The organism is Flavobacterium sp. WC2409, assembly GCF_041200085.1.
Classification (GTDB): domain Bacteria; phylum Bacteroidota; class Bacteroidia; order Flavobacteriales; family Flavobacteriaceae; genus Flavobacterium.
This window is the reverse complement of sequence record NZ_CP165625.1, coordinates 2,646,169-2,761,511: the sequence shown is the minus strand read 5'-3', so window position 1 is coordinate 2,761,511 and position 115,343 is coordinate 2,646,169. Positions and strand designations below refer to the sequence as shown.

At 32.9% G+C, this 115,343-nt stretch carries 96 protein-coding genes and 5 tRNA genes (1 of these 101 running past the window's edge); 54 read left to right on the top strand and 47 right to left on the bottom strand.

Features of this window, described 5'->3' with window-relative positions; genetic code table 11:
* Positions 1 to 4: 4 nt before the first annotated feature.
* A complete protein-coding gene (locus tag AB3G34_RS11905; protein WP_369752559.1) occupies positions 5 to 1,531 on the bottom strand; it encodes a GH3 auxin-responsive promoter family protein in 1,527 nt (508 codons plus the stop codon).
* 96 nt (positions 1,532 to 1,627) lie between these two features.
* Between AB3G34_RS11905 and AB3G34_RS11900 the strand changes: the two genes are divergently transcribed.
* Positions 1,628 to 2,422, top strand: coding sequence for a DUF2797 domain-containing protein (locus AB3G34_RS11900; protein WP_367772054.1), 795 nt, complete (start codon positions 1,628 to 1,630; stop codon positions 2,420 to 2,422).
* Between the two features lie 84 nt (positions 2,423 to 2,506).
* Here the strand turns inward: AB3G34_RS11900 and AB3G34_RS11895 are convergent, their stop codons facing one another.
* Complete coding sequence (locus tag AB3G34_RS11895) at positions 2,507 to 5,128, bottom strand: AsmA-like C-terminal region-containing protein (RefSeq protein WP_369752558.1); 2,622 nt, start codon at positions 5,126 to 5,128, stop codon at positions 2,507 to 2,509.
* Between the two features lie 206 nt (positions 5,129 to 5,334).
* Positions 5,335 to 7,095, bottom strand: coding sequence for a signal peptide peptidase SppA (gene sppA, locus AB3G34_RS11890; protein ID WP_369752557.1), 1,761 nt, complete (start codon positions 7,093 to 7,095; stop codon positions 5,335 to 5,337).
* A 137-nt stretch (positions 7,096 to 7,232) separates the two neighbouring features.
* Here sppA and folK point away from each other — a divergent pair, with 137 nt between their 5' ends.
* A complete protein-coding gene (folK, locus tag AB3G34_RS11885; protein ID WP_369752556.1) occupies positions 7,233 to 8,369 on the top strand; it encodes a 2-amino-4-hydroxy-6-hydroxymethyldihydropteridine diphosphokinase in 1,137 nt (378 codons plus the stop codon).
* Between the two features lies 1 nt (position 8,370).
* Here the strand turns inward: folK and AB3G34_RS11880 are convergent, their stop codons facing one another.
* From AB3G34_RS11880 to AB3G34_RS11860, 5 genes are all read right to left on the bottom strand, one after another.
* Entirely contained in the window at positions 8,371 to 10,194 is a 1,824-nt protein-coding gene (locus tag AB3G34_RS11880; protein WP_369752555.1) for a T9SS type B sorting domain-containing protein, read from the bottom strand.
* Positions 10,195 to 10,484: 290 nt separating this feature from the next.
* The gene (locus AB3G34_RS11875; protein WP_369752554.1) at positions 10,485 to 10,670 is read right to left on the bottom strand and encodes a hypothetical protein; all 186 of its coding nucleotides are present in this window, start codon (positions 10,668 to 10,670) and stop codon (positions 10,485 to 10,487) included.
* A gap of 82 nt (positions 10,671 to 10,752) precedes the next feature.
* Positions 10,753 to 13,614, bottom strand: coding sequence for a T9SS type B sorting domain-containing protein (locus AB3G34_RS11870; RefSeq protein WP_367772044.1), 2,862 nt, complete (start codon positions 13,612 to 13,614; stop codon positions 10,753 to 10,755).
* A gap of 65 nt (positions 13,615 to 13,679) precedes the next feature.
* Complete coding sequence (locus AB3G34_RS11865; RefSeq protein WP_367772042.1) at positions 13,680 to 14,219, bottom strand: RNA methyltransferase; 540 nt, start codon at positions 14,217 to 14,219, stop codon at positions 13,680 to 13,682.
* A 70-nt stretch (positions 14,220 to 14,289) separates the two neighbouring features.
* Entirely contained in the window at positions 14,290 to 14,733 is a 444-nt protein-coding gene (locus tag AB3G34_RS11860) for a DUF1573 domain-containing protein (protein WP_369752553.1), read from the bottom strand.
* 161 nt (positions 14,734 to 14,894) lie between these two features.
* Between AB3G34_RS11860 and mutS the strand changes: the two genes are divergently transcribed.
* From mutS to AB3G34_RS11840, 4 genes are all read left to right on the top strand, one after another.
* Positions 14,895 to 17,501, top strand: a complete 2,607-nt coding sequence (mutS, locus tag AB3G34_RS11855) for a DNA mismatch repair protein MutS (protein ID WP_367772038.1) — start codon at positions 14,895 to 14,897, stop codon at positions 17,499 to 17,501.
* 152 nt (positions 17,502 to 17,653) lie between these two features.
* Positions 17,654 to 17,726, top strand: a tRNA-Gly gene (locus tag AB3G34_RS11850).
* A gap of 14 nt (positions 17,727 to 17,740) precedes the next feature.
* Positions 17,741 to 17,826, top strand: a tRNA-Leu gene (locus tag AB3G34_RS11845).
* Positions 17,827 to 17,902: 76 nt separating this feature from the next.
* Entirely contained in the window at positions 17,903 to 18,250 is a 348-nt protein-coding gene (locus tag AB3G34_RS11840; RefSeq protein ID WP_367772036.1) for a DUF1508 domain-containing protein, read from the top strand.
* A gap of 141 nt (positions 18,251 to 18,391) precedes the next feature.
* Here AB3G34_RS11840 and AB3G34_RS11835 read toward each other — a convergent pair whose 3' ends face one another.
* Together AB3G34_RS11835 and AB3G34_RS11830 are read right to left on the bottom strand one after the other, a co-directional pair.
* Entirely contained in the window at positions 18,392 to 18,616 is a 225-nt protein-coding gene (locus AB3G34_RS11835; RefSeq protein WP_367755193.1) for a hypothetical protein, read from the bottom strand.
* Positions 18,617 to 19,051: 435 nt separating this feature from the next.
* Complete coding sequence (locus AB3G34_RS11830; protein ID WP_367772034.1) at positions 19,052 to 20,281, bottom strand: 3-deoxy-D-manno-octulosonic acid transferase; 1,230 nt, start codon at positions 20,279 to 20,281, stop codon at positions 19,052 to 19,054.
* A 214-nt stretch (positions 20,282 to 20,495) separates the two neighbouring features.
* Here AB3G34_RS11830 and AB3G34_RS11825 point away from each other — a divergent pair, with 214 nt between their 5' ends.
* The 3 genes from AB3G34_RS11825 to AB3G34_RS11815 all read left to right on the top strand — a co-directional run bounded on the left by AB3G34_RS11825 (position 20,496) and on the right by AB3G34_RS11815 (position 23,923).
* Positions 20,496 to 21,626 carry a DegT/DnrJ/EryC1/StrS family aminotransferase gene (locus AB3G34_RS11825; RefSeq protein WP_369752552.1) on the top strand — a complete coding sequence of 377 codons (1,131 nt, stop codon included), beginning with the start codon at positions 20,496 to 20,498 and terminating at the stop codon, positions 21,624 to 21,626.
* Between the two features lie 76 nt (positions 21,627 to 21,702).
* Positions 21,703 to 22,716 carry a UDP-glucose 4-epimerase GalE gene (galE, locus tag AB3G34_RS11820; protein WP_369752551.1) on the top strand — a complete coding sequence of 338 codons (1,014 nt, stop codon included), beginning with the start codon at positions 21,703 to 21,705 and terminating at the stop codon, positions 22,714 to 22,716.
* 82 nt (positions 22,717 to 22,798) lie between these two features.
* The gene (locus AB3G34_RS11815; protein ID WP_369752550.1) at positions 22,799 to 23,923 is read left to right on the top strand and encodes a glycerophosphodiester phosphodiesterase; all 1,125 of its coding nucleotides are present in this window, start codon (positions 22,799 to 22,801) and stop codon (positions 23,921 to 23,923) included.
* A gap of 54 nt (positions 23,924 to 23,977) precedes the next feature.
* Here AB3G34_RS11815 and AB3G34_RS11810 read toward each other — a convergent pair whose 3' ends face one another.
* The 9 genes from AB3G34_RS11810 to AB3G34_RS11770 form a co-directional block, all read right to left on the bottom strand.
* The gene (locus AB3G34_RS11810) at positions 23,978 to 24,229 is read right to left on the bottom strand and encodes a hypothetical protein (protein ID WP_367755183.1); all 252 of its coding nucleotides are present in this window, start codon (positions 24,227 to 24,229) and stop codon (positions 23,978 to 23,980) included.
* A 172-nt stretch (positions 24,230 to 24,401) separates the two neighbouring features.
* Positions 24,402 to 25,277 (bottom strand): ACP S-malonyltransferase, encoded by an 876-nt coding sequence (gene fabD, locus AB3G34_RS11805; RefSeq protein ID WP_367755181.1) that lies wholly within the window; start codon positions 25,275 to 25,277, stop codon positions 24,402 to 24,404.
* 265 nt (positions 25,278 to 25,542) lie between these two features.
* On the bottom strand, positions 25,543 to 26,070 hold the full coding sequence (locus AB3G34_RS11800) for an NADPH-dependent FMN reductase (RefSeq protein ID WP_369752549.1): 528 nt from the start codon (positions 26,068 to 26,070) through the stop codon (positions 25,543 to 25,545).
* Position 26,071: 1 nt separating this feature from the next.
* Positions 26,072 to 26,296, bottom strand: a complete 225-nt coding sequence (locus AB3G34_RS11795) for a (4Fe-4S)-binding protein (RefSeq protein WP_367755178.1) — start codon at positions 26,294 to 26,296, stop codon at positions 26,072 to 26,074.
* Between the two features lie 2 nt (positions 26,297 to 26,298).
* Positions 26,299 to 26,706: an OsmC family protein gene (locus AB3G34_RS11790; RefSeq protein ID WP_367755176.1), complete on the bottom strand. Its 408-nt coding sequence runs from the start codon at positions 26,704 to 26,706 to the stop codon at positions 26,299 to 26,301.
* Between the two features lies 1 nt (position 26,707).
* Entirely contained in the window at positions 26,708 to 26,992 is a 285-nt protein-coding gene (locus AB3G34_RS11785) for a GNAT family N-acetyltransferase (protein ID WP_367755174.1), read from the bottom strand.
* 23 nt (positions 26,993 to 27,015) lie between these two features.
* Complete coding sequence (locus AB3G34_RS11780) at positions 27,016 to 27,732, bottom strand: pirin family protein (protein WP_367772024.1); 717 nt, start codon at positions 27,730 to 27,732, stop codon at positions 27,016 to 27,018.
* Positions 27,733 to 27,843: 111 nt separating this feature from the next.
* Positions 27,844 to 28,419, bottom strand: a complete 576-nt coding sequence (locus tag AB3G34_RS11775; protein ID WP_369752548.1) for a Crp/Fnr family transcriptional regulator — start codon at positions 28,417 to 28,419, stop codon at positions 27,844 to 27,846.
* 56 nt (positions 28,420 to 28,475) lie between these two features.
* The gene (locus tag AB3G34_RS11770) at positions 28,476 to 28,838 is read right to left on the bottom strand and encodes a DUF983 domain-containing protein (protein WP_367755168.1); all 363 of its coding nucleotides are present in this window, start codon (positions 28,836 to 28,838) and stop codon (positions 28,476 to 28,478) included.
* A gap of 90 nt (positions 28,839 to 28,928) precedes the next feature.
* On the opposite strand from AB3G34_RS11770, the gene AB3G34_RS11765 reads away from it, so the two are divergent.
* Positions 28,929 to 29,792 (top strand): AraC family transcriptional regulator, encoded by an 864-nt coding sequence (locus AB3G34_RS11765; protein WP_369752547.1) that lies wholly within the window; start codon positions 28,929 to 28,931, stop codon positions 29,790 to 29,792.
* A gap of 1 nt (position 29,793) precedes the next feature.
* Here AB3G34_RS11765 and purT read toward each other — a convergent pair whose 3' ends face one another.
* The 3 genes from purT to AB3G34_RS11750 form a co-directional block, all read right to left on the bottom strand.
* A complete protein-coding gene (purT, locus tag AB3G34_RS11760) occupies positions 29,794 to 30,954 on the bottom strand; it encodes a formate-dependent phosphoribosylglycinamide formyltransferase (protein WP_369752546.1) in 1,161 nt (386 codons plus the stop codon).
* Positions 30,955 to 31,243: 289 nt separating this feature from the next.
* Positions 31,244 to 32,431, bottom strand: coding sequence for a pyridoxal phosphate-dependent aminotransferase (locus tag AB3G34_RS11755; protein WP_367772017.1), 1,188 nt, complete (start codon positions 32,429 to 32,431; stop codon positions 31,244 to 31,246).
* 102 nt (positions 32,432 to 32,533) lie between these two features.
* Positions 32,534 to 33,628 (bottom strand): fatty acid desaturase, encoded by a 1,095-nt coding sequence (locus AB3G34_RS11750; RefSeq protein ID WP_369752545.1) that lies wholly within the window; start codon positions 33,626 to 33,628, stop codon positions 32,534 to 32,536.
* Between the two features lie 108 nt (positions 33,629 to 33,736).
* Between AB3G34_RS11750 and rsmG the strand changes: the two genes are divergently transcribed.
* Both rsmG and AB3G34_RS11740 read left to right on the top strand, forming a co-directional pair.
* Positions 33,737 to 34,366, top strand: a complete 630-nt coding sequence (gene rsmG, locus AB3G34_RS11745) for a 16S rRNA (guanine(527)-N(7))-methyltransferase RsmG (RefSeq protein ID WP_369752544.1) — start codon at positions 33,737 to 33,739, stop codon at positions 34,364 to 34,366.
* Positions 34,367 to 34,524: 158 nt separating this feature from the next.
* The gene (locus tag AB3G34_RS11740) at positions 34,525 to 35,646 is read left to right on the top strand and encodes a Gfo/Idh/MocA family protein (RefSeq protein WP_369752543.1); all 1,122 of its coding nucleotides are present in this window, start codon (positions 34,525 to 34,527) and stop codon (positions 35,644 to 35,646) included.
* Between the two features lie 76 nt (positions 35,647 to 35,722).
* On the opposite strand, the gene pruA is transcribed toward AB3G34_RS11740, so the two are convergent.
* From pruA to AB3G34_RS11680, 12 genes are all read right to left on the bottom strand, one after another.
* Entirely contained in the window at positions 35,723 to 37,351 is a 1,629-nt protein-coding gene (gene pruA, locus AB3G34_RS11735) for an L-glutamate gamma-semialdehyde dehydrogenase (RefSeq protein ID WP_367772012.1), read from the bottom strand.
* Positions 37,352 to 37,526: 175 nt separating this feature from the next.
* Positions 37,527 to 37,913 carry a Co2+/Mg2+ efflux protein ApaG gene (gene apaG / locus AB3G34_RS11730; RefSeq protein WP_367755152.1) on the bottom strand — a complete coding sequence of 129 codons (387 nt, stop codon included), beginning with the start codon at positions 37,911 to 37,913 and terminating at the stop codon, positions 37,527 to 37,529.
* A gap of 79 nt (positions 37,914 to 37,992) precedes the next feature.
* Complete coding sequence (locus AB3G34_RS11725; RefSeq protein WP_367772009.1) at positions 37,993 to 39,249, bottom strand: DUF5103 domain-containing protein; 1,257 nt, start codon at positions 39,247 to 39,249, stop codon at positions 37,993 to 37,995.
* Between the two features lie 97 nt (positions 39,250 to 39,346).
* Positions 39,347 to 40,180 carry a class I SAM-dependent methyltransferase gene (locus AB3G34_RS11720; protein WP_367772008.1) on the bottom strand — a complete coding sequence of 278 codons (834 nt, stop codon included), beginning with the start codon at positions 40,178 to 40,180 and terminating at the stop codon, positions 39,347 to 39,349.
* Positions 40,181 to 40,317: 137 nt separating this feature from the next.
* Positions 40,318 to 41,136 carry a type I methionyl aminopeptidase gene (gene map, locus AB3G34_RS11715; protein WP_367755146.1) on the bottom strand — a complete coding sequence of 273 codons (819 nt, stop codon included), beginning with the start codon at positions 41,134 to 41,136 and terminating at the stop codon, positions 40,318 to 40,320.
* Positions 41,137 to 41,179: 43 nt separating this feature from the next.
* Complete coding sequence (locus AB3G34_RS11710) at positions 41,180 to 42,577, bottom strand: TolC family protein (RefSeq protein ID WP_369752542.1); 1,398 nt, start codon at positions 42,575 to 42,577, stop codon at positions 41,180 to 41,182.
* Complete coding sequence (locus tag AB3G34_RS11705; protein WP_367755142.1) at positions 42,577 to 43,926, bottom strand: HlyD family secretion protein; 1,350 nt, start codon at positions 43,924 to 43,926, stop codon at positions 42,577 to 42,579. The genes AB3G34_RS11710 and AB3G34_RS11705 overlap by 1 nt, the downstream gene beginning before the upstream one ends.
* A 3-nt stretch (positions 43,927 to 43,929) precedes the next feature.
* The gene (locus AB3G34_RS11700; RefSeq protein ID WP_367772005.1) at positions 43,930 to 45,594 is read right to left on the bottom strand and encodes a peptidase domain-containing ABC transporter; all 1,665 of its coding nucleotides are present in this window, start codon (positions 45,592 to 45,594) and stop codon (positions 43,930 to 43,932) included.
* Between the two features lie 7 nt (positions 45,595 to 45,601).
* Complete coding sequence (locus AB3G34_RS11695) at positions 45,602 to 46,276, bottom strand: TetR/AcrR family transcriptional regulator (RefSeq protein WP_367772003.1); 675 nt, start codon at positions 46,274 to 46,276, stop codon at positions 45,602 to 45,604.
* Positions 46,277 to 46,391: 115 nt separating this feature from the next.
* Positions 46,392 to 47,909 carry a 2,3-bisphosphoglycerate-independent phosphoglycerate mutase gene (gpmI, locus tag AB3G34_RS11690; RefSeq protein ID WP_367755136.1) on the bottom strand — a complete coding sequence of 506 codons (1,518 nt, stop codon included), beginning with the start codon at positions 47,907 to 47,909 and terminating at the stop codon, positions 46,392 to 46,394.
* A 143-nt stretch (positions 47,910 to 48,052) separates the two neighbouring features.
* The gene (locus AB3G34_RS11685) at positions 48,053 to 50,473 is read right to left on the bottom strand and encodes a DUF5916 domain-containing protein (protein WP_369752541.1); all 2,421 of its coding nucleotides are present in this window, start codon (positions 50,471 to 50,473) and stop codon (positions 48,053 to 48,055) included.
* Positions 50,474 to 50,599: 126 nt separating this feature from the next.
* Positions 50,600 to 52,996: a DUF5916 domain-containing protein gene (locus tag AB3G34_RS11680; RefSeq protein WP_369752540.1), complete on the bottom strand. Its 2,397-nt coding sequence runs from the start codon at positions 52,994 to 52,996 to the stop codon at positions 50,600 to 50,602.
* Between the two features lie 179 nt (positions 52,997 to 53,175).
* Here AB3G34_RS11680 and AB3G34_RS11675 point away from each other — a divergent pair, with 179 nt between their 5' ends.
* The 3 genes from AB3G34_RS11675 to AB3G34_RS11665 all read left to right on the top strand — a co-directional run bounded on the left by AB3G34_RS11675 (position 53,176) and on the right by AB3G34_RS11665 (position 54,556).
* Complete coding sequence (locus AB3G34_RS11675; RefSeq protein ID WP_369752539.1) at positions 53,176 to 53,898, top strand: murein L,D-transpeptidase catalytic domain family protein; 723 nt, start codon at positions 53,176 to 53,178, stop codon at positions 53,896 to 53,898.
* A 362-nt stretch (positions 53,899 to 54,260) separates the two neighbouring features.
* A tRNA-Gly gene (locus tag AB3G34_RS11670) sits at positions 54,261 to 54,333 on the top strand.
* 150 nt (positions 54,334 to 54,483) lie between these two features.
* Positions 54,484 to 54,556 (top strand) — tRNA-Gly (locus AB3G34_RS11665).
* A 34-nt stretch (positions 54,557 to 54,590) separates the two neighbouring features.
* Here the strand turns inward: AB3G34_RS11665 and pepE are convergent.
* Positions 54,591 to 55,298: a dipeptidase PepE gene (gene pepE / locus AB3G34_RS11660; protein WP_367771996.1), complete on the bottom strand. Its 708-nt coding sequence runs from the start codon at positions 55,296 to 55,298 to the stop codon at positions 54,591 to 54,593.
* Between the two features lie 155 nt (positions 55,299 to 55,453).
* Between pepE and AB3G34_RS11655 the strand changes: the two genes are divergently transcribed.
* The 7 genes from AB3G34_RS11655 (at position 55,454) to AB3G34_RS11625 (ending at position 61,503) form a co-directional block, all read left to right on the top strand.
* Positions 55,454 to 56,191 carry a hypothetical protein gene (locus AB3G34_RS11655; RefSeq protein ID WP_369752538.1) on the top strand — a complete coding sequence of 246 codons (738 nt, stop codon included), beginning with the start codon at positions 55,454 to 55,456 and terminating at the stop codon, positions 56,189 to 56,191.
* Entirely contained in the window at positions 56,178 to 56,903 is a 726-nt protein-coding gene (locus AB3G34_RS11650; protein ID WP_369752537.1) for a hypothetical protein, read from the top strand. Before AB3G34_RS11655 ends, AB3G34_RS11650 begins: the two co-directional genes overlap by 14 nt.
* Positions 56,893 to 57,648, top strand: a complete 756-nt coding sequence (locus tag AB3G34_RS11645; RefSeq protein ID WP_369752536.1) for a hypothetical protein — start codon at positions 56,893 to 56,895, stop codon at positions 57,646 to 57,648. The genes AB3G34_RS11650 and AB3G34_RS11645 overlap by 11 nt, the downstream gene beginning before the upstream one ends.
* Positions 57,645 to 58,151, top strand: a complete 507-nt coding sequence (locus AB3G34_RS11640) for a DUF6702 family protein (protein WP_369752535.1) — start codon at positions 57,645 to 57,647, stop codon at positions 58,149 to 58,151. Before AB3G34_RS11645 ends, AB3G34_RS11640 begins: the two co-directional genes overlap by 4 nt.
* Positions 58,152 to 58,215: 64 nt before the next feature.
* On the top strand, positions 58,216 to 60,456 hold the full coding sequence (locus AB3G34_RS11635) for a M1 family metallopeptidase (RefSeq protein WP_367771986.1): 2,241 nt from the start codon (positions 58,216 to 58,218) through the stop codon (positions 60,454 to 60,456).
* Between the two features lie 112 nt (positions 60,457 to 60,568).
* A complete protein-coding gene (locus AB3G34_RS11630) occupies positions 60,569 to 60,940 on the top strand; it encodes a twin-arginine translocase TatA/TatE family subunit (RefSeq protein ID WP_367771984.1) in 372 nt (123 codons plus the stop codon).
* Entirely contained in the window at positions 60,940 to 61,503 is a 564-nt protein-coding gene (locus AB3G34_RS11625) for a phosphatase PAP2 family protein (RefSeq protein WP_369752534.1), read from the top strand. Before AB3G34_RS11630 ends, AB3G34_RS11625 begins: the two co-directional genes overlap by 1 nt.
* Positions 61,504 to 61,677: 174 nt before the next feature.
* On the opposite strand, the gene AB3G34_RS11620 is transcribed toward AB3G34_RS11625, so the two are convergent.
* The 4 genes from AB3G34_RS11620 to AB3G34_RS11605 all read right to left on the bottom strand — a co-directional run bounded on the left by AB3G34_RS11620 (position 61,678) and on the right by AB3G34_RS11605 (position 64,903).
* A complete protein-coding gene (locus AB3G34_RS11620) occupies positions 61,678 to 62,319 on the bottom strand; it encodes an O-methyltransferase (RefSeq protein WP_369752533.1) in 642 nt (213 codons plus the stop codon).
* Between the two features lie 95 nt (positions 62,320 to 62,414).
* Positions 62,415 to 62,966 carry a YceI family protein gene (locus AB3G34_RS11615; RefSeq protein ID WP_369752532.1) on the bottom strand — a complete coding sequence of 184 codons (552 nt, stop codon included), beginning with the start codon at positions 62,964 to 62,966 and terminating at the stop codon, positions 62,415 to 62,417.
* A 4-nt stretch (positions 62,967 to 62,970) separates the two neighbouring features.
* Complete coding sequence (locus AB3G34_RS11610) at positions 62,971 to 64,329, bottom strand: hypothetical protein (protein WP_369752531.1); 1,359 nt, start codon at positions 64,327 to 64,329, stop codon at positions 62,971 to 62,973.
* Positions 64,330 to 64,336: 7 nt separating this feature from the next.
* Complete coding sequence (locus AB3G34_RS11605) at positions 64,337 to 64,903, bottom strand: YceI family protein (protein WP_369752530.1); 567 nt, start codon at positions 64,901 to 64,903, stop codon at positions 64,337 to 64,339.
* 266 nt (positions 64,904 to 65,169) lie between these two features.
* Between AB3G34_RS11605 and rlmN the strand changes: the two genes are divergently transcribed.
* Complete coding sequence (rlmN, locus tag AB3G34_RS11600) at positions 65,170 to 66,213, top strand: 23S rRNA (adenine(2503)-C(2))-methyltransferase RlmN (RefSeq protein WP_369752529.1); 1,044 nt, start codon at positions 65,170 to 65,172, stop codon at positions 66,211 to 66,213.
* An 87-nt stretch (positions 66,214 to 66,300) separates the two neighbouring features.
* On the opposite strand, the gene AB3G34_RS11595 is transcribed toward rlmN, so the two are convergent.
* Genes AB3G34_RS11595 through AB3G34_RS11585 form a run of 3 tightly spaced genes read right to left on the bottom strand, consistent with a single transcriptional unit; the run spans position 66,301 to position 71,908 of the window.
* Positions 66,301 to 67,383, bottom strand: coding sequence for an alkaline phosphatase family protein (locus AB3G34_RS11595; protein ID WP_369752528.1), 1,083 nt, complete (start codon positions 67,381 to 67,383; stop codon positions 66,301 to 66,303).
* 18 nt (positions 67,384 to 67,401) lie between these two features.
* The gene (locus tag AB3G34_RS11590; RefSeq protein WP_369752527.1) at positions 67,402 to 68,808 is read right to left on the bottom strand and encodes a SusD/RagB family nutrient-binding outer membrane lipoprotein; all 1,407 of its coding nucleotides are present in this window, start codon (positions 68,806 to 68,808) and stop codon (positions 67,402 to 67,404) included.
* Positions 68,809 to 68,818: 10 nt separating this feature from the next.
* Entirely contained in the window at positions 68,819 to 71,908 is a 3,090-nt protein-coding gene (locus AB3G34_RS11585) for a SusC/RagA family TonB-linked outer membrane protein (protein WP_369752526.1), read from the bottom strand.
* 196 nt (positions 71,909 to 72,104) lie between these two features.
* On the opposite strand from AB3G34_RS11585, the gene AB3G34_RS11580 reads away from it, so the two are divergent.
* From AB3G34_RS11580 to dnaG, 5 genes are all read left to right on the top strand, one after another.
* The gene (locus AB3G34_RS11580) at positions 72,105 to 73,082 is read left to right on the top strand and encodes a polyprenyl synthetase family protein (RefSeq protein ID WP_369752525.1); all 978 of its coding nucleotides are present in this window, start codon (positions 72,105 to 72,107) and stop codon (positions 73,080 to 73,082) included.
* 125 nt (positions 73,083 to 73,207) lie between these two features.
* Entirely contained in the window at positions 73,208 to 73,768 is a 561-nt protein-coding gene (locus AB3G34_RS11575; RefSeq protein ID WP_369752524.1) for an RNA polymerase sigma factor, read from the top strand.
* Complete coding sequence (locus tag AB3G34_RS11570; protein ID WP_369752523.1) at positions 73,755 to 74,447, top strand: hypothetical protein; 693 nt, start codon at positions 73,755 to 73,757, stop codon at positions 74,445 to 74,447. Before AB3G34_RS11575 ends, AB3G34_RS11570 begins: the two co-directional genes overlap by 14 nt.
* A 34-nt stretch (positions 74,448 to 74,481) precedes the next feature.
* Positions 74,482 to 75,546: a hypothetical protein gene (locus AB3G34_RS11565; RefSeq protein ID WP_369752522.1), complete on the top strand. Its 1,065-nt coding sequence runs from the start codon at positions 74,482 to 74,484 to the stop codon at positions 75,544 to 75,546.
* 110 nt (positions 75,547 to 75,656) lie between these two features.
* On the top strand, positions 75,657 to 77,633 hold the full coding sequence (dnaG, locus tag AB3G34_RS11560) for a DNA primase (protein WP_369752521.1): 1,977 nt from the start codon (positions 75,657 to 75,659) through the stop codon (positions 77,631 to 77,633).
* Here the strand turns inward: dnaG and AB3G34_RS11555 are convergent.
* Positions 77,630 to 78,259, bottom strand: coding sequence for a LuxR C-terminal-related transcriptional regulator (locus AB3G34_RS11555; RefSeq protein ID WP_367755084.1), 630 nt, complete (start codon positions 78,257 to 78,259; stop codon positions 77,630 to 77,632). The two genes, dnaG and AB3G34_RS11555, sit on opposite strands and share 4 nt — an antisense overlap.
* Before the next feature lie 92 nt (positions 78,260 to 78,351).
* On the bottom strand, positions 78,352 to 79,152 hold the full coding sequence (gene nadE / locus AB3G34_RS11550; RefSeq protein WP_367771956.1) for an NAD(+) synthase: 801 nt from the start codon (positions 79,150 to 79,152) through the stop codon (positions 78,352 to 78,354).
* Between the two features lie 98 nt (positions 79,153 to 79,250).
* Between nadE and gldB the strand changes: the two genes are divergently transcribed.
* From gldB to AB3G34_RS11535, 3 genes are all read left to right on the top strand, one after another.
* Positions 79,251 to 80,207 (top strand): gliding motility lipoprotein GldB, encoded by a 957-nt coding sequence (gene gldB / locus AB3G34_RS11545; protein ID WP_369752520.1) that lies wholly within the window; start codon positions 79,251 to 79,253, stop codon positions 80,205 to 80,207.
* Positions 80,207 to 80,542, top strand: a complete 336-nt coding sequence (gene gldC / locus AB3G34_RS11540; protein ID WP_367755078.1) for a gliding motility protein GldC — start codon at positions 80,207 to 80,209, stop codon at positions 80,540 to 80,542. Before gldB ends, gldC begins: the two co-directional genes overlap by 1 nt.
* A 199-nt stretch (positions 80,543 to 80,741) precedes the next feature.
* Positions 80,742 to 81,431: a hypothetical protein gene (locus AB3G34_RS11535; protein WP_369752519.1), complete on the top strand. Its 690-nt coding sequence runs from the start codon at positions 80,742 to 80,744 to the stop codon at positions 81,429 to 81,431.
* 97 nt (positions 81,432 to 81,528) lie between these two features.
* Here AB3G34_RS11535 and yihA read toward each other — a convergent pair whose 3' ends face one another.
* Positions 81,529 to 82,149, bottom strand: coding sequence for a ribosome biogenesis GTP-binding protein YihA/YsxC (gene yihA / locus AB3G34_RS11530; RefSeq protein WP_367755074.1), 621 nt, complete (start codon positions 82,147 to 82,149; stop codon positions 81,529 to 81,531).
* Between the two features lie 31 nt (positions 82,150 to 82,180).
* Positions 82,181 to 82,954 carry an alpha/beta fold hydrolase gene (locus AB3G34_RS11525; protein WP_367755072.1) on the bottom strand — a complete coding sequence of 258 codons (774 nt, stop codon included), beginning with the start codon at positions 82,952 to 82,954 and terminating at the stop codon, positions 82,181 to 82,183.
* Positions 82,955 to 83,341: 387 nt separating this feature from the next.
* On the opposite strand from AB3G34_RS11525, the gene AB3G34_RS11520 reads away from it, so the two are divergent.
* From AB3G34_RS11520 to AB3G34_RS11450, 15 genes are all read left to right on the top strand, one after another.
* Positions 83,342 to 83,815, top strand: coding sequence for a division/cell wall cluster transcriptional repressor MraZ (locus AB3G34_RS11520; RefSeq protein WP_369752518.1), 474 nt, complete (start codon positions 83,342 to 83,344; stop codon positions 83,813 to 83,815).
* Positions 83,790 to 84,698 (top strand): 16S rRNA (cytosine(1402)-N(4))-methyltransferase RsmH, encoded by a 909-nt coding sequence (gene rsmH / locus AB3G34_RS11515; protein WP_369752517.1) that lies wholly within the window; start codon positions 83,790 to 83,792, stop codon positions 84,696 to 84,698. The genes AB3G34_RS11520 and rsmH overlap by 26 nt, the downstream gene beginning before the upstream one ends.
* A 9-nt stretch (positions 84,699 to 84,707) precedes the next feature.
* On the top strand, positions 84,708 to 85,055 hold the full coding sequence (locus tag AB3G34_RS11510; RefSeq protein ID WP_367771948.1) for an FtsL-like putative cell division protein: 348 nt from the start codon (positions 84,708 to 84,710) through the stop codon (positions 85,053 to 85,055).
* Positions 85,046 to 87,049, top strand: coding sequence for a penicillin-binding protein (locus tag AB3G34_RS11505; protein ID WP_369752516.1), 2,004 nt, complete (start codon positions 85,046 to 85,048; stop codon positions 87,047 to 87,049). Before AB3G34_RS11510 ends, AB3G34_RS11505 begins: the two co-directional genes overlap by 10 nt.
* Positions 87,046 to 88,509, top strand: coding sequence for a UDP-N-acetylmuramoyl-L-alanyl-D-glutamate--2,6-diaminopimelate ligase (locus AB3G34_RS11500; RefSeq protein WP_369752515.1), 1,464 nt, complete (start codon positions 87,046 to 87,048; stop codon positions 88,507 to 88,509). The genes AB3G34_RS11505 and AB3G34_RS11500 overlap by 4 nt, the downstream gene beginning before the upstream one ends.
* 6 nt (positions 88,510 to 88,515) lie before the next feature.
* Positions 88,516 to 89,745 (top strand): phospho-N-acetylmuramoyl-pentapeptide-transferase, encoded by a 1,230-nt coding sequence (mraY, locus tag AB3G34_RS11495; protein WP_367755060.1) that lies wholly within the window; start codon positions 88,516 to 88,518, stop codon positions 89,743 to 89,745.
* Between the two features lies 1 nt (position 89,746).
* Positions 89,747 to 91,078, top strand: a complete 1,332-nt coding sequence (gene murD, locus AB3G34_RS11490) for a UDP-N-acetylmuramoyl-L-alanine--D-glutamate ligase (protein WP_367771942.1) — start codon at positions 89,747 to 89,749, stop codon at positions 91,076 to 91,078.
* Positions 91,079 to 91,154: 76 nt separating this feature from the next.
* Complete coding sequence (locus AB3G34_RS11485; protein ID WP_367771940.1) at positions 91,155 to 92,444, top strand: FtsW/RodA/SpoVE family cell cycle protein; 1,290 nt, start codon at positions 91,155 to 91,157, stop codon at positions 92,442 to 92,444.
* 40 nt (positions 92,445 to 92,484) lie between these two features.
* Positions 92,485 to 93,576, top strand: coding sequence for an undecaprenyldiphospho-muramoylpentapeptide beta-N-acetylglucosaminyltransferase (murG, locus tag AB3G34_RS11480; protein WP_369752514.1), 1,092 nt, complete (start codon positions 92,485 to 92,487; stop codon positions 93,574 to 93,576).
* 39 nt (positions 93,577 to 93,615) lie between these two features.
* The gene (murC, locus tag AB3G34_RS11475; protein WP_369752513.1) at positions 93,616 to 94,965 is read left to right on the top strand and encodes a UDP-N-acetylmuramate--L-alanine ligase; all 1,350 of its coding nucleotides are present in this window, start codon (positions 93,616 to 93,618) and stop codon (positions 94,963 to 94,965) included.
* Positions 94,952 to 95,674, top strand: a complete 723-nt coding sequence (locus AB3G34_RS11470) for a cell division protein FtsQ/DivIB (RefSeq protein ID WP_369752512.1) — start codon at positions 94,952 to 94,954, stop codon at positions 95,672 to 95,674. The genes murC and AB3G34_RS11470 overlap by 14 nt, the downstream gene beginning before the upstream one ends.
* 7 nt (positions 95,675 to 95,681) lie before the next feature.
* Complete coding sequence (gene ftsA / locus AB3G34_RS11465; protein WP_367755049.1) at positions 95,682 to 97,061, top strand: cell division protein FtsA; 1,380 nt, start codon at positions 95,682 to 95,684, stop codon at positions 97,059 to 97,061.
* A gap of 57 nt (positions 97,062 to 97,118) precedes the next feature.
* Positions 97,119 to 99,050 (top strand): cell division protein FtsZ, encoded by a 1,932-nt coding sequence (gene ftsZ / locus AB3G34_RS11460; RefSeq protein ID WP_369752511.1) that lies wholly within the window; start codon positions 97,119 to 97,121, stop codon positions 99,048 to 99,050.
* A 308-nt stretch (positions 99,051 to 99,358) separates the two neighbouring features.
* Positions 99,359 to 99,808, top strand: a complete 450-nt coding sequence (locus AB3G34_RS11455) for a GatB/YqeY domain-containing protein (RefSeq protein ID WP_369752510.1) — start codon at positions 99,359 to 99,361, stop codon at positions 99,806 to 99,808.
* Between the two features lie 64 nt (positions 99,809 to 99,872).
* Positions 99,873 to 99,946 (top strand) — tRNA-Arg (locus AB3G34_RS11450).
* 62 nt (positions 99,947 to 100,008) lie between these two features.
* Here the strand turns inward: AB3G34_RS11450 and AB3G34_RS11445 are convergent.
* Positions 100,009 to 100,509, bottom strand: a complete 501-nt coding sequence (locus AB3G34_RS11445; RefSeq protein WP_367771928.1) for a tetratricopeptide repeat protein — start codon at positions 100,507 to 100,509, stop codon at positions 100,009 to 100,011.
* A 346-nt stretch (positions 100,510 to 100,855) separates the two neighbouring features.
* On the opposite strand from AB3G34_RS11445, the gene AB3G34_RS11440 reads away from it, so the two are divergent.
* From AB3G34_RS11440 to AB3G34_RS11405, 8 genes are all read left to right on the top strand, one after another.
* The gene (locus AB3G34_RS11440) at positions 100,856 to 101,278 is read left to right on the top strand and encodes a CBS domain-containing protein (protein ID WP_367771926.1); all 423 of its coding nucleotides are present in this window, start codon (positions 100,856 to 100,858) and stop codon (positions 101,276 to 101,278) included.
* Between the two features lie 273 nt (positions 101,279 to 101,551).
* Positions 101,552 to 104,275, top strand: a complete 2,724-nt coding sequence (locus AB3G34_RS11435; protein ID WP_369752509.1) for a substrate-binding domain-containing protein — start codon at positions 101,552 to 101,554, stop codon at positions 104,273 to 104,275.
* A gap of 398 nt (positions 104,276 to 104,673) precedes the next feature.
* A complete protein-coding gene (locus AB3G34_RS11430; protein ID WP_369752508.1) occupies positions 104,674 to 106,215 on the top strand; it encodes a glycoside hydrolase domain-containing protein in 1,542 nt (513 codons plus the stop codon).
* A gap of 749 nt (positions 106,216 to 106,964) precedes the next feature.
* Positions 106,965 to 108,281 (top strand): sugar porter family MFS transporter, encoded by a 1,317-nt coding sequence (locus AB3G34_RS11425; protein ID WP_369752507.1) that lies wholly within the window; start codon positions 106,965 to 106,967, stop codon positions 108,279 to 108,281.
* Between the two features lie 5 nt (positions 108,282 to 108,286).
* A complete protein-coding gene (locus tag AB3G34_RS11420; protein ID WP_369752506.1) occupies positions 108,287 to 109,885 on the top strand; it encodes a glycoside hydrolase family 32 protein in 1,599 nt (532 codons plus the stop codon).
* Between the two features lie 12 nt (positions 109,886 to 109,897).
* Positions 109,898 to 113,047: a SusC/RagA family TonB-linked outer membrane protein gene (locus AB3G34_RS11415; RefSeq protein WP_367771916.1), complete on the top strand. Its 3,150-nt coding sequence runs from the start codon at positions 109,898 to 109,900 to the stop codon at positions 113,045 to 113,047.
* A 9-nt stretch (positions 113,048 to 113,056) separates the two neighbouring features.
* Positions 113,057 to 114,796 carry a RagB/SusD family nutrient uptake outer membrane protein gene (locus tag AB3G34_RS11410; protein WP_367771914.1) on the top strand — a complete coding sequence of 580 codons (1,740 nt, stop codon included), beginning with the start codon at positions 113,057 to 113,059 and terminating at the stop codon, positions 114,794 to 114,796.
* A gap of 127 nt (positions 114,797 to 114,923) precedes the next feature.
* Positions 114,924 to 115,343, top strand: partial view of a carbohydrate kinase family protein gene (locus AB3G34_RS11405; RefSeq protein ID WP_369752505.1) — the start only. It continues 477 nt past the right edge of the window; only the first 420 of its 897 coding nucleotides appear in the window; it begins with the start codon at positions 114,924 to 114,926; its stop codon lies off the right edge, out of view.

The following is a 115,343-nucleotide window of genomic DNA, read 5'->3' as shown; positions in this document are numbered from 1 at the left end:
ATTTTTAGTAGATCACTTTAATCTGCATTTGTTTTAAATCTTCTAAATAATCACGCTGATTGGACAAGCGAGGAATTTTATGTTGCCCTCCCAATTTATGCCTGTCTTTCAACCAATCGTAAAATAAATTTTCACGAGCTATATTAATTACTAACGGATTTAACGTCATGTTATTGTGTCTTTTAGCTTCGTAATCTGAATTTAAAGACTGTAAAGTTTCATCTAATACTTTTTGAAAAAGAACCATATCAGTAGGTTTTCTCTTAAATTCTATCATCCATTCGTGAGCTCCTTTTTCTTTATCAACCATGAATATGGGAGCAACAGTATAATCAACTATTTCAGAATGGGTAATGCAACAGGCTTTAGCAATGGCCTGATCCGTATTCTCGACCATCAATTCTTCACCAAAAACATTAATATGATGTTTGGTTCGGCCAGTCACTCGAATTCGGTACGGATTTAAAGATGTGAAACGTACCGTATCACCTATTAAGTAACGCCACAAGCCAGAATTAGTAGTAATAACAATGGCGTAATTTTTAAACAATTCAACATCTGCCAATCGAATGGTTTTTTGATTGGGAGTCCCAAAGGTGTCCATTGGAATAAATTCATAAAAAATTCCATAATCCAACATCAGTAACAAATCACTAGAATTGTTCAAATCTTGAATGGCAAAAAAGCCTTCGGAAGCATTGTATATTTCGTAATATTTAAAATCTTTTTTAGGTAGAATTTTTTGGTATTGTTCGCGGTATGGATCAAAATTAACACCTCCATGAAAATACACTTCAAGATTAGGCCAGATTTCAAATAGATTTCCTTTGCCTGTTTCCTCTAGCATTTTATTCATTAAGACCAACATCCAGGATGGAACACCAGCAAAACTGGTTACATTTTCTTTCTTAGTTTCATTTATAATTGCTGCGATTTTAGTTTCCCATTCACTCATAAGCGAAATTTTGCTGCTAGGCGTACTACTAAATTCTGCCCAAATAGGCATATTTTCAATCAAAATAGCAGATAAATCTCCAAAAAAACTACTGTTGTTTTCATAGATCTGAGAGCTCCCGCCAAGGCGAAGGCTTTTGCCTAAAAATAATTCTGAATTCTCATTGTTGTTTAAATACAGGCATAATAAATCCTTACTTCCTTTGTAATGACAATCTTCTAATGCCTCATTACTTACTGGAATGAACTTGCTTTTTGCATTGGTTGTTCCGCTTGATTTTGCAAACCATTTAATGGGCGTTTCCCAAAATAAATTTTGTTCTCCATTTCGGGTTCGTTCAATTAAGGGGTTGATGTCTTCGTAACAAGTGACCGGAACTCTTTCGCTAAAAGTAGCGTACGAGTTTATTGATGCAAAATCATAATCTTTACCTAGAACGGTGTTCTTTGAAGAATGGATTAAATTCATAAGCAATTCCTCCTGAACCTCATTTGGGTATTTCAGGAAAAGTTCTATCTGATGGATTCGTTGTTTTAAAACCCAAGATGCAAACGAATTGATTATAGTTAATGGCATTTTTTAAAATTGGCGTTATGAAATTAGCATTATGAATGATAACTTTACCAAAAATAACAAAATTTGCCAAACATCAAACTTTAAACTTTAAACTTAATGCAATACGAAGGTGTACTTACTAAAATGCAAACTGAATTTGGAAATCCAATTCAATATTATTTAGTTTTCGAGGACGGTTTTTTAAATGTCAATCAATTATTAGATAAAAAAATTGAAATTGACTTTGTAGGGTATCAATGTTTGAATTGTGGAAAGAAGAAAAAAATATTTAGACAAGGATGTTGTTATGATTGTTTTTATTCCAGTGCTTCGGTTGGGGATTGGATTATGAAACCCGAATTAAGTACAGCACATTTAGGAATTGAAGATAGGGATTTGGCCTATGAAGAGAAAGTACAGTTGCAACCCCACATAGTCTATTTGGCTTTGTCTAGTGAAGTAAAAGTAGGAGTGACAAGAAAAACTCAAGTACCTACAAGATGGATCGACCAAGGAGCAAATGAAGCTATTTCAATTGTTGAGGTACCTAATCGCTATTTAGCTGGAATTACGGAGGTAGCGCTGAAAAATTATTATGCTGATAAAACCAACTGGCGTAAAATGCTTACCAATAATGTGGAACATGTAGACTTAATTGCCGAACGTTTAAAACTAGAAAATTTGATTCCAAAAGAGGTTCATGAGTATTTCTTTTTGAATAAAAATGACTTGTATGAAATGCATTATCCAGTGTTGGAATATCCCACAAAAGTGAAAAGTTTAAGTCTGGACAAAACGCCTAGTTTTCAGGGGAAATTAACAGGGATTAAAGGGCAGTATCTTTTATTTGAAGATGGAACTGTTTTTAATATCCGTAGTTCTGAAGGATATGTGGTAAAGATTTTAGTTTAAAATTAAATCGTATAATGAAATGAAAAAGGGGAATCTCAATGCTGAGATTCCCCTTTTTCATTACTGTTCAAATAAGGTTTTTAATTAATTTACTTTGGTTGTATCGACCACTTTTTTCTTTTTATTAAAAAAACCATTCAGTAAATCGGTAGCTTTCGTTTTTACTTGTTCAGTAGCTTTTGTTTTAATTTCTTCTTTGGTAACTGGGATAACTGTTTTTGTAGTATCACCAGGTTTTTTATTTTTATTGATTAAATCAGTCAAAGCAGAAGTTCCTTGTTTTACTAGTCGCTCTTTTTGTTGTTGAACTAATTGATTTGTCAAATTAGTAACCGCTGTTTTAATGTCAGTTGTAATTTTTGGAGAAGTGAAATTCCCAGTTAAAACAGCATTAATAGGGATGCTTTCCATTTTTGCAGCATCTGCAGGAGATAATCTAGCTATAAGTGCATTGGCTTCAGTTCCTAAGTATTTAGCAGGAACATCAAATTTTAAATTATAATTCATGCTTTGATCAAATCCATGCGTTCCGCCTATAGTTGCTTTAATGTCTTTGTATTTGATGTCAAATGGTTTTACATTCACTTTTCCATTTTCAAAAGTAATGGCTGCTTTTAAATCATTCAAATTAATTTTACTAACATCAATGAATTTCAAATTAGATCCCAATGCTGTTAGCAAAGTAGAGTTGGTTGAATTTAACGTAGTTGATAACAATTGTCCTAATAAATCTCCAGTCAATGTTTTTAAATCTGGGCTCATAGAATCTGTAAGATTTCCATTTAATTTAATGGTGGAGTTTAATTTTCCATTAATGATACCAGCTATTGGAGCAATCTTTTTTAACATGTCCAGTTGGGTAAAAGATTGTGCAATATCCACTTGATTTAAACCTAAGTTCATTTCAAAAGTTGGTGTTTTTCCTTTTGTGGAAACGGCACCATTCAACCCAATTGTTCCACCAAAAATTGACGTTTTAACATTTTCCATGGTCATTTTTTCGTCTTTTACGATCAATTTTCCAGACACCTCTTTCAATGTTAAATTATCATATAAAACGGTATTTGCTTTTGCAGTAAGCGAACAGTTCAAGAAAGCAGGGATTTTCATGGCTTCTGCTTTTTTACTTTCAGTTCCTGATTTAGTTTCAGGTGTCATAAAATCACTTACGGCCAATTGATTTGAATTCAAATTAAAATTCCCTTTCAATTCTTGGTTTTTAAATATAAAACCATAGAAATTTTCTAAAACTCCCGTTATAGCTAAATCACTTTTTCCAGTTGTTGCATTAAATTGTTTTAAATTTACTTGACTAGGATTGAATTGCACTAATGCATTACTGATATTCATTGATTTGCCGTTTTCATCTACATATTTAAAACCAGACAAACTCATTGTACCAGCATTATTGATGTTTTGATATTCGCTTTTTTCAACAGATTGCATGTCAAATTTTGTCGTCACATCCGCTTTTAGAATTCCTGATAAGGGTTTATCTAATTTAATTGGATAGGCTTGCGATAAATTGGACAAATTGATTGTCCCTTTTAGTACGGCATCCACAATTGCATTTTGTGTTACGTTTTTAATATTAGCTTTAGCATTAAAAACATCTTGATCTATTTTGAAAGATAGCTTGTCTAAATTGATGTAAGTATCGTTTAAAACCCCTGTTTCATTGATAATTTTAGTGTCAATTACAATATTTTGTACTGATTTTGGTAAGTCTGGATATTTAAAGGAAGCATTATTTGATGCGATTTCAACATTGAATTTAGGCACTGTTGTGTCTGAATATAATCCTTTGGCAAAACCAGTCACGGTAAAATCACCAGTTGTTTTTACATTGTCTAAACTGGCAGCATAAGCAGCAGGTATTATTCCTAAGAAATTTTTGAATGATGAAGTTGGGGTTTTGAATTTTAAATCATATTCCTGTCCAGCATCTACAAGTTGAATAAATCCATCAAACTCTAATGGTAATTGATTGATTAAAGCTTTATTTTCCTTAAAAGTATATTTGCTTTTATCTAGATCAATTCCTAGAACAGCGTCCAATGTCAAAGGAACTTTATTCATGTAATTGACTTTATCCATATCAAGAGATACCTTGGCTGTAGACTTTGTTACTAAGTCTAATTTTTGAGCTGCAAAATCACCTGTTCCTTCATGGTTTAAACTATCGATAACCATTTTAATTTTGGACGATTCATCAAAGTATTTGAACTTGAAATTTTCAATTTTATAATTTTGAATATTTAAAGCTAAGGGACTACTTTTCGAATCAGTTTTAGAATTGTCTTTTATAGCAATATCGTAGTTGCCTATTCCATCTTTATTAAATAGAATGTTTATCAAACCATTTTTGGAAGTTATTCCTTGGATTTCCATCGCTTCATTCTTGCCTTTAAAAAGTTCTTTGATTGACATTTTTAAATTCAATTCTCCCAATGAGATTAAAGTATCTCCTTCAAACGGAGCTTTGTTGATAATAACCAGCTTATTTAATGTAACATTTGCATTCGGGAAGTTTTTAAACAAACTCAAATCAGCATCCGCAAAGGAAACTTTGGCATCTACTTTTTCATTTATAGCATCAGTAATTTTAGCCTTTATTTGATCCTTAAAGAAATAAGGAATAGCAAAAAGAGATGCCACTATTAAAAGCATTATGATTCCAACGATTTTTAATATTTTCTTTAACATAAGGTTTGCTGTTTATTTTTATTTGTAGTACAAAAATGTTGCCGTAATTTATTTACAAAAATAGCGTATTAGGGCTAAGATAATTTATAATATTTTCATAATAAGTTATATCTTTTTTGTTAGCAGTAGTTTGGTTTTAAGTCCTATAAATATAAAAAAAATCCGTCTGGTAGTTAAACGAGACGGATTAAGATAAATGTATATTATTATTTTATATTAATTTCAAATGGCATCATGGCTTGCACTCCTTTTTGTTCTTGAAATCTTTTTACTTGTTCCATTAGCATATAATTTTCTTCGCCTATTTCCTCTTTTATGAAGTTTACTTTTGATTGTGCAAACGGTAGACTAGATAATAGATCATTAAAATCTTTCTTGTACTCAGGATAGTTTTGAGTACCATATTTTTGTGTTTTACTTAACTTCGCTGCTTCTTTGATAGCATCATTCAAACTACCAATTTTATCTACAAGTCCAATTTTTAAGGCTTCTGATCCAGCCCAAACTCTTCCTTGCGCAATAGCGTCTACTTGTTCGAAAGTCATTTTACGTCCTTCGGCTACATGAGTAACAAATGTATTGTAGATATGTTCTACACCTTCAAGAGTAACCGCTTTAAATTTTTCGTCTAATGGGACAAATGGACTATAACGGGACGCATTTTCATGAGTTCGTACTTGTTCCACATTAATACCTATTTTTTTCGTCAGTTGACTGAAATTAGGTAATATTCCAAAAACACCTATAGATCCTGTAATAGTGTTGTTTTCGGCAAAAATAGTGTTCGCATTACATGCAATATAATACCCACCTGAAGCAGCATAATTTCCCATAGAAACAACCACTGGTTTTACTTTTTTAGTCAATTCGACTTCTCTCCAAATCAAATCTGAAGTCAAAGCATTTCCACCTGGACTATCAATACGAAGTACTATTGCTTTTACATCTTTATTTTTTCGGGCTTCTTGTAGAGAACGACGCATAGATCCTTCACCAATAGTATTCACATCACCTTCTCCACTTTGAATTTCGCCTTGAGCATATATGATGGCAATTTTATTTTGTGTATCAGTAACAATGGAAGTTGTTTTTATTTTTTTAGCGTAGTCAAAAACGTTCACTTTGTTGTAATCTTCGTCTTTGTCCACTTTTAATGCTTTTCTAATCGCATCATGATACACATCTTCGTAAGCAATCACATCTATTAATTTTTGCGCTTTAGCCATTTCTGGAGTTCTAGCAAGAAGACCATTAGCAATTTCATTTAATTTTTCTACGGAGACTTTTCGGCTGGAAGCAATTTCAGAAACTACAGAACCCCAAATTGAATTTAATAAAGCAGTGGTTTGCTCTCTATTGGCATCACTCATTTTGTTTTCAAGGAAAGGTTCTACTGCACTTTTGTATTTTCCATGGCGTATTACTTCCATTTTTACCCCTGTTTTTTCTTGAAAATCTTTGAAAAACATCAGTTCTGCCGATAATCCTTTGAAATCCATGTCGCCTACTGGATTTAAGTAAATCGTATTAGCAACGGAGTTTAAGTAATATTCTTTTTGCGTATAGGAATTGGCATAAGCCATAACAAATTTCCCTGATTTTTTAAAGCTTTCTAACTCATCTCTTAATTCTTTACTCTGAGCCATTCCCAGTGAAGATTCGTTATTTAAAATAGAAATCCCTTTTATGTCGCTATCATTTTTAGCGACTTCAATCGCATTAATAACATCAGATAAACCAACGCTTTTTTTGTCTGAAAAAATGTTGATCCAAGGATCTTCATATTTTCCGGCATAATCATATTTTATATCTTCTAAGTTTAATTCAATTACCGAGTTGCTTTTTATTGCTACCGCTTCCGATTCTCCTCCAAAAACAGCTGCAACAAGCACTATCCCGAAGAAAAACAACATAAAAAAGACAAACAAACCAACAATAGTTGCTAATACATTTCCTAAAAACTTCATAATCTTATTTTTTTAATATGTCGCAAAAAGCATCTAAATGTTACAGATAAGATATGTATAACCTCTAAATTTAGTTACTAACACTTTGTGCAAATATAGTTCTATTCTAAAATTGTTTTAGTTAATTTGTGCTTAATATGAAATCACAACATCAGGTCGTTTTATCTCTAGGTAGTAATCAAGGCAATCGCCATGAAAACATTAAACAGTGTCTGGAATTAATTCACCAAGAAATAGGTACCATTATTAAAGTTTCCAAAGTATATGAAACACCATCATGGGGTTTTGAAAGTGATGCTTTTTATAATTGTGCATTGGTATTACATACTTTTAATTCGGCCAATAAAGTGCTTAATCAAGCATTAAAAATTGAGAAAAAGTTAGGTCGGATTCGTACAGATGAAAAAGGATATCAATCTCGAATTATTGATGTTGATTTGATAGCTTTTGATGATATTATTATTGATTCTGAAAAGCTTCAAATTCCGCATCCTTTAATGCAAAATAGAAAATTTGTATTGTTGCCCATTCAGGATTTAGATTTGAATTGGGAACATCCTATTTTGAAAAAATCGATTTCAGTATTATTACAAGATTGTCCGGATGACAGTAATTGCGTTGTGGTTCATAATTTAGAAAGTCCATTGCAAAATATTTCTTTCGAACAATTTAATTATGTAGCTTTCGAAGGTAATATTGGAGCGGGTAAAACGACTTTGGCAACAAAAATAGCCGAAGATTTTAATGCCAAAACTGTTCTAGAACGTTTTGCTGATAATCCATTTTTACCCAAATTTTATAAAGACCAAAACAGATATGCCTTTCCTCTCGAAATGTCATTTCTTGCGGATAGATACCAGCAATTATCTGATGATTTAGCGCAGTTTGATCTTTTTAAAGACTTTCTGGTGGCTGATTATCATATTTTTAAATCTTTAATTTTTGCGAAAATTACCCTTGCGGAAGATGAGTATCGCTTGTATCGAAATTTGTTTGATATTATTTATAGAGAAATGCCCAAGCCTGACCTTTATATTTATTTGTATCAAAATTCAGAACGTCTTTTGCAAAACATAAAGAAAAGAGGAAGAAGTTACGAGCAGAAAATCCCCGCTGATTATTTGGACAAAATTAATAGCGGTTATCTGGATTACATTAAATCACAAACGGATTTGAATGTTTTGATTATTGATGTTTCGGACAAGGATTTTGTAAAAAATCAAGAAGATTACCTTTATATTTTAGACGAAATTAGAAAGAAAATTGCTTCGTAATTTATCTTTTTAACGAAAAATGACCTCTGATTTCGGGGCTTTCAGAATCTAGTTTTAATACATACCAATAATCGGATGCAGGCAAATCAGCTCCATTAAAAGTGCCGTCCCATGTTGTGTTTGACGGATTTAAAATGGTAATTAGTTTTCCGTAGCGATCAAATAAGGTTACGGTGGCTTCGGGGTAATTTTCTAAACCTTTAACTTCCCAAAAATCATTAAAAGTGTCATTATTAGGTGTGAAAAATTTAGGCATAATAATAGTAATGAATGTTTGACTATCAATACTGCAATTTTTTGTATCTCTAACTGTTGCTGTTTGCAATCCGCTAGTGTATTTAGGAAAAACATTGGATCTCTGAAAATTAATTCCGTCAATCGAAAATTCAAAATAGTCAGCAGGAGTTTCAAGTTGAATCGAAATAGTGTTTTCCTCAATAAGCACCTCTTTTATTTTTGGTGCAGGATGTTCTATAACGGTAATTGTTTCGGTCAGAATACAGCTTTCTGGTGCTGGTCTTGTAACAGCTACAGTATAAGTGCCAGGTGTATTTATCTCAATAGTAGGTGTAGTTTCATTTGTCGACCATAAATATTTAACTCCGTATAGAGAGCCAGCAATTGTTATTTTTTCATCTTTGCATTTTACTATGTTTTGATCTTGAAATTTTGGCAAGTCATAAACAACTACTTCTACTGGCAGCCTTGCTCCAGTGGTACAGTTTTTATTTACGGCTTCAATATAAAATGTGGTATTTGTACTTAAAAACCGAGTCAAACTATTTCCAATCCCAATCAACGAACTTCCTGTTGGTTCACTGTACCAATAAATAGTACCTTCACTTACTGATGCAGTGAGGGTGATGTCACCTTCACCACATAAAGAGAATTTGGAATTCGGAGTAGTTATAACTGGAATGTTTAATATAGTAGCGATAATAGGGGTTCTAGTTGCTGATTTTGTACATAAGGGATATTTTGTTTCCACATAATAGGTTGTGGTTTTTGTAATTTCGGGTGTGGTGAAACTAGTTCCTGTAGCAATTGCTGTTCCGCCATTTTCGGTTTCATACCAATTAATAGTCCCTAAATTGGAGGTTGCCCCCAATGTTAACGTACCAGTGCCACATCTTGAATCAGTTGAGGTTTCAGTGATTTGGGGTATAATAAGAGAAGTACTTGTAGCGATGTAAATCTCTGGGTCACCTGGCATCCCTCCGTATTCAACAATATATCCATTGGCTTGTTGGGATCCTTTGTATGATTCTCCATAGTAATTTATATCATTCCATGATCCCTTGGTGCCAAGACCATCATTTTCAACAATAATTGCATAATCTTCGTCTTCGTTATCGATATTGTATAGATTGTCTGGTTCGTAATAAGGAATCCCAGCATACCAATTGCGACTACTTCTATTCCAATTCACATAATTGAGTGTTGATCCGATGCCGCGAGGGTTTGATCTGTAAACTCCAGGTGTCATTGTGCTTTCAAGATTGTAAAAAAATTGTATGCCTTTTTCGGGACCACTCATCCATCTCCAAATGCCTTCTTCAACTATGTCAGACCCTCCTATCCATCCTGTTCCTGATTGTTGTGTTGCTGCTAATTGATTTTCTTCGGCAGATAAAATAGTTACTAAATAGCCTTGTAATCCATAGTATTTTTTGGCATTTGCTAAGTCATTTGCAACTCCCCAATCCAATCCAAATTTAGGTGCAGGACCAGAACCTGAAACAAATTCATAAAAATGGTTGTTTGAGGGTAAAAAACTAACTTTATCGACACTTATCGAAAAGGATCGGTTTCCAGTTGGCTTCAAGGAGGAATTTGTATATACAACATCTTTTACCGCATTAATGAATTCAGTATAGGAGACAAGTGAACCTGGATTTGAACTTGTAAGGGTAAGTCTTCCAGTATTTATATCCCAGTTTGCTATAATAGAAGGATGTGATCCCGTAAGTGATAATAAATCTTGTGTATCGTTGTAGCCAATTGAAATTTGGATATAAATAGCTTCTGTGCTTGTCTTTTCGGAATCATTTATAGTAAAGTCCGTTACAATATTTAAGCTGGTCTGCGGACAGTATATTTGATTTCCAGTTGCTTTTAAAATGGGTAATCCACATTTATAATTTGAGGTAATTTTTTTTTTGAAATGGTATAATTTAATTTTCCTTCTTTAGATGAAAGTGTGTCTTTTTTTAAATCATAAAATGCATGATTAGCATACGTCATTTTTGAAGTCAAAAACAACAATAGAATACTACACTTAAAAAAAAGACTGCTTTTCATTTTATAAAAGTATTCTATTTTTTTGTAAAAGTAAATGAGTAGCTCTATTGTGTTTGTTTAAAGGTGTTTAAAAAATAATAATTTATCTTTTTAACGAAAAATGACCTCTAATTTCGGGTTGTGTGTCGTCTAGTTTTAATACATACCAATAGTCATCTGCAGGTAAAAGATTGGTGTTGTAACTGCCATCCCAGCTATATTTAACTGAGGTTAAATCTATTATTAATTTTCCATATCGATCAAAAATCTGAGCACTTGAATTGGGATAATCGCTCATTTCTTTTATTTTCCATACATCATTAAAACCGTCATTATTTGGTGTGAAATATTTTTGAATTGTAAAAATGGTAAAATCTTGTGCCACTAAGTTGCAATCATTGTTTTCTCTAACAAAAGCGGTATGTTGACCACTGGAAATAAAATAAAATTGATTTGAAACTTGAAAATCTAAGCCATTAATTGAATATTCGAAATAGCTTTCTGGATTTGCAAGCTCTATGGTAACTGAATTTTCATTAACCTCAATCGAACTAATAATAGGTTCTGGATGCTCTATTACGCTAATGTTCTTTTTCGATTCACAAGAAATAACAGTTGGGGAACTTATGGATACGCTGTAGTCACCAATAGTTGAAATTTCAATTGTCTGTGTGGTTTCTCCTCCTGGCGACCATAAATAAGTCATATTTGGAATGGATGCGTCTAGTATTTTCGTTTCACCTCGACACAAGACAACATCTTGGTTCATAGTAGAAATAGGATATACAATTGCTGTAACTGGGATTCGGGAGCTTGGACATCCATCAGAAAACGCTTCAGCGTAATAGGTAGTTGTAGTATCTATATTAGGAGTCAAAAATGAATTTCCTGTAAATAATATAGAACCACCAATCGACTCTTTGTACCAATTAATATTGCCTACCGATGCAAATGCTTCTAGTATTACAGTTCCGGAGTCACATCGTGATGCTGCGGTTGTAACAATTACTGTAGGAGCAGCGTTGACTGTTGCAGTAACAGCAGTTCTTGTAGGACTTATGCATCCGTCTGAAATCGCATCGACATAATAAGTTGTTGTTGCGTTAATATTTGGAGTTGTAAATGAGCTCCCAGTGCGCAAGGAAGTTCCGCCAGTGGATGTGGCATACCAATTGATTGTTCCTGCCGAAGCTACTGCTCCTAAAGTTGCAGGTCCAGATTCACAAACTATTGATGGAGTCGTTGATGTAATTGTTGGTATTGTTTTGATAGTTGCAATAACAGGAGTTCTAGTTGAAATGCATCCTGCATCCACATAATAGGTGGTAGTTGCATTTAATAAAGGGGTGTCAAAATTATTACCTGTTTGTAATGTAGTGGTTGAAGTTGGAGAATCGTACCAATCGATAGTTCCAACTGAAGCTGTTGCATGAAGCGTCAAAGTACCAGGGCCACAATTCGTTGCAGGGATTGTTCCTGTTATTTTAGAAATTGTTATACTAGCACTTGCAGAAATTTGAAGAATTGGGTCTCCTGGCATGCCTCCATATTCCACAATATAGCCCTTAGGTTGGTAGTTCCCACTTGGGTCTCCGGATTCTCTTAGGTCATTCCAGGAGCCTTTAATTCCTACTCCGGGAGCTGTAATGTGTGCGTAATGTTCATTGTTGTTGGTGTTATTGGGTTCGTTTGTGTTCCAAAATGCAAAGTTAGGAGTGGAGCCGTTAGATGCGCCATTCCAAAATACAACACGATCTACGGCAGGGCCTGTTACCCATTTCCAAACACCTTCTGTTTCTGCATCGCTTCCACCAATCCAACCAGCACCTGCTGCTTGTTCTCCAGATATTTTTGCTTCATCTGCTGACGTGATAGTTGCTAGATAGCCTTGTAAACCATAGTAATTACTTCCTTCAGCAGCTAGTTTTGCATTAGTCCAACTTATTCCTAAAAAAGGAACAAATTCGTAATAATGACCATTTCTAGGGAGATAATTGGCTTGACCAATACTAATTGAGAAATCTCTAGTTCCAGAAGGGGAGGTTGTGGAATTTGAGAATTCAACATCTTTAATGGCTGCAATAAAATCTGCATATGTTACGGGTGTTCCGCTAATAGGGCTTGATAATTTTAGTTTGCCTTCATTTAAATTCCAAATGGCACTAATTGTTGGATGTGACAAAGGATTTGCTAATGACAATTGGTCTTGTCCGTTGACATATCCAGATGATATTTGGATATAAATAGCATCTGTGCTGAAATCGTCAGGATCTGTGATTGTAACATCGGTGACAATTTTTAATGAGGTTTGCGGGCAATAAATTTGATTTCCGCTCGCTGTAATTATAGGAGCAATATTTGTTTGACAAGTTGCTGAAAAACGAGAAGTTAAATCTTTAAAAACAGTGTAACTGGCATTGTAATATGCTACATTATCAACTAAGATACAAGATAAATCGGGGTTTAGAGTTGAGTCTAGGGCTAAATCATTTCCATTCTTTAAGTTCAGTGTAATGAGTTTGTTGTTCTTGCAATATAACCGCGCAAGTTTTGTATTTTTAGAAACGTCCAAATTTGTTAATTGATTCTGTTCGCAACTTAAAAATGTTAAATTAATATTCTTTGAAACATCAAGAGTTTTTAAATTGTTTTGATCGCAAATCAAAACTTGTAAATTAATATTTTTTGAAATATCTAAATTGTTAAATTGATTTCCTATACTGGTTGCTAAATATGTCAAACTAGTAAAATCCTCTATTCCAGTCAGATCAAATATGTTTGCAAATTGAAGATTTATGCTAGTAACTCCACTAATATTTGTTGTAAGAACTCTTCCGTCAATTGTTCCATTATCAATGCCTAAATTTATTAAAGCTTGCTCAAAATTCGCATCAGGAATTGATGTGTATTGGGCTTGTGCAGTAATATTTGCAAGCAAAACAAGAAGGAAGAATAGTTTTTTCATAAATAAGTGACAAAATAATAATAAATCAATTAAACTATAGGATAATGCACCAATTATTTATTTTCTTAATTAGCAGGCCAATTCATTTTTTGAAATAAATCCCAAACAACAATTCCAGCACTAACAGAAATATTTAAGGAATGCTTTGTTCCTAATTGAGGAATTTCAATGCAACCATCACAAATTGCAACAGCTTCTTGTGAGACACCATGTACCTCGTTCCCGAAAACTAAAGCATATTTTTCGCCTTTTTCCACTTTGAAATCTTGAAGAAAAATGGCGCTTTCTACTTGCTCAATGGCAAGAGTTGTCACTTTTTGATTCTTTAAATTTTGAATTACATCTAATACATTATCATTATGTTCCCAAGTCACTGTATCAGTTGCGCCTAACGCTGTTTTGTGGATTTCTTTATTTGGAGGTGTAGCAGTTATGCCACACAAATATATTTTTTCTATTAAAAAAGCGTCAGCTGTTCTAAATACAGAACCTATATTGTGTAAACTGCGAACGTCATCCAAAACTAAAATCAATGGAGTTTTGTCGGATTTTTTAAAAGCTTCAATTGATTTTCGTTCCAACTCACTATTTTCTAGCTTTCTCATTTTTTAAGATTTGATCTAATAAAAAAAGCTTCCACTGTTAAGGGAAGCTTTTTTTTAATGTTTTTAAAATTTAGCTTTTTGAAGCATCATCTGCTAATACTACACCTTTTATAGTAAGGATTTTTGTAGCTTGTCCTGCAGCATTTGAAGTTACTGTTACCGTTTTTGTAAAAGCACCAACTCTGTCTGTAGCATATTTTACACCAATAACCCCTTTTGCTCCTGGAGCAATTGGTTCTTTTGGAGTAGAAGGTACTGTACATCCACATGAACCTTGAGTATTTGTAATAATTAATGGTTTGTTACCATTATTAGTAAATACAAACTCACGTTTTCCATCTGCATTATGAGCAATTGTTCCGTAATCAATAGTTTCAGAAACAAACACCATTCCTGCGCCATCTACCTTTGCAACTTTAGCTGCAGTAGCTTTTATTTTTTTTGTAGTTTCTTGTGCTTGAGAAGAAGTTACTCCTAAAACAGTCAGCATAGCTAGTAAAATTATTTTTTTCATTTTTTTAAGTTTAAAATTGATTTAACAAATCTAAAGAAAAAATCATGCCAATGACTTAAAATTTCCTTAAAAGTATTTAATTTTTTTTCAAGTGTTTAGTTATTCGTATTTAAATATTTAAATTCGCTGATATTTTTCTCATATATCAAAACACATATAATTTGGCAGCTAAAGATAAAGTAGTTAAGGAAACGCCCTTAATGAAACAATATAACGACATAAAAAGGAAATATCCAGATGCTTGTTTGTTGTTTCGTGTAGGTGATTTTTATGAAACATTTGGAGATGATGCTGTTAGAGCTTCAAAAATCCTTGGTATTACATTAACGAAACGTGGTGCAGGATCGGCAACTGAAACAGCACTAGCTGGTTTTCCACATCATTCTATTAACACCTATTTGCCAAAATTAGTTAAGGCTGGTCTTCGTGTAGCAATTTGTGATCAATTAGAAGATCCTAAAATGACTAAGTCTATTGTGAAACGTGGGGTGACAGAATTAGTTACGCCAGGAGTTTCCATGAATGATGAAGTATTACATTCTAAAACGAATAATTTTTTAGCGTCAATTTATTTTGCAAATAAATCGATTGGTATTTCTTTTTTGGATGTTTCTACAGGTGAATTCTTAACTGCACAAGGAAATGCGGAGTATATTGATAAGTTATTACAAAATTTCAATCCTTCGGAGGTTTTAATTCCCAAAAATTATAAGAATGAATTTCGAGATACTTTTGGGGAAGATTTTCATAATTTTTATCTGGAAGATTGGATTTATAAAGAAGATTATGCTTTAGAAACTTTAACGAAACATTTTCAAACTATTTCCCTTAAAGGATTTGGAATTGAAGATTTAAAAGAAGGGATTATAGCTTCAGGTGCTATTTTATATTATTTATCTGAAACACAACACAATAGAGTGCAGCATATTACTTCGATTCAACGAATAGCGGAAGATGCTTATGTTTGGATGGATCGTTTTACCATTCGTAACTTAGAATTATATCATAGTTATAACCCCAATGCGGTTACGCTTTTGGATGTTATAGATAAGACGCTTTCGCCAATGGGCGGTCGTTTGTTAAAAAGATGGTTGGCATTGCCATTAAAAGATGGAAATAAAATAAAAAACCGACATCAAGTAGTTTCTTATTTGAAAGAGAATCAAGAGGTTTTGCAGAAAATGCAATATCAAATTAAGCAAATTTCCGATTTGGAGCGTTTAATTTCCAAAATTGCAGCAGGAAAAGTATCGCCTCGGGAAGTAGTATACCTTAAAGAGTCGCTGGATGCCATTATTCCAATAAAAAAATTGGCTTTAGAAAGCCCGCAGGAAGCAGTTAAGATTATTGGTGACAGTTTGCATAGTTGCGAATTGTTACGTGAAAAAATCAAAACTACTTTAAATCAGGATGCGCCAGTGGCTATAGCCAAAGGAAATGCTATTGCTAAAGGTGTTAATGAAGAATTAGATGATTTACGTGCGATATCCATTTCGGGTAAAGAATTTCTAGAAGGAATTGAAGCTAGAGAGTCAGAACGAACAGGGATTTCGTCTTTAAAAATTTCATTTAATAATGTTTTTGGGTATTATATCGAAGTTAGAAATACCCATAAAGATAAAGTCCCGCCGGAATGGATTCGGAAACAAACCTTAGTTAATGCGGAACGTTATATTACGGAGGAGTTAAAAATATACGAAACTAAAATACTTGGAGCCGAAGAAAAGATTCATAAAATAGAATCGGAATTATTCGAGCAACTGGTAGCTTGGATTACCACTTATATCAAGCCTGTTCAGTTGAATGCTAATTTAGTAGCTCAGTTGGATTGTTTGTGTTCTTTTACGCAATTAGCAATTGAAAACAAGTATGTTTGTCCAATTCTTGATGAAACTTTTGAATTAGAGATTAAAAACGGAAGGCATCCTGTTATTGAGAAGCAATTGCCAGTAGGGACACCTTATATTGCTAATGATGTTTATCTAGATAGAGAAACACAACAATTGATAATGATTACTGGACCTAATATGTCTGGTAAATCGGCTATTTTACGTCAAACTGCTTTGATTGTATTGTTAGGGCAAATGGGAAGTTTTGTTCCAGCTGATAGTGTTAGGATGGGAATAGTTGATAAGATATTTACAAGAGTAGGGGCTTCGGATAATATTTCGATGGGGGAATCTACTTTTATGGTGGAGATGAATGAAACGGCATCCATCTTGAATAATATTTCGGATCGAAGTTTGGTGCTCTTGGATGAAATTGGTAGAGGAACGAGTACTTATGACGGGATTTCAATTGCTTGGGCCATCGCAGAATATTTACATGAACATCCGTCTAAACCCAAGACTTTATTTGCGACACATTATCATGAGCTGAATGAAATGAGTGAATCATTGCCTAGGATTCAGAATTATAATGTTTCAGTTAAGGAATTAAAAGACACTGTTCTTTTTATTAGAAAATTAGTCAAAGGAGGAAGTGCTCATAGTTTTGGAATTCATGTAGCAAAAATGGCAGGGATGCCTCAGATTGTAATTTTGAAAGCACAAAAACTCTTGAAGAAATTAGAAAGGAATCATTCCAGTGAAGCATTAAATGGAATTAAGTCAGACAAGGATGAAATGCAAATGAGTTTCTTTAATTTAGATGATCCGTTGTTAGAAGAAATTAAGGAAGAGATATTAAATTTAGATATAAATACAGTAACGCCGGTGGAGGCTTTAATGAAATTAAACGAAATAAAAAGAATGCTGACAAGAAAGTAATTTTTTTTTTTATTTTTAAAGTTTAGGTTATCAGAAGTTTAACTTTTATCTTGATTTTTTTTGTGAAAAAGGCTTGCGTAATTCAATAAATGTCTTAAATTTGCATCCGCAATACAGAACAAGTATCGCGGTTCTTTTTAACGATTGAAAATGCGAAAATAGCTCAGTTGGTAGAGCGCGACCTTGCCAAGGTCGAGGTCGCGGGTTCGAGCCCCGTTTTTCGCTCGACACCACATAATGCTCGGATGGTGAAATTGGTAGACACGCTGGACTTAAAATCCAGTGAACAGCAATGTTCGTGCGGGTTCAAGTCCCGCTCTGAGTACTAAAGCCTCTTCTTTTGAAGAGGCTTTTTTTTTTTTGTCTATATGGAAAATTCATAAATATCACTTAAATAAAATATGGGTTCTTTTGTTATTAGTAAAAGGTTTAGCGGAGATTATAAATTTGAGTTTACTTCTAGAAAAGGAAAAACAATTTTCACTAGCAATGCATATGAATTAAGAATGGATTGTGAGGCTGATGCGGAGCATATCCGGTCGGTTTTTGAAACTTGTTCTTACGTGAAGTTTAAAACTACTAAAGGGAAGTTCTTTTTCAGGGTTGTAGTTGATGGTGTTGTCAAGGCAACTAGCAGAAAATATACCACAGAGTTGATGGTTCAAAAAGGAATTGATGAAATAGTCAAATATGGTTCAAAAGCAGAAATATTAGATTTCTCCAATAATGATTTTATATTTGAAGATTAGGGAAATTTTATGGTAAAGTAAAAAGGAGCTCTTGATTAATTAATCAAGAGCTCCTTTTTTATGACTGTAAATAAGTGATATAAAATAAAAAAGCCATCTCGCTAAGCGGATGGCTTTAAAATTTTTAGAATTAAATTCTAATTATTTTTTTGCAGCTTCAGTAGCAGTAGCAGCAGCTTCAGTAGCAACAGCAGCAGCAGAATCAACAACAACAGCAGCAGAATCAACTACAGCAGCAGCAGAATCAACAACAACAGCAGCAGAATCAACTACAGCAGAAGCGTCTTCAGCAGAAGCGTCAGCTTTTTTACATGATACAACAGTCAAAACAGCAACAGCAGCTAAACTTAAAAATACTTTTTTCATCTTAATTTAATATAAAGGTTAATTATTAATTCGACGCAAAGATATAAAATTTTTGATATGTAAATTATTTTTTCAATTTTTTTTTAAAATAATATGCAATTTAATTTTTTACTAAATATTGTAAAATTAGAAGTAGCAAAAAATGGAGTTGTTTCGGACTGGATTTAAACGATTTTATTGTATCTTGTAAATAGAAATTAAGTCATAGTATTCTATATATGAGGTGTTTATGATTTTGTAGATCAACTTGATTAAGACCTGTGATTATTTCTTTAGCGGTACTGTTTTAAGATTTACGGATACTGAATTAGAAGTAAATGGCTAAGGCAATTATCTAAAAAATTTAATGGATGTTTATTTTTTGTAAAAATTAAAAAAATAGCCTTATTTATTGCGATATAATCAAAGCGTTTTTTATCACTTTTACATGCTTTTTTAGGAGATGTTATTCATGATGCTATTTGTTGCTCCTTTATTCATTAATACAAAAGTGCTACAAATATGTCCTTGTTCGCTTCTGAAAGCTTCATCAAGAACAAGGTTTTTGAAGATACTATTAAGTTCACTTGTTTTAGAAACAGATACGCAACCACCAATGTTTACTAAAGCAATTGCTTCAGCAAAACGGGAGTAATTAGGGCCAATCACTATTGGAACTCCAAAAGTGGCTGGTTCTAATAGATTGTGAACTCCAGATTTTCCAAATCCTCCACCTACATAAGCGATGTCAGCATAGCTATAGATTTTTGTTAGAATGCCGATTGTGTCTATTATAAAGACATCATAATCTGAAAGATTTTTGCCTTCCATTTCAGTGAATAGAACCACTTTTTTTGAAATCTTATTTTTTAATTCTTCTATTTGTTCTTTTTTGATGTTATGAGGTGCAATAATGAACTTTACATTTAAGGTGTTGTTATTTATAAAGTCAAGTAAAAGAGTTTCGTCTTTTGGCCATGAACTGCCTACAACGATAGTCAAGGTATCGTTTTTAAAATCGGATATAAATTGTAGCGTATTGTCTTTTTCTAGAATAGCAGCCACTCTGTCAAAACGGGTGTCTCCTGAAATAACAACATTAGTTTTTCCTAATTGCTGTAATAATAGTTTGGACTTCTCATTTTGAACAAAAAAATAGGTAAAACTGTCTAACGCTTTTCTGTAAAAACCGCCATACCATTTAAAAAACATTTGGTTTTCTCTGAAAATACCTGAAATTAAATACGTGGGTGTGTTTTGTTTTTTTAATTCACTCAAATAGTTCAGCCAATATTCATATTTAATAAAAAAAGCTTTTTCTGGATTAACAATTTCTAGGAATCTTTTCGCGTTTTTCTTGGTGTCCAAAGGGAGATAGACGGTTACATCGGCAATGGTATTGTTTTTGCGAACTTCGTATCCCGAAGGTGAAAAAAAGGTAACTACAATTTTATGTAAAGGATACTCGTTTTTTATTCTTTCAATTATGGGAATTCCTTGCTCGTATTCTCCTAATGAAGCCGCATGAAACCAAAATGATTTGTCTTGGGGTTTGATTTGTTCTTCTAGAATTTGAAAAACGTTTTCTCGTCCATTGACAAAAAGTTTGATTTTTGGGTTAAAAAGAGAGATAAATTTTAACAGTGGACCCGTAATTTGTATCACGATGTTATAAAGAAAAAGCATACCAGAAATTTTATTTTGCTAAAATACAGTTTCTTTTGTTTATCATTTAAATCTTAGTGCTTAAATTCATATTTTTGCAATTAAGAGTTTTGATAAAGTTCAAATTAATCAGTTTAATTTAATGTTATAAGGCTAAGAATTAACCCCAAAACAGTAATTTTTGTGTTTTGTGCTTTTTTTAATTTTTAGATGAATTGGTTTTAATAAAATATAAATGAAAAAAATTCAAATGGTTGACCTAAAAAGTCAATATGATAAAATTTCGGCTGTTGTAAATGAGTCTATCCAAGAAGTTTTAAACACAAATACCTATATCAACGGTCCTCAAGTGCACCAATTTCAAAAAACATTAGAGGATTATCTAGATGTTAAGCATGTAATTCCATGTGCAAACGGGACGGATGCTTTGCAAATCGCCATGATGGGATTGGGTTTGAAGCCAGGAGATGAAGTTATTACTGCTGATTTTACGTTTGCTGCAACGGTAGAGGTAATTGCTTTGTTGCAATTGACACCAGTTTTAGTAGATGTGGATCTACATAATATGAATATTTCTATTGAAGAAATAAAACGTGCCATTACTCCAAAAACAAAAGCAATTGTACCAGTTCATTTATTTGGACGAGCGGCCAATATGGAAGCGATTATGGCAGTTGCCAAGGAAAATAATTTATATGTTATAGAGGATAATGCACAAGCGATTGGTGCCAACTGTAAATTCTCGGATGGTACTAAAAAGAAAGCAGGTACTATTGGTCATGTTGGAGCTACTTCATTTTTTCCATCTAAAAATTTAGGATGCTATGGTGATGGTGGTGCTATTTTTACTAATGATGATGCTTTAGCACATACATTGCGTGGAATTGTAAATCACGGAATGTACGAGCGCTATCACCATGATGTAGTAGGAGTGAATTCCCGTTTAGATAGTATTCAAGCTGCTGTTTTAAATGCTAAATTACCTTTGTTAGATGAATATAATAAAGCAAGACAAGATGCAGCTAGAAAGTATTCACTAGCATTTGAAGGACATAAAAACATTATTGCGCCAAACATTTGTGATATTTGTGATTGTCATGTTTTTCATCAATATACCTTGCGCATTATAGATGCGGATAGAGATGGATTAATGCAGCATTTATTAGATAAAGGAATTCCTTGTGCTATTTATTATCCAATTCCGTTACACTCTCAAAAAGCGTATATGGATGTTCGTTACAAAGAAGAAGATTTTCCTGTGACAAATCAACTGGTAAAAGAAGTTATTTCGTTACCGATGCATACAGAGCTTGATGATGAACAAATAAAATTCATTACGGACAGTGTTTTAGAGTTTTTAAAATAAGCAAAATGGAGACGCGATTTATCGCGTCTTTTTTATAAAATGAAATGAGAACTCTCATTTTAATTAAAAATAAATTATGAAAATACTTGTAACAGGAGGTTTGGGTTTTATAGGTTCACATACTGTTGTAGAATTACAAAATCAAGGTTTTGATGTACTAATTGTAGATGATTTGTCAAATACATCACTAAGTGTATTGGATGGAATTTCAAATATAACTGGAAAAATCCCAGCATTCGAAAAGTTAGATTTAAGAGATAAAACTAAGGTACAAGCGTTTTTTAATAGACACCACGATATAACAGGAGTAATTCACTTTGCAGCTTCAAAAGCAGTTGGAGAAAGTGTTGGAAATCCATTGTTGTATTATGAAAATAACCTAAGTACGCTAATCTATATTTTGCAGGAATTAGAGAAAAAAGAGGAGGCAAGTTTTATTTTTAGTTCTTCTTGTACTGTTTATGGTCAAGCCGAAAAAATGCCAATTACGGAGGATGCTCCTGTTCAAACAGCAATGTCACCATACGGAAATACTAAGCAAATAGGAGAGGAAATTATTCTTGATACAGCTAAGGTTACTAATATAAATGCTATTTTATTGCGTTATTTTAACCCGATAGGTGCACATCCTTCTGGGGAAATTGGTGAGTTGCCTCTTGGAGTTCCTCAAAATTTGGTCCCTTTTATCACCCAAACAGGAATGGGTATCAGAACTGAATTATCTGTTTTTGGTCATGATTATCCTACTCCTGATGGAACCTGTATTCGCGATTATATACATGTTGTAGATTTGGCGAAAGCCCATGTTATTGCATTACAACGCTTGTTAAATAAAAAGAATTTAGAAAAAGTGGAAGTTTTTAACTTAGGAACAGGTACAGGAAGCTCCGTTCTTGAAGTTATTTATTCATTTGAAAAAGGGAGTGGTAAAAAATTGCCTTATAAACTTGTTCCGCGTCGTGAGGGTGATGTGATCGAAGCATTTGCCAATACGGATAAAGCAAATAATGTATTAGGTTGGAAAGCAGAGTCAACACTTGACGAAGCAATGGCTAGTGCATGGGCTTGGGAACAGAAAGTTAGAAAATAGAAGTATGATAAAGAAAAATATGCTGTTTTTGAGTTTAATTTTTATAGTATCATGTAAAAGTTATGATGTAAAAAAAAATAATATGCCAATTCAAAAACAGTTTACTTTGTCTGGTGAAAAAACAATTGTTATTGGGCACCGTGGCACGCCTGGGTATTTGCCAGAGCATACTATAGAAGGGTATACCAATGCAATAAAAATGGGGGCTGATTTTATTGAACCCGATTTGGTTGTAACCAAAGACGGCTTCCTTGTTGTTCGCCATGAACCCATGTTGTCAGGAACAACAAATGTTTCAGAAATGCCCGAGTTTGCTTCTAAAAAAACAACCAAAAACATTGATGGAAAACAAATAACGGATTGGTTTGTGTCTGACTTTACCTTGGCAGAGATAAAAAAATTGCGTGCGAAACAGGCTTTTGCCGAAAGGCCACAAGAATTCAATAACTTGTATTTAATTCCTACATTTGAAGAAGTTATTGCTTTGGCAAAACAAAAATCAAAAGAGTTAGGAAGGACCATTGGGATTTATCCAGAAACAAAACACCCTTCATTTCATGAAGCGCTAAACTTACCTATTACCGATAAATTATTAACGGCATTAGAAGTAGCTGGCTGGAATAATAGTGAGGCTCCAGTATTTGTTCAATCTTTTGAAGTTTCTAACTTACAATACATTAGATCCAAATCAACTGTAAAAACCATTCAGTTGTTAAGTTGCACAGATGTTGCTTTAAACGGGGACTTAATTTTTTCAGTACCTAAAGGAGAATTGATTTCTGATGGAATGCCTTATGATTGGTATTTAAAAGGGGATACTAGAGATTTTGGATTTTTCATCACGCCCAAAGGATTGGATTTTGTAAAAACCTACGCCACTGGAATTGGTCCTTGGAAACCTTTTATTATTCCTTATACAGCAACTGACGTAAATAAGGATGGTATTGCAGATGATAAAAATGCCGATGGTAAAATTAATGAAGCCGATAAAATGGCATTACCGCCTACAAGCTTAATTAATGAAGCACATAAAAGAGGATTGCAAGTGCATGCCTATACTTTTAGAAATGAAAGCCATCGTTTGTTAAGTGATTACAATAACAACCCCCTTTTAGAATATCAAGCTTTTTATAGGCTAGGTTTGGATGGGGTGTTTTCTGACTTTACAGATACGGCTATTCAAGCGAGGTCATTGGATTTAAAATAGGTTGATACCCATATTAAAATAAAAAAGGCTGTCAATTGACAGCCTTTAATTCCATTATTTTGAAACTGCTTCTTTCATTTTTTCACCAGCTTCATCCATTTTTGCAGCTCCTTTTTCAAGAGTTTCTCCAACTTTTACTTTAGTGGAGTCAACCGCAGCATCAATTTTGACCGCAGCTGTATCCATTGCTTCATCCATTTCGTCGCCAACAGCTTCTGTGGCTTCTCCCATTTTATCTTGTGTTTTTTCTTTACAAGAGGTCATTAATGCCAAGACAAGGGCTAAACTTAAAAGTACTTTTTTCATTTTTTTAATGTTTTGATAATTAATTGTTTTAGAAGAACAAGAGTGTTAAATATACAACTTTTTACTCAAAAAAGTTTTTTTAGAAATTATCACAAAAAAAATCCTCACAAAAATTAATTTATGAGGATGATATTGAAGCCTGTTTTAAATTAAAATAGGAGTTGAATATTAATTAAGCATTTGCTGTAACCGCTTCTTTGTCGATTTTCCCAATCAAACCTGCTAATACTTTTCCGGGACCCACTTCAGTAAATAAAGTAGCCCCATCTTTTATCATTTGTTGTACTGATTGCGTCCATTTCACAGGAGCAGTCAATTGTATGATTAAGTTTTTCTTGATTTCATTGGCGTCAGAAACTGCAGTTGCAGTAACATTTTGATACACTGGACAAATAGGAGTAGAGAACGTAGTTGCTTCAATAGCCGCTGCTAGTTCTTCTCTTGCTGGTTCCATCATTGGGGAGTGAAAAGCACCACCTACAGGTAATAATAATGCGCGTTTTGCACCTGCTGCTTTCATTGCTTCACAAGCTTTTTCAACTGCAGTTGTTTCTCCAGAAATTACTAGTTGTCCAGGGCAGTTGTAGTTTGCAGCCACAACAACTCCGTCAATTGAGGCACAAACTTCTTCAACAATATTGTCTGCAAGTCCTAAAACTGCTGCCATTGTTGAAGGTTTGATTTCGCATGCTTTTTGCATTGCCAAGGCTCTTTGAGAAACTAATTTTAATCCGTCTTCAAATGATAAAGCACCGTTAGCTACTAATGCTGAAAATTCACCTAATGAATGTCCCGCTACCATTTCAGGTTTGAAATCAGCTCCTAATGTTTTAGCTAAAATAACCGAATGCAAGAAAACAGCTGGTTGTGTCACTTTAGTTTCTTTCAATTCTTCAGCAGTTCCTTCAAACATGATGTCTGTAATGCGGAAACCTAAAATTTCATTTGCTTTCTCAAATAATTCTTTGGCTAATGGAGAGTTTTCATATAAGTCTTTTCCCATTCCTGTGAATTGCGCTCCTTGACCTGGAAATACGTATGCTTTCATATTTTTTATTTAAAGTTTAAGGTTTAAGTTCTTTAAATTACAACAACAAAACCGACTGCAAAAATAGTATTTTTTTTAGGAGCACCAACAATAGTTGTTCTTTGGTACACTTCTCCTGCTGTTCGCTACAATCTCTGCGAGGATTTTCGCTGCCATCAGGGCTAAATATAGCGAACTTTAATTTCAACACATAAAAAAAGCGCTGCTCGACACAACGCTTTTGCAATAGAATTGCATTTTTTTGAAATAGGAATTTTAAATAAAACTACAGCGTAATTGATTGTACAATTTGTAACAATTCATTGTTTAAATCGGTGTTTGTAATTCCTTCTTTTTCGTCAAAATTTTCATGGAAACTAGGTAAAGAAAAACTTCCTTTTACCACTGCGCCTTGAAAAGGGAAACGACTTTTTGCTATTTCTAAAACAGAAGCTCCACCTCGTGGCCCTGGTGAAGTTGCCATGATAAGCGTTTGTTTTTCTTGGAATGTTTTAGAATGGATTCTCGAAGTCCAATCAAAAATATTTTTAAAAGCAGTAGAGTATGCACCATTGTGTTCTGCAAATGAAATGACTAGTAAATCAGCGCTCCCTAGTTTAGCAAAAAAATCCTTGGCTAATTCTGGAATCCCATTTGCTGTTTCTTTGTCCATAGAAAAAATGGGCATTTCATAATCATTCAAATCCAAAACTTCAACAGTTGCATTTTTAAATTGCTCGGCAGCATAAACTGCCAATTGTTTGTTTATAGAGGTAGTACTTGATGAAGCACCAAAAGCGATAATTTTTTTCATTTTATTTGTTTTTGTAATAAGTCAAAGCACCCGAAGGGCATTTATTTACGGTTTCAATTATTTTTTCAGTCGAAGAGCCTTCAATTTTTATCCAAGGTTTCTCTTTGGGTTGAAATACATCTGGATTGTTTCTAACACAGTTTCCAGAATGAATGCATTTCCCAGATTGCCATACAACGGTAACTTCACCATTGGTATATTCTTTTTTAATGTCTTTTGGATCCATAATTATAGTGTTGTATTGATTATAATATTGTTTTTTAATATTTTAGAAACGGGACATTTTTCAGCAATTATTAAAAGCCTTTTCTTAATGTCTTCTTCAATATCCTTTGAAAAACTAATGGAGCGTGAAATTGTTGTAGTCAGCTCGGGATCGTTTTCTTGGTAAAAGTTTAAAGAAACATTTATTTCTGGAATATCCCAACCTTTGCGGTCAATATACATTCGTAAAGTAGATAACGTACAGCCTGCTAGTGATGCTAGGAGTGTAGAGTAAGGATCTGGACCAAGATCTTTTCCTTCAATACTATCGGGCTCATCCATTATAAGTTTGCCGTTTCGCCATGTGATAGTACAGAAATACTTTTGAGTTCCAATATGTCCAGTAATGTTATTCTCTAATACATTTTCCATGTTATAATACGTCGTTTAAAGTCGTATTTTTATCAAAAACATTTTTGGCAAATGGGCATAAAGGGAGAATTTTAATTCCTCTTTCGCGTGCATAAGCAACAGCACTTTCGACCATTTGTTTTCCGAATCCCTTTCCGTTTTGGTTCGAGTTGACTTCAGTATGATCAATAATAATTTGGTGCTCACCTGCAAAAATAAATGTCATTTTAGCTTGAAGCTTCCCTTCATTTTCTATGTAGAAAAAACCTTTTTTATCGTTTACTTCTAGTTTTATATCCTGTGTCATCGTTTCTTTTTTACTTTATAAAGTTAATATTTCATTGGAACTTCCATTAATAAAATTTCAGCCTCAGTTGTCATTTTTATTTCTAATGAATTGACATCCCAAATTCCAAAACCATCACGAGTTTCTAATTCTTGTCCGTTAATGGTCAACTTACCAGAAAGGATAAAGGCATAAACGCCATTTCCATCTTTTTTTAGATCATAAGTAACAACACTGTCTTTGTCAAATTTACCCAAATGAAACCAAGCATCTTGATGAATCCATACGCCATCGTCTTCTGGATTTGGTGATAGGATTTGTTGTAATTTATTATTACGATCTTCTTTATTTAAAGAGATTTGTTGGTAACGAGGAGTGACATTGCGTTTGTTTGGAAAAACCCAAATTTGTAATGACTTTGTTTTTAAATCGGCATTAGGATTGAATTCACTGTGTTGGATTCCGGTTCCAGCACTCATTACTTGCACATCTCCATTTTTGATTGTAGCGGCATTTCCCATGCTGTCTTTGTGTGCTAAATCACCTTCTAGCGGAATAGTGATGATTTCCATATTATCGTGTGGATGCGTTCCAAAACCCATTCCTTCTCCTATAATATCATCGTTTAAAACGCGAAGTGCGCCAAATTGTACTCTTTCAGGATTGTACCAACTTCCAAAACTAAAACTAAAATTAGCTTTCAACCATCCGTGATCAGCATGTCCTCTTGTATTCGCTTTATGTAAAACTGTATTTTTCATCTTGTATAAATTTAGTGATTTTTATACTACAAATTTACAAATAGTGAAGGGGGAAAGCACTTAACCTAGATTAAGAAAAGGAGTGCAGGATAAAAAGGGTTCCGTAAATAACTACTTTCTAAGTAGTCGAGATTTCATTTTGCTAAAAAATTCAGGAGTAACACCTATATAGGATGCAATTTGTTTTTGAGGAACTTTTTGGATAAGTGTTGGGTATCTTTTGCAAAATTTCTCAAAGCGCTCTTCAGCAGATAGGCTTAAGTTGTCCATTAAACGCTCTTGATTGGCTACCAATGAATTTTCGGTTAGGATTCTAAAAAAGCGCTCTAGTTTTGGTATTTCGCTGTATAATAGCTCTTGATTTTCTTTAGAAAGAAAAACAATTTCAGCATCTTCTAGTACTTCAATAAAAAGATTTCCTGGCTTTTGTGATATTAAACTATACATATCTCCAATCCAATAGCCTTCACAGGCAAAATTAAGTACATGCTCTACTATATTATCATTAATATTAAAGCTTCTCAGCAGTCCAGAATTTACAAAATAGGAATGGGTACAAATTTCTCCTGAGTTCAGTAAAATAGTCTTTGCCTTAAAATGGTGTACTTCAATTTTGGATAAAAATAGTTGTTGCTCCTCAGGTGTGAGTAGGATGTGTTTTGCAATATTTTGAAGTATTAAAGGCATCTTATAAGGTTTCAGATGCTAAGATAATAGTTTTTAATAAAATTCGTTTGCTTGTTTTATAACGAATAATTTTTAAACATATAAATCCATAATAATCTAGAAAAACGGATATTAAAAGAAGCCATTGCTATGATTACAAAGGCGATGATAGCAATAATACGTAAGTCGAATGTTTCTACAAAGAAAAATTGGGCTATAACGTAGGTCGCAATTGATTGTGCAACAGTTAGTCCATAATTGACATACATGGCGCCAAAAAAGTAACCGGGTTCTTTCTCGAATTTATAGTGGCAGTGAGAGCAACTTTGATTCATCTTTGGAAACCCAATGTTAAAAAAGATGCTTTTTTCATTGAAAACCTTACCTTTATTACAGTGAGGACATTCATTATTTAGGATGTGAACAAGTGAATTTGCCATTTTATTTTTTTTTCAAAGGTATTCCATCATTCTCTTCTAGCTATTTTATATATTCGCTAGTTATAGCACAATAAAGACATTTTGTACAGTATGAAAAAATACCCTATTTACAACATACAACAGTTCAATTGCAATTCAGTCAACAGTGATTTTTATATCAATACGTTTAAGAATCATTTAGTGACTCATAGTTTTGTAGAAAAACCGCATCGGCATGATTTTTATTTATTAGTCTTTTTTACAGCTGGTTCAGGCAGTCACGAGGTGGATTTTGATAAGTTTAAAGTGCAACCTGGAAGTATTTTTGTTTTGCAACCAGGGCAAATGCATCACTGGAATTTATCAGAAGACGTAGATGGTTTTGTTGTTTTTTATTCAAAAGAAATGTACAATCTCTATTTTGGACAAAAAGACGTAGACAGTTTTCCTTTTTACTTTTCGGTGAACACCAAATCAGAAATTTTATTAACAGATCAAGAATCAATAGCACTAGAGCCGTTGTTTAAAATGATGCTTGCGGAAAGTTTAGAAAATAAAATTTTTAAACAAGACAAAATCTTGAATTTATTGGATTGTATTCATATTGAATTGGCTCGAAAATACAATGAGACCGTAGTACCTGAAGTACATGCCTACAATAGTAAAATCAAGCAATTTGGGCAATTAGTAGAAAAAAAATTTATTGATGAAAAAGCAGCCTCTTTTTATGCAGATGCACTGAATATTAGCTTAAAGCATCTCAATAGAATTTGTAATGAAATCCTAAAAAAGACAACGACTCAGGTTATAACAGACAGAATAATTCTGGAAGCAAAACGCATGTTGATGAATAAAAACTTAACCATAAACGAAATCGCTACCAAATTAGGTTACGATGATTACTCTTATTTTGTGCGTTTGTTTAAGAAAAATACTTCGATGACTCCAAAGGGATTTCGACTATCAAAGCAATAATTTAATAATGAACTTCTATTAATGCGGCTGCTTCTTTGGCACGTTCTACAATTTCTTCAATAGGGGTTTCTAAGGTGTCATTTGTTAATGCCACTCCCATTCTTCTGTACGGACGTGATGTGGGTTTGCCAAAGATTCTAAAATCAGTTTTTGGTAAAGCGGCTATTTTTTCTAGTCCAATAAATGTTGGATTTGTACTGTTTTCCGAAGCTAAAATTACCGCACTGGCTCCTGCTTTTTCAAGTGTAATTCCAGAAATCGGTAAACTTAAGATGGCTCGTAAATGCAATTCGAATTCATTGAAATTTTGTGTTCCTGCGAGTGTTACCATTCCAGTATCATGTGGGCGAGGGGAGAGTTCAGAGAAATAGACCCCATCATCGGCCAAGAAAAACTCTACACCAAAAAGTCCAGCACCACCAAGTGCTTCGGTTACTTTTTCCGCCATGTCTTGTGCTTCATACAAGGCTGCATCCGATATTCTAGCAGGTTGCCAGCTTTCCTGGTAATCGCCTCGTTCTTGACGGTGACCTATAGGCGCACAAAACAATGTAGGATTGTTATTTTGGGTAACGGTTAATAAAGTAATCTCCGAATTGAATTTTACAAACGCCTCGACAATTACTTCAACCACGTCACCACGTGATCCTTCAACGGCGTAATTCCACGCTTGCTCAATGTCGGCTTCGGTTTTTATAGTGGATTGCCCTTTTCCAGAGGAAGACATTAAGGGTTTTACCACACAAGGCATTCCGACAGCTTCGACTCCTTTTTGCAGTTCTTCGGCAGTTGTGGCATAACGGTAATTGGCTGTTTTTAATCCCAATTCTTTAGCAGCGAGATCGCGAATGGCTTTGCGATTCATGGTAAAGTTAGCCGCTTTTGCCGATGGAACTACTGTAATTCCTTGCTTCTCATAATCATAAAAACGTTCGGTACGAATGGCTTCAATTTCGGGAACAATAAAATCAGGTTGGTGTTTGGCTACAATACGATCGAGTTCGACTCCATCAAGCATATTGATAACTTCAAATCCATGAGCTACTTGCATGGCGGGTGCGTTTTCATAACTGTCAACGGCAATTACGGTTTGCCCGATGCGTTGCGCTGCGATTACAAATTCTTTTCCTAATTCACCTGAACCTAGCAATAGTATTTTCATGTTTTTGTTGTCTTATTGAGATAGTAAAAGTAAATAAATCAATTTTTATTACCTCCAATTCATAAATTATTTTCTTAATAATACTTATTATAGTCACAATCCGCGTGAGGGATAGTAGCGGCATCTCCCGATTTAGAAAAACAAGGCTTTTTAGCCGTAGTTTTTGTTAATCGGGAATACAGCGAATAGCACGACCCTTTTTGGGTCACGCCCAAAAAAAATACCTCAAGAAAATTTCCTGAGGTATTTAGATGTATAAAAGTCGGTTTGTAGACTTTTAGATGTTTTATTATAGTGCTAATGCATCTTTGATTCTTTTTAATGCTTCTTTCAATATCTCGTCGCTAGTTGCGTAAGAGAAACGGATACAGTCAGGGTTTCCAAAAGCATCACCTGTTACCGTAGCTACATTAGCTTCGGCTAATAGGTACATAGATAAATCCATTGCATTTTTGATTTCAGTACCTTTTAATGTTTTTCCGAAGAAAGAAGAAACGTCAGGAAATACGTAAAATGCTCCTTCTGGAACGTTGATTTTTACTCCTGGAATTTCTTTCAATAAACCAACTACTAAATCTCTACGAGAATGAAAAGCGTCAACCATGTGTTTCAAAACCGATGGATCAGCATCGACTGCCGTAATTGTAGCACGTTGTGCAATACTGTTAGCTCCTGAAGTTACTTGACCTTGAATTTTGGTACACGCTTTAGCGATAAATTCAGGTGCTCCAATGTAACCAATACGGTATCCTGTCATAGCAAAAGCTTTGGCAACTCCGTTTACAGTTATCGTTTTGTCAAACATTCCTGGGATAGAACCAATACTACAAAAAGTTCCTGAGAAATTGATGTGCTCATAAATTTCATCAGCAACAACATATACGTTAGGGTGTTTTTCTAATACTGCAGCAAGAGCTGTTAACTCCTCACGGTTGTAAACAGATCCTGATGGATTACAAGGAGTTGAGAACCACATCATTTTTGTTTTTGGTGTGATTGCTGCTTCTAGTTGTGCTGGAGTGATTTTGAAATCAGTTTCGATAGAAGTAGGAACTTCTACAGGAACTCCTCCAGATAATTTTACGATTTCGAAATAAGAAACCCAGTACGGTGCAGGTAAAATAACTTCGTCACCATCGTTCAACATTACTTGTGCAATGTTGTACAAAGATTGTTTTGCTCCTGTTGAAACTACAATTTGAGATGGTTTGTACTCTAAATTGTTGTCTCTTTTGAATTTTCGGCAAATTGCTTCTTTCAAATCACCGTATCCTTCAACTGGAGAATAAGTGCTATAATTATCGTCAATAGCTTGTTTTGCTGCTTCTTTGATGAAGTCAGGTGTATTAAAGTCAGGTTCCCCTAAACTTAAACTGATGATGTCTTTTCCTTGTGCTTTTAATTCTCTAGCTAAAGCAGCCATTGCTAATGTTTGTGAAGTCGCTAGATTGTTAATTCTGTCTGAAAGTGGATTCATTAAAAATAGTGTTGAATTCCCTGAATACTGTCTTAATTTAGGGAGGTTAATGATTAGTTTTTAGTTTTATTTTGTTGTAGAGACGCAAATTGTGTCTTTACATTATATCATTTCTGGTTTCATTCCTAAATCTTTCAAATGCTTAAAGTGCGCAATTACAGCTGAACGCATTGTTTTGTATTCGTAATAAGGAAGGTTGCACTCTTGTGCTGTTTCTTTTACGATTTTCGCAATTTTTCCGTAATGGACATGACTAATATTTGGGAAGATATGGTGTTCAATTTGGTGGTTTAATCCTCCAGTGTACCAGTTTACAATAGCATTTTTTGGAGCAAAATTAGTGGTAGTGAACAATTGGTGAATTGCCCAGGTGTTATCCATTTCGCCTAACTCATTTGGTGATGGATTAGTCGTTTCTTCTACAACATGTGCTAATTGGAATACTACACTAAGTATTAATCCAGCAGTATAATGCATTACAAAAAATCCTATTAATACTTTCCACCAAGTGATACCAATAACGATTGGTAGTACAATCCAGATAGAAACGTAGATGATTTTTGTGATAATTAATGTGGTCCAAAGTATTTTTGGACTCTTGGCTTCTCCATAAGATAGTTTTCTTTTTAGGTAACTTCTCATTTGCTTGAAATCAGTTGTTAAAGCCCAATTAAAAGTAAGTAAGCCGTATAAAAAAACCGAATAATATTGTTGGAAACGGTGGAAATTATGCCATTTTGCGTCTTTTGTAAAACGAATGATTCTTCCTGCATCTAGATCTTCATCATGACCTGGGATATTGGTATAGGTATGGTGTAACACATTATGCTGTACTTGCCAGTTGTGAACATTTCCGGCCAAAACATAAATGGTTCCTCCCATAAATTTATTAACCCAACTTTTATTAGAGTATGAACCATGATTTCCATCATGCATTACATTCATTCCTACTCCAGCCATTCCTATTCCCATAACTATGGTCAATAGAAGATGTGCCCAGAAAGGCATGTCCAATGTTAAAATCAAGAAGTAAGGAGCAAGAAAAACGGTAATAAGAATTATCGTTTTTAAATAAAGCCTCCAGTTTCCTGTTTTTTGGATGTTGTTTTCCTTGAAGTAATTGTTCACCCGCGAATTAAGTGTTCTGAAGAACTTCAGTTTATCTTGTTTTGCAAATGTAGGTGCAGTATTATTCATAAGTAATTCTAATAAGTTCCAAAGATAATTATTAAAATTTTCAACTCTGCAAAATTGAGTTAAATATTTCAGAGTTAAAAATAGTACTTTTGTTAAAAAATTAGAACGATGGATGAGATTATTAAGTATTTTCCTTATTTAACTGAGATTCAAAAAGAACAATTCGCAAAATTGGATTTTTTATATCACGATTGGAATGAAAAAATAAATGTTATTTCTAGAAAAGATATAGACGCTTTATATACTAAGCATATTTTGCATTCTTTAGGAATTGCAAAAATAATGAAATTTGAACCAGGAACTTTTGTTCTCGATGTGGGTACTGGTGGAGGATTTCCTGGAATTCCTTTGGCGATTCTTTTTCCTGAAACGCGTTTCTTTTTGATAGATATTATTGCTAAAAAGATAAAAGTAGTTCAAGGAGTGGTTGATGCATTAGAATTAAAAAATGTAAAAGCAGAACAATTGCGTGCTGAGAATGTAAAGGGAGATTTTGATTTTATCGTAAGTCGTGCCGTAACGAATATGCCAGATTTTGTTTCTTGGGTGAAAACCAAAATAAAAAAGCAACAAAAACACGCATTGAAAAACGGTATTTTATACCTTAAAGGAGGAGATTTAACCGAAGAGTTGAAGGATTTTCCTAAGGCAACAGAATATAATTTAGCCGACTTTTTTGAAGATGAATTCTTTGAAACCAAGAAGGTGGTGCATTTACCATTGAAGTTTGTGGTTTAATACAATGAATTAACATTATATTCGAAAATTAAATTCAGAAATAACTATCCCTACAAAGACTTTGTGTTTTTGTAGGGTTTCTTTTTTTATCCAAATTTTGTAACATTCGAAAGTTTCAACTGTCTTATTATTTAGCTGATAATTAAAACCGGAGAACAATGAAAAAAATATCTAGACGCACTTTTGTACATAATTTTGGTATTGGAGTTGGGGCAACAACAGTAATGGCATCATTGCCTTCATTTATGAGCTTGGCTGAAAATAAGAGTGCCATTCATGACGAAAAAAAACTGAATATTGCTCTTATCGGATTGGGACGTTATGCAGGATATTTAGCCGAGGGATTACTAGTTTCTAAATATTGTCGTTTGGCAGGAATTGTAACAGGAACACCTTCAAAAGCTTTAGATTGGGGTAAGAAATACAATATTCCAGAGAAAAATAAATATAACTATCAAAATTTTGATGCAATAATTCATAACAAAGACATTGATTTGGTCTATGTGGTTTTGCCTAATGCGATGCACAAGGAATATGTGATTAGGGCTGCAAAGGCAGGAAAACATGTTATTGTAGAGAAACCTATGGCAGTTACGGTTACTGATTGTCAAGAAATGATTGACGCTTGCGAGAAAGCGGGTGTTCAATTAGCCGTTGGTTATCGTTTGCATTACGAACCGTATAATTTAGAGATGAAACGATTGGGTCAAGAAAAGGTTTTTGGTCAAGTGCGTTTAATAGAAACTTCTTTAGGTTATAATACAGGCGATACGATTGATTGGCATCAAAAAAAGGCATTGTCGGGAGGTGGGCCGTTGGTTAATTTAGGAATTTATTGCATTCAAGCGAGTCGCTATATACTGGGTGAAGAACCTATTTCGGTAACGGCGCAATTTGGCCCCATTACTAATAAAATTAAATATGCCGAGGTTGAAGAATCGATTACATGGCAAATGAATTTTCCAAGTGGAGCAGTTAGTAACTCCGCTAGTACTAATAATTGTGGAGTTGATAGGTTATTTGCATCGGCTGATGATGGTTTTTTTGAATTAAGTCCTGCTATAAGTTACGGACCATTTAAAGGAAGAACTAGTAATGGAGAATTGAATTTCCCTGAAATAAATCAACAGCAAACGCAACTTGATGAAATAGGAAAATTGATTTTAGAAAATAAAAAATTACCTAGTCATATTACTGGAGAAGAAGGAATAAAGGATGTCCGAATTATAGAAGCTATTTACGAAGCTGCCGAAACGGGCAAAAAAGTTTCTTTAAAATAAAAACCCACAAGAACACTATTGGTTCTTGTGGGTTTTGTTATTTTTAAAAGTACTTTGAACCTTTATATTTTGCGATCTATTCTCCCAAAAATGGGTATCTGTAATCAACTGGAGTAACAAAAGTTTCTTTGATAGTTCTAGGAGAAGCCCAACGCAATAAGTTCAATGGAGAACCTGCCTTGTCATTTGTTCCTGAAGCTCTTGCTCCACCAAATGGTTGTTGACCTACAACAGCACCTGTTGGTTTATCATTGATATAGAAGTTACCAGCAGCATTTTGTAATTTTACGGTTGCTACTTCAATTGCATAACGATCTTGACTGAAAACAGCTCCCGTTAATGCATATTCAGATGTAGTATCTACTAATTCCAGTGTTTCTTCCCATTTCGCATCTTCGTAAACGAAAATAGTCATTACTGGTCCGAATAATTCAGTTGCCATTGTGGTGTAATGAGGGTTTGTTGTTACGATAACTGTAGGCTCAATAAAATATCCCACTGATTTGTCGTAGTTTCCTCCAACGATGATTTCAGCATCTGCATCTTTTTTAGCTTGGTCAATAAAACCAGCTAATTTATCAAATGAACCTTCATGAATAACAGCTGTGATAAAGTTACCAAAATCTTCTGGAGAACCCATTTTCATTGATTTTACATCAGTGATAATTTGTTCTTTAATCGCTGGCCACAAACTTTGTGGTACATAAGCTCTAGAAGCTGCTGAACATTTTTGTCCTTGAAATTCGAAAGCGCCACGTACAATTCCAGTAGAAACTTGTTTCGCATTAGCGCTAGGGTGTGCAATGATAAAATCTTTACCACCAGTTTCTCCCACAATTCTTGGGTATGTTTTATAGTGGTGAATGTTTGTTCCAATTTTTGCCCAAATGTCTTTGAAAACATGAGTTGAACCTGTGAAATGCAATCCTGCAAAATCACGACTTGCAAGAACCGTATCCGTAACCATTAACGCATCACCAAAAACAACATTGATAACTCCATCAGGAACTCCTGCTTCTTTGAATACTTCAATAATAATTTGTGCTGAGAATACTTGGCTATCACTTGGTTTCCAAATCACTACGTTACCCATCATGGCAGCACTTGCAGGAAGATTAGCAGCAATTGCTGTAAAGTTAAATGGAGTAATCGCGTATACAAATCCTTCTAGGGGTCTGTATTCTAGACGGTTCCACATATCTGAAGTAGACGTTGGTTGATCTCCGTATATTTGAGTCATAAACTCTACGTTAAAACGTAAAAAGTCAATCAGCTCACAGGAAGCATCAATTTCTGCTTGGTGTATATTTTTAGATTGCGCAATCATTGTTGCAGCATTGATTCTAGCTCTGTAAGGTCCTGCAATTAGTTCAGCTGCTTTTAAGAAAATAGCTGCACGTTGTTCCCAAGCCATGTTTGCCCATGCTGTTCTAGATTCTAAAGCATTAGCAATAGCTTTCTCAACATGTGATTTTTCAGCAAGGTGGTATGTTCCTACAATATGTTTGTGGTCGTGAGGAGCCGACATGTTTTTTGTATTTCCAGTTCTAATTTCTTCGCTTCCAATATATAGAGGGACATCGATTTTAGAATTCCACATTTTAGTGTAAGCTGCTTGTACGGCTGCTTTTTCAGGTGAATTTGGTGCATACCCTTTTACTGGTTCGTTTACCGCTTTTGGTACGTGAAAAAATCCTTTTAGCATGATATTGTAATTTTTTAATCTGTTTAAATACAGATAAGATTAGACATTCAAAGATAGATAATTGCACTAAATGTTGCGAATAATTTATTGCACAACAAAAGTACAAAGGATAATTTAAAAAATTGATAAAGAAAGTATAAGAAAAACGAAATATATTCTAAAGAAACAAAATAGATTAATTTAAAGCAAATGGTGCACTTAATCTAAAGGTAGGAACAAATACTTTAAAGGTTTTTGTAGTAGTGAAATTAATCATATTGAAGTACCCTTTCATAGCTCCATAAGGCGAAGCTAAAAGACAACCAGAACTATACGTGTGAAGCTCACCAGGTTTTAAAACGGGTTTTTTTCCTATTATGCCTTCACCGTCAACTATTTCTATATCATTTAATGAATCAAAAATTTCCCAATGACGAGAAGTTAGTTGAACCGAATCCTTACTGTGGTTCTCAATTGTAATCTCGTAACTAAAGGCAAAATGAATCTTATAGTTTTTGAAGTAAGTGCCTTCAAAACTAGTCAAAACGGAAATTTTTATGCCTCTTGTAATTTGAGAAACCATCTTAAAGTATTTAATACGTGTTTAATAGCAACAAAATTACGAAATTTTGATTTTGTAGAGCTATTTTTCGCAATGTTTTTTAGTTTATGATGTTTATCGAACTAGCGGTTCCTTTGCCAATAACCTTGTCGTAGCGATCGGTATTTTCTCTGTAATATACTAAAACGGAGTAATTATTCTCGGTTTGATAAAAATTTCCATCTATTGCATTTTCATAATCGATGTTTCCTTTCGTATCAGATACTACATATTCATAATTGGTAAATCCTTGTTTTATTAGCAACGCTTTTTCATAAATCCCTTTTTTAGCATTGTAATCCATCTTGTATTCTGGGGCCAAACTATAGTTGTTGAACATCCCGTTGATGTAAATGTCTTTGTTTATTCTAAAAGTAGGTGCAGAAAGACTAAAATAAACCCATGCATAATCGGCTTCGATTTCATTATTTTCAGCATTGATATTACGAACTAGAAAACGACCATCTATATCTTCCCGTAAAGAGTAAGGGAAATTTGTTCGGGCGTTATTAGTATATAAATAGGCACCATAAATATCAGTGCTTGAATCCACACGAGCTACATTATTATTGGCCACTTTTATGTCTTTATTCTCAAAATATAAAAATTCATTTCCCGCCCAAAACTGGGTTTCCGTGTCGTATTTATAAATTAAATCGTTACCTATCGTATATTGAGGCACTATATTTTTAATAGCATTGTTCAACTTGTCATTTTGAAATAGTACTACTTTAATATTTTTTAAGGGATTTTGAAAGTTGATTGTAGTTGATTTTATAGAAAACTCTAGATTTTGTTTATATTCTAAATTGGCTACTGTTCGGGCTCTTTTTATTTGAATTGGAACGGTTACCAAGTCTTCGTAAAGAATAAATTTTCTAGAAAAAACAACTTCTTTATTTTCATTTAAAATCTTCAATATATAATTTCCGCTAAGTCGTAATTGTTGGGTGTATTGATTGGGAATGGAAAGATTGTAGTGAGAGTATATCTGTAAAGTATTAAAAGAATTACTGTAATCTTGAATTCTTTGGTTGTCGAATCCTAGTAAGTAATCGTTTTTTGGTATTTCTGAAGGTGCCCAATTGTAATCACAATGGATAATTTCATAGTAATAATCAGCTTCATTTCCGTATAAGTCATCAAATTGTAATTGAAACCCACTACCCAATTCAAAAACAGGAATTGTATTTTGATTATTTTGGATAAAAGAAACCGTCTTGATATTAAATGGGGGAGCAACTTCAGTTTCTACTTGAGCAGAAGCTGAGGTGATTATAAAAAGCAATATTATTTTTCGAAAAAAAGAGTAGAGCATGTTTTCTATAGTTGCTAGAATGTAAATATAAGAATTTAAGCCATACTAATAGCGTATCAAAGAGCATGCTAAACTATAAATAGTTTCCCCTTTTTACTTATTTGAAGCAAACTGGGATGATTTCTCCTTTAGCTAAACAGTATTTTTCTACTAATTCTAGTGCAATTGTATTGGTGTAATCTTCTTCGATTACTTTAAAACCAATGCTTCTTAACTTATCAAAATAATCCCGACCGTAAATACGTACATGATCGTATTGCCCGAAAATTTCAGCACGTTTTTTTTGATCTGTAATTGTATCGTCAGCAAAAGTTACCGCGCGTTTCAAATCTTGTGGGATTTGCAAAATAGCCATTCCGCCTGGTTTTAGTACGCGATACAATTCTTGCATGGCCTTTGTGTCATCCGGAATGTGTTCTAGAACATGATTACATAAAATAACATCGTACTGATTGTCCTCAAAAGGCAAATCACAAATATCTGCTTTTACATCTGCCAAAGGTGAAAATAAATCGGTTGTGGTGTAATCTAGATTTTTTTGGTTTCTAAACAATTTATAAAATGCTTGTTCAGGAGCAAAATGCAAGACTTTTAATGCTGAATTCATTTCAGTATCTCGTAATTTAATTCTGTTTGTATTTGTAACAGAGGAACCTGAAACGAGTTCAGGTTTAAAAAAATCAGTCTTTTCATTTAAGTACAACCATAATAAACGGTGTCTTTCTAAAGAAAGCGTACTTGGCGAAAGAACATTATTTCGTTGCGTTCCATAACCATACGGCAAGAAAGTTTTAAAACTTTTTCCGTCAATAGGATCAGTAAAAGCAGTTCCTTTTAAGGCCAAAGCCAAAACAGGTCTCGCTACATAACTTAAACGAATAAGAATAGGACGAGGGATGGTATTGAGTACGAGTTTGAATAGTTTTTTCATATTTATTTCGCAAGAATCTTTGTAAAAAAGTTTAAGTTTTACTTCAATGACCTTAAATGTCTTAAATGGTAAGTTATTTACAAACCATATAAGACATTTAAGGCCATATAAGTTTTTAATAAATTCGGATTTATATTTTATAAAACTAATGGCACTTTTCTAAATTCATCTTCTTCATTACTCACAATGCCTAATGCTTGATATACATAAGCAAACGTAGAAAGGATCTCTGGTTTGCCATCAATTAAAGCCACATCATGTTCAAAATGAGCACTTGGTTTCCCATCAGCAGTTAAGATTGTCCAACCGTCTTTTAATTGTTTGATATTTCTAGTTCCTAAATTAATCATAGGTTCAATAGCAACAACCATTCCTTCGACAAACAGTTTTCCGCGACCGCGTTTTCCGTAATTAGGCATCTCAGGATCTTCATGCATTTTTTGCCCTAAACCGTGTCCTACTAATTCGCGAACCACACCATAACCATGAGATTCTGTATATTTTTGGATAGCATTTCCAACATCTTCCACACGATTCCCAGCTTTAAATTCGCGGATACCTACGTACAAAGATTCTTTGGTAACTTGTAATAATTTTTTTGTTTCAGGAGAAACTTCACCTATTTCAAAAGAATAAGCGTGGTCTCCGTGGTATCCATTTTTAAATGCACCACAATCAACAGAGATAACGTCACCACTTTCTAAAGGCGTATTATTTGGAATTCCGTGTACCACTTGTGCGTTCGGACTCATACATAATGAGTTTGGAAAACCATATAAACCAAGGAAACTAGGCACAGCACCATGATCACGAATGAATTCTTCGGCTAATTTATCTAAATGTAATGTAGTTACTCCTTCTTTGATTTCAGAAGCAATCATTCCTAATGTTTTCGATACGATTAAGGCACTTTCGCGCATTAACTCAATTTCTTCACGGGATTTAACTATAATCATATTTTCTAATTTTCAGTTGGCAAAAGTACGATTTTTAAATTATTTAATCAGGATTGGCCATAATTTTAAAAAGTTCAGCATTTGAGTTAAAATATCTGTTTTCTAAAGCTATTGAAGCCAGCTGAGCACTGATCAAACTGTTCTCTCTACTGTTTATTAAAAACAGTGAGCTTTCGCCAAAAGTAAACAAGCGTTCCTCTGATTTTAGCATCACAGTATAATCTTCGGCCAGTGTTTTAATAATTTTATTTTGTTTTTCCAGAGACTGAATTTCTATTTTTTGAGCACTTATTTTATTCGAAAGTTGCACGCGTTCTAGATTCAAAGTAAACTCCGATTCCTGAATTTTGTATTGTGCTAGTTTCAAACTCCCGCGTTCTTTTCGTAAAAACAAAGGAAAATAAAAGTTCAAACCAATTTTATAATTTTCAAATTGATAGTTGTCAATATAACTGGGTTCAGCGATATAAGAATAACCCACGTCAATTTTTGGCAGTAGCATATTCGCTTTTAGCTTTTTTTCCACAGTCAAAATTTCGATTTTGTTTTCAAGCGCATTAATTTTCGGGTGATTGTCCAATGTGAAATCAGAATTCACTAAATCATTTGTTTTTAATGTTTCTTGAATACTAGCATCCACAGCTGTTTCTGGAATAAGACTATCAGCTAATTCTAGCGGAATCGAATTTTCTAACCAAAGAAAGTTAGATAACTCTAGCTTGGCTTTGTTCAATTTTAATTTAGAGTCCTCCAGATTAAGCAGTCTGTTTTTTACGCTAATTCCAGCCTCGATACTGTCTATAGCACGTTTATCACCTACTTTTATCAATGCTTTTATACCGTTGAAACGAATTTGTGCATTGCTGCTGTAGGTTTCATATAGTTTAACTTCATTATAGGTTTTCTTCCAGTTAAAATAGGCGATAGAGGCATCATACAAAACAGCGATTGCTTGTAATTTTCGTTCAGCTTGGCTCAGTTTCAACTGAATTTTTGCCTTGCGTACATCGGCCATTCTTTGATTGATAAACAAACCTTGTCCTAGTGGCACCGTGATTCCTAAAGAGGTTAAACCTTGGTTAGGCACTGTGTTTTCAGGATTTAAGTAAATTCCGTCATTGTTGTCAAAACCCGCTTTTATTTCGATTCCGTACCAAGTAGGGATTTTAAAACTGCTGTTTAGTATTGAATAATATTCTTTGTCTTTAAATTGTTTTTCTTTAAAATCAACTTCAATTTTCGGGTCAAATCCACCGCGTGCCATCATCAAATTAGCTTGTGCTTTATTGATTTCTAAGTTGGCTGTTTTTACTAGTGGATGGTATTTCTTGACATAGCCCAAAAACTCATTATAAGTAAACTCTTTGTAAGAGTTATCGTTTGGGGATTGTCCAAAAGCAACACATCCAAAGAATAGAAAAAGGATAAGAAGTTGTTTCATTATTTTTTTTCTTTAACTGTTTTTACGTCTGTTTTATAATAATTTGGTGGAAACCCATTTAAAATTCTCCATACTTCAAACCAGATAGGCACGGTGTCTAGTAAGGCAATAGTTTCGGCACCTGAACCAATACTTATTTTTTTAGGCCAAGGAGCTTCTTCTTTGTCTGGAGCAATTAGAATTCGGTATTTTCCATTGTCACTAATGAAGTTTTCGATAGCAACAATTTTGCCGCCAAAAGTTCCATAAGAAACATCAGGCCAACCTGAGAAAACGATTGTTGGCCATCCATCAAACCAGACTCTCACTTTTTCCCCTCTATTAATTAAGGGCAAATCTATTGGGTCAACATACGTTTCAACGGCAATGTCGTACTGTGCTGGCATAATGCTCACAATAGGCGTTCCTTCTTTTACTGTTTGGCCTATTCCTGCTTGTAACACTCTGTTTACATAACCACTTTGTGGTGCTTTGATATAGTACATTCCGTTTCTAATACTATAATTTGCATATTGATTTTCTAATTTATTTACTTGTGCTTCGGTATCAAATTGATTGCTCATAGCCGTGTATTGATCGCTTTGTGCTTTGGATACTTTCTCCGCGTATTCAGCAGTAATACGGTTGGTTTCTACTTTGGAATTGATATATTCATTTTTACTAGTTAGGAATTTATTTTCCTGAGTAATAATTTTAGCTTCTACTTCTTGAAGTTTCAATTTTTTATCCTCGACATCAGTCAGTGGTTTAAGACCTTCTTTATTCAACTGTACGGCACGATCAAACTGCGTATTTGCAATCTTAAGTTGGGTTTTTACCGCTACTAAATCCATACTATCACTTTTTATTTTTAAAAGCGACTGTTTGATTTTGTTTTGTGCTTGTTCTAATTTTAGTTTTTTTTCACTTTCAATATTCTGAATTTGACCTGTCATGGTTTTTACTTTAGAACCATATGACTCCAGAGACAATTTCTTAGCATTAACTTGTTTTTGAGTATTAGCCACTAAATTTGGGTCCATATAATCCTCTTTAATTTCAGATATGAAAAGGATAGTATCCCCTTTATTGACAAAATCGCCTTCTTGCACGTACCAGTTTTCTATTCGACCTGAGATAACACTTTGTATTGATTGCGGTCTTTGGTTGGGCTTTAAAGTAGTCACAGCCCCAGAACCTGAGATGTTTTGCGTCCAAGGAAGGAATAGAATTAATATTCCCAAAATAAAAAACAAGACGATGATTTTGTTTAAAATCTTTGAATTCGAATTCAAGTTCAGGTTTTTAATTGTATTGAATTTTTTTAAACTCGGTGAATTCGTTTTGTTATTGTCAGATATGTTTAGCATAACCTATAGTGTTTTTGAGTCGTGTTGAATACGTCCGTTTTGCATGATGATTTCTCGATTGCATTTAGTTTTCCAATAAGGGTTTTTAGAGGATACAATAATGGTCCATTGGTTTTCTTTGGCAGTAATAAAATCAATAGTTTCATTGGCTACTTTTTCATCCATAGTGTCGGTTGGATCCTCATAAAATAAAATTCTCGGTTTATGAATGATGCTTCTGGCCAACAGTATTTTTTGAGCATTCGATGATGAAAGTTGTCTTCCTTCCGGGAAAATTTTTGTTTCTAAACTTTCTGGTAGTGATTTAATGTAGGATGTTAATTGTAGCCCGTCAATTGCCCACTTTAAATCTTCTTGACTGATTGAGTCATCGTTAAAAGTGATGTTTTCATGGATCGTTCCTTCAAATGGAGTTTCGCCATAAATAACACTTCCTATTTGAGAACGGTATTGTTTCAAATCGATTTTTTTGAATGTATCATCGTTGATGTAAAAACTTCCAGTTGTAGGTTTTATTAGTCCCGATAAAATTCGGATTAATGTTGATTTACCTGAGCCGTTTTCTCCGTTGATTACAATGCGTTCACCCTGTTCAATTTTCAAAGAAATGTCATTCAGAATTGTATTTTTAGAATCCGGAAATTTGAATTTTACTTTTTCAGTTTCTAAAGTGATATCTGCATAGCAGAAATTAGTATTTTCGGTATCAAACTCTTCTTCTAAACTCAAGTCAGCTACTTGACCTATTTTCTCAACCGAGGTTAGTACATCATAAAATGTTTCAAGACCAAGAATGATTTTTTCTACTGAGTTTATTACTAATAATATGATAATTTCGGCGGCAACGAATTGCCCTATATTCATTTGTTGCGATACTACTAGAAACCCGCCTATAGAAAGTAAACTCGCTGTGATTATAATTTTGAAAATAATTAATTGAGTAAATTGTCTTTTGATAACATTAAAATGTTTTTCACGATAGTTTAAATATTCACTTACTAACTGATCGTTTTTTTGAAGACCATAATCAAAGTTGAGTTGGTTTCTAAAACTATAATTATTTCGAGCCATTTCTTGTAGCCATCCTGCTACTTTATATTTATTTTTTGATTCTTTTAAACTGGTTTCTAAACCTGATTTATAGGAAAGTTTAAAGATGAAGTAAAGCAAAATAATTAACATTATTCCAAATACTATAAAATAAGGATGGTATAACGATAGAAGAATAACACCAAAAGCAATTTGTAGTAAAGCCGCCGAAAAGTCAATTAGTAATTTTGATGTACCTTTTTGAATGGTCATTGTATCAAAAAAACGATTGGCTAATTCTGGGGGATAGGTATTGTACAGTTCTTCAAATTTAATTTTAGGTAATCGAACGGCAAATTCAAATGAAGAACGAACAAATATTTTTTGTTGTAAGTTTTCTGTAATTCGCAATTGCATTAAAGATAGAATTCCAACTAGTGCTACACCCATTACGACTAGAAATATCAATACAATCCAAGAGACACTTACGCGACCCGATTGTATAAAATTAATAATAGCCTGAATGCCTAAGGGAAGTGATAAACTGATTAGTCCAGCAAAAATGGCATAAAAAAATAGTTGGGTAATGTCTTTTTTGTCAAGTGCTAATAAGTTGTAAAAGCGTTTTAGTGGAGTCATGGCCTTTTTATTTTTTTAAAATAGTTGTGATAAGATGAATGTAAAAGTCAGTTGGGCTTATTTTTTCATTACAGTTTGTAATTGTTGTCAAGTGATCTTTTAAAAAATGCTGATGGAGTGCACCTTCTATTATATTTGAAGCTAGGCTTTTTGCAAATGGATAATCAGGATTTACTTCAATGATTAAATTAACAATTCTATTAATTACTCTTTTGTAAATTAAAAAGAACCCTACTTTGTTCTCTTCATCTACTTCTTTAGTATGAAGTGTTTTTGTGAATTCAGAAATGATTATTTTATTTAAAATTAATTCATTGATGTGTTCTGTTTTTTCATCATCCTCAATTTTTTCAGTTACAACTGTGATCGCTTTTTTGAGTTTTTCAAATGGATCTTCAATATTATTTGTGGCAAAAAACAATTTATATTCCATCCAACTCCAGTACCATGAAGAAAGATAAACCAGTAATTTGTGTTTGTTTTCAAAATAGCGGTAAATAGAGCTTTCATTCGAGCCAATTTTTTCTCCTAATTTTTTAAAAGTGAAATTGTCAAAACCAATCGCGTCTATCAAAAGGATACTTTCTTGAATAATTTTTTTACCCAATTTTGATGTTTCTGGATCTTTTACATAGATGTTTTCGTTCACTTGTATTTTAATAGACGCGATCAAATCCTTCATAACTAATATTATTTAGTGCAAATATAATAGTAATACTATCAAAAACAATATTTTTCACATAAAAAAAGGCTATCCAAATAGAATAGCCTTTAATATTTAAATTTAATATGCTTTTTTACAACAATGAATGTTGAGTCATAACTGCTGGTTTTTGAATCCCCATTAATTCTAGAATTGTTGGAGCAATGTCACCTAAAACACCATCGTGAACTTCTTTTAATTCCTTATCAACTAAAATAAAAGGAACTGGGTTAGTAGTGTGAGCTGTATTTGGACTTCCATCAGGATTAATCATTGTTTCGCAATTCCCGTGATCTGCAATTACTAAAATAGTATAATCGTGAGCTAAAGCGGTCGTGATTACTTTTTCGACACATTTATCAACTGCTTCACATGCTTTGATAGCCGCTTCCATAATTCCTGTATGACCTACCATGTCGCCATTGGCAAAATTAAGACATACAAAATCTACATCTCCTTTTTCTAACTCTGGAATCAAGGCATCAGTTAATTCAAAAGCACTCATTTCAGGTTGCAAATCATACGTTGCTACCTTTGGGGAGTTTCGTAAAATTCTGTGTTCTCCTCTAAAAGGAATTTCTCTTCCTCCTGAAAAGAAAAAAGTAACGTGAGGATACTTTTCTGTTTCAGCAATTCTAATTTGAGTTTTATTGTTTTTTTCTAAAACTTCACCAAGTGTTTCGGTAATGTTGTCTTTATTGTAGACTACTTTTACATTTTTGTAGGTTTCGTCATAATTTGTAAGAGTTACATAGTACAAATTTAATTTATGCATGTTTTCTTCATGGAAATCTTGTTGAGAAAGTGCTTCGGTCAATTCGCGACCTCTGTCTGTTCTAAAGTTGAAGAAAATAACAACGTCGTCTTCTTGAATAGTTGCTAGTGGTTTGTCATTATCATCAACCATGACAATTGGGTGAATAAATTCATCCGTTACTTCATCTTGGTAGCTTTTTTCAATACTTACTATAGCATTTTTTGAGGGTGTTCCTTTTCCATTAACTAATAAATCATAAGCTAATTTTACTCGTTCCCAACGCTTGTCTCTGTCCATCGCATAATAGCGTCCAATAACTGAAGCTAATTTTACAGTGGTGTTGGCAATATAGTTTTCTAAATCTTGAATGTATTTTTTTCCTGATTTAGGATCAACATCGCGCCCATCAGTAAATGCGTGAACAAATACTTCTTGTAAACCGTAATCTTGTGTGGCATCAATCAATCCGCGTAGGTGAGAGGTATGAGAGTGAACACCACCATCAGAAACTAATCCTAAAAAGTGTACTTTTTTGTGGTTGTCTTTTGCGTATTGAAAAGCATCTTTGAGTACTTGTTCTTTTGCTAATGTTTTATTGGCTACAGCCAAATTAATCTTAGCTAAATCTTGGTATACAATTCTTCCGGCACCTAGGTTCATATGACCTACTTCGCTATTTCCCATTTGTCCTTCTGGAAGACCAACATGAAGGCCATCAGTTCTAAGTTGGGCGCTTGGGTAATTTTTGTAAAGACTGTTTATAAAGGGTACATTAGCATTGTCGATTGCAGATACTTTTGGGTCAGGAGATTTTCCCCAACCGTCCAAAATCATTAGTATAACTTTTTTGTTCATTTCGATTTATTTTAAACAAAGATAAAGTATTTCTAAAAATGTTCGGACTAATCTAAAAGACTATTATACATTCCTTACGGAACATTAACAAATAAAGTTGATTTTGTTGTAGAACAAAGTCTGTTTCTTACGCTTGATGTGTTTTATGATTTGCGTTTTAAGCTATTGTAATCAATAAAGTATTTTACACTTATTGAAAAAGTATGGCTTAATGCGTCATTATTCAATAAATTCGTAATGTTCTTTTCGAAGTTTTTATTGATAGTATCTTCAAAATTAGCAGCATTATTTCGATATAAAACAGAAACTTGACTACCAGGCGCAAACCACCAAGAGTACGATAAGTCAAAATTCCAAGAATAAAAACTAGAGTTCTTATTGGTAGTGTAATTAGTATAGTCAACTAGTCTTCCGTTTTGTTCTAATGACAAAAAGTTTTTATTTTCAGCATAAGACCAGTATTGGCGAACAGCTAAATCGAAATTCATTTTGCTACTAATGGAGTATTTTCCAGAAACAGTGTTAGAGTACGTGACTACGTTTCTATTTGCAAAAATAATGGTTTCGGGTGTTCTACTGTTTAAATCATCATCAATGCTGTCTACGAATCCTTTATTATTGTTTTTTCTTTGGAAATAAAAGTTATAACTCATGGAAAATTTATCATTAAAACGATATCTAGGTCCTAAAGAAACTTCAAAAGTGTTTCTTTTTGTTTCATTAAAAATGGCATAATAAGGATTAAAATCAAATGCGAATTTGTTATTGTAATTTGAGGATATGTACAACCAAGCATTATACCTTTGTGGAAGAATTACATATCTGTTATCCGTCCTGGCTTCATAGAAATCATAAGATTCAAGAGGACTTATATTAGTTCCAAAACCAAGATAATGATTTTTCTTGTTATTCAGATTTAGGTTTAAATTAATGTTGTTGCCTTGGATTTTACCCGTTTCTTTATGAAACTGAGTGTACATATTGTAGTTGATTCTAAAGCTGTTGAAGTGTTTAGTAGGGTTTAAAATTCTATAGTTAGCATTTCCGTAAATCGAATAATAATTAGTTTCAAAATTAATGCCTAAGTCATTATTATCGTAGTCTTTTGTTACTAAATCTGCACCAAAACTATATCTATATTTGCCGCTTGTCTCAGCAAAATTTAAAGTAGTAGCGATTCCTTTTTTATCCTCAAGATTATTTACAAAACTACTTTTAAAATTTCCAGAAAGGTTATAGGTGTTTTTCTTAGTGTTTAAATCCCAAACCAATGCCGATACATTTGCATCGCGAAAATTTCCGTTTCGAGTCACGTTAGTATTAATAAAAGAAACTGACGAATTTTTTCTAAAGCGCTGGTCTAATACGAGTACATTGTAATTTGTTAACGGTTCCACTTCGATTCTGCGAGTTTCATTGTTTACTGTGTTCTCAATAGTAGCATACGTTTTTTCGGTAACTGCATTTAAAAATCCAATTCCTAGTCCGTTTTTTGTTCTTCCAGAAACTTTTAAAGCGTTGATTAAGTTTACGCTTGAAGGGTTGTCTTTAATTACTTCATTTTCAGTAGTGGTTGGGTAAATCGTAGGGCTTCCGCCAATTCTTCTAGAATAAAGCAAGTCTCCTTTACTAAATAGGTCAGTGCCTTCAGTAAAAAAAGACCTGTTCTCGTTGAACTGCTGTTCAAATGGACCTAGATTTAATATTTTGTCGTCATATTTTGTTTGTCCAAAATCAGGAACTAAGATGGCGTCGAGAGTAAAAGCATCATTAATCCCGTATTTAATATCTAACCCACCTTTGAGTGTTCCAATTGTTTTTTGTTGCGAGTTGGCATTGACGTAAAAAGAAGAGTACGGTAAAAGGAATAAACGAGTAGGAGGTTTTATATTTTCAATTCCCTCAAGAACTCCAGATTGTTGTGTAAAGGTGCCTACTTTAGAGTCAATATAATTCCAAGTGTACTTTTGACGGTCTCGCTTAATTTCTCTAAAAAAATTAAGGCCCCATGTCTGTTTGTTTTCTCCTGAGAAGCGCAATGCAGCGTAAGGGATGCGCATTTCAACTACCCAACCAAAATCAGTAATTAAAGCTTTGCTTTTCCAAATCGCGTCCCAAGAATAGTCTTCTCCATTTGCATCTGTGGTAATGCAATCAGCTTGACCATCAGAAGCGCATACATAAAATTGAAAATCTTGTTGTCCGTCATTAAAGCCATTTATAAAAACACCAAATAAATCTGATGTTCCAAATTCGTCTCTTTTGGATATTTCTTTTAATATTTTATTGGGCTCGTCATCATATAATGTAGCGGCTATGTAAACAGCATCATTATCATAAATTACTTTGACTATAGTTTTTTTGTTCTCAGGAATTGGTTTTCCATTGTCTGGTTCAAACATAACGAAATTATCAGCTACGGGAGTTGTCTCCCAGATGCTTTCATCGAGTTTACCGTCAATAATAATGTTATTTGAAGTAATAAATGTCGTTTTTAAGACTTTTTTTTGGCTGAAGCCAAAAATAGAAGCCATTAAAAAAAATATCAAAAGTTGATTTTTCATGAAATTGTTTAATGTTGAAACAAAAAGATAAAACCAATTTTAAAACTATAGTAAATAGTACTTTAATTAGGTTTGTATAGTAGACTAAAGTAAGGGTCTATTGTTACAGTTTATATTAAAAAAATATTAAAATTTATTTTTAACTCTATTGTAATCAATGAAATAACGCAGACTTATTGATAAAATGTTAGTCATGTTGCTATTGAAAACATTTTTCAAATTAGTGGTAAGGCTTTTTTCGACAATACTTGCGCTTTCTTGAGAATAATTACGATACAAAATGGATAATTCGCTACCTGGAGCAAACCACCAAGAGTAGGCAAGGTCAAAATTCCAAGAGTTGAAATTTCTATTTTTATTTAGAGAATAAGTATTATTAGGCGTTAGATAGCCATTATCTTGTAAAGTTAAAAATTTGTGATTTTCAGAGTAGGACCAATAATAGCGAGCAGTAAGATTAACGGTCATTTTGTTGTTAATTGCATACTTCCCTGAAATGTCATTTTGCAAAATCTCTCTGTCTCGTTGTCCAAAAATAATGTCGTTATTTTCAAACCCTACCCAGCCACGGTCATTTTTTTTATTAGTATAATCTAAGATGTAAGAAAGAGATAATTTATCATTGAATCTATAGTTTGGTCCTACAGCTATTCCATAAGTGATTCTTTTATTTTGATCGTATACAGCGATACTTGGAGTAAAGTCAAAAGTAAAAGCGTTATTTTTATTAAATTCAACTCCAAAATAAGAGGTGACTCTTTTAGGTATTTGTACATATCTTCCTCCAACTCTGGGTTCGTAGAAATCGAATGTCTCAACAGGAGTTGCTACAATGGCAAACTCAAGATAATCGTTCTTTTTTGTAGTCGCTTTAAAGACCGTTTTATACCAGGCTTCTTGCAGTTTTCCTGTAGTATTTTGAATTTCTAAATTCAATTCTTGTTCAACTTTAAAGGTATTAAAATATTTTGTAGGATTTAAAATTCTATAACTTCCATTGGCGTAAGCATTATGATAGTTAGTGTAAAATACGATTCCAAGATCATTCACATCATAATTTTCTGATATGTATTTTCCTGAGAGTAAATACCTGTATTTCCCACTCGTTTTCGCAAAATTCAAAGAGGTTTTGTATCCATTATAATCAACTACATCGTTTATGGTACTGTATTTATAGTCTCCATATAAATTATACGTATTTGCTTTTGTACTTAAATCAAATACTAAAGCAGAAACATTGGCGTCTCTAAAGCTTCCATTACGCGTCGTGTTTGTGTTAACAAATGAAACTGATGAGTTTTGATTGAAACGTTGATCTAGAACAAGGATATTGTAGTTTGTTAACGGCTCAATAACTTCTTTTCGCGTTTCTTGGGTGTCAGTGTTTTGAATTGTAGCAAAAGTTTTTTCGGTTAATGCATTTAAAAAACCTATTCCTAAACCTTTTTCGGTTCTACCAGAAATTTTTACGGCATTGATTAAGTTGACAGAATTTGGATAGTTTGTGACTTCTTCTGCATCAGTTGTTGATGGATAAGTGCTTGGCGCTCCACCAATTCTTCGAGAATAAAATATATTTCCAATATTAAATAAGTTAGTACCTTCAGTAAAAAAAGGACGATTTTCATCTAATTTTTGTTCAAAAGGTTCTAAATTTAAAATGGCATTATCGAATTTTGTCTGACCAAAATCGGGGACTAAAATAGCATCTAAAGTAAAGGCGTCGTTAATTCCGTATTTTATGTCTAATCCAGCTTTCACTGTTCTGTCAGAGGTATAGTTGTCTTGTTGGTAATACGCCGAAGTGTAGGGAATAAAGAAAAGACGTGTTGGTGTTTTAATGTTTTCAATACCTTTCAAAACTCCAGCTTGCGTAATCACGGCTCCAATTTTAGTATCAACATGATTCCAAGTGTATTTTTGGGCATCTCGTTTAATTTCGCGCATAAAATTTAAACCCCAAACTTGTTTTTTGGCTCCAGAGAACCGCAATGCAGCGTAAGGAATTTTCATTTCTACTACCCATCCAAAATCAGTTATTTTGACCTCGCTATCCCATATAGCATCCCAAGAAAAATCTTCATTACCTTCGGTTGCAAGACAGTCCATTTGTACTCCGGCTGCACTTACATAAAAGCGAAAGTCTTGTTGACCATCATTAAAACCATTTATAGATACTGAAAAATGGTCTGAAACTCCAAAAACATCTCTATTGGTTATCTCCCTTTGTATTTTGTCAGGTTCATTATCGTATAAAACCGCCGAGACGTAGATGGCATTATTATCGTATACTACTTTTACTTCGGTTCTTTTATTATTGCTGATTGGTTTCCCATTATCAGGCTCAAACATTACGAAATCTGTTGCAATATCTTCATCCTTTGCCCAAGCTTCTTCATCAATTTTTCCGTCAATAGTAATACCTTCCAAAATAGATTTCGCAATAAGTACTTTTTTCTGAGAATAGGCGTTTAAACTAAAGAAAAGAATGATGAGTAATGATAAAGAGTGTGATTTATGCATAAATTAAGAATATGGTTAAGCAAAAATAACATTTTTAACACAAAAAGCAAATGCTATGTGATTTTAATTGTAATCTTTTGTTTACAAATATTATATTAAATTTTTAGCTTAATTTTTTTTTAAAGTAATTTGTAGTATATTCGCAATCCCAAATATATCACATAACATAATTAAAATCAATGATTTATAAAATATTTCCTACTGTGCTTCTTGTTGTCTTGTCATTAATTTCAACTAATGAGTTCTTTAATGAGACCCATGACATTAAAAAAATGGAAGCGGTTAATTTAGTAAAAACAAATTCTGAAACTAGTGAAGAACTGGTTTATCATAATTTGAATTCCAACCATTTTTCTTTACCTAAGCTAGAAAGTTTTGCTGAGGCTTTAAAAGGTTTTTATCTTTTAAAAGAGAAAGGATTAGTAAGTAAAAATATATTAACGCTCATCGACTTCAGTCTGTCTTCCAATTCAAAGAGACTTTGGGTTATAGATTTAACTACAAATACAATCCTATACAATTCGCTTGTGGCGCATGGCCGTAATACGGGTGATGAATTTGCAACAAGCTTTTCAAATTCGGCAGAATCCTATAAAAGCAGTTTGGGTTTTTACGCAACTGGGGAGATATACAATGGCAAACATGGTAAATCTTTAAAATTGGACGGTTTGGAAAAAGGGATTAATAGTAATGCTAGAGAAAGAGCTGTTGTTATTCATGGAGCGCAATATGTTTCGAATTCATTTATTCAAAACAATAAAAGATTAGGAAGAAGCTTAGGTTGCCCAGCAATTCCTTTGGAATTAACAAATGAGATCATTCAAACAATTAAAGATAAATCATGTCTGTTTGTTTATTATCCTTCAAAAGCATACAAAATAGCATCTAAATTAGTGATGTAAATATTTTAAAAATAACTTATAGAGCCAATCAGAATTTATTTTGATTGGCTTTTTTTATAAAAAGGGAATGACTCCTAGAGATTTCCGATTTATAAAAAGACCAAATTTTACTTTAATTAATAAGTTTCTTGATCTAAACCGAGAAGTTGACTATTGATTTTCATTCTCGAACTGGTTGATATCTGTCAGTTTTGGTATTCAAAAGTGTTATTTTTTTATTGAAGGGTATGTTTGTTTGGAATTATAAAGCTGTAACAATTTAATTTTAAATTGGTTATGTTGCGGTTGAATTTTTTATAAAAAAATCATTAAAAAAACTTGCTACAAAGTGAACTTATTATCTATATTTGCACCACAGTAATGCGAAAGTAGCTCAGTTGGTAGAGCTCCAGCCTTCCAAGCTGGTTGTCGCGAGTTCGAGCCTCGTCTTTCGCTCTTTAAAGCCGAAACTTTATGTTTCGGCTTTTTTATTAGAACTTAAAAGCATTTTTTTGTTCTAAAAAATTTAAAATAAAACGAGTTTAAATTTTTTATAAAAAAACTTGTGTTCGTGTAAATTAATTTATATATTTGCACCCTGTTAATGCGAAAGTAGCTCAGTTGGTAGAGCTCCAGCCTTCCAAGCTGGTTGTCGCGAGTTCGAGCCTCGTCTTTCGCTCTTAAAAGCCGAAACATTTTATGTTTCGGCTTTTTTATTTGATATCGCTTATATCGCTTTGGCTTTCTATTTCTTCTGAAGCTTGATTTTGTCTAAAAAGAATTCCTTTCAAATTACCTTTCAGGATGATTTTTGAACCTTTTACGTCTAGCCAGCTTCCTTCTCTTAATCCTAAAACAGGAATTGAATTATAAGCATGAAATTCTTTTATTCGAGTCTCTCTAGTTTCACCCATATGTTTGGACTGTAAATCTGGATCTAAATAATGCGCATTTATATTAAATGGAATTAATCCTGTCGTTTGAAAGCTTGGTGGATATACAATAGGCATGTCATTGGTGTTTTGCATGCTTAAACCACAAATGACGCTTCCAGCACTTGTGCCTAAATATGGAATCCCTTTTTTGACCGCTTGACTAAGCACAGTCATGATATTGTTTTTGTATAATTCGTTAACCAATACAAAAGTACTTCCGCCACCAGTAAAAATCCCTTCTGCATTTTCAATTGCCGAAATTGGATTTTGAAATTCATGTATTCCTTTTACGTTTATATTTATTTTAGAGAATGCAGCTGCTGCTTTGGCTGTGTATTCATCGTGAGAAATACCACTTGGTCTGGCATAGGGAATGAAAAGAATGGTTTTGCAATCTTGAAAATGTTTGCTCAATTCAGGTAATAAATATTCTAAATAGTCTCCCCCGTGAAGTGTTGATGTACTTGCGATTATTATATTTTTCATTTTTTTATTGAATTTTATATGCTAAAGGTATAAAATCAGACTTCGAATTGGACTTAATTTTTATTAACATTTTTTTACCATGTCCTTAGTAATTAATTTGGAACACATTAAGATACTTTTACAACTTATCAATAATTATGGTTATTACAAATACAATGAATAAATTAGGATGTATCTTTTTTGTTTTATTTGCAACAGCTGGTCTGGCTCAAGAATCTGTTTCTACCGAATTGAATGGAAAGGTAAATGCAGATATGTCTAATTTGGAAGGGATTTATGTTATAAATTTAAAAACAGAAAAAGCTGTAATTACGGATCAACAAGGTTATTTTTCCATTAAAGCGATTGTAGGAGATACTTTAATGTTTTCTTCGATTCAGTATAAAGGATTGAAAATTGCTTTAACTAAAGATGATTTTAATAAAAGACTTTTCTTTGTTAAGATGGTTCCAGTTATGAATCAATTAAACGAAGTTGTGATTAAAAGATACAATAATATCAATTCGAGGTCCTTGGGTATTATTCCTGAAAATCAAAGATCGTATACAGAAGCGGAACGGAAATATGCAACAGCAAGTTCAGGAAAATTGAACCCGATGGGATTTGATCCCATACTTAATTTTATTTCGGGCCGAACTGCTATGCTAAAGAAAGAAATTCAAATTGAAAAGAAAGAAATGTATTTAGTAATGTTGGACGAGATGTTTGATGAAGATCAATATGTTGGGAAATATAAAATTCCTTCAGATTATGTAAAAGGGTTTAAATATTATGCTGTTGATAACGAAAAATTCACCAAAATTCTAGATCAAAAAAATAAAACAACCATTGAATTTTTATTAGGAGAACTAGCATCAAAGTATAAAGAAATAATTGCCTGTGAGAACGAATAATACTTTCTTCTTTTTCTTTTGTTTGTTTACTCAAATTATTTTTGGTCAAGTTTCCAATGAAAAAAAAATTCACGGCCTAATTACTGCGGATTCGACTTCGGTTGAAGGGATAAATATTGTCAATCTAACAACGGATAAAGCGACCTCTTCTAATAAAGATGGTGTGTTTTATCTTTTTGTAAAAGAAGGGGATCTTTTAGCTTTTTCTGCTGTAAATCTCGTAACTTTACGTAGAAGGATATCTAAAGAGGACATTTTAAAAGAAAATGTAAGTGTTAAAATGCTAGCCAATAGTATTCCGTTAAAAGAGGTTGTGGTAAATGAAAACTCACAAATCAATGCCGAAAATCTTGGAATAATTCCTGAAGGGCAAAAAAAATATACTCCTGCTGAAAGAAAATTATACACCTCAAGATCGGGATTGTTAGATAGGCCTTTAAACTGGATGTCTGGAAGAACTGCAATGCTAAAAAAAGAAGTTGCAGTGGAATATAAGGAGCAACTCATGAATAAACTAGAGTATCTATTTGAAGATAAATATTATATAGAGACTTTAAAAATTCCTGAAGAATACATTAAAGGATTTCAATATTATTGTGTTGAAAACACCGATTTTGCAGCGGCACTGAAGTCTAAAAATAAAACATTATCTATGTTTTTGATTATTACTTTAGCAGAAAAATATAATAAAATTATAACCGATGAAAACTAAAATAGGGTTAATCTTTTCAGTATTATTTTTTCAGGTTTGCTTTGCGCAAAATGAAACTAGAAAACCGTTACATGGACAGGTAGTAAACGACTCGTTAACTTTAGAAAGTGGGTATGTGTTAAACATTAACTCACAAACACGGACTTTTATTAATGCTAATGGTTTGTTTGATATTTTGGCAAAGCCAAAAGATACTTTGTTATTCTCAAGCTTAGCCTTTCAATCTAAAAAAATTGTATTGACTGAAAAAAACTGTCAAGAACGACTCTTCTTAGTGCAAATGGATTTAGTAAATAATGAATTGAAAGAAGTAGTTGTTTCTAATGGGTTAAAAGTAAATAGTTTAGGTGGCGGGTCACAGCGATTTGTAGACAAAAAGTTTTTTGATGATGAGAAATCATCGCCTAAAAACCGATTAATGCCAGCAGATGGGACTATAGAGAATGGAATGGATTTTGTTCGTATTTTTAAAGATTTTAAAAAAATCCTAAGAAAAAAAGAGGAAGTTAAAGAAGATTTTATTTCAGATGTTGCTTTCTCAGAATATGTAAAAATTAATTTTAGTCCCTCTTTTTTCTCTAAAGATTTAAGTTTAAAAGAGGATGAGGTGGAATTGTTCTTGCTTTATTGTTCGAATGATGCTGCTTCGAAGAAGTATTTGAAACCGGAAGACAGATTCATGTTAATGGATTTTTTGATTACTAAAAACAAAGAGTTTAAAAGAATTGCTACTTTTGGAAAATGAAAAAAAGAACTTTATACCTTTTTGTTGGATTTTTAATATTGACTTTGTCGTCTTTTGCTGCTCATAAATTTTATATGGGTATCTATCAGATTAATTATGCACCCGAAAAGAAAATGTTACAAATTACTTCTCGTATTTTTCTTGATGATTTAAATAAGACATTGGAGAAAAAATACAAAAAGCAACACTTCCATATTGGGACTAATCAAGAGACGTCTGAAGAACTAGAGTTGTTTAAAAAATACCTTGGGGAGAATTTCTCGGTTAAAGTCAATGGGCAATCTAAACCAATGAATTTTTTAAGTAAAGAAGTGGAAGACGATGTGTTAATTTGTTATTCTAATATCAAAGGAATTTCAAAAATCAGTACACTTGAAATTTATAATTCTGTTTTGATGGATTGGAGCTCTGAACAGCAAAACATTACACATATTACGGTGCTTGGAACCAAAAATAGCATTCTTTTTACAGAATCTTCAAGGAATGGAATGTTAAAATACTGATTAAAGGACGGTTTTTTGTTAAAAATTATTATTTTCACGAACTGAAACTACTAGCGTTTTATTTATGAAAAAAATTTCTTTACTCCTTTTTCTTCCAGCTCTTATTTTTGCACAAGAAAAAACGACAACCGTAACTCCTAAACAAACAGGCAAATACGACACCAACAAATTTAGTCAAATGTATGACTTATTGGCAACGCCCAATATGTTTAGAAATGCAGCTGGTGCTCCTGGTCCAGCGTATTATCAGCAACAAGCTGATTATAAAATTGACATAGAATTAGATGATAAAAATGCTAAGTTAATGGGTTCTGAAACCATTACTTACTTTAATAATTCTCCTGATAATTTAGATTATTTATGGGTGCAATTAGATCAAAATCAAGCAGCTAAAGATTCTGAATCTCCATTGGCTGAGAGTGAAAAAATAACACAAACTTTTCCTGCATCAAATTTTGCTGATAAATTTTTGAAAAAAGATTTAGAACGTGGATTTAATATTGAATATGTTAAGGATTCCAAAGGGAATTCAATGACGTACAATATTAATCATACCATGATGAGAATTGATTTGGCTTCACCAATGAAACCGGGTACGTCAATTTCTTTTTCAGTAAAATGGTGGTATAACATCAATAATTATCAAAAAGAAGGGGGTCGTTCAGGATATGAATTATTCGAAAAAGAAGGCAATAGATTATATGTAATAGCACAATTCTACCCTAGAATGGCAGTGTATAATGATGTTGAAGGATGGCAAAATATGCAATTTTGGGGAAGCGGAGAATTTGCTTTGCCATTTGGAAATTTTGATGTAAATATTACAGTTCCTGCTGATCATGTTATGGAAGCAACAGGAGAATTGACAAATAGAAGTGAAGTGTTTACTCCAGCTCAAGTAAAAAGATGGGAATTGGCACAAAAAACATTTGATAAACCAGTTGTTATCGTAACTCAAGCGGAAGCAGAAGCAGCCGAAAAAGGGTTTTCAACTAAGAAAAAAACATGGAAATTTAGCGCAAAAAATGTTAGAGATTTTGGTATAGCAACTTCAAGAAAATTTATTCTTGACGCAATGGCGGTACAATTGAGTACTAAAACAGCGATGGCAGTTTCAATCTACCCTAAAGAGGCTAATCCACTTTGGGGAGAAACGTCAACAATAACAGTAGCTCATACTTTAAAAAGTTACTCTTCCCACACTTTTGATTATCCTTATCCAAAAGCGGTATCAGTTTCAGCAGAAGATCAAGGAATGGAATACCCAATGATTTGTTGGAATTTTGGTCGTCCTGATGAAAAAGGGGTAACCAGCGAGCAAACAAAGAACGGAATGATGGGTGTAGTAATTCATGAAGTGGGACATAACTTTTTCCCGATGATTGTAAATTCTGATGAGCGCCAATGGACTTGGATGGATGAAGGTTTAAATTCATTTATGGAATTCATGGCCGAACAAGAATTAGAGACAAATTTCCCATCAAGAAGAGGTCCTGCTAAAAATATTATTCCATATATGAGTGGAGATCAAAAGTTTTTAGAGCCTATTATGTCAAATTCAGAAAGCATTATTCAATTTGGAAATAACGCTTACGGAAAACCGGCAACTGCATTAAATATTCTTAGAGAAACAATTATGGGTAGAGAATTGTTTGATTATGCTTTCAAAGTATACGCAAACCGTTGGAAATTCAAACATCCTACTCCAGAAGATTTCTTTAGAACAATGGAAGATGCATCTGCAGTTGATTTAGACTGGTTCTTTAGAGGGTGGTTTTACTCCACTGATTTTGTAGATATAGGTATCAATGAAGTAAAGCAATATTATGTATCGGAGACACCTTCGGCTGAACTTAAAAATGCTAAAGTAAGAAAAGGACGTTTTGGTGTAGATGCTGGTCCATTTGTTTATTTAATTGAAGAAAACAATGTAGCATTAAAATCAAACCAAAAGAAAGCATTAAAAGTAGAAGATGTAAAATTACTTTCTGATTATGTGAGCACGCTTACAGCAGAAGAGAAAGGAACTTTAAAATCTCCAAAGTATTTTTACGAAGTAGAGTTCAATAAGCCAGGAGGATTAATAATGCCGATTCTTGTTGAAATTACTTATGAAGATGGAACGGTAGATAATTATAAGTATCCAGCTCAAATTTGGAGAAAGAACAATGATACCGCTAAGAAAGTATATGCTACTGAAAAAGCAATCAAAAAAATTCAAATTGACCCAAAATTAGAAACAGCAGATATTGATGTGACTAATAACACTTGGCCAAAAGAAGAGATAAAATCTAAATTTGATTAAGTTCAACTTTCATATAAAAAAAAGACTCAATTTTGAGTCTTTTTTTTTATGAAAAATTTAAAAGAGGCGGAATCAAAATTTGGTATATTTGCAATATTAAAATAGAAAAAATATGTTTGGTATAGGAGGAGGAGAGTTAGTTTTTATTATGTTTATAGTACTAATGCTTTTTGGATCAGATAAAGTTCCAGAAATGGCTCGTACTATGGGTAAAGCAATGGCGCAATTAAAAAATGCGACAAATGATATCAAAAGTGAAATTCAAAAAGGGGTTGAGGCCAATGGTTTGGATACAAAATCATTGTCTGAATTGACAGGAGATATAAACTCTCATATTAATAAAGTAAAAGAAGATCTTATGGGTGATAGTGTCGCTCAGGCAAATAAGGTGAAAACAGATCTTTTAGGAGATTCAGTAGTACAAGCAAATAAGGTAAAAGAAGATATTGAAGACATTACAGGACCAGTAAAACGTCAAAAATAATGTTGGAAAAAATACTTTCTTTAGATACCGATTTACTTATTTATTTAAATAGCTTGGGTTCTACGCAATATGACGGACTTTGGTTGATTATAACAAATCAGCTCAACTGGTTGCCATTATTTTTATTATTATTGTATGTAATTTTTAAAAAAATTGGAACAAAACAAACCCTGTATTTACTGTTGTTTATAGCTCTTTTATTAACGTTTACGGACCAAGTGACTAACTTATTTAAAAATGGGTTTCAAAGACTTCGGCCGTGTAATAATCCAGAAATAAACACTATAATAAGAGTCGTTAAGAAAAGTAATTCCTATAGTTTCTTTTCAGGTCATGCCGCTAATAGTATGGCAGTAGCCTCATTTTTATACTTCACATTACGTAAATATTCTTTCTATTTTATTCTATTGTTTTTGTGGCCATTAATTTTTGCCTACAGTCGCATTTATTTAGGACTGCATTATCCGCTAGATATTTTTTGTGGGTATGTATTCGGGATATTTTCAGGATTTCTATGTTCTATTCTTTATAAGAAAGCACAAAAAAAATATTTTCCCGTTTAATTTTAAGGAGCTATTTCCAGCGGTACATTTCAATCTTCTGGTAAAAATGATTTTTCAATAACAATAAAGGAGCTTCCGTTGGGCGCTCTTTTTTGTTTAGAAAAATTTCATTTTTATACCATAAGGATTTTCATTTCCATCTGGGCTAGAAAATCTGAGTAAACGATAAAATAATTAAAGTACTCTACTTACAGTCAGTCCATCACGTATGGGTAGCAAAACAGTTTCTACTCTAGGGTCATTTTTTAATAAGGCATTATACTCCAAAAGTACTTTGGTGCTTACATCTTTAGGGTTTAAAGGTTCCAATACTTTGCCACTCCACAATACATTATCGGATAAAATAATACCGCCTTTATTCATTTTTGGAACAATCATCTCAAAATAGTTAATGTAGTTCTCTTTGTCTGCGTCAATAAAAACCAAATCAAATTTCACCTCTAGATTAGGAATGATTTCAGTGGCTGCTCCTAAATGTTGAATAATTTGTTTCCCCCAAGGTGATTTGTCAAAATGTTTTCGCTGAAAATCGATCAGTTCTTCCTTAATGTCAATGGTATGAAGAACACCATTTTCTTGCATCCCTTCGCACAAACATAGAGCCGAATAACCAGTATAGGTACCAATCTCAAGGATATTCACAGGACGAATCAATTTGGCTAACATACTCAAAACACGTCCTTGAAAATGACCGCTTAACATGCGTGGTAAAAGAATTTTTTGATACGTTTCTTTATTTAAAGCGGCTAGTAAAGCAGGTTCTTTTTCAGAATGTTGTTCAATATAATCTTCTAATTCTTGTGAGATGAAATGCATTTTTGACTTTTTTAATTGATGCAAAGTTACAAATCAAAAAATGGGAATAAAAGAAGTTTAAAAGTAAATTTAAAGGAAGCTTTTTGTGTTAGAAATCAATTATTGTATAAACTAAAATCAATAACAACCTGGTCTCTTACTTTTACAAGACCAGCCATTTTTACTGGCGGATCAAGGTCAATATCTGAAAAATTGATATTGATAGTGCCATGAATTTTGTCATCTTCTTTATATAGTATAAAGTCTTTGTATTTTAGTTTTTTATCTGTTATTAAAAAAGTAAGGTTGCATTTGTAATCGGACTTGTAAGCTTTGATGTCTGTTATTGTAACATGACTGTTTGGGAATTCTTTGCATTTTACAGTGCTTCGTAAATCTTTAGTCATGATTTTATTACCACAATCAAAGTTTAGCATTGGGATATCTGCATTTATAGAGTTTTTCTTGTTTAAGTTCAAATTGATAGTGTCATTTATATAAAAAGTATTGGTACAATGGTATTTTCCCACGTTTGAAGTTCCGCTAATTTTTATTTCAATTCTATTTATTATCAGTGTTGCATTTTTTAGTGCAACAGTGGACTTAGCACCTCCCAAGAGTGTGAAAAGTGCTAAACCCATTATACCTATTGCAATTCTTTTTTTCATTATATTAAAATGTAATTACGGCTTCAAATAGGACTCCATTAAAGTTTCCTCCATATAAATCATTAGGATTTCCTGCTGTAAATTGACTAAAATCTTTATAATTTTGATCTACATAAACTACTTTAGTCAATATGTTTTTAGTCATAAACCAACCTAGTCCAGTTTCTAATCTATTTACTGTAATGGCATTTGCATCGGCATTTTTTAGTTTTCCTGTAACTAAATTATATTTGGCTCCAACATAAAGGTTTTCGTTTTTTCCAAATCGGTACAATACATCACCTACATATTGGTTAACAGTTCTTTTATCGTCATTTCCTTTTGCATCTCCTCCAGAAGAGAATTCTAATGTTCCAAAGAATTCAAGGCCTTTGTATTTTATAAAAGGGTTTATCATGTATGAAGTTGCCCAGTTGCCATATCCAGGATTGAATCTGCCAGTATCTTTGTTTGCTGCAGGATCAAAGTTGTCAGCTACTTCTCCAGAAACTCCTGTGTATGCCGCATGAGACATAACACCATAAAAGCGGCTACCTGCTCTATCAGATCCATATAAGTTTCCACTTATATTTGAAACATGATATAAAGACCCAGTTAATCGTACTCTTAAATCAGAATCAATTTGTTTGTCAAATCCTATTTTTGCTAAAATAGTGGGGCTAATAGTTGTGTTTTGAGTAGGTGAACTTGCAACTATTTCTTTTACATTTTGATTTAGTTTTGAGTTGGTAACACCGATCATACTTACAAAACCGTTTCTGTTGTAATAAAATTCAGCACCCATTTCTGTAGTGAAAGCATCCATAATGTTATTTCCAATAAAAGGGTTGGCCAATGTATTTCCATTGTCAGATCTTCTAAAATGGGCATCACCATAGTTGTTTTCCATTTGCCCGATTTTGATGGTTGCATATTTCATAAAATCAGCTAAGAAGTCTTTTTTGATAAAATCTAATTTATCAATTTGTAAATAACCTCCTTTTACCCATGTCTCATTGTGGTGTCTCGCGGCCAAATAGAGTTCTAAATTTACTCGCACACCATCGTATAATTGCGCTCCAATAATCATATTCGCTGTAGGTAAATTAAAATTATTTCCTAGATTATTTAATCTGTAACCGGTAATAAGAGCAGGTAAATTGGATTGATTATTAAAGGATTTTACTCCTTGAAATTGCAAAGCAAATGCAGCTCCAAGATCAACGCTAATTCCTTTATATGCTACGCTGTCTTTTTTTACGTCAAATTGATTTATTCCATTTTGATCACGTGGAATCGTATTTTGAATTTGTCCAAAACTATTTTGTGCAGTTACTGTTGTCAAACTTAATACGACAGCAGCTAAAAGATAAATTATTTTCATGATTGCTTTAATTAAAGTTAATATTGAATTTTAGTATAAGTTCTTTTCCAGTTTTAATAGTTCCAAATAATGCAGTTGGTGGGGTCATGCCAAATTCATCAAATGTAATTTTGTTCGATCCCTGTATAGTAACGGAGCCGTTACTTATTGTTGTTTGTACTTGTGTTTTGAATTCTTTGCTAACGCCAGCAATACTAAATGTTCCAATTAATTCCCAAGTTGTTTCATTTACCTTTTCAGCAGTTTTTAAAACATATTTAATGGTTTTGAATTTATTTGTGTTTAAGGTTTTGTATGCTATTTTGTCCATAGCGCCTTTGCCACTTTTTATACTTTCCGATTTTAGATTTATTGTTATTCCATTAATGGCTTCTAATTTAGAATTGGTAATAGTAATATTTGCAGTACCAGTAGCTGTGCTTGTTTCCATTTCCCAGTCATGTAATGTTGAAGTTCCCAGTACAGAAAAAGTTTGTTTTTTATTTAACTCATAGTTTTTTTGCGCATTTGAAGACCATATTATTCCCAATAAAGTGATTGCTAAAAAAGCCGATTTAAGTGTTGTTGATTTCATGCTGTTATTTATTTAAGTTAATTTCATGATGGTTTGTAAATTCCATTTTTTGTATTAATTATGAGACAAATTTATACCGAAGTAGAAGAGCAATACATGATAAATATCAGTGGTTAAGGGTTTATTAAAAAACGGTAGTACTATATCGATATTTTTGATGTTTTTTTGAAATAATTTTATTTTAAAAACAGCAATCGAAACAGCTTGAAAAGCTGAATTTGTGTGGATAATTATTTAATACAATAAATAGTCATTAAATTTGCAGCATGCAAATTGAGAAAAAAGACATACGGGCAGTATCCAAAGAAGAATTACGAGATTTTTTTGTAACCAGTGGCGACAAAGCTTTTCGTGGTAATCAAGTATATGAGTGGTTGTGGAGTAAAGGGGCGCACAGTTTTGAGGATATGACTAATATCTCTAAAGAAACGCGTGCGATGTTAGAAAGCTACTTTGTAATCAATCACATAAAGGTAGATACAATGCAACGTTCTGAAGACGGCACGGTAAAAAATGCCGTCCGTTTACATGATGGTTTAGTAGTAGAATCTGTTTTAATTCCCACCAATACCAGAACAACAGCTTGCGTTTCTAGCCAAGTGGGTTGTAGTTTGGATTGTAGCTTTTGCGCTACAGCGCGATTAAAAAGGATGCGAAACTTAGAACCTGCTGAAATATATGATCAGGTTTTGGCCATAGATAGAGAAAGTCGTTTGTATCATAATCATCCTCTTTCTAATATTGTTTTCATGGGAATGGGAGAACCATTAATGAATTACAATAATGTATTGAAAGCTATTGAAATGATCACATCCGAGGAGGGATTAGGAATGTCACCCAAGCGAATTATGGTTTCCACATCAGGAGTTCCTAAAATGATAAAAAAATTAGCTGATGATGATGTGAAATTTAAATTGGCCGTTTCCCTGCATTCAGCTATTGATGAAATTCGTGCTCGAATCATGCCTTTTAGCGCTAATTTTCCTTTGGCAGATTTGCGTGAATCATTAGAATATTGGTATCGAAAAACCAAATCAAAGATTTCTTACGAATATGTCGTTTGGAAGGATATCAATGATAATAAGGAATCAATAGATGCTTTAGTTAAATTTTGTAAATACGTACCTTGTAAAGTAAACTTGATCGAATACAACCCGATTGATGACGGAGAATTTCAACAAGCCTCAGAAGAAGCGACTAATGCTTACATAAAAGCATTAGAAGCAAGTGGGATTGTAGTTAAAGTTCGTAGAAGTAGAGGTAAAGATATAGATGCTGCTTGTGGGCAACTTGCCAATAAAGAAGTGTAGTTTTATTTAAATATAAATAAATATTTTAGAAATTGAAAAAGGGTTTGACTTATGTCAAACCCTTTTTTTGTCAATATTAAGAAGTGATTATTTTACTACTCCAGGTATTTCTTTTGCGATTGGATGGTTAGCTTCAAACGTATAGCCCATAATTTTTGCCATTGTTTGTGCAAATTGGTTTTGGTACAATTGGTTTTCATTTTTCATTTCTCCCTTAGCTTCAATTTGAGGTCCCATAGTTGCAAACCATATTTCAGAAGCGTCTTTAATTTTTGGACCATGACTTGTCCATTCTGATTTAGTGATATCTCCACGGCCATGATCAGTAGTGAAAACTAAAGCAGTTTTGTCTTTGTATTGTGGATCATTTTGTACAAAATCCCAAATTTCTTTTATCCAAGCATCTACCTGATGTGCCGCATCTAAATAGGAGCGATAAAATCCAGCATGTGCCCATTCATCAGTTTCCCCGTAGGAGATATACAATACTCTAGGTTTGTTAGTCTTTAATTGATCAAGCGCACCATAATGTGTAAATACATCTAAACATTCTTCGTCATGAAAAGGTTTAAAAGAGTCTGCCAGCATAGCATTAATCAGTTTTTGTTTCTCCGTTGGATTTTTACCCCCCACTTTGTCAAATGCAGATATTACAGGAAAACCAGCTCTTTTTTCGTTTAGAATATTATCAAAAGCATCCCATGCACCAAAAGCAACTACTTTCCCTTTTATTTTGGGTTGCTTATTTAAATATTCTAAAATAGTAATATTAGGATTTGCAGGGTAGTGATTAGAGTTAATCAAAGTATCAGCATATCCCGTCATGATCTCGTTATAACCAGGATAACTAAACCAGTAAGGGTTGGCATTGTTTACTTTATTGCCAAGTGTTCTATTACCATAAATTTGTCCTTTTTTGGCAAGTACTGACCACATAAAAGGCATTAGCTTTTCTCTGCGTTCATTGATGTTGTCAGCCCAATATTTTTTATAAATATAGGCGCTATCTGCTTGGTTAAATTTTTTGTCTTTTGCCAATGTTTCATCCATTCCTTTAAAAGCTTCTTGCCATCTAAAACCATCTGTAGTGATGACAATGATGTTTTCAGCTTTTTGCGCATGAGTAATTACAGCACTTAAAAGAATGAGTATTAAAAATATTTTTTTCATGTTTGTCTGTTTTATAAATTAAAAATTATCCCACCATACTTTTACATTGATATCATCGCTTCCCATTTTTTGTAATGCCTCACTATTGTTTTCGGCATTTACTGATTGCTCTAAACTAGGATACATGATTCTTCTAGGCACTTTGCCATTATTTTTTGAACCAGGACCTGCTTTAATAAAACTTGGTTTACCCGTCCTTTTCCAGTCTAGCCAGGCTTCCACTCCTGTGTGGTATAAAGCTAACCATTTTTGAGTATATAAAACTTCAGAAGTAGCACTATATGGTGCAGTTGTAGTCAAGTAATCTGTGGGCATAATTACATTCCATTGTTTGAAAGAAGCTTCTACAGCAGTATCGTAATACGTTTTGGCAGATCCAGATGTGATGAGATTGCGTTGATTTGCTTCGGCTAATAAAAAGTTTAATTCACTATACGTCATGAATATTGAAGATATTTTTGTTTTGTTATAAAAATAATCTTCCGCTCTTCTAGAATATTTTGTAGGTTCTCCAATTTGATCTAATGTAAGACCAGGTTGAAGTCCTAACTGATTAGTAGTTCCCACAATTGGATCAATCCATTCTTCTAGTCGGGGATCGTTATTTGTAATTAACGTGTTTACTAAATTAGTAGATGGAATCACAATATTATATCCATACAGTCTATTGATACCATCACTCATAGGAGAAATATTAGGAAAACTTCCCGAGTAAACATAGTTAGCATTATCTGCATTGGATTGAAATAAAGGAAACTCCGCAGGTTTTGAAACAATATCATTTAATTTGACGCTTACATTTATTTTATTAGAAATACGCATCAAAAGCCTTACGTGTAATGAATTACAGAATTTTTTCCATTTCAACATGTCTCCACCATACAATAAGTCACCTTCTACTTTTGTTTTTGTATCTATTAAAGTATTTGCCTTATCTAAGTTTAAAAGTAATTGGGTGTAAATTTCTTCTTGAGAATCGTACTTAGGTTTTAAAATTCCTTCTTCTCCTTTTGAGGCTTCAGAGTAAGGGGCATAACCATAAGAATCCGTAATAAGACTCATTGTGTAGGTTTCAAGAACCAGACTTATCGCTTCATAGTTTTTGTTGTTTAATAGAATTGCTTGCTTTTTAATGTCGTAGATGTCATTAAGCCATTTGTACATTCCCCAAAAACGGTTGTCGGCACCCCAGTTGTAAATGTCTAATTCATTGTACTCGTAGTTACCGCCATATTGAGCCACGATATCTCCAAAGTTGAATGAGTTTGAAACATTATTATTTGCTAAATTGAAAATAACGTTGGGAAGTAATTGCTTCGGTTGTGAGACAGTTGGTTGGTTTTTATTAGTGTTGATTTCTTCAAATCCATCGGTACAAGAAATACTGACACTTAGTAATAGTATAAATAATATGATTTTTTTCATGATAATTTTTTTAGAATGAAGCATTTAATTTGATTCCATAGTTTCTAGAAGAAGGCAGTTGTAGGACTTCAAATCCTGGTAATAATGTACCGCCGCTTATCGCTTGAGTTTCTGGATCGATGTTTGGAACTTTTGTCCAAAGTGCTAAATTATTTCCAACTAAACCAATGCTTAAGTTTTGCATTTTTACCGCTTTAATCCATTTGTCAGAAAATCTATAATTTAAACTTACTTCTCTTAGTTTTACATAAGACGCATCAAATGAATTGGCTTCAATATTATCTCTACGAAAGGCATTAGAGTAATACCAGTTTTCGGCACTTATTGAAGTAGTATTTGGGCTGTAAGTTCCATCTGTGTTTTGTACCACTCCTTTTCCAACGATTCCAGTTTCTCTACCAGGTAATGAAACCGCTAGTATGCCACTTTCCATTCCTATAGCATTGGTCATCGAATAGATTTTTCCACCATGTCTTACATCAAATAAAGCATTAAGACTGATGTTTTTGTATTTTAAATTAGTAGCTAGACCCAACATCCAATCTGGATTGTAGTTTCCTATTTTTTTAATTTTAGTATCTAAAATTGGAGAACCAGTATTGTCATATACAATTTGGTTGTCAGGACTTCTTAAATAACCACGACCGTATAAATCTCCCATTCGTTCACCTACACGTGCTTCAATGGTACCACCATTAGGACCTTGAGCAATGATATAATTGTTAATTCCATCTGTCAATTCTTTTACGGTACCTCGATTTTGAGTAAAATTGGCGTTAAGCGACCATTCAAAAACCTTTGTTCTAACAGGTGTAATTCCTAGACCTAATTCAATTCCTTTATTTTGAATTTTACCCGCATTAATTACATTCGAATTAAAACCAGTTGATTGTGAAATATCCAAACCTACAATTTGATTCTTAGAGTTGGTAATATAATAACTCGCATCAAGTGTAATTCTTTTTTTGAAAAACTGAGCTTCAACACCCACCTCATAAGAAGTTGCAATTTCGGGTTTTAAATTACTGTTTAAAATAGAATTAGGATTGGTTAAAGTCCCAGCCAAAGCTCCATTGTCATAGGTTTTTACTAATCGATAAGGATCAGTATCATTTCCTACAGATGCAGCGTTCACTCTTAGTTTTAAGAAATCAATATTTTCATTCATTTCAAATAATGAGGTTGGAATAAAACTCAATGATGCCGATGGATAGAAATACGAGTTGTTGTTTGCAGGTAATGTAGATGACCAGTCATTTCTTGCGGTAAGGTCTAAATACAGATAATCTTTATATGCAATATTGGTCAAACTATACATACTATTAATACGCTTTTTGTAAATGTTTCTCGATTGAATCGGCATCACATTGATGTTCTGTAAATTGTAGATACCTGGAATACTGATCCCTTGCCCTTCAATCTTACTTTCGGATGTGTATTGATTCATGCTATTCGCACCGTAAGATATTTTAACGGAAAAATCACCAAAACTATGATCGTAACTCAATAACATATCGGCATTATACTCTGTAAACCCAATGGTTTGTTCGCGATACATTCCGTTAGTATATCTTGAAGAACCAATTGGTCTTCTGGACCATCTAAAATCATTTGAATTATCCATCCCAATACGAGCCATGAATGAAAAGTCATTGTTGATTTCATAAGTAGAAGAAATATTACCAAAAAGGCGTCCTTTTTTGAAAGCATTGATGTTCTCGTAAGCAATCTTGAATGGGTTATCTCCCCAACCAAACATGCTATTTTGTTTCACATCCTTTGTAATCCAATAGTCTTTAAGCCAGTCTAAGTCAACATTAGTATGATTCCAAAGTAAATTATACATAATACCTTGGCTTCCGTAACCCGTAACAGGCGTGTTATCACTTGAACTTTTTGTATAAGTGGCTACCGTACTTAATTTCCATTTGTCCGAAATAGAATAATTAAGGTTTAAGCTTATATTTTCTCTTTTCAAATTAGAATTAGGAACAATATCTTCGCTATTTGTTTTACCATAGCTCAGTCTGAAATTTGTTTTTTCATCTGAACCAGAAATAGATACAGTATTCGAAATAGAACTTCCTTTTCTAAAAAAGTCGTTTAGGTTGTATCTAAATTCAAACGGTAATACTTGCCCTTGTCCTATTGAATAGCCAGGACTTCCGTTTTGTAATAGAGAAATACCAGAGTCAAATCGAGGACCTAAGTTAGTATCAGCACCTGGATCATATGTTTGTTTTGAACCAGCGCCATAAACACCTTGAATTTCAGGTAGTCTTAAGGCTTCACTTGTCATAAAAGAAGAAGAGATGGAAACTCCAAGTCCTTTTCCTTTCTTACCGGATTTAGTTGTGATAACAATAACTCCATTTGCGGCTCTGGAACCATAAAGTGCCGATGCAGCTGCTCCTTTTAATACGTTTACACTCTCAATATTTTCTTGATTAATTTCCGAAGCACCATTTCCATAATCAGTTGGTAAATCAGTTTGGGTCGTTGCAGATCCACCCACGCCATATACATTATTATTGATAGGTATACCATCTACAATAAATAAAGGCCCGTTATTATTAATATTCAAAGATTTATCACCACGGATTGTTATTCTTGAAGAACTTGTAATTCCGTTACCAGAACCAGTGATTTGTACCCCAGATATTTTCCCTGTTAAGTTTGAAACAAAATTAGATGAGTTTACTTTATTAATATCATCCGATTTTAATTCTTGTGAAGCATATCCTAGTGCACGTTTGTCTCTTTTAATTCCTAATGCAGTAACAACCACTTCGCCCAGTGATATGGAATCATCTTGTAGTATTACATTTTGATTTTCTTGATTACTAACTAAAACTTCTTTGGTTGTGAATCCCATAAAAGTAAATACTATTGTTTTTCCTTTTTCGACATTAATAGTATAGTTTCCATTGCTATCAACAATAGTTGCATTTTTAGTTCCTTTAACTAAAATAGTTGTTCCTGTAAGCGGAAAACCGGATGAATCTGTTACTTTTCCTGAGATTGATTTTGTTTGTGCATTCACTAAATGCACACAAAATACAAGTAAAAGAAAGAGTAAATTTTTTCTTGAAATTTTCATTTTGTTTGTTGTTTTGTTTTTGTTGTGCAAACTTATAGGTAGGATTTCTACATCAGATTAAGACAACTTTAACAAAAAGACAAATGAAATTAAGAATGGGTTAGCAATGTTAAGGAGAAGGTTTTTTTTAAATGAATGACTTAAATTGAATTTAAGGCTGAATATATTTATCAAAAGATGTAACTTTGAATGCTAAATGAATGTCACTTCTCAAATAAAACAGCCCATCTTTAAAGAAATGGAACTTTTTGAAAAAAAGTTCTATGAATCGATGACTTCACAAGTGGCATTACTCAATAGAATCACTTATTATATCGTAAATAGAAAAGGGAAACAAATGCGACCGATGTTCGTTTTCCTAACTGCTAAGATGGTTTCTGGAGGAACAATAAACGAAAGAACCTACCGCGGGGCTTGTGTGATTGAATTGATTCATACTGCAACATTAGTGCATGATGATGTGGTGGATGATAGTAATCGTCGCAGGGGTTTTTTCTCCATTAATGCATTGTGGAAAAATAAAATCGCTGTACTTGTGGGAGATTATTTGCTCTCAAAAGGATTGCTGCTTTCTATTGATAATGGTGATTTTGATTTGCTTAAAATTATTTCTGTCGCTGTTCGCGAAATGAGTGAAGGGGAATTACTTCAAATAGAAAAAGCCCGAAGACTCGATATTACCGAAGATATTTATTACGAAATTATCCGTAAAAAGACTGCTACACTTATAGCAGCTTGTTGTGCTCTTGGCGCAAAATCAGTAATTGAGGATGAAATCCAAGTAGAGAATATGCGTAAATTTGGCGAACTGATTGGAATGGCTTTCCAAATCAAAGATGATTTATTTGATTATACTGATGATGCGATTGGGAAACCAACGGGGATTGATATTAAGGAACAAAAAATGACTCTTCCTTTAATTCATGTTTTGAATACCTGTACTTCAAAAGAAAAAACATGGGTTATCAATTCTATAAAAAACCACAACAAAGACAAAAAAAGAGTAAAAGAAATAATTGCTTTTGTAAAAGACAATAATGGTTTGGGATATGCCGAAAACAAAATGGTCGAATTTCAACAAGAAGCCCTTTTACTATTGGATAATTATCCCAACTCGGCCTTTAAAGATGCTTTAATCTTAATGGTTAATTACGTTATTGAAAGAAAAAAATAATTTATTTAATGTGTAACTAGCTGAAATTTAGTTTTTTATTCACGTAAACTGTTTTTTTTTTAATTGTGATGCAACCTTTTTGCATTATCAATCGTCTATACTAATAGAAACCCTTTATAAAGACTTTGAAAGTAATCAATTTACATCAGGAGGAAAAAGAATTAATCCAGCTAGCTGTCGAGAATAATCGTCAGGCACAGCAACAAATCTATTCTCGGTTTTCACCAAAAATGTTAAGTATTTGCAGGCTTTATGTAAAAGACGTACAACAAGCCGAAGATGTGATGATTACTTCCTTCATGAAAGTATTTACTGGTCTTAAAAATTTTCAACACAACGGGAGTTTTGAAGGTTGGATTAGGCGAATCATGGTTAATGAATGTATCTCTTTTTTGCGAGTGCATAAGAAAGTAAGTTTTATTGAAGATGTAGTTCATGTAGAGGAAAGTGACGAAGCTGAAGAATGCGAATTTTCAACAGATGACATTCAGTGTATGATAGATAATTTACCTGATGGCTATAAAATGGTTTTCAATTTATATGCTATTGAAGGTTTTAAACATAAGGAAATAGCCATTATGCTTGGGATCAATGAAGGAACATCTAAGTCACAATTGTCACATGGAAGAAAAATTTTGCAGAAGCAAATTAACGCAACAAAAAAATACGATTATGGAACCGAATAAATTGGATAGCATAATAAAGGAGAAATTGGAGGCAAGAAAAATTCAGCCTTCTGCTCAAGCATGGGATCGATTGGATGCGATGTTGACTGCTACTGAGAAACCGAAAAGGTCTTTTACTTGGATGTATATTGCAGCTAGTTTTATAGGTTTCCTAATTGTTGGGACTATTTTTTTTAATGGTTTTGGAGCTAAAATAATAAGTACTACTACTCCAGTTGTATTGGAACAAAAATTAGATCGGAATACTATTGAAGAACAAAAAGTAAATATTAAAGATACTACAACTTCTATAAGTACTAAAAGTTTGATTAGGAGGAAAGAAGTGGTGGCCGAGAATAATAATCTAAACAGAAAGCCAACGCAATTAGTGAATAAAAACAAGGAGGTTTCAGTCATCAATCAAAACAAATCAGAAAACAATCAAAATAATGTCCCTGTTCCTTTAGTTGCTGAGAAAGCGAGTAATAATGCAATCAATACTCTTTTAGGATCTATTGAGTCAAAAATGGTTAAAGAGAACCAAATAGGGCAAAAACAATCAGTTTCTGTTAATTCGAATAACTTACTTTCACAAGTAGATAACGAACTAGAGCCTTCTTTTAGAGAAAAAGTAATTGTAAAAATTAACAAAAATTACCAAACTGTAAAAGTAGCGTTGGCGAATAGAAATTTAGAATAAACAAATCATCAATCATTATTAAAATCAAATTATCATGAGAAATTTTACAATTTACTTAGTACTTCTGACATGCCTTTTAGCAAGTAAAATGATGGCACAAGATTCATTCGAAAAAAGGGCGAAATCAATTGCCAATACGATCGAAATGATTACCAATGAAGAGAAATCAGCTTTGAAATTAGAAGTAGATTTGGTCAATGATGAATTAATTAATGGAAACATTACGAAAGAAGCAGCAGAGCTAAGAAAGAGAAAGCTGGCAGAAGTAAGGGCAACTAATATCGAAAATAGAGTAGCACTAGAACAAGAAGCTTTGAAAAATTTGGTTCAAGAAAAAGTAGACGGCCAAATATCAGAATCAGATACATTAAAAAAGCCGTATAAATTAATATTGAAATGGGAAAAAGGAGATAAAGGGTATGAGAATAATAATAGAAATGAAAAAAGAACTACTTCTCAATTTGTTTTTGCATTGGGATTAAATAATGTTGCAACTGAAGGTGAAGTTAAAGATTCTGATTTTAGATATCTAGCATCTCACTTTTACGAATGGGGTTTTACCTCTAATACAAGACTTTTTAAAGAAAATAATCTGTTGCACTTAAAATATGGATTTTCAGTGATGTATAACAATTTACGACCTACTGATAATCGTTTTTTTGAAGTTAACGGTAAACAAACTGTTTTGCAGGCAAATTCTAATGACCCAGCGGGTAATAGTATAAAAATAGAGGAAGCTCGTTTCAAAAATGTTTATTTAGTATTGCCTTTACATTTCGAATTTGATTTTTCAGAAAAAAAGACAAAAGAGGATCAAACGTATTTTAGAACACATCAATCTTGGAGAATTGGTTTAGGAGGATATATAGGAACAAGATTAAAAACAAAACAAATTTTAAAATACCAAGTCGATAATCACGATGTCACTGATAAATTAAAAGGAGGTTTTAACACCAATGATTTTATTTACGGTTTGAGTACATATGTAGGGTACAAGGCAACTAGTTTGTATCTTAAATATGATTTAAATCCCATATTTAAAGAAAACGTACTAAAACAAAATAATGTTTCTCTAGGATTACGTTTTGATTTCAATTAGAATAGTTTTGAGTTAGTTAATAAACCCTTTCAGATATTGAATCTCGAAAGGGTTTTACTATTTAAAAACTTTGTAACTTTGACCTTTTATAACTTTGACCCCAAATTAAATTGATTTCAAAAGCGACTATAGATACTGTTTTCGAAACTGCTCGAGTAGAGGAGGTTATTGGTGATTTTGTTAATTTAAAGCGCGCCGGTAGTAATTTTAAAGGTTTGAGCCCGTTTTCTGACGAGCGTTCCCCTTCCTTTATGGTGTCGCCTGCCAAAGGTATATGGAAGGATTTTAGTTCGGGAAAAGGGGGGAATTCAGTGGCATTCTTGATGGAACATTCCCATTTTACCTATCCTGAAGCCATTCGATACTTGGCTAATAAATACAATATTGAAATTGAAGAAACGGAGCAAACAGATGAGGAAAAAGCCATTACTGATGTTCGAGAGAGCATGTATCTAGTTTCTGAATTTGCCAAAGACTATTTTCATAAGACCCTTTTAAACTCTGAGGAAGGTAAAGCTATTGGCTATTCGTATTTTAAAGAAAGAGGGTTTACAAATGAAACTATTAAGAAATTCAGTTTAGGATATTCTCCTGAAAGTTGGGATGCATTTACTAAAGAAGCATTAGGTAAAGGGTATAAATTAGAATTTTTAGAAAGTACAGGTTTAACTATTGCTAGAGAAGACAGGCCTTTTGATCGCTTCAAAGGGAGAGTAATGTTCCCTATAGAAAGCATGTCTGGTCGGATTTTAGGTTTTGGAGGACGTATTTTGACCAATGATAAAAAAGCGGCAAAATACTTAAATTCGCCTGAAAGCGACATTTACCATAAGAGTAAAGTTTTGTATGGTATTTTTCAAGCCAAACAATCCATAGCTAAATTGAACAACTGTTATTTAGTAGAAGGATATACTGATGTGATTCAGTTCAATCAAGCGGGAATTGAAAATGTTGTTTCGTCATCTGGAACGGCATTGACCCCAGATCAAATTCGGTTGGTGAATCGATTGACAAAAAATATAACAGTACTTTTTGATGGTGATGCAGCTGGACTTCGTGCTGCTATTCGTGGAATTGATTTGATTCTTGAAGAAGGGATGAATGTAAAAGTATGTGCTTTTCCTGATGGAGAAGATCCAGATAGTTTTGCCAAAAAAACTTCTTATGATGATTTAGTAGCTTATTTAGAGACTAACGCCAAGGATTTTATACAATTCAAGGCTTCAATGTTAATGAATGAAGCCAAGAACGACCCAATTAAGAAAGCCGATTTGATTCGAGATATGGTATTGAGTATTTCGAAAATCCCAGATCGAATTCAAAGAGAAATTTACATTCAGGAATGTTCTAGAATAATGGATATTTCTGAACAAGTATTAGTGAGTACTTTGGCTCAATTAGTTCAAAAAGATGTTGTTGAGGTTGGGAAAAAACAAAAACAGGAGCAAGGAAAAAAATCCTTTGAAGTAATAAAAAATGAGAATCCAGTTGAAGCTGAAAAAGTCGATATTCTCTATCGTTTGGAGCGAAAAATAATCGAAATATTACTTTTGTATGGCAATAAGACAGAAGAGTTTGAGGATACATTCATGAAAACTAATGAAGAAGGAGAGATTGTCATGGTTGTTGAAAAAAGAGAATTTAAAGTTTTTCAAAGAATTTATTTGAGTCTACAAGAAGATGAGGTGCAATTAGCAAATCCTTTATTTAGAGAAATATTTAATGACTTGACAAATTATTACCTCCAAAATGATTCTTTTAGTTTAGAACAATATTTAATGCATTTGCAGCCAGAATTTGCACAAGAAGTTACAGACATCTTGATGGAAGAGGAAAGGCTTGTTATGCACAATTGGGAGGGGCAAAATATTTTTCCCAAATCAAAAAATGACACCATTGCTCAAAATGTTTCTGAAACTATTTTGACATTGCGTTGGTATCTAGTAGGCAGGATTATTGAGGAATTAAAAGGTTCAATATCAGCTGATGCAGATAATACAGAACCAATGACAATGATTCAAGATTATAATGGCTTAACTCATGCTTTTTCAAAAAAATTAGGACGAGTTATGTCAAGATTTAATTAAACGATTTCTAGCTTTTTTGCTTTATCAACTAAATCTACTAGATTGGTTACGTTTAATTTGGTTAACAATCGTAATTTATAGGTACTGATTGTTTTTTCGTTAAGATTTAGGATTTCTGCAATTTCATGGTTCTTTTTCCCGCCACTTAAATAACGCAGCACTTCTACTTCGCGATTGGATAGTTTTCTATACAGTCGTTCACTTTTACTTTGTTTGGCAATTAAAGCAAGGTTTTTCTTAACGGTCTCATTCATTATAATCTTACCTTGGTAGACTTTTATAATGGATAGACCAAGTGTTTCTAATTTTTCTTTTTTATGAACAAATCCAGATACACCCGCCTTAATTGCATTTGGCGCATATATTTGTTCAGATAGTCCACTGAAGATTATAATTTTTGTTTTTGGAAAATTTTTCAAAATTGATTTTACTTCAAAAATACTTGAAAGGCCTTCCAATTCTAAGTCTAAAATTAAAACATCAATATCCTTAGTGAGTAGAATATCTCTAATCATTAAAAAACTTCCCACATTTGCGGTAATTGAAATTTCACTATGGTCTTTGAAGTAAGACTTTACTCCAAAATGCACTACCGGATAGTTATCTGCTAAACAAACTTTTATCATAATATTGTTTTTTTAAGAGTTTTTTACTGAACGATGTCATTAAAGTTAGTTAAAAAAATAGATAATCACTATTTATTTCTGATAAAATGCTATTAATCCCGATTAAGTAAACAAACTGGTATAGGATTCATTTTATGCTGATTGATTTTGTTTAACCTTTTGTAAATTTCGTAAACTATTTTTTCTCTTTCGGTAAAATTTTCTTGAGATTTATCTTGTTCGTCTACAAGCATTGCCCATTCTAATTCGTCATAACTTGCACCTAGTTGTTCTTCATCCGTTTTTTCGTCTCCAAATAGGCCGTCTGATGGTGTGGCTTCTAAAATGGAATTGGGTACCTTTAAATATGCTGCCAAAGCAAAAACGTCTGATTTCATTAAATCTGCAATTGGACTGAGATCAACTCCTCCGTCACCATATTTAGTATAAAAACCAACGCCAAAATCTTCTACTTTATTCCCTGTCCCAGCAACTAACAAACCGTGAATTCCTGCGAAATAATATAAAGTTGTCATTCGTAAACGTGCTCTAGTGTTAGCTAGTGTGATAGGGAGTTTACAATCTTCGACATTTGTAGGCATCGTTTTTTTGAAAGTTTCAAAAAGCAAGGTTAAATCTGTTTCAACATTAGAAACATTTGGGAATCTTTCCTTTAGTTGTTTAATATGCTCTCGTCCACGACTTACATGGCTTTCGTGTTGATGAATTGGCATTTCGACACATAATACCTGTAATCCGGTTTGGGCACATAAAGTGGAGGTAACAGCAGAGTCCACCCCACCAGAAATTCCAATAACAAACCCGTTTACTTTTGAATTTTCGGCATATGTTTTTAACCAGTTTACAATATGAGTATTGACTTTTTCAACTTGAATAGTATTTTTTTTTGTCATAATAGTTTAACTTTTAGGTAGGAGGAATGTATATTTGCAAAGTCATTTGGCAGTATGTACTTTTGCCTTATTTTTCGTATGCAAATTTAATTAAAAAAATGAAAATATATATAATTCCTTTTGTTCTATCTCTGTTTTTTTTATCCTGTGGTCAAAAAAATAAAATTGAAAAAGCAGTAGCTGAAGTTCCTGTTGAATTAAAAGTAGTTCGTTTTGACAAGCTTTTTTTTGAATCACAACCCAAAGATTTAAATAAACTTAAAAAAGAGTTTCCTTTTTTCTTTCCATTAGGTAATGATGACGAAGTTTGGGTGGAAAAAATGCAAAACCCTCAGTGGCGTGAATTATATAGTGAAGTGCAAAAAAAATATGCTGATTTTGAACCAACAAAATTAGAATTAACTTCGCTTTTTCAACATATAAAGTATTATTTTCCTAAAACGAAAACTCCAAAAATAATTACCGTTATATCTGAAATGGATTACAATAACAAAGCAATTTATGCGGATAGTCTTGTAGTCATTTCTCTTGAGATGTATTTAGGTAAAGAACATAAGTTTTATCAGTTTCCTAATTATATCAAGCAAAATTTTGAACAAGAACAAATTATGCCTGATGTAGTTTCTGGTTTTTTTAAATATAAAATGGCACCTAATCAAGAAAAGAGTTTATTGTCTGATATGGTTTATGCTGGGAAAGAATTGTATTTAAAAGATATGTTTTTGCCTGATTATAGCGATGCGGATAAAATTGGATATACGCCTGAGCAAATTAAATGGTGTGAGGAAAATGAAAGTTATATATGGCGTTATTTTATAGAAAAAGAAATGCTATATAGTGATGATCAAAAACTGATTCCTCGATTTATAAACCTAGCACCATTTTCTAAATTTTATTTGGAAATTGATAATGAGTCTCCGGGAAGAGTTGGTTCTTGGATTGGATGGCAAATTGTTCGTTCATATATGAATAACAATGAAGTATCTTTGCAAGGATTATTAAAAGCAAATGCTAAAGAAATATTTGAAAAATCAAAATATAAACCAAAGAAGTAATGTCAGATATAAATAGATCAGAAATTAAATTTCTAGTAGAATTAGATGAAAACCGTGTTCCAGAAAAATTACTTTGGTCTGCCAAAGATGGTGGGGTGGAATTAGAGGAAGCGAAAGCGATTATGTTGTCTGTGTGGGACAGTAAAACTAAAGAAAGTATGCGTATTGACTTATGGACAAAAGAAATGCCAGTCGATGAGATGAAAATTTTCTTTCATCAAACCTTAGTTGCTATGTCAGATACTTTTCATCGTGCTACAGGTGATGAAAAAATGGCCGATACAATGAAAGATTTTTGTGATTATTTTGCAGAAAAATTAGAGTTGACAAAGTAGTGGCAATAAAACAGTGAAATATTTTAAGGGTAGTTTTTTTAAACTATCCTTTTTTTATGTCAAAAAACAGAAAATTTTATTTTTAGCGCTAGTTTTTTTTATGAGTTAGTTATATTTGTTATGTAGTACATTGTATAATGGGATGTTGTGCAATTGGAAATTTGATTTTTAAATTAGTCTGCAATTAAATCTTGATGATATGTTATTTCCATTTATTGTTAGTTTAGTAGGTTTGTTTTTTTTACTTATTAACGGGATACGATTTTACTTAGCAAGAAAAAACAAGGATGTTTTGTATCGTATAATTACTGTTTATTTAATTTTGTTGTTTATTATTGAATTTTGTTGCAATCTAATAGGTTTTTTAAGGCCAGGAGAAAATTTTTATTTGTCTCATTATTATTTTGTTTTTCAATTTGTTGCAATGAGTCTGTTTTTTTATAATATATTCTCAATTGGATTTTTAAAAAAAATTGTTGCATTTTTATTAATAGCAGTTCTTCTTTTTTTAGGAATTCAATATTCAATAGATCCATCTATTTATTGGCAATTTAATATGCTTGAAATTGGTATTACATCACTATTGTTAATTAGTTATGGAATTTTGTTTTTAGTGTTTAATATTAAAAAGGATAAAAGCGATTATTTTTATTTTTGTAACGGCTTAATACTTTATTTGGCTAGTAGTGCTAGTATCTTTTTAAGTGGAAATAGTGATTCAGTGATTTTCACTAAGCCATTCTTATTGGATTTTTGGTTTTTTAATTCCTTGTTCTATATTTTATATCAGTATTTAATATATAAAGAATGGAAAGTCCTAAATCTTGAAATAAAAGATGATATTGATGAAAGTACAAAAAAGAATATTCATTTGTTGGAATCAAAATAGTTTCTTTTTAAAATATAAAGTAAAAAAAAAGTACAGCGCTAGCTGTACTTTTTTTGGTATAAAAATCTTCTTTTTGAAGTGGATAATGAACAGTAATTTAAAACTGTCCATTGTTTTTGAAAACTTCTTGATTTACTTCGTCTATATAGGAAAGTAGTTCTTCTTTTCCAATATTTTCAGTAGCTGATGTTACGAAATAATGAGGCATTTCTGCCCAGTTATTGGCAAACATATTCTTTTTATACGCTGCGATATGAGAGTCAATTTTTACTTTGCTAATTTTGTCTGCTTTTGTAAAAACAATACAAAAAGGAATTTCACTTTCACCCATATAAGACATAAATTCAACATCTATGGCTTGAGCTTCATGTCGGATGTCAATTAAAACAAAGGCGCAAACTAATTGCTCTCTTGTTTCAAAATAATCCGTAATAAATTGCTGAAAAACTGATTTTGTTTTTTTAGAAACTTTAGCATATCCATATCCTGGTAAATCAACTAAGAACCAATTGTTGTTTATTAAAAAGTGGTTTATCAGTTGTGTTTTTCCAGGTCGCCCAGAAGTCTTAGCTAGTTTTTTTTGGTTGGTCAGCATATTTATTAATGATGACTTTCCTACGTTTGATCGGCCAATAAAAGCATATTCAGGTAAAAAGTCCTTAGGACATTTTGAGACATCTGAATTGCTAATTACAAATTCGGCTGTATTAATTTTCATTTTTTTTAGGTATAAATTCTCCTTTATAAATTTAATGAACTGATAAATGGGTATGTGTTAACCAGTCTTCTAGCAAACGATTGAACTCTTCCGGTTGTTCCATCATTGCTGCGTGGCCACATTTGTCAATCCAATATAGAGTTGAGTTAGGTAACAATTTGTTAAACTCTTCTGCAACATCAGGAGGGGTTACTTTGTCATTCTTACCCCAGATAATACACGTTTGTACATGCATCTTAGGTAAATCTTTTGCCATATTGTGTCTAATCGCACTTTTAGCTATCGTTAGCGTTTTTATTAATTTTATTCGGTCATTAACGGAGGCATATACTTCGTCAATAAGTTCAGGGGTTGCTACTTTAGGATCGTAAAATACATCTTCGGCTTTTTTCTTAATGTATTCATAATCACCTCTTTTTGGGTAGCTGTCTCCCATTGCACTTTCGTAAAGCCCAGAACTTCCTGTAATTACAAGTCCCGCTACTTTTTCGGGATACATTTTTGTATGGTACAATGCGATATGTCCCCCTAATGAGTTTCCTAAAAGAATTACTCTGTCAAAACCTTTGAAAGTAATAAAGTCTTTAACGTATTTAGCGAAATTTTTAACATTAGTTTTTAAAATATTTTGAGTATATAATGGTAAGTCTGGAATAACTATTTTATATCCTTTATCAGAAAAGTGTTCAGCAACTGCATCAAAATTGCTTAGTCCACCCATTAGCCCGTGTAAAATTACGATAGGCGTTCCTTCTCCAGCTTCATAATAACTGTATCTGCCTTCTTTCTTATAGTTTTTTTCCATGTTTATGAATGCGATTTTTCAATTTTCACAAATATATGATTTAATAAATTAAAAAGAATTTTTGAATGCGATTTTTGAGTATATAATTAATCATTTATTTTTTAATAGATGGATTGCTTCTAAATCCTTTGGATTTCAATTTTCGCAAGACTTTTTGTAATATAAATAGTATCGTCTTAACGTTAAATTATTGATTATAATTTGCTCACTTTTTCGATAGCCTGAATATTCTTACACTTAAATTATTAAGATGCTAACAGTCTGACAGTCCAAAAATTAAGGTGTTTTCTCTAAAAGCGGGTAAACTTATCAACAAAGTGGGATATAGTGGTAAATAGTGGTAATATTTTTCATATTTTTGCTCTATATCATTTAAAAGCTATTTGTTTGAATACAATTGTTGGAACATATGAATGTAAGGTCGATGCTAAAGGAAGGGTGCTGTTACCAGCTCCTTTGAAAAAGCAATTGGCGCCATCTCTTCAAAACGGTTTTGTTTTGAAGCGTTCTGTTTTTCAACCGTGTCTTGAGCTGTATCCCATGGAAGAATGGGATTTGATGATGTTGAAAATTAATAAGTTAAATCGATTTGTTAAAAAGAACAATGATTTTATACGCAGGTTCACTGCGGGAGTTAAAATTGTTGAGATTGATTCTTTGGGAAGATTATTAGTTCCTAAAGATTTGGTTGTTTTTGCAAATATTACAAAAGATGTTGTTTTTTCATCAGCAGTAAATATTGTTGAAATCTGGGATAAAGATTTATATGAAAAATCAATAAGCGGAGAAGATGTTGATTTTGCTGATTTGGCAGAAGATGTAATGGGAAATATAAATGACGACGACAATGGAATATCATAATCCGGTTTTACTAAAGGAATCTGTAGATGGTTTAAATATAAAGCCTGACGGTATATATGTAGATGTGACCTTCGGTGGAGGAGGGCATTCTAAGGAGATTTTGAGTAGGTTAGGGCCTGAAGGAAAGCTTTTTGCATTTGATCAAGATGAAGATGCTTTAGAGAATACCTTGCATGATGATCGTTTTGTGTTGATTAATGAAAATTTCAGATTTATTAAGCGGTTTTTACGTTTTTACGGAGTGAAAAGTGTAGATGGAATTTTGGGTGATTTAGGCGTTTCTTCACATCAATTTGATGTTGCGGAGAGAGGGTTTTCAACTCGATTTGATGCGGAATTGGATATGAGGATGAGTCAAAAAAACGATTTGAATGCATACAGAGTGGTGAATGAGTATGACGAAGCAGATTTGAAAAGAGTTTTTTTAGATTATGGTGAGTTGAAAAACGCGCCTGTTTTGGCAAGAACAATTGTGGAAGCAAGAGAAGTGCATCCAATAAAAACAACCGATGCGCTAAAAGAAGTTTTGGCAAAATATTTACCGGAAAGAGTTAGGAATAAAATTTTAGCTCAAATCTACCAAGCTATTCGAATTGAAGTGAATCAAGAGATGGATGTTTTAAAGGAATTTTTGGAGCAATCATTAGAAATTTTAAATCCAGGTGGAAGGTTGAGTGTTATTTCATATCATTCTTTAGAAGATAGATTAGTGAAGCGATTCATGAAAAACGGAATGTTTGATGGAGAGCCTGAGCGTGATTTTTTTGGTAATTTTTCTGTTCCTTTTAAAACGATAGGTAAATTAATTATTCCTGGAAATGAGGAAATTAAAGTTAATAATAGAGCGAGAAGTGCAAAACTAAGGATAGCCGAAAAGAAATAATTTAAGGTAATGAAAAAAGGCATTTACGGTATATTGAAAGCTAAGTTTCTTATCGATGATGACGCGGTAAAAAATTGGCGTTTTATAGTTTTTTTAATATTACTGGCTATAGTTATGATTGCAAATACACAACGTTTTGAACAAAAAGTTTTTCAAATAGCTCAGTTAACAACTGAGGTCAAAGAATTGCGATCCGAATTTGTGGACAGACGTTCACAGTTAATGAAGTTAAAAATGGAGTCGACAGTTTCTGAAAAAATGATTGAGAAAGAAATTTTTCCATCAACAGTTCCTCCAATTAAGATAAAAGTAAAAAAAGAAGAAGAGAAAAGTTTTCTTAAAAAATTATGGCAGTAGAAGATAAATACATATCGTACCGAATCTATCTGGTTGCATTTGCTATTTTTTTGATAGCGATTGCGATTGCCGTGAAATTGACAAATATTCAATGGGTTGAAGGGGATTATTATAGAAAATTAGCCAAAGAAAGAACGGTTAAGAATTTTGTAATTCCTTCTAATAAAGGAAATATTTATTCATCTGATGGGAGTTTATTGGCTACTTCGATTCCTAATTATGAAATACGTTTTGATGCTTTGGCACCAAAAGCAGAAGTATTCGAAAAAAATGTTCAAGCATTATCAGATTCTTTAGCTACAGTTCTAGATAAACCGAGTAGTTTTTATCAAAATGAATTAAGAAGAGCTAGAGCAAATAATAATAGATATTATTTGATTTCTCGTGATTTAAGTTATACCGATTATATTAAAATAAAAGGATTTCCCTTATTCAAATTAGGAGCTTACAAAGGAGGAATTATTGTTGAGCAAAAGACCGTTAGGGAGCATCCGATAGGTAAAATTGCCGAAAGAACGATTGGCTATGAGCGTCGAAATTCCAATGGAACTTCTGATGGTAAAGGAATTGAATGGGCATATAGAAAATATCTTAACGGTAAAGACGGTAAAATCTTAAAACAAAAAATTGCGAAAGGGCAATGGAAACCCATACGTGATATAAATGAAGTAGATCCTCAGGATGGTTACGATGTAATTTCGACTATTGACGTTTATATTCAAGATATTGCACATCATGCTTTATTGAAACAATTAGAAGATTACCAAGCAGATCATGGTTGTGTTGTCGTGATGGAAACTCAAACTGGTAAGGTAAAAGCGATAGCTAATTTAGGAAGAGCTAACGATGGTACTTATTATGAAACTACAAATTATGCTGTAGCCGAATCACATGAGCCGGGATCAACGTTCAAATTAGCTGATTTAATGGCTATTCTTGAAGATAAAGTGGCGGATACAAGTACTGTTTATGACACACATGGTGGGGTAGTTAAATATTCTGGAAAATCAGTAAGGGATTCTCATATAGGAGGATATGGTAAAATTTCATTGGCTAGAGGCTTTGAATTGTCTTCAAATACGGTAATGGTTCAAGCGGTTTATGATAATTATAAAGACAATCCGTCAAAATTTGTAAATCATGTGAATTCATATGGATTGAATAAAAAATTGAATATGGATTTTGAAGGAGAAGGTAGGCCGTTTATACCGCAACCTTCTGACAAGAATTGGTCTAATATTTCACTTCCTTGGATGGCTTTTGGGTATGGTGTTTCGGTTACGCCAATGCAAACGCTGGCCTTTTATAATGCTGTAGCAAATAATGGTGAAATGGTAAAACCACAATTTGTTTCTGAAATTAAAGAATGGAATAAAACGATTGTAAAGGTCGAAAAAGAAGTAATTAATCCTAAGATATGTTCTAAGGAAACTCTATTGAAAGTAAAAGCAGTCTTGGCTAATGTGGTTAAAAAAGGAACGGCTTCTAAATTGTTTTCCAAAGAATTTTCAATGGCTGGAAAAACGGGAACTGCTGCCGTTAATTATGCCAAAGATGGAGGAGCAGGAAAATACTATGCCTCTTCATTTGTAGGGTACTTCCCTGCAGATCATCCTAAATATTCGTGTATTGTAGTCGTGCATAAGCCGAGTACAGTGAACAATAATTATTATGGTGCCGATGTTGCTGGACCAGTTTTTAAGCGAATTGCACAAAAAATATTTACAGATGTGCCTTCGACTAATGAAATTAAAAAATTAAATAAGAAAGTCCCAAAACAAGAAGATAGCTATAACAATTACTTTGCTAAAGTACAAAAACAACAAGAACTGGTTCCTGATGTTAAAGGGATGCCGGGAATGGATGCAGTTGCTTTATTAGAAAATCTAGGCATTAAGGTAAAAGCGGTAGGAATGGGGAAAGTAAAAACGCAATCGCTTCAAGCGGGTCAGAATATAATAAAAAACACAACTATAACATTAGAATTATTGTGATTATACTAAAAGACATATTATATAAAGTAGCTATTGAGTCTATAAACGGTTCAACGGATATTGCTATTAACAAAATAGATTTTGATTCTAGGAAAATAGAGCAAAATGATATTTTTATAGCTATTCGTGGGGCTATTTCGGACGGTCATGATTTTATTCAAAAAGCAATTGATTTAGGTGCTAAAGCTATTATTTGCGATACATTTCCTGAAAATTTAGTAAAAGGAATTACTTATGTTCAGGTATTGGATACGAACAAAGCATTGGCTTTTATAGCTGCCAATTTTTTCGGAAACCCTTCAGAAAGTTTAAAATTGGTAGGGATAACTGGTACAAATGGTAAAACTACTATTGCTTCGTTGTTGTATCAATTATTTAAAAAAGCAGGGTTTAAAGTTGGCTTGCTGTCAACTGTTAAAATAATGGTTGATGATGTGGAGTATAAGGCAACTCATACTACACCCGATTCAATTACTATAAATCATTATTTGGCTGAAATGAAAGCAGCTGATGTTGAATATTGCTTTATGGAAGTGAGTTCTCATGGAATTCATCAAAAAAGAACTGAAGCATTATTTTTTGCTGGTGGGGTTTTTACCAATTTATCGCACGATCATTTGGATTACCATCCCACTTTTGCAGAATATAGAGATGTAAAAAAATCTTTTTTTGACCAGCTTCCAAAAACTGCATTTGCATTATCAAATATTGATGATAAAAATGGTGCAGTAATGATGCAAAATACAGTAGCCAAAAAACGCACTTATGCTTTGAAATCTTATGCTGATTATAAAGCTCAAATCCTTGAAAATCAATTGTCAGGATTATTGTTGAAAATTGATGGGAATGAAGTTTGGGTAAAATTAATAGGGACTTTTAACGCTTACAATGTTTTGGCGATTTACGGTACTGCCATTGAATTAGGTTTAGATAGTTTAGAAACTTTAAGATTGTTATCTGAATTGGAAAGTGTTTCAGGAAGATTTCAATATATCGTTTCAGATTCTAATATTACTGCCATTGTGGACTATGCACATACTCCGGATGCGCTAGAAAATGTTTTGAAAACGATCAATGATATTCGAACCAAAAACGAACAATTGATTACAGTTGTGGGTTGTGGAGGCAACAGAGATAAAACCAAACGTCCTATCATGGCTGGGATTGCTTCTGATTTAAGTGACAAAGCAATTCTTACATCCGATAACCCTAGAAATGAAGATCCTGATGTTATTATAAGTGAAATGGAACAGGGTGTTGCTCCTCAAAACTATAAAAAGATCTTGACAATTACTGATAGAAAACAAGCTATAAAAACAGCTTGTCAATTGGCTCAACCCAATGATATTATTTTAATAGCAGGAAAAGGACACGAAACATATCAAGAAATTATGGGAATTCGCCATGATTTTGATGATATGAAAATTGTAAAAGAAATATTAGAACAACTTCATAAATAGTAAAATATGCTGTATTACTTATTTGAATATTTAGATAAAACGATGAATGTGTCTGGAACTGGTGTTTTTCAATACATCACTTTTAGATCGGCATTGGCTTTCTTATTATCACTATTATTATCTACTGTTTATGGTAAAAGAATTATCAATTTTTTACGCAATCAGCAAGTAGGTGAAACAGTTAGAGAACTAGGTTTGGCTGGGCAAAACGAAAAAGCAGGTACTCCTACAATGGGGGGGTTAATCATCATATTTGCCACATTGTTACCAGTTATGTTATTCGCAAAATTGCATAATATTTATATTGTCTTGTTGATTGTTACGACTTTATGGATGGGAACAATTGGTTTTGTAGATGACTATATAAAAATTTTCAAAAAAGACAAGCAAGGACTAAAAGGGATTTTTAAAGTTTTTGGACAAGTGGGGTTAGGTTTAATTGTTGGGACAGTTCTATATTTTAATCCAAGTGTAACAGTACGTACTGATACGGGTAAAAGTGATGTTTTTAAGATGACCACTGAGAATGTTATTTATGAAGCTCCTTTGGAAGAAAAGTCGACAGCGACTACAATTCCATTTTTCAAAAACAATGAATTTGATTATGCTGAATTATTAGCTTGGACTGGAGAAGGATATGAAAAATGGGCTTGGGTAATCTTTATTCCTATTGTGATTTTTATTATAACAGCAGTTTCTAATGGGGCTAATTTAACTGACGGTATAGATGGACTCGCCGCCGGAACTTCGGCAATATCCGTACTGGCATTAGGTATTTTTACTTTCGTTTCAGGAAATATTATTTTCTCCAATTACTTGAATATTATGTACATCCCTAATTCGGGCGAGATGACGGTTTTTATCGCCTCTTTTACAGGGGCACTAATTGGATTTCTATGGTATAATTCGTATCCAGCATCTGTATTTATGGGAGATACTGGAAGTTTGACGATCGGTGGGATTATTGCCGTCTTAGCGATTGCAGTTCGAAAAGAAATGTTGATTCCATTATTTTGCGGAGTGTTTTTAGTTGAGAATTTTTCGGTGGTATTGCAAGTGACCTATTTTAAATATACCAAGAAACGTTTTGGTGAAGGACGAAGAATATTTCTAATGGCTCCTTTACATCATCACTATCAAAAGAAGGGCTATCATGAAAGTAAAATTGTAACTCGTTTTTGGATTGTAGCTATCATGTTAGCGATACTTTCAATTGTTACTTTAAAATTAAGATAACATGAGACTAGTTGTATTAGGCGGCGGAGAAAGCGGAGTAGGAACAGCAATCCTAGGTAAGAAAAAAGGATATGATGTTTTTGTGTCTGATTTTGGAAAGATAAAAGAAAACTATAAAGAAGTTCTTGTAAGTAATGGTATTGATTTCGAAGACGAACAACATACTGAGGATTTGATTTTGAATGCTGACGTGGTTATGAAAAGCCCTGGTATTCCAGAAAAAGCTCCAATTGTTAAAAAACTAATCGAAAAAGGGATCCCTGTGATATCAGAAATAGAATTTGCGGCTCCTTTTACAAAAGCAATAACTATTGGGATAACTGGAAGTAATGGGAAGACTACGACAACAATGTTAGCCTATCATTTGTTAAAATCGGCTGGATTGAATGTCGGTTTGGGGGGTAATATTGGAAAGAGTTTTGCCTGGCAAGTAGCTGATGACACATTTGATTCCTATGTGTTAGAATTAAGTAGTTTTCAATTGGATGGCATTAAAGATTACAAACCTCATATAGCAATTATTACCAATATTAGTCCGGATCATTTAGATCGATACGATTACAAATACGAAAATTATATTGATTCAAAATTTAGAATAACAATGAATCAAACAGAGGATGATTACCTCATATATGACGCAGATGACGAGGCTATTAATGAATGGCTAAATAAAAATAAAACAAAAGCAAAACTAATCCCTTTTTCATTAACAAAAACTTTTAGTGAAGGAGCATTTATCAAAAACAACATAATGGAAGTATCAATTAATCAAGAGGAATTTAAAATGGACACGGAGTCAATTGCTTTGGAAGGAAAACATAATATGAAAAATGCAATGGCAGCAACCTCTGTGGCTAAATTGATGCAAATTAGAAAAGCAACAATTCGTGAAAGTTTATCTAATTTCCAAGGAGTAGAGCACCGTTTGGAGAAAGTATTGAAAATTCAAAATGTTCAATATATCAATGATTCAAAAGCGACAAATGTAAATGCTACTTTCTTTGCTTTAGACAGTATGAACACACCAACAGTGTGGATTGTAGGTGGTGTCGATAAAGGGAATGATTATAATGAATTGATGTCATTAGTTCGTGAAAAAGTAAAAGCAATAATTTGTTTAGGAGTCGATAATAAAAAAATAATTGATGCATTTGGTAATGTAGTTGATATTATGGTTGAAGTTACCAATATGAATGATGCCGTAAGAATGGCGCAACGTTTGACCGAAAAAGGGGATACTGTATTGTTATCGCCTGCATGTGCAAGTTTTGATTTGTTTGAAAACTATGAGGATAGAGGAAAACAATTTAAACAAGCGGTACAAAACTTATAGAAAGAAGGTAAATTATAAAGAGTAAGGTTGAACATTTTTAAACTTTAAACAAGTGAAACTTTAAACAAATTTTGAAATGAAGCAATTAATAGGTAATTTAAAAGGAGATAAAGTAATATGGTCATTCGTGGCTTTATTAGCGCTGTTTTCGTTTATGCCTGTTTTTAGTGCCAGTAGTAATTTAGCCTATTTAGGACATGGGACGGGTAATACATTGGGTTATTTGGTAAAACATTTAGCTCATATTTGTATTGGATTTACTATTATTTATTTTGTTCATAAAGTGCCATATCATTATTTTAGAGCCATCTCTAAAGTGGGATTACCTGTTGTTTGGATATTATTGGCTTATACCTTAATCAAAGGAACGGTAATTGCAGGTGCTAATGCAAGTCGATGGATTCAAATTCCGTTTGTGGGCATTACATTTCAAACATCAACATTAGCATCCTTAGTGTTGTTCATTTATGTTGCTAGGTATTTATCTAAAACTCGAGAAGAACCAATTGATTTTAAAGAATCTTTAAAAGAACTTTGGATTCCCGTATTTATAACTTTAATGTTTATTTTACCTGCCAATTTTTCTACAACAGCCTTGATATTTTCAATGGTAATTATGCTTGTTTTTATTGGTAAATACCCAATAAAATATATTGGTTTTATAATTGGTTCAGGTATTGTTTTTCTTGCCTTTTTTGTGCTTGTTTCCAAAGCGTTTCCTGATTCTAGATTTTTTAGTAGGGTAAGTACGTGGAGTAGTCGAATTGAAAATTTTACAACCGACAAACCAGACGAAGATGATTACCAAATTGAGAAAGCCAAAATTGCTATTGCTTCAGGTAAAATTTATGGATTAGGACCGGGGAAAAGTGTTCAAAAGAATTTTTTACCACAATCTTCTTCTGATTTTATTTATGCTATCATAGTCGAAGAATACGGTTTAATTGGAGGGCTTGGTGTTCTTACCTTATACCTTCTGCTTTTATTCCGTTTTGTCATTGCTTCGCATAAAGCAAATACCTTATTTGGAAAATTAGTCGTCATAGGGCTCGGTTTTCCAATGATATTTCAAGCCATGATAAATATGGCCGTAGCTGTAGAGTTACTGCCGGTTACAGGGCAAACGTTACCCTTGATCAGTAGCGGAGGAAGTTCCATTTGGATGACGTGCTTTGCACTCGGTATTATTATAAGTGTGACTAAAAAAGACGAAGAAATAGAGGAAGAATTAAAAGTAGCAGCTAAAAGAGAAGAAGCGCTTCAAAAATTAATTGATGCTGAGCTAGCTTCTGAAGAAGAAATTAATTCGGATTATTCTATTGAAGATAAAGCTGGAAATCCTATGGATGCGGTGATGAATAAATAATATTTAATTGAAGTATTTCATAACAGTAATTTTAAATTAAATGAAACAATATAAATTCATATTAAGTGGTGGAGGAACGGGAGGGCATATATATCCTGCAATTGCTATTGCTAATGAATTAAAAATGCATTTCCCTAATGCTGAATTCCTTTTTGTAGGAGCCAAAGATAAAATGGAAATGCAAAAAGTTCCTCAAGCGGGTTACAATATAAAAGGATTGTGGATTGCTGGTTTACAACGTCAGATTAATTTAAAAAACGCGATGTTTCCCTTTAAATTAGTTGATAGTTTATGGAAATCCAGAATGATACTTAAGGATTTTAAACCAGATGTAGTTATTGGTACAGGCGGTTTTGCTAGTGGACCATTATTACATGTAGCTAATACAATGGGCATACCTACTGTAATTCAAGAACAAAATTCTTATCCTGGAATTACAAATAAGTTATTGAGCAAAAAAGCAAGTGCTATTTGTGTTGCCTATGAAAATTTAGAGCGTTTTTTTCCAAAAGAAAAAATGGTTTTTACGGGTAACCCAGTTCGTCAGGATTTGATTGATATCGAAAGTAAGAGAGGGGACGCAATTGAATATTTTAATTTAGATCCTAATAAAAAGACGTTGCTTGTTCTTGGAGGAAGTCTGGGTGCTAGAAGAATGAATCAATTAATTGAAAAAGAATTAGATAAGATTGTTTCTCAAAATGTTCAGATTATCTGGCAATGCGGAAAATTATATTACGAAGATTATAAAAAATACAATACGGAGAATGTTCAGGTTGTTTCTTTTATCGAAAGAATGGATTTTGTTTATGCAGCAGCAGATATTATTATTTCACGTGCTGGTGCTTCATCCGTATCAGAATTATGTATTGTTGGAAAACCGGTGCTGTTTATTCCATCACCGAATGTGGCAGAAGACCATCAGACAAAAAATGCAAAAGCAATTGTTGACAAAAAAGGAGCATTGCTTTTAAAAGAATCAGATTTGGATTCTCAATTCAGTCTTGTTTTTGAGGCCCTTTTAAAAGATGAAGGAAAGCAAAAGCAGCTAAGCGAAAATATAAAACAACTAGCAATGCCAGAAGCAACAAAGCAAATTGCTGATGAAATTGTGAAATTAATTAAAAAATAACAAACAGTAAGTTCAACGGACTTTAAGATATTAAAAACAATGAATTTAAATCAAATACATAACGTCTATTTCATCGGAATTGGTGGCATCGGAATGAGTGCTTTGGCACGGTATTTTAAGAATATCGGTAAGCAAGTTTCGGGTTATGATAAAACGCCAACCATGCTGACGAGAGAATTGATTGAAAGTGGAATTGAAATTCATTTTGAAGATAATATTGATTTAATTCCGAAAGATTATTACATAGAAAACACTTTGGTGATTATTACTCCTGCTGTGCCAAAAATACATTCTGAATGGAATTATTTTTTGGAAAGAGAATATCAAGTGAAAAAGAGAGCTGAAGTTTTAGGTATAATAACAAAAGACACCTTTTGCTTTGCTGTGGCAGGTACACATGGTAAAACAACAACGTCAAGTATTTTAGGGCATATTTTATATGAAAGTGGGGTTGATGTAACAGCTTTTATTGGAGGAATTGTAGAAAATTATAATTCGAATTTAATAGGTAGTGGTAAAACAGTTACGGTAGTTGAAGCGGATGAATTCGATCGTTCTTTTTTGCATTTGCATCCTAATATTGCTTGTATCACATCTATGGATGCAGATCATTTAGATATTTATGGGACAAGTGATGCTATAGCAGAATCGTTTGTAGAATTTGCAAATAAAATTGAGGATAAAAATAAATTATTTATCACTAAAGATTTGCCTTTAAAAGGGGTGACAGTTGCGGTAAATGAAGATGCTGTTTACAATGTCTTTAATGTGCGAATTGAAAATGGGAGTTATGTTTTTGATATAAATACTCCAAAAGGGATTTTAAAAGATTTTCGTTTTGGTTTACCAGGAAGACACAATTTGATGAATGCTTTAATGGCTATTGCAATGGCTGAAATATTCGGCACCCCAACCGAGGCCATTGCAGTAGCCTTAGCATCATTTAAAGGAGTTAAGAGAAGGTTTTCGTATCAAATTAAAACAAAAAACTTAGTTTACATTGATGACTATGCGCATCACCCTACTGAGATTGATGCTGTGCATCAGGCAGTAAGAGAATTGTATCCTGATAAAAAAGTTTTGACTGTATTTCAGCCTCATTTATTTAGTAGAACAAGGGATTTTGCTGATGATTTTGCCAAAAGTTTGTCTAATTTTGACGAAGTTATTTTAATGGATATTTATCCGGCCCGTGAATTGCCAATTGAGGGAATTACTTCGGATTGGTTGTTGTCTAAAATTGATAATCAGCATAAAAAATTAGTTCAAAAAGAAGAATTAATAAAGACTATTTTGGAAAGTAATGCTCAAATAATTGTTACTATTGGAGCAGGTGATATTGGGGAAATGGTAGTGTCAATAAAACAAGCGCTAAATGAGAATATTTAACTGGACAAATATTAGATTATTTCTTATGTTAGGATTAGTAATTTTCCTGTTTTCATTTACGTCAAATCGAAATGAACATAGAAAATTAAAGAAATCCGTAGTTGTTTTTGTAGGAGATAACGCTCTTTTTGTGAAAAGAGAAACGGTTAATAAATTGTTAATAGAAAATAAAGAGAATGCTTCAAGCATTGAAAAAGATAAATTAGATTTGAATAAGCTGGAAAGGATACTGGATTCAAATGCTATGATTGAGAAATCAGATGTGTTTGTAAGTATTGATGGTGTTCTAAAAGCAGTAGTAAAACAAAAGACTCCTATAGCAAGGGTTTTCGAAGGTGACCACTCTTTTTATGTTGACTATGAAGGGGGTAGGATGCCATTATCAGATAATTTTACAGCTAGAGTTCTACTTGTTTCGGGGGAGATAAATAAAAAAAATAGCGAAGATTTAGCTCAATTATTTCATGTAATTTATGACGATGATTTTTTGAAAAAAAACATCATTGCAATTCAAATTATGCCTAATGGGAGCTTAAAAATGTTCAATAGAAATTTTAATTATCAAATTGATTTTGGAAGATTGGTAAATGTGGAACAAAAATTCAAAGATTACAAGGCCTTTTTTCAAAAAGCAGTTTTAGATAGTTCTTTATATAAATATAAAAAGATTGACCTGAGATTTACTAAACAAGTAGTTTGTACAAAATAAATAGATAATGGAAAAAGAGAATATTGCAGTGGGTCTAGATATTGGGACTACCAAGATTGTTGCCATGATTGGCAAAAAAAACGAATATGGTAAACTTGAAATTTTAGGCGTAGGTAAATCTAAAAGTTTGGGTGTTGCAAGAGGTGTTGTAAATAATATTACTCAAACAATTCAGTCCATTCAGCAAGCAATACATGAAGCAGAAAATAATTCAGGGTATAAAATAAAAGATGTAGTTGTAGGAATTGCTGGACAGCACATCCGAAGTATTCAGCATACTGATTATATCAGCAGAAGTAATCCAGAAGAAGTGATAGGTGGTGATGATATTCAATTGCTAATTGATCAAGTAAATAAGTTGGCCATGTTACCTGGAGAAGAAATAATCCATGTTTTACCACAAGAATTTAAAATTGATGGGCAGTCTGAAATTAAAGAGCCAATAGGGATGTACGGTGGCAGACTAGAATCTAGTTTTCATGTTGTTGTTGGTCAAGCGTCCTCTATAAGAAATGTGGGTCGTTGTATTCAGAGTTCGGGGATTGAATTATCTGGATTGACATTAGAACCATTAGCATCTTCAGATGCAGTCCTAAGTCAAGAAGAAAAAGAAGCGGGTGTAGCTTTGATTGATATAGGTGGAGGAACAACAGATTTAGCTATTTTTAAAGACGGGATTATTCGTCATACAGCAGTAATTCCTTTTGGTGGAAATGTAATTTCTGATGATATAAAAGAAGGGTGTTCTATTATTGAAAAACAAGCAGAATTATTAAAAGTAAAATTTGGTTCAGCTTGGCCAGGTGAAAATAAAGACAATGAAATTGTTTCTATACCTGGATTAAGAGGGAGAGAACCTAAAGAAATTTCTTTAAAGAATTTGTCAAAAATAATCCACGCACGCGTTGTTGAAATTGTGGAGCAAGTTTTTACTGAAATTAAAGCGTATGGTCATGAAGATCCTCGTAAAAAACTAATTGCAGGAATAGTACTTACTGGTGGTGGAGCACAATTAAAGCATATTAAGCAGTTAGTGGAATACATTACTGGAATGGATACTAGAATTGGATATCCTAATGAGCATTTAGCAGGTGATTCTGATGAAGAGTTTTCAAGCCCATTATATGCTACGGCTGTAGGATTAGTAATGAATAGCATTGAAAATAAAACGCAAAGCGCTATTAGAAAGGAAGAGGTGCCACAACCAAAAGCTCCAGTTTATCGCGCTCCAATTGCCGAAAGTTATCAGGATATTCCTGAAGAAAATGAAGAAGAAAAAAGGATTAATCATGCCAAGAAGGAAGAGTCTACAGGAGATAAAATAAAAAGATCTTTTTTTGACCGATATGTAGATAAGATTAAAGATTTTTTAGACAACGCGGAATAGGGTAAACCTAAATAAAATAGAACAACAATTAATAATTAATATCAAAAACCAAATAAAATGATGAGCAACTCAGAATTTGGAAGTATTTCATTTGATTTACCAAAAAACCAATCAAATGTAATCAAAGTAATTGGTGTAGGTGGAGGTGGAAGTAACGCTATAAACCACATGTTTAAGCAAGGAATTAAAGGGGTGGACTTTATTGTATGTAATACTGATTCTCAGGCATTACAAAGTAGTTCAGTACCTAATAAAATTCAGTTAGGGGTAAACTTGACTGAAGGACTTGGTGCTGGTGCTAATCCTGATGTAGGGCAGCAATCAGCTATTGAGAGCATTGCTGAAATTGAAAAAATGTTGGACCGCAATACTAAGATGGTTTTCATCACAGCTGGAATGGGTGGTGGTACTGGAACAGGTGCTGCGCCGGTTATTGCTCAATTAGCCAAAGAGAGAGAAATTCTTACTGTAGGTATTGTAACACTTCCATTCTTATTTGAAGGAAAAGTGCGTCAAGAACAAGCGAAAATTGGAATAGAAAAATTACGCAAGCAGGTAGATTCTTTAATCGTTATTAATAATAATAAATTAAGAGAAGTATATGGTAATCTTGGTTTCAAAGCAGGATTTTCAAAAGCGGATGAAGTTTTAGCAACTGCCTCAAGAGGTATTGCTGAAGTGATAACACATCACTACACTCAAAATATCGATTTACGTGATGCGAAGACCGTTTTGTCTAATAGTGGAACTGCAATTATGGGTTCGGCTGTTGCTGAAGGAGAAAATAGAGCAAAAGAAGCTATTATTTCTGCTTTAGATTCTCCATTATTGAATGATAACAAAATCACAGGTGCCAAAAACGTATTGTTGCTCATCGTTTCTGGAACTAATGAAATCACTTTAGATGAAATCGGAGAAATCAATGACCACATTCAAAATGAAGCAGGTCACAATGCCAATATTATTATGGGTGTTGGTGAAGATGAAACTCTTGGTGATGCTATTGCAGTTACTATAATTGCAACAGGTTTTGATATTGAACAACAAAATGGAATCGTAAATACGGAGCCGAAAAAAATAATTCATGCACTAGAGGATGAACAAAGTAATGTTTATAATCTATCAAAAAATGCGGTACCTGCTTTTGATTTAAATACAGAATCACCAAAATCAAATTCCGATGAAAGAATCGTATTTGATTTGTTAGAAGACAAAGTCGTGCCTGAAGCAATTGTTCCAGTTCCAGGAAACGAAGGTTTATTGGCCATGTCTGAGTTTATTAAGAATTTAGATGTTACTTTTGAAATCGTTTCTCCTATTAAAGATATTGATTTTACATTTACAGCTCCAAAACAAGTAGAAGCAGAAGTGCAACAGCCTAAAGTAATTGAAAGACAAGAGCAAACAACATTTTCTTTTGACTTGCCAATTGCAAAACCTGAGCCAGTTGCAGAAATAAAAGAAGAGAAAGTTTTATTTGAATTGACAAATGAAACACGTGAGATAAAAGTGAATCAACCCGTTCAATTTGTTCCAGTAACTGAATTGTCTGATAATGGAATCATTAAATATTCTCTTGAGGAGTATATGGAAGCGGAGAATGAATTGATTTCTTCAAAACCAGTTGCTAAAGTTGTGGAAGAAGTGATACCAGCTGAATTGAATATCACAATGAAGCAAGTGGATAAAAGTGTAAATGCTCCTTCTCATTTTGAGGAGATATCTCCAATGGAAATGACAATTGAGGAAACATTGAGGCTAAGAGCTGATGAGAGAAGAAAAAAGCTAAAAGAATTCAACTATAAGTTTCATAATAATGTTTCTAAAGTGGATGAATATGAAAGAGAACCTGCTTACAAAAGGTTAGGAATAGATATCTCAAATACACAGTCAAACAATACAAATTCTAGAATTTCTGTTGGTACAGACAGCAATAATGATTTACAGCTGCGTTCAAATAATTCTTATTTACATGACAATGTAGATTAATTAATTTTAACCAATAAGAACTAGCCCGAAAATTGAATTTAATTTTCGGGTTATTTTTTTTATCTTCGCACCACTATTTTAGCAAAGAATATTTTTTGTGCCTTAATCCAGCTGTCCGTTACAAGATTTTATCGCCAAATGGTTTTTTCTACGTCTTTAAAAGAGCTTCCTTCGGTCGCTTTTTAAATTCAAGAAAAAAAGCATTGGCTCTCAAAATGCTTTTCACTACCATCTGGGGCAAAAGATAGTTCGTAACAGGAATTCAACAATCGATGAATAATCGATTAATCAAATAAATAATAAAGAATATGAGTTTATCAGTACAAATCATGGACGAAATGAAAACCGCCATGAGAGCCAAAGATACAGTTGCATTAGAAGCTTTAAGAGCTATTAAATCTGAGATTCTATTAGCTCAGACAGCAACGGGATCAAAAGAAGAAATTACCGAAGATGACGAAGTTAAATTACTACAAAGATTAGTGAAAACCCGTAAGGAAAGTGCTAGAATTTTCACAGAACAAAATCGTTTGGATTTGGCCGAACCAGAATTGGCTCAAATTGCAGTAATCGAAAAATTCTTACCTGCACAATTAACAGAAGCTGAAGTAGAAGTAGTGATAGCAAAAATAATTGCCGAAACTGGAGCTGCTGGTATTGCATCAATGGGAAAAGTAATGGGATTAGCTGCTGCTAAATTAGGTGGTACTGCCGAAGGGAAAGTTATTTCTACAATAGTAAAAAAACTATTGACATAAATTTTAGGATTCAAGGTTAACGATTTTAAATCACAAATCTAAAATCGTTAATCTATAATCAAACGGCTGCGTAGTTCAACTGGATAGAATATCAGATTTCGACTCTGAGGGTTGCAGGTTCGAACCCTGTCGCGGCCACAAATAAAATAAAATTTTTAGTTTTACATAAAAAAAGAGCGATTATATAATCGCTCTTTTTTTTATTTGCACCTTTTCTTAATGTAATCAAAGGGGTAGGGATAGCCAAGTTCAGCTGCTTTATTTAAATCACTACAGCCACTTTCTGTTTGGTTTAATTTAAACTTCAATTCAGCCCGGTCATTATATGCTTTGCTAAATTTCGGATCTATTTCAATAGCCTTAGAATAATCTTCAATCGCGCCGTTATAATCTTTCAAAATACTTTTAGTAGCTGCTCTAGAATAATATGCTTTGCTATGATTTGGATCAATTTCTATCACTTTAGATAAATCTTTAAGAGCGTCTTTGTACTCTTTTTGAATGTTTTCTACTAGTGCTCTTGAGTAGTAAGCTTTGCTAAAGTTGGGTTTTAGTTCAATGGCTTTACTGTAATCTTTAACTGCTTCTTTGTAATCTTTTAATAGGTTTTTGTTATTCCCTGATGTGTAGTAGTCACTAGCTATTTGAGAATTGGCTTTTATACAAATAATAAAGGTAAGCGCAATAAAAATTTTGTTCATTTCTTTTTTTTTAATTTCAATTAATGGGGTTGTTTGTTTTAATTTAAATGATTCGACGAGCAATAAGTTAGTTAACTGTTTGATTTCTAGGAGAGACTAAACTTTATTTTTTTGTGAATATTTACTCACAAATATTTGAAAAAATAAATCGATAAACAATACCCACATTCGGTGATTTTTTATAAAAAAGTGGATTAAATTGGGTCTTAAAAATATCGTGTTTTTTGGATTTATTTCCATTTAATATAAAGATATTTTTAGTTTTCTCGTTTGTTTAATAATTTAAATTGCTATTAATTGTGATTTTTAAGTTGTAAATTTAAGTAGAAATTAAAAAAGCAATGTCATGAAAAGTATAGTTCCGGTTTCAGAGATTATGACCAGAAACATAATTAAATTGAATCTTTCTGACGAATTGACTAAAGCAGAAGATTTATTTAAAAAGCATAAAATTAGACATATTCCAGTAGTGAGTGATGGTAAAATTATTGGGATGCTAAGTTATACTGATTTGCTGAGAGTCTCTTATGCAGATGTTGTTGAAAAGGAAGCAGATGAAGTAGAGTCAATCGTTTTTAATATGTTTTCAATTCGGCAAGTAATGACCAAAGAAATTGTGATTATTAGCCCAGAGACCACAATAAAAGAAACAGCTGAAATTCTATCCAAAAATGAATTTCACGCACTGCCAGTTTGTGAGAATGGTGTTTTAATGGGGATTGTAACTACAACGGATTTAATTAAATATTTTGTGGAGCAATATGAATAGATGAATAGTTTTAAAGTTATAAAGAGGGAGCTTTTTATTTTATTTCGTTTGTTCTAATTTACTGTTGTAAATTTAATTTTGGTACCATTTTTTTTTATATTTGTTTTTCAATACTTTAGAATAGCTGCTAGGGAATATTATTAAATACTACACTTCACATTCATAAACTAATGTATTTTCAAAAATAGCAGGCTATTTCTGTGTTTTTCATCATAAACTAAAAGTTATTAGTATTTCTAGACTAATAATATACTATAACCAACCAATCTGATCATGATAAGAAGTATCTTTTTTGTACTGCTTTTAAGTTTCGTTTTAATACAAAGTTCTTGTAATTCTTCAGCTACGGATAATCGTAAAATAACTATTGGTTTTTCTCAAAGTATAGATCATGATATTTGGAGAAAAACAATGGATCATAGTATGCAAGTAGAAGCCTCGCTTCATCCAGAAGTTAACTTGACTATTTACAATGCCAATCGTAGTGCAAAAAAGCAAATTTATGATATTGAAAGATTTATTGCTGATAAAGTGGATGTTATTATTGTTTCTCCTTTTGAATCAGACTCAATTGTCCCTGTAATAGAGAAAGCCAGAGAAAAAGGCATTCCAGTAATTATGGTGGATAGAAAGGCAAATACTCCAAATTATACCGCATTTTTAGGAGCAGATAATATTGAAGTTGGGCGATTAGCGGGTAAGCATATTGCTTCCATTTCCAACGGACATGCTACTGTGGTTGAAATTGATGCAGATTTAAAAACATCTCCTGGGCTTGAAAGAAGTATAGGATTTCAACAAATTGTTAAGCAATTTCCTGGAATTAAAGTTATTATTACTGACTCTAATGACTTTGGGCATCCTAAATCAACTTTTGGTAAATTATTAGACAGTTTGCCAAATATAGATTATGTCTATTCTTTTAATGATTTGATTGCTTATAATGCATGGAAGATAGCCAAGTTAAAGGGTTTAGAAAATAAAATAAAATTTATTGGGGTCGATGGACTTAATGGACCATTTGGAGGGATTCAGCTTGTTCAGGACGGAATACTGGAATCTACCATTTTATACCCCACAGGAGGGAGCGAAGCTATCAAATTGGCAATGAAAATAGCGAATCAAGAGAGTGTACCCAAAAATAATAAACTCAATACCATATTGATAAATTCTCTTAATGCAGATATTATGAGTAATCAATATGATAAAATATCAAAGCAACAACTTGATATTGAGGAACAACAAAGTGTTATCAAAAAACAAGTAGAGAAATATTCAAATCAAAGTAACCTTTTAAAGCTTTTATTTTTTCTATTTATCTTGGCATTAGGTTTAGCTTTTTTTAGTATTTATTCCCGTATAACAATAAGTCGTAAAAAGATTGAATTAGAAGAGAGAAATAAAAAAATTAAAAGTCAAAGAAATGAAATTAGAAAATACTCGGAAGAAATAAAACAAAGTAATGAAGCACGTTTGAATTTTTTTATGGGTTTGTCTCATGAATTTAAAACGCCTCTGACTCTAATTTTGAGTTCGGTCGAATCTTTGAGTACTGAATTAAAAACTAAGGGGAGTTCAGTAAATAAAGAGATTAATTTGATGTATAATAATTCCAGAAGGCTACTCCGTTTAATTAATCAGCTATTGGATTATAGAAAAGTGGAAGACAAAAAATTTGTACTAAGGGCTTCAAATACTAATTTATTGGATTTTTCAAATAGTATTATTGTCGATTTTGAAAGAGAAGCTAAGAAGCTTAATATCGACTTCTCCTTGGTGTCAAATAATCCTGAACTTGAAGTTTATATTGATCGCAATTTAATGGATAAAGTCTATTTTAATTTATTATCGAATGCATTTAAATTTACACCTGAAAATGGTAAAATTTCAATTAAAATAAAAGAAGATAAAGCTAATAATGTAGTAAAAATATCTTTTAAAGATTCGGGAATAGGAATCCCGGAAAACGAATTAAATCAAGTTTTTAATGCCTTTTACCAAGGGTCGAATAATTATAGAAATAGCTCAGGGGTTGGGTTGCATTTGTCAAAAAGCTTTATTGATTTGCATAAGGGAACTATAGAGATTATTTCTAAAAATGGGACTGAATTTATAATAACATTACAATTAGGAAAAGCACATCTTGACGAAAAGAATATTCTAAAGAATCAGGTTTTAGACATCATTAATCAAACGGATTATTTGGATGAGGAGGTAATTCAAAGTTCAGGTACCAAAACTAATGAGGATAAATATTCTGTTTTGTATATTGAAGATAATAAGGATTTATCTGATTTTATTTCAGATAAATTGTCTGTACAGTATAACGTATACACCTCTAATGGATTTGATGCTATTGAGCAATCGTTGGAAATAATACCGGATGTTATTATTTGTGATTTAAACTTACCTGGAAAAAACGGTTTTGAAATATGTCAAATTTTAAAGAAAGATCTTAGAACTTCACATATTCCAGTTTTGATACTGACCGCCTCAGATGATTCAGATTCTTATTTAAGGGCATTAGAGAGTGGTGCTGATGTGTTCTTAACAAAACCTTTTGATTTAAAAGTGTTGTCTCAATCTATAAAAGGGTTGCTTTTTAATAGAGAGAAACTTCGATTTTATTATACAAATAATATTTTAAATATTGAGGATGGTGATTTTGGTGTTTCTGAACAAGATTTTGTAAGAAAGTTAAATGATCTTATTGAAAAAAACTTGGATAATTCTGCTTACACTGTTGAAGATCTTGCACGAATTTTAACTATTTCTCGGGTACAATTGTATCGAAAAGTGAAAGCTATATTAGGAATAAGTGTAAGTGATCATATAAATAATATGCGATTAGATAAATCAAAGGAGCTACTGAAAAAGTCAGAATTAAACATTTCAGAAATTGCCTATGCAGTGGGTTTCTCTTCACCAAATTATTTTTCAACTTCCTTTAAAAATAAATTTGGAGTTACACCTAAAGAATACAAAAGTAAAAAGTAGATTATTATCGATGGAACCATTTTCTTCCTAACAAAAATAGCGTAACATAATTGTACTTTATGTAACATAATGGCAACTACAACGAGGTAGTTGCTTTTTTATTTTGTATCTAATGTGTTGATAATTAGAGTTTTTTAATTATTTTTTATGATTTTGTAAAGCATTGTATGAAATCACACTATTCTTGATATAAAAGCTGATTTTTTAAAAATATCTTGGTAATTGAATTTAAGATCTAAACATAATTATTTTTTTGTTTCAATTTAAATTACAGCTGCGAAAGATCTTGGAAGTTTTTAATTTCTTTTTGATCGTTTCCTTTTTCTCATAGAAATATTTAATCGGAGAGTATTAATGTCTTTTTTATGCACTTAATCATTCTCGTAAACCATCAAAATATGAAAATAGGTTTTAAGTTTTTATGTCTTCCACTTTGTTTTGCATTGTTTTATAATTGCAGTAGTGATAATAAACCAGGAGTTGAAATTCCGGTTGCCGAAACAACTGCGCCAGCTTGTCAGACGACTGTTGAATCGGCAAATCAGTATACCACTTTTTATAAACCAACTACTGGTTGGGTAGGAGATCCTATGCCATTTTATGAAAACGGAAAATTCCATATTTTCTATTTGTATGATGCCAGAAACGCCTTGCCTACGTTTCATCCTTGGTATAAAGTAACTACAACTGATTTTTCTTCATTTGCAGACAATAGCGAAATGATTGCCACAGGAACTGCGAATCAGCAGGATGGTGCATTGGGTACAGGATCCGTTTTTAAAAGGAATGGTGTTTATTACGCTTTCTATACAGGGCATAACGGAAATCTTGATCCCAAAGAAAAAATTATGCTTGCAACGTCTACGGATTTAAAAAATTGGACCAAAGATCCTTCCTTTTTATTGCAGGCTTCTTGGGGATACGATCGCAATGAATTTAGGGACCCAATCGTCATAGAAGATAAAAGTACAGGAACTTATAAAATGTTGATTGCAACACGTTCTGAGGTTGGTATAGTTACTAATAGTACTGTGCCATGGCGAGCAGTAATCGCTCAATATAGTTCTGCGAATTTGAGAGATTGGACTTTGGAAAAGCCATTTTATGAGGATACAACTACCTTTATTACTGAATGTCCTGATGTGTTCACGATGGGTGATTATCAGTATTTGATTTACTCAAATATTGATGATCGAATGGTACACTATAAATACCGTTTACTGACAGCTAATACTTGGATTTCTCCTATAAATAATAAGTTAGATGGGATTGCCTTTTATGCTGGAAAAACAGTTACAGATGGTACCAATCTATATATAACAGGATGGTGTCCTACGAAAAATAAAGATATTGATTCTAATAATTTTGATTGGGCTGGATCTCTTGTAACGCATCGAATTGTTCAGCATCCAAATGGAACATTAGGTATTGCGATACCTAATGGTGTAGATAACAAGTTTATTATTAATAGAGCTTTAAATTCGAAAATAGGTTTTGGAGCTACAAAACAAGGAGATGCCTATACATTGAAGGGTAATGCTTCTGAAAAAGCATTTTCAGTGTTTGACAGAGAAACTGGAGCATTTAAAATTAAAACACATATAAAAGCGACATCATCCACTCAATTTGGTTTTGAATTTGGAGCCTGTGGGACACGAAATGAAGTATTTGCCATTGTATTCGATTTAGCCAAAAATCAATTAAGATTAGATAAGGTTATAAAAAATGCGCCCTCCATAAATATAACGCAGCTTCCGCTAATTGTACCGGCTAATAAAGAGTTTGATGTTACAATCATTTCTGAAAATTCGGTATGTGTGATATACATTAATGACGAAATCGCTTTTACAAACCGTATCTATAAAATGAATCAGAATCCGTGGGCTATTTTTGCGGATAATGGTGAAGTCACTTTTTCAGACTTAAAAATTTTTAAATAAAGGAGTATAGAAAAGGGTGACTTTAGTCTTTTTAATCTTTTTTATAACGCTTGTTTTATAAAGGCTCAGTAATTAAAATTAAGTCTTTTTATTTTTTACTTTCTTACCTGCGAAATCTTAAAATCAAAACCATCAAAATCTAATTTTGATGGTTTTTTTTTATGGTTTATTTCAATGCAATAATTCTGCTGCTTTCCACGCTGGATGTAACTATTCGGAATCTGGGTTCGAGTGCCTTTTGTATAATAAAACGGAGCAGAAGATATATTGGGATTGTTTTAATACAAGTTGTCTTATTCTTGTTGGAATTCCTGTACTCTGGTATAAAAACGTCACTGAATCTTGAGCTCACATTACATTTCATCTGTGTAATTTTTCTTAAAAGCTTTAGAATACTTCATAATATAGAATTGCTTAATAAATTCATTTTTTTTATCGATTATTTTTAAACTTCCTGTAAAAATAAATTTAAAATTTTATTAATCGAATAAAATTCATCAAGCGACTTTTTTTATTCCTGAATATCTATTTTTTTTAAAAAATACATGTAACATGATTGTAACACGTGTAACATAATCGAACTACAACGAAGTAGTTATTTATTTGTTTTAAATTTTAAATAACTGATAATGAGTATTTTGCTGTTTATTGGCTATTGTGAAACGGTATTAAATGAAATTGTAACATCCTCAAAATAAAAGCGGAATTTATACGGATATCTTAGCAATCTAATTTAATATTTTTTGATAATGAAAAAAATAGTTGTTTGGGCATTGATTGCTTCTTTAGCAGGATTCCTATTTGGTTTTGATACCGTTGTTATTTCTGGAGCAGATAAAAAGCTTCAAGTTCTTTGGAATTCCTCGGATGCATTTCACGGGACTGTTGTTATGGGAATGGCATTATGGGGAACCGTTCTTGGAGCAATATTTGGTGGGATTCCTACTAATAAGATAGGGAGAAAAAATACTTTATTATGGATAGGTGTTTTATTCTTGTTTTCTGCCATCGGATCTGCTTTTGCAAATAATCCATTTGTTTTTGCTGCTTTTCGATTTGTTGGTGGTCTTGGTGTTGGGGCATCAACTATTGCAGCACCAGCATATATATCAGAAATTGCTCCTGCAAAAGATAGAGGTAAGTTGGTTGCTTTTTATCAATTCAATATTGTTTTAGGAATTCTTATGGCTTTTTTATCAAATTATCTTTTAAATGATGTGGGTGAAAATTCATGGAGATGGATGATGGGAGTACAAGCAATTCCATCTGTCATTTATGTTTTGTTAATTATTTCGATTCCTAAAAGTCCAAGATGGTTATTATCGAAATCTAAGAATGAGGAGGCAAGAAAAGTTTTACAGTTAATGGGACAAGAAGCGGATTATGAAAAAATAAAAGAAGAGATAGATAAAGATAATAAAGATGCTTCTAAAGTTAATGATACCATCTTTTTAAAGAAATACAGAACCCCCTTGGTACTGGCTTTTTTAATGGCTTTTTTCAATCAATTATCTGGGATTAATGCTTTTTTATATTATTCGAGCAGAATATTTCAAGAAGCTGGTCTTGGAGAAAGCACTGCTTTGTTAAGTAGTATTGGAATAGGTGTAGTGAATTTAATTTTCACACTGCTTGGAGTTTTCTTAATCGACAAATTAGGTCGTAAAATATTAATGTACATTGGTTCTGTAGGCTACATTATATCACTTTCACTAGTTGCAATGGCTTTCTTTTTTCACTGGGAAGGAATGGCTGTTCCCATTTTCTTATTTCTATTTATTGCTGCTCATGCTATAGGGCAAGGGGCCGTAATCTGGGTTTTTATTTCAGAAATTTTCCCAAATCATTTAAGGGCATCAGGACAATCCTTTGGGAGTACTACACACTGGGTTTTAGCAGCTATCATTCCATCATTAATTCCATATCTATTTTCTACAGTAGGACCTGGAGCAGTATTTCTATTTTTTGCAGTGATGATGGTTTTTCAACTCTTGTTTGTTGCTTTTATGATGCCGGAAACAAAAGGAATTTCTTTGGAAGAATTGAGTAAAAAATTAATTAAATAATAGTTATGAAGACAATAATAAAAAAAGAATTTTTGAAACTCTTATGTATGATTTTAGGTACAGTAGTCTTAGTAGGATGTAAGCAATCTTTACTTAATGAAAAGAAGGACTATTCAGAGGCAGAATTATACAGGCCAAATTTCCATTTTACTCCCAAAAAAGGGTGGATGAATGACCCAAATGGGATGTTTTATTATAATGGATATTACCACCTTTTTTATCAATATTATCCTGATTCAAATGTATGGGGACCGATGCATTGGGGACATGCAATAAGTACTGATCTTATCTCATGGACTGAAAAACCTATTGCACTTTATCCAGATGAAAAAGGGTATATTTTTTCAGGAAGCGCCGTAGTTGATGTCAAAAATACATCAGGATTTGGGAGCTTAAAAAATCCTCCTATGGTCGCTATGTTTACTTATCATGATGCAATTAAAGAAAAAGCTGGAGAGATTAATTTTCAGTCACAAGGTATTGCGTATTCCTTAAATGAAGGGTTGACCTGGACGAAATATGAGGCTAATCCAATCATTAAAAACCCAAATATCAAAGACTTTAGAGACCCTAAAATGACTTGGGATGCAATTCATCAACAGTGGATTATGATACTTGCAGGAGGAGATAAAACAATGCTTTACGGTTCTAAAAACTTGAAAGACTGGTCACTGCTTTCCAATTTTGGAAAAGAGATTGGTGCTCACGGAGGGGTATGGGAATGTCCAGATTTCTTTCCCATGCTGATTGATGGAACTGATGATTACAAATGGGTTATGTTGTCAAGTATTAATCCTGGAGGTCCTAATGGTGGTTCAGCTACACAATATTTTGTAGGTGATTTTGATGGAAAAACATTCACTATAGATACATCTTTTGCAAAAGATGTTAAAGAACAAAAAGGCCTTTGGATTGACTACGGAAGAGACAATTATGCGGGTGTTACTTGGTCAAATATTTCTGAGGTAGATGGCCGTAAAATATTTATTGGATGGATGTCAAATTGGGATTATGCTCAAAAAGTACCTACGGAAACATGGAGAAGTAGCATGACAATTCCGAGAGAATTGGTACTTATAAAAGAGGATGGGCACTTTATTGTTTCGTCTAAACCTGTAAAAGAATTACAAAATTACATCGCTAAAACGATTAAAAAAGAATCTCTTAAAATAGATAAAGAAACGGTTTTAATCGATAAAGGTTTAGTCAATTTATCTAAACTAGATATTCGATTTTCATTAAAGAATCTTAAAAAGGATGTTTACAGCTTTTCGTTGTCTAATGATGCTAACAATTCAATTCAATTTGGAATCAATAAAAAGGAAAATTACTTTTTTATAGATAGATCAAAATCCAGTAAAATTACTTTTTCTGATGTTTTCGCAAACAAGATTTCAAAAGCTCCTTTTACTGGTGATTTTGATAAAATGGATATAAGAATAATCGTCGATAAAACCTCAATTGAAATTTTTTATAATAATGGAAAGACAGTAATGACAGAAATATTTTTTCCTGATAAACCAATGGAATATTTCTCAGCTTCTAAAGCTAATACGGAGTATACCATTGAAAACGTAATTATTAATCAACTAAATTTTAACTAAACCAACTTAATTATGAAACACAAAATTATTCTTTACCTAATCCTAATGGGATCCTTTTTTTCTTTATCGGCCCAAAATATTGGAATCAAAGGAGTGGTAACTTCTTCGGAAGATGGGATGTCTCTACCTGGTGCATCAGTACTGGTTTCTGGAACAAAAATAGGAACCTCTACAGATCTTGACGGCCAGTTTTCGATTAACAATGTAGACAAAAATGCAACTTTGGTATTTAGCTATACTGGTTATGCAACACAAACTATTAAGCTTAATGGACAAACTTCTTTAAAAATTTCAATGAAAGCAGAATCCTTGAAATTAGATGATGTTGTTGTAACTGGGTATTCTAGAGAGAAAAAAGCCGATTTAACAGGTGCAGTTACAGTAGTAGAATTGAAACCTATTACTGGGCAAACCATGAGTTCTGGAAATGCTATGCAGGCTTTGCAAGGAAGGGTAGCTGGTTTGAATATAGAGAAATCAGGAGATCCTAGCGGAGCAAATAGTAGAATATTAATTAGAGGGGTAAGTACACTTGGTAATACAGATCCATTGTATGTTATCGATGGTGTTCCTACAACAAGACCTGAGGTTTTTGCTAGTTTGAGCCCAAGTGCTATTGCATCTATTCAAGTCTTAAAAGATGCATCGGCTTCCTCTATTTATGGATCGAGAGCTGCGAATGGGGTAATCATTGTTACAACTAAAAATGCTGCAAAAGGTGGCGTGACTAAAGTATCATATAGTACAAATGTTTCTGTTCTTTCTGAGAAAAAACAACGATACAAAATGCTTAATGCTTTGGATAGAGGAAAAGTATTATGGCAAGCATCTGTTAATGATGGAGCAAGTCCGTCAGGTGGATATGGTGAAATCTATAATTTTGATTGGAATAATGATTTTAATAATCCAATATTGAATAGTGTAAGTGTAAAGCCTTATGTAGGTGGCGATACTAATGTTCCTGTTGGTGATACAGATTGGCAAGATACTGTATACAAAACAGGATTGCTTATTAATAATGATTTATCTGTATCTGGAGGATCTGAAAAAGCAAATGCAGTATTAAACATGGGGTATTTAGATAATTCAGGTATGCTAAAATATACTAATTATGAGCGATATTCTGCAAGACTTAATGCCAATTTCAAGTTATTCAATGACAAAGTGAGATTTGGTGTTAATTCTCAATTTACACAGTCAAATGAAAGAGCTGCTGCAAATGATGTTGGAAACGCTCCAACACCAGGTTTAGCAATAACTCTTGCACCAACTATTCCAGTTTATACTGCGTCTGGTGATTATGCTGGTCCATTGGGTTCTGGTTATTCAGATAGAAATAACCCATTATTAATGCAATATCTGAACAGATGGGATAATAGCAAAAAAATTGCTTTATATGGTAATGTTTTTACAGAAATTGATATTTTAAAAGGGCTAACCTTCAGAAATAGTATTGGAATGGATTTTAATGATTTCAGTAGAAAAGACATTGAGCCAATAGTTAGAAATGGATTTGTTAATAGAGGTAATAATAGTTTAACCTTTGATACCAATAAATATTCTAGTTTAACGATTTCAAATACTTTAAATTATAATCTTACTGTTTCTGAGCATAAATTCGGAATCCTGATAGGAACTGAATCGACTAAAACAGATTTGAATACGTTGTATGCCCGTGCAGAGGGATTTGCAGTTGAATCAGAATCTTATTTTACACTATCTGCAGCTACAGGAGCGAGAACAAACAATGGAATTTCAACCGGTAGCAGACTACTTTCTCAGTTTGGAAAATTTAATTATTCCTTTTCTGACCGATATTTAGCTTCATTCACTATTCGTAGAGATGGTTCATCAAGATTTGGTCAAGACAATAGATATGGTATTTTTCCAGCTGTTACTGCAGGTTGGAGGATAAATAATGAAGAATTTCTTAAAAATGTGAAAGCAGTTTCAAACTTGAAGCTACGTGCTGGTTACGGAGAAGTTGGTAATCAATCCATTGGTGATAATGCTCGTTTTGGACTATATGAAGCTAGATACGGACCGAATCAAAATGTATATTATCCAGATTTTTTCAATATTTATTATAATGTAGGAACTGCTTATGATTTAAATGGAACCAATACTGGAAATTTGCCTTCAGGCTTTGTATCTATACAAGCTGCGAATTCAGGATTAAAATGGGAAACTACCAAAGAGGTTAACGTAGGTTTGGATTTTGGTTTTTTTGAAAACAAATTATCAGGTTCTTTTGATTATTTCTCAAGAAAAACAGAAGGAATCTTGATTAGACCACCAGTTGCATCTGCTGTTGGAGAAGGGCAACAACGTTTTGTAAATGGTGCTTCGACAGCAAATAAAGGTTGGGAACTTACAGTAGGATATGCTGATAAATTAGAAAATGGATTGTATTTTAATGTTACCACAAATTTTGGTGCAACCAAGAATAAAATCACGGATTTGCCTGAAGAGGTAAGAGCAGCTTATCCAGGAACTGCAGCTAATTCGATAATTGGACATTCACAATTCGAAGTTTTTGGATATAAAACAGAGGGCTTATTCCAAAATCAAGCTGAAATTGATGCGCATGCTACTCAAGTAGGTTCTCGATTAGGGGGTATTAAATTTGTTGATATCAATGGGGATAATGTGATAAATTCAGATGACAGAACTTTTATTGGTTCAACACTTCCAAGATTAGAATATGGTATTAATATTAGTTTAGCGTATAAAAATGTTGATTTTTCTATTTTTGGTTCTGGTGTAGCTGGAAGAGTTGGAGTTGATCCATATATCTATTGGAATAATTTTGTTCAAGGGAGAGACAATGCTGCCCCTGGAACATTGAATGCTTGGACGCCAACAAATACAAATACTGAGGTGCCTTCTCTTTCATTAGCACACAATGACTCACAAATGTCAGATTATATCTTAAGAAATAATTCTTATTTCAAACTAAGAAACATGCAAATTGGATATTCATTTTCAGATAAGCTAGTTGAAAAATCGGGATTCATTACTAGTTGCAGAGTATATGCACAAGGAGAAAATTTATTTTGGTTTACGCCAAAAGGATATATTGGTTCCGATCCAGAACGAACAGATGTTAATAGAATACCAGTACCAACTACATTCTCATTAGGTGTAAACTTTAATTTTTAATTAATTATCATGAAGAAATATAATAATATAGTTATCAGTTGCTTGTCAATTTTGTTTTTGGCATCATGTAGCTCCGATTTTTTAGATTATGAACCAACAGGAGTGCTATCTTCTGTGAATGTGGCAACTGCTGCAAATGCGGACGCTCTTGTTACCGCAGCTTATGCAGCAATTGGGAATGATGAAATGGTTGGGCCAATAACAAACCAATGGGTTTATGGAAGTGTACGATCTGATGATGCCTACAAAGGTGGAGGTGGTCGTGGTGATGTTGATGTGATAGATACATACGAACAATACAATACAACAATCGCTGATTATGGTGACTGGATGTTGCCTAGAACTTGGACAAATCATTATAAAGCAATCTCTAGAGCAAACTTTGCTTTGTCTGTAATCAATGAAATTCCTGATGCAGATTATCCGTTAAAGAAAGTAAGACAAGCAGAATTGCGTTTTTTAAGAGCACATTCTCATTTTATGCTAAAGTTATTGTTTAATAAAGTTCCGTATATCACAGAAGAACTTTCTCAGGAAGATATATTAAAAACGTCAAATGATTTAACAAGCGATGCTTTGTGGGATAAAATTGCTGAAGATTTCAAATTTGCATTCGATAATTTACCACAAAGTCAAGATCAAGTAGGTAGAGCTGATAAAAATGCCGCTGCCGCTTATCTTGCAAAATTAAGTCTATATCAAGCCTATAAGCAAAATGATGCGCATCAAGTTACAAGTATAGATGCAGCAAAATTACAAGAAGTAATAGATTATGCGGATAAAGTTACTGGTGCTTTAGAGCCAGATTATGGAAATAATTTTTTGGATGGTCATGACAATGGTTCTGAATCGATTTGGGCTGTTCAGTTTTCTATTAATGATGGAACAAATACTGGAAGAGTAAGTTTTGTTACAGGCTTAAATTCTCCTCATGGGACACCTCTTTACGGCTGTTGTGGTTTTCATATGGCTAGCCAAAATATGGTGAATGCTTTTAAAACAGATGCAAATGGCTTACCATTATTAGATACTTTCAATAATTCAGATGTTTTTAATACAATTACGAATGGTAGTGCTCCTCTTGCTGCTGGTGTTACACTTGATCCAAGAATTGACCATACAGTAGGAGTTCCAGGAAGACCATTTAAATATAAAAACACTTTAAAAACTTCTGGAGATATGGTTTATAATTTTAGTTGGGCTAGAGATCCAGGTGTTTATGGGTATTTTGGAAATATGAAAGAACAACAATCTCCAGATTGTTCTTGTTATGTGAAAAACGGACCATTTATAGGTACTTCTAAAAATGTTGATTTTATTAGATATGCAGATGTTTTATTGTTCAAAGCGGAGGCATTAATTCAATTAAATAGATATACAGAAGCGTTGCCTTTAATCAATCAAATTAGAGCTAGAGCAGGTGCGAGTGAGTCTATGCCATTAGCAGCAGGAGCTTCAAATGTTTATAAAGTGCAGCAGTATTCTTCTTTTCCTTCGAAAGACTATGCTATGAAGGCACTTATGTTTGAAAGACGTTTGGAATTTGGTATGGAAGGTCCACGATTTTTTGATTTAGTAAGATGGGGTATAGCTGAGCCTGTTTTAAATGCGTACCTTAATGTAGAGAAAACGAAAAGAGATTTTCTTACTAATGCTAAGTTTACAGCAGGTAGAGATGAGTATTATCCAATACCTCAAAGAGAGATAGATTTTACAGCAGGGTTGTACAAACAAAACCCTGGTTATTAAGGAGTAAATTTGTTTGGTGGTTTTTTAATTCTGTTAAAGGCAAGATTTATTCTTGCCTTTAACTTTTAACTGTTTTATTGAATAAGTTATTTTTGTGCTTGTTCTTAATTTTTAATTAGTTTTTATTATGAATGCAAAATACACTTTAAGTGCAGTATGTTTTGGAGAAGTCCTATGGGATATTTTTCCAACACATAAAAAAATTGGAGGAGCTCCTTTAAATGTGGCTTTACGGATGAACTCTTTAGGGGTTGAAACGACTATGATAAGCCGAGTAGGTGAGGATGAAAATGGGGAAGATATTTTATCTTTTTTAAATGCTCAAGAAGTTACTACTGACTTAATTCAAGTCACTAAGGAATATAAAACGGGTGCCGTTCATGTAATGATAAATGAAAAGGGAAATGCTTCTTATGATATATTATACCCCTCTGCTTGGGATAAAATTGTAGAAACAGAAGTAATGGATAAAGTGATTTCTGAAGCAGATGTATTTGTGTTTGGGAGTTTAGCTTCTAGAGATGAAGTTTCTCGTGAAACTTTGAAT

Coding starts and splice junctions, on each gene's coding strand:
- AB3G34_RS11905 (WP_369752559.1), bottom strand. CDS start 1,531: ATGCCATTAACTATAATCAATTCGTTTGCATCTTGGGTTTTAAAACAA.
- AB3G34_RS11900 (WP_367772054.1), top strand. CDS start 1,628: ATGCAATACGAAGGTGTACTTACTAAAATGCAAACTGAATTTGGAAAT.
- AB3G34_RS11895 (WP_369752558.1), bottom strand. CDS start 5,128: ATGTTAAAGAAAATATTAAAAATCGTTGGAATCATAATGCTTTTAATA.
- sppA (WP_369752557.1), bottom strand. CDS start 7,095: ATGAAGTTTTTAGGAAATGTATTAGCAACTATTGTTGGTTTGTTTGTC.
- folK (WP_369752556.1), top strand. CDS start 7,233: ATGAAATCACAACATCAGGTCGTTTTATCTCTAGGTAGTAATCAAGGC.
- AB3G34_RS11875 (WP_369752554.1), bottom strand. CDS start 10,670: ATGAAAAGCAGTCTTTTTTTTAAGTGTAGTATTCTATTGTTGTTTTTG.
- AB3G34_RS11870 (WP_367772044.1), bottom strand. CDS start 13,614: ATGAAAAAACTATTCTTCCTTCTTGTTTTGCTTGCAAATATTACTGCA.
- AB3G34_RS11865 (WP_367772042.1), bottom strand. CDS start 14,219: ATGAGAAAGCTAGAAAATAGTGAGTTGGAACGAAAATCAATTGAAGCT.
- AB3G34_RS11860 (WP_369752553.1), bottom strand. CDS start 14,733: ATGAAAAAAATAATTTTACTAGCTATGCTGACTGTTTTAGGAGTAACT.
- AB3G34_RS11840 (WP_367772036.1), top strand. CDS start 17,903: ATGGGTTCTTTTGTTATTAGTAAAAGGTTTAGCGGAGATTATAAATTT.
- AB3G34_RS11835 (WP_367755193.1), bottom strand. CDS start 18,616: ATGAAAAAAGTATTTTTAAGTTTAGCTGCTGTTGCTGTTTTGACTGTT.
- AB3G34_RS11830 (WP_367772034.1), bottom strand. CDS start 20,281: ATGCTTTTTCTTTATAACATCGTGATACAAATTACGGGTCCACTGTTA.
- AB3G34_RS11825 (WP_369752552.1), top strand. CDS start 20,496: ATGAAAAAAATTCAAATGGTTGACCTAAAAAGTCAATATGATAAAATT.
- galE (WP_369752551.1), top strand. CDS start 21,703: ATGAAAATACTTGTAACAGGAGGTTTGGGTTTTATAGGTTCACATACT.
- AB3G34_RS11815 (WP_369752550.1), top strand. CDS start 22,799: ATGCCAATTCAAAAACAGTTTACTTTGTCTGGTGAAAAAACAATTGTT.
- AB3G34_RS11810 (WP_367755183.1), bottom strand. CDS start 24,229: ATGAAAAAAGTACTTTTAAGTTTAGCCCTTGTCTTGGCATTAATGACC.
- fabD (WP_367755181.1), bottom strand. CDS start 25,277: ATGAAAGCATACGTATTTCCAGGTCAAGGAGCGCAATTCACAGGAATG.
- AB3G34_RS11800 (WP_369752549.1), bottom strand. CDS start 26,070: ATGAAAAAAATTATCGCTTTTGGTGCTTCATCAAGTACTACCTCTATA.
- AB3G34_RS11795 (WP_367755178.1), bottom strand. CDS start 26,296: ATGGATCCAAAAGACATTAAAAAAGAATATACCAATGGTGAAGTTACC.
- AB3G34_RS11790 (WP_367755176.1), bottom strand. CDS start 26,706: ATGGAAAATGTATTAGAGAATAACATTACTGGACATATTGGAACTCAA.
- AB3G34_RS11785 (WP_367755174.1), bottom strand. CDS start 26,992: ATGACACAGGATATAAAACTAGAAGTAAACGATAAAAAAGGTTTTTTC.
- AB3G34_RS11780 (WP_367772024.1), bottom strand. CDS start 27,732: ATGAAAAATACAGTTTTACATAAAGCGAATACAAGAGGACATGCTGAT.
- AB3G34_RS11775 (WP_369752548.1), bottom strand. CDS start 28,419: ATGCCTTTAATACTTCAAAATATTGCAAAACACATCCTACTCACACCT.
- AB3G34_RS11770 (WP_367755168.1), bottom strand. CDS start 28,838: ATGGCAAATTCACTTGTTCACATCCTAAATAATGAATGTCCTCACTGT.
- AB3G34_RS11765 (WP_369752547.1), top strand. CDS start 28,929: ATGAAAAAATACCCTATTTACAACATACAACAGTTCAATTGCAATTCA.
- purT (WP_369752546.1), bottom strand. CDS start 30,954: ATGAAAATACTATTGCTAGGTTCAGGTGAATTAGGAAAAGAATTTGTA.
- AB3G34_RS11755 (WP_367772017.1), bottom strand. CDS start 32,431: ATGAATCCACTTTCAGACAGAATTAACAATCTAGCGACTTCACAAACA.
- AB3G34_RS11750 (WP_369752545.1), bottom strand. CDS start 33,628: ATGAATAATACTGCACCTACATTTGCAAAACAAGATAAACTGAAGTTC.
- rsmG (WP_369752544.1), top strand. CDS start 33,737: ATGGATGAGATTATTAAGTATTTTCCTTATTTAACTGAGATTCAAAAA.
- AB3G34_RS11740 (WP_369752543.1), top strand. CDS start 34,525: ATGAAAAAAATATCTAGACGCACTTTTGTACATAATTTTGGTATTGGA.
- pruA (WP_367772012.1), bottom strand. CDS start 37,351: ATGCTAAAAGGATTTTTTCACGTACCAAAAGCGGTAAACGAACCAGTA.
- apaG (WP_367755152.1), bottom strand. CDS start 37,913: ATGGTTTCTCAAATTACAAGAGGCATAAAAATTTCCGTTTTGACTAGT.
- AB3G34_RS11725 (WP_367772009.1), bottom strand. CDS start 39,249: ATGCTCTACTCTTTTTTTCGAAAAATAATATTGCTTTTTATAATCACC.
- AB3G34_RS11720 (WP_367772008.1), bottom strand. CDS start 40,180: ATGAAAAAACTATTCAAACTCGTACTCAATACCATCCCTCGTCCTATT.
- map (WP_367755146.1), bottom strand. CDS start 41,136: ATGATTATAGTTAAATCCCGTGAAGAAATTGAGTTAATGCGCGAAAGT.
- AB3G34_RS11710 (WP_369752542.1), bottom strand. CDS start 42,577: ATGAAACAACTTCTTATCCTTTTTCTATTCTTTGGATGTGTTGCTTTT.
- AB3G34_RS11705 (WP_367755142.1), bottom strand. CDS start 43,926: ATGCTAAACATATCTGACAATAACAAAACGAATTCACCGAGTTTAAAA.
- AB3G34_RS11700 (WP_367772005.1), bottom strand. CDS start 45,594: ATGACTCCACTAAAACGCTTTTACAACTTATTAGCACTTGACAAAAAA.
- AB3G34_RS11695 (WP_367772003.1), bottom strand. CDS start 46,276: ATGAAGGATTTGATCGCGTCTATTAAAATACAAGTGAACGAAAACATC.
- gpmI (WP_367755136.1), bottom strand. CDS start 47,909: ATGAACAAAAAAGTTATACTAATGATTTTGGACGGTTGGGGAAAATCT.
- AB3G34_RS11685 (WP_369752541.1), bottom strand. CDS start 50,473: ATGAAAAATCAACTTTTGATATTTTTTTTAATGGCTTCTATTTTTGGC.
- AB3G34_RS11680 (WP_369752540.1), bottom strand. CDS start 52,996: ATGCATAAATCACACTCTTTATCATTACTCATCATTCTTTTCTTTAGT.
- AB3G34_RS11675 (WP_369752539.1), top strand. CDS start 53,176: ATGATTTATAAAATATTTCCTACTGTGCTTCTTGTTGTCTTGTCATTA.
- pepE (WP_367771996.1), bottom strand. CDS start 55,298: ATGAAAAATATAATAATCGCAAGTACATCAACACTTCACGGGGGAGAC.
- AB3G34_RS11655 (WP_369752538.1), top strand. CDS start 55,454: ATGAATAAATTAGGATGTATCTTTTTTGTTTTATTTGCAACAGCTGGT.
- AB3G34_RS11645 (WP_369752536.1), top strand. CDS start 56,893: ATGAAAACTAAAATAGGGTTAATCTTTTCAGTATTATTTTTTCAGGTT.
- AB3G34_RS11640 (WP_369752535.1), top strand. CDS start 57,645: ATGAAAAAAAGAACTTTATACCTTTTTGTTGGATTTTTAATATTGACT.
- AB3G34_RS11635 (WP_367771986.1), top strand. CDS start 58,216: ATGAAAAAAATTTCTTTACTCCTTTTTCTTCCAGCTCTTATTTTTGCA.
- AB3G34_RS11630 (WP_367771984.1), top strand. CDS start 60,569: ATGTTTGGTATAGGAGGAGGAGAGTTAGTTTTTATTATGTTTATAGTA.
- AB3G34_RS11625 (WP_369752534.1), top strand. CDS start 60,940: ATGTTGGAAAAAATACTTTCTTTAGATACCGATTTACTTATTTATTTA.
- AB3G34_RS11620 (WP_369752533.1), bottom strand. CDS start 62,319: ATGCATTTCATCTCACAAGAATTAGAAGATTATATTGAACAACATTCT.
- AB3G34_RS11615 (WP_369752532.1), bottom strand. CDS start 62,966: ATGAAAAAAAGAATTGCAATAGGTATAATGGGTTTAGCACTTTTCACA.
- AB3G34_RS11610 (WP_369752531.1), bottom strand. CDS start 64,329: ATGAAAATAATTTATCTTTTAGCTGCTGTCGTATTAAGTTTGACAACA.
- AB3G34_RS11605 (WP_369752530.1), bottom strand. CDS start 64,903: ATGAAATCAACAACACTTAAATCGGCTTTTTTAGCAATCACTTTATTG.
- rlmN (WP_369752529.1), top strand. CDS start 65,170: ATGCAAATTGAGAAAAAAGACATACGGGCAGTATCCAAAGAAGAATTA.
- AB3G34_RS11595 (WP_369752528.1), bottom strand. CDS start 67,383: ATGAAAAAAATATTTTTAATACTCATTCTTTTAAGTGCTGTAATTACT.
- AB3G34_RS11590 (WP_369752527.1), bottom strand. CDS start 68,808: ATGAAAAAAATCATATTATTTATACTATTACTAAGTGTCAGTATTTCT.
- AB3G34_RS11585 (WP_369752526.1), bottom strand. CDS start 71,908: ATGAAAATTTCAAGAAAAAATTTACTCTTTCTTTTACTTGTATTTTGT.
- AB3G34_RS11580 (WP_369752525.1), top strand. CDS start 72,105: ATGAATGTCACTTCTCAAATAAAACAGCCCATCTTTAAAGAAATGGAA.
- AB3G34_RS11570 (WP_369752523.1), top strand. CDS start 73,755: ATGGAACCGAATAAATTGGATAGCATAATAAAGGAGAAATTGGAGGCA.
- AB3G34_RS11565 (WP_369752522.1), top strand. CDS start 74,482: ATGAGAAATTTTACAATTTACTTAGTACTTCTGACATGCCTTTTAGCA.
- AB3G34_RS11555 (WP_367755084.1), bottom strand. CDS start 78,259: ATGATAAAAGTTTGTTTAGCAGATAACTATCCGGTAGTGCATTTTGGA.
- nadE (WP_367771956.1), bottom strand. CDS start 79,152: ATGACAAAAAAAAATACTATTCAAGTTGAAAAAGTCAATACTCATATT.
- gldB (WP_369752520.1), top strand. CDS start 79,251: ATGAAAATATATATAATTCCTTTTGTTCTATCTCTGTTTTTTTTATCC.
- gldC (WP_367755078.1), top strand. CDS start 80,207: ATGTCAGATATAAATAGATCAGAAATTAAATTTCTAGTAGAATTAGAT.
- AB3G34_RS11535 (WP_369752519.1), top strand. CDS start 80,742: ATGTTATTTCCATTTATTGTTAGTTTAGTAGGTTTGTTTTTTTTACTT.
- yihA (WP_367755074.1), bottom strand. CDS start 82,149: ATGAAAATTAATACAGCCGAATTTGTAATTAGCAATTCAGATGTCTCA.
- AB3G34_RS11525 (WP_367755072.1), bottom strand. CDS start 82,954: ATGGAAAAAAACTATAAGAAAGAAGGCAGATACAGTTATTATGAAGCT.
- rsmH (WP_369752517.1), top strand. CDS start 83,790: ATGACGACGACAATGGAATATCATAATCCGGTTTTACTAAAGGAATCT.
- AB3G34_RS11510 (WP_367771948.1), top strand. CDS start 84,708: ATGAAAAAAGGCATTTACGGTATATTGAAAGCTAAGTTTCTTATCGAT.
- AB3G34_RS11505 (WP_369752516.1), top strand. CDS start 85,046: ATGGCAGTAGAAGATAAATACATATCGTACCGAATCTATCTGGTTGCA.
- mraY (WP_367755060.1), top strand. CDS start 88,516: ATGCTGTATTACTTATTTGAATATTTAGATAAAACGATGAATGTGTCT.
- murD (WP_367771942.1), top strand. CDS start 89,747: ATGAGACTAGTTGTATTAGGCGGCGGAGAAAGCGGAGTAGGAACAGCA.
- AB3G34_RS11485 (WP_367771940.1), top strand. CDS start 91,155: ATGAAGCAATTAATAGGTAATTTAAAAGGAGATAAAGTAATATGGTCA.
- murG (WP_369752514.1), top strand. CDS start 92,485: ATGAAACAATATAAATTCATATTAAGTGGTGGAGGAACGGGAGGGCAT.
- murC (WP_369752513.1), top strand. CDS start 93,616: ATGAATTTAAATCAAATACATAACGTCTATTTCATCGGAATTGGTGGC.
- AB3G34_RS11470 (WP_369752512.1), top strand. CDS start 94,952: ATGAGAATATTTAACTGGACAAATATTAGATTATTTCTTATGTTAGGA.
- ftsA (WP_367755049.1), top strand. CDS start 95,682: ATGGAAAAAGAGAATATTGCAGTGGGTCTAGATATTGGGACTACCAAG.
- ftsZ (WP_369752511.1), top strand. CDS start 97,119: ATGATGAGCAACTCAGAATTTGGAAGTATTTCATTTGATTTACCAAAA.
- AB3G34_RS11455 (WP_369752510.1), top strand. CDS start 99,359: ATGAGTTTATCAGTACAAATCATGGACGAAATGAAAACCGCCATGAGA.
- AB3G34_RS11445 (WP_367771928.1), bottom strand. CDS start 100,509: ATGAACAAAATTTTTATTGCGCTTACCTTTATTATTTGTATAAAAGCC.
- AB3G34_RS11440 (WP_367771926.1), top strand. CDS start 100,856: ATGAAAAGTATAGTTCCGGTTTCAGAGATTATGACCAGAAACATAATT.
- AB3G34_RS11435 (WP_369752509.1), top strand. CDS start 101,552: ATGATAAGAAGTATCTTTTTTGTACTGCTTTTAAGTTTCGTTTTAATA.
- AB3G34_RS11430 (WP_369752508.1), top strand. CDS start 104,674: ATGAAAATAGGTTTTAAGTTTTTATGTCTTCCACTTTGTTTTGCATTG.
- AB3G34_RS11425 (WP_369752507.1), top strand. CDS start 106,965: ATGAAAAAAATAGTTGTTTGGGCATTGATTGCTTCTTTAGCAGGATTC.
- AB3G34_RS11420 (WP_369752506.1), top strand. CDS start 108,287: ATGAAGACAATAATAAAAAAAGAATTTTTGAAACTCTTATGTATGATT.
- AB3G34_RS11415 (WP_367771916.1), top strand. CDS start 109,898: ATGAAACACAAAATTATTCTTTACCTAATCCTAATGGGATCCTTTTTT.
- AB3G34_RS11410 (WP_367771914.1), top strand. CDS start 113,057: ATGAAGAAATATAATAATATAGTTATCAGTTGCTTGTCAATTTTGTTT.